At 69.9% G+C, this 113,623-nt stretch carries 101 protein-coding genes, 3 tRNA genes, 2 pseudogenes and 1 riboswitch (1 of these 107 cut by a window edge); of the genes and pseudogenes, 65 read left to right on the forward strand and 41 right to left on the reverse strand.

Features of this window, described 5'->3' with window-relative positions:
- Positions 1-586: 586 nt before the first annotated feature.
- Positions 587-2,416 carry a phosphomethylpyrimidine synthase ThiC gene (gene thiC / locus ACIQFZ_RS23355; protein ID WP_402692052.1) on the reverse strand — a complete coding sequence of 610 codons (1,830 nt, stop codon included), beginning with the start codon at positions 2,414-2,416 and terminating at the stop codon, positions 587-589.
- Positions 2,409-2,586, reverse strand: a riboswitch (TPP riboswitch). It overlaps the preceding gene by 8 nt.
- Positions 2,587-2,657: 71 nt before the next feature.
- Between thiC and ACIQFZ_RS23360 the strand changes: the two genes are divergently transcribed.
- Complete coding sequence (locus ACIQFZ_RS23360; protein ID WP_402692053.1) at positions 2,658-4,148, forward strand: YibE/F family protein; 1,491 nt, start codon at positions 2,658-2,660, stop codon at positions 4,146-4,148.
- Positions 4,149-4,251: 103 nt separating this feature from the next.
- On the opposite strand, the gene ACIQFZ_RS23365 is transcribed toward ACIQFZ_RS23360, so the two are convergent.
- The 4 genes from ACIQFZ_RS23365 to ACIQFZ_RS23380 form a co-directional block, all read right to left on the reverse strand.
- A complete protein-coding gene (locus ACIQFZ_RS23365) occupies positions 4,252-4,689 on the reverse strand; it encodes an SsgA family sporulation/cell division regulator (RefSeq protein WP_361421069.1) in 438 nt (145 codons plus the stop codon).
- A gap of 97 nt (positions 4,690-4,786) precedes the next feature.
- Positions 4,787-5,581, reverse strand: a complete 795-nt coding sequence (locus ACIQFZ_RS23370) for an IclR family transcriptional regulator (RefSeq protein ID WP_376652359.1) — start codon at positions 5,579-5,581, stop codon at positions 4,787-4,789.
- 305 nt (positions 5,582-5,886) lie between these two features.
- Positions 5,887-6,099 (reverse strand): DUF5326 family protein, encoded by a 213-nt coding sequence (locus tag ACIQFZ_RS23375; protein ID WP_141359891.1) that lies wholly within the window; start codon positions 6,097-6,099, stop codon positions 5,887-5,889.
- A gap of 179 nt (positions 6,100-6,278) precedes the next feature.
- The gene (locus tag ACIQFZ_RS23380) at positions 6,279-6,596 is read right to left on the reverse strand and encodes a cupin domain-containing protein (RefSeq protein ID WP_361421062.1); all 318 of its coding nucleotides are present in this window, start codon (positions 6,594-6,596) and stop codon (positions 6,279-6,281) included.
- Positions 6,597-6,644: 48 nt separating this feature from the next.
- Here ACIQFZ_RS23380 and ACIQFZ_RS23385 point away from each other — a divergent pair, with 48 nt between their 5' ends.
- The 7 genes from ACIQFZ_RS23385 to ACIQFZ_RS23415 all read left to right on the forward strand — a co-directional run bounded on the left by ACIQFZ_RS23385 (position 6,645) and on the right by ACIQFZ_RS23415 (position 12,231).
- Entirely contained in the window at positions 6,645-7,022 is a 378-nt protein-coding gene (locus ACIQFZ_RS23385; protein WP_141359890.1) for a phage holin family protein, read from the forward strand.
- Between the two features lie 96 nt (positions 7,023-7,118).
- On the forward strand, positions 7,119-8,309 hold the full coding sequence (locus ACIQFZ_RS23390; RefSeq protein ID WP_383057656.1) for a cystathionine gamma-lyase: 1,191 nt from the start codon (positions 7,119-7,121) through the stop codon (positions 8,307-8,309).
- Between the two features lie 291 nt (positions 8,310-8,600).
- Complete coding sequence (locus tag ACIQFZ_RS23395; RefSeq protein WP_402692054.1) at positions 8,601-9,515, forward strand: LysR family transcriptional regulator; 915 nt, start codon at positions 8,601-8,603, stop codon at positions 9,513-9,515.
- A gap of 149 nt (positions 9,516-9,664) precedes the next feature.
- Complete coding sequence (locus ACIQFZ_RS23400; RefSeq protein WP_225076418.1) at positions 9,665-10,147, forward strand: NUDIX domain-containing protein; 483 nt, start codon at positions 9,665-9,667, stop codon at positions 10,145-10,147.
- 90 nt (positions 10,148-10,237) lie between these two features.
- Positions 10,238-11,104 (forward strand): GNAT family N-acetyltransferase, encoded by an 867-nt coding sequence (locus tag ACIQFZ_RS23405; protein ID WP_365421397.1) that lies wholly within the window; start codon positions 10,238-10,240, stop codon positions 11,102-11,104.
- Between the two features lie 155 nt (positions 11,105-11,259).
- A complete protein-coding gene (locus tag ACIQFZ_RS23410) occupies positions 11,260-11,724 on the forward strand; it encodes a MarR family transcriptional regulator (protein ID WP_365421394.1) in 465 nt (154 codons plus the stop codon).
- 54 nt (positions 11,725-11,778) lie between these two features.
- On the forward strand, positions 11,779-12,231 hold the full coding sequence (locus ACIQFZ_RS23415; RefSeq protein ID WP_365421391.1) for a GNAT family N-acetyltransferase: 453 nt from the start codon (positions 11,779-11,781) through the stop codon (positions 12,229-12,231).
- 75 nt (positions 12,232-12,306) lie between these two features.
- Here ACIQFZ_RS23415 and ACIQFZ_RS23420 read toward each other — a convergent pair whose 3' ends face one another.
- Positions 12,307-13,692, reverse strand: coding sequence for a serine hydrolase domain-containing protein (locus ACIQFZ_RS23420; protein ID WP_402692055.1), 1,386 nt, complete (start codon positions 13,690-13,692; stop codon positions 12,307-12,309).
- A 358-nt stretch (positions 13,693-14,050) separates the two neighbouring features.
- On the opposite strand from ACIQFZ_RS23420, the gene ACIQFZ_RS23425 reads away from it, so the two are divergent.
- Positions 14,051-14,614, forward strand: coding sequence for a dihydrofolate reductase family protein (locus tag ACIQFZ_RS23425; protein WP_383057651.1), 564 nt, complete (start codon positions 14,051-14,053; stop codon positions 14,612-14,614).
- 298 nt (positions 14,615-14,912) lie between these two features.
- Here ACIQFZ_RS23425 and dnaB read toward each other — a convergent pair whose 3' ends face one another.
- Positions 14,913-16,391: a replicative DNA helicase gene (gene dnaB / locus ACIQFZ_RS23430; protein WP_365426497.1), complete on the reverse strand. Its 1,479-nt coding sequence runs from the start codon at positions 16,389-16,391 to the stop codon at positions 14,913-14,915.
- Between the two features lie 459 nt (positions 16,392-16,850).
- On the opposite strand from dnaB, the gene ACIQFZ_RS23435 reads away from it, so the two are divergent.
- Positions 16,851-18,188: an MATE family efflux transporter gene (locus ACIQFZ_RS23435; protein WP_402692056.1), complete on the forward strand. Its 1,338-nt coding sequence runs from the start codon at positions 16,851-16,853 to the stop codon at positions 18,186-18,188.
- A 154-nt stretch (positions 18,189-18,342) separates the two neighbouring features.
- Here ACIQFZ_RS23435 and rplI read toward each other — a convergent pair whose 3' ends face one another.
- From rplI to rpsF, 4 genes are all read right to left on the reverse strand, one after another.
- The gene (gene rplI / locus ACIQFZ_RS23440; RefSeq protein WP_365426491.1) at positions 18,343-18,789 is read right to left on the reverse strand and encodes a 50S ribosomal protein L9; all 447 of its coding nucleotides are present in this window, start codon (positions 18,787-18,789) and stop codon (positions 18,343-18,345) included.
- A gap of 18 nt (positions 18,790-18,807) precedes the next feature.
- Positions 18,808-19,044 carry a 30S ribosomal protein S18 gene (gene rpsR, locus ACIQFZ_RS23445; protein WP_003949403.1) on the reverse strand — a complete coding sequence of 79 codons (237 nt, stop codon included), beginning with the start codon at positions 19,042-19,044 and terminating at the stop codon, positions 18,808-18,810.
- 42 nt (positions 19,045-19,086) lie between these two features.
- On the reverse strand, positions 19,087-19,674 hold the full coding sequence (locus ACIQFZ_RS23450; protein ID WP_365426488.1) for a single-stranded DNA-binding protein: 588 nt from the start codon (positions 19,672-19,674) through the stop codon (positions 19,087-19,089).
- Positions 19,675-19,744: 70 nt separating this feature from the next.
- Positions 19,745-20,035 carry a 30S ribosomal protein S6 gene (gene rpsF, locus ACIQFZ_RS23455; protein ID WP_019324683.1) on the reverse strand — a complete coding sequence of 97 codons (291 nt, stop codon included), beginning with the start codon at positions 20,033-20,035 and terminating at the stop codon, positions 19,745-19,747.
- A gap of 284 nt (positions 20,036-20,319) precedes the next feature.
- Here rpsF and ACIQFZ_RS23460 point away from each other — a divergent pair, with 284 nt between their 5' ends.
- The 3 genes from ACIQFZ_RS23460 (at position 20,320) to ACIQFZ_RS23470 (ending at position 23,093) form a co-directional block, all read left to right on the forward strand.
- On the forward strand, positions 20,320-20,643 hold the full coding sequence (locus ACIQFZ_RS23460; protein ID WP_365426485.1) for a hypothetical protein: 324 nt from the start codon (positions 20,320-20,322) through the stop codon (positions 20,641-20,643).
- Between the two features lie 213 nt (positions 20,644-20,856).
- A complete protein-coding gene (gene femX, locus ACIQFZ_RS23465; RefSeq protein WP_365426482.1) occupies positions 20,857-21,978 on the forward strand; it encodes a peptidoglycan bridge formation glycyltransferase FemX in 1,122 nt (373 codons plus the stop codon).
- An 83-nt stretch (positions 21,979-22,061) separates the two neighbouring features.
- Positions 22,062-23,093, forward strand: a complete 1,032-nt coding sequence (locus ACIQFZ_RS23470) for an alanine racemase (protein ID WP_365426479.1) — start codon at positions 22,062-22,064, stop codon at positions 23,091-23,093.
- A gap of 48 nt (positions 23,094-23,141) precedes the next feature.
- Here the strand turns inward: ACIQFZ_RS23470 and ACIQFZ_RS23475 are convergent, their stop codons facing one another.
- The gene (locus tag ACIQFZ_RS23475) at positions 23,142-24,650 is read right to left on the reverse strand and encodes a glycosyltransferase family 87 protein (protein ID WP_402692057.1); all 1,509 of its coding nucleotides are present in this window, start codon (positions 24,648-24,650) and stop codon (positions 23,142-23,144) included.
- 107 nt (positions 24,651-24,757) lie between these two features.
- A complete protein-coding gene (locus tag ACIQFZ_RS23480) occupies positions 24,758-27,490 on the reverse strand; it encodes a transglycosylase domain-containing protein (RefSeq protein ID WP_402692058.1) in 2,733 nt (910 codons plus the stop codon).
- 399 nt (positions 27,491-27,889) lie between these two features.
- Between ACIQFZ_RS23480 and ACIQFZ_RS23485 the strand changes: the two genes are divergently transcribed.
- The 4 genes from ACIQFZ_RS23485 to ACIQFZ_RS23500 all read left to right on the forward strand — a co-directional run bounded on the left by ACIQFZ_RS23485 (position 27,890) and on the right by ACIQFZ_RS23500 (position 31,693).
- Positions 27,890-28,570 carry a PadR family transcriptional regulator gene (locus ACIQFZ_RS23485; protein ID WP_383057640.1) on the forward strand — a complete coding sequence of 227 codons (681 nt, stop codon included), beginning with the start codon at positions 27,890-27,892 and terminating at the stop codon, positions 28,568-28,570.
- A gap of 44 nt (positions 28,571-28,614) precedes the next feature.
- A complete protein-coding gene (locus ACIQFZ_RS23490; RefSeq protein WP_365430706.1) occupies positions 28,615-29,697 on the forward strand; it encodes an inositol-3-phosphate synthase in 1,083 nt (360 codons plus the stop codon).
- Between the two features lie 100 nt (positions 29,698-29,797).
- The gene (locus tag ACIQFZ_RS23495; RefSeq protein WP_365430704.1) at positions 29,798-31,057 is read left to right on the forward strand and encodes an MFS transporter; all 1,260 of its coding nucleotides are present in this window, start codon (positions 29,798-29,800) and stop codon (positions 31,055-31,057) included.
- 102 nt (positions 31,058-31,159) lie between these two features.
- The gene (locus tag ACIQFZ_RS23500) at positions 31,160-31,693 is read left to right on the forward strand and encodes a hypothetical protein (RefSeq protein ID WP_402692059.1); all 534 of its coding nucleotides are present in this window, start codon (positions 31,160-31,162) and stop codon (positions 31,691-31,693) included.
- A gap of 107 nt (positions 31,694-31,800) precedes the next feature.
- Here the strand turns inward: ACIQFZ_RS23500 and ACIQFZ_RS23505 are convergent, their stop codons facing one another.
- On the reverse strand, positions 31,801-33,273 hold the full coding sequence (locus tag ACIQFZ_RS23505; RefSeq protein WP_402692060.1) for a CCA tRNA nucleotidyltransferase: 1,473 nt from the start codon (positions 33,271-33,273) through the stop codon (positions 31,801-31,803).
- 298 nt (positions 33,274-33,571) lie between these two features.
- Here ACIQFZ_RS23505 and ACIQFZ_RS23510 point away from each other — a divergent pair, with 298 nt between their 5' ends.
- The 7 genes from ACIQFZ_RS23510 (at position 33,572) to trxA (ending at position 43,392) form a co-directional block, all read left to right on the forward strand.
- A complete protein-coding gene (locus ACIQFZ_RS23510; RefSeq protein ID WP_365430698.1) occupies positions 33,572-36,022 on the forward strand; it encodes a DUF6049 family protein in 2,451 nt (816 codons plus the stop codon).
- Between the two features lie 46 nt (positions 36,023-36,068).
- Complete coding sequence (murJ, locus tag ACIQFZ_RS23515) at positions 36,069-38,399, forward strand: murein biosynthesis integral membrane protein MurJ (protein WP_402692061.1); 2,331 nt, start codon at positions 36,069-36,071, stop codon at positions 38,397-38,399.
- 118 nt (positions 38,400-38,517) lie between these two features.
- On the forward strand, positions 38,518-40,236 hold the full coding sequence (locus tag ACIQFZ_RS23520; protein ID WP_402692062.1) for a serine/threonine protein kinase: 1,719 nt from the start codon (positions 38,518-38,520) through the stop codon (positions 40,234-40,236).
- A gap of 26 nt (positions 40,237-40,262) precedes the next feature.
- On the forward strand, positions 40,263-41,003 hold the full coding sequence (gene sigM, locus ACIQFZ_RS23525; RefSeq protein ID WP_402692063.1) for an RNA polymerase sigma factor SigM: 741 nt from the start codon (positions 40,263-40,265) through the stop codon (positions 41,001-41,003).
- Complete coding sequence (locus ACIQFZ_RS23530; protein WP_402692064.1) at positions 41,000-41,875, forward strand: anti-sigma factor family protein; 876 nt, start codon at positions 41,000-41,002, stop codon at positions 41,873-41,875. The genes sigM and ACIQFZ_RS23530 overlap by 4 nt, the downstream gene beginning before the upstream one ends.
- A gap of 169 nt (positions 41,876-42,044) precedes the next feature.
- Positions 42,045-43,016 carry a thioredoxin-disulfide reductase gene (gene trxB, locus ACIQFZ_RS23535; protein ID WP_376544251.1) on the forward strand — a complete coding sequence of 324 codons (972 nt, stop codon included), beginning with the start codon at positions 42,045-42,047 and terminating at the stop codon, positions 43,014-43,016.
- Between the two features lie 43 nt (positions 43,017-43,059).
- Positions 43,060-43,392 (forward strand): thioredoxin, encoded by a 333-nt coding sequence (gene trxA, locus ACIQFZ_RS23540; RefSeq protein WP_141359862.1) that lies wholly within the window; start codon positions 43,060-43,062, stop codon positions 43,390-43,392.
- Positions 43,393-43,486: 94 nt separating this feature from the next.
- On the opposite strand, the gene ACIQFZ_RS23545 is transcribed toward trxA, so the two are convergent.
- The 9 genes from ACIQFZ_RS23545 to rpmH form a co-directional block, all read right to left on the reverse strand.
- Positions 43,487-44,104, reverse strand: coding sequence for a GNAT family N-acetyltransferase (locus ACIQFZ_RS23545; protein WP_365417765.1), 618 nt, complete (start codon positions 44,102-44,104; stop codon positions 43,487-43,489).
- 323 nt (positions 44,105-44,427) lie between these two features.
- A complete protein-coding gene (locus ACIQFZ_RS23550) occupies positions 44,428-45,546 on the reverse strand; it encodes a ParB/RepB/Spo0J family partition protein (RefSeq protein WP_365417763.1) in 1,119 nt (372 codons plus the stop codon).
- Entirely contained in the window at positions 45,543-46,616 is a 1,074-nt protein-coding gene (locus ACIQFZ_RS23555) for a ParA family protein (RefSeq protein ID WP_361413617.1), read from the reverse strand. The genes ACIQFZ_RS23550 and ACIQFZ_RS23555 overlap by 4 nt, the downstream gene beginning before the upstream one ends.
- A 252-nt stretch (positions 46,617-46,868) precedes the next feature.
- Positions 46,869-47,585: a 16S rRNA (guanine(527)-N(7))-methyltransferase RsmG gene (gene rsmG / locus ACIQFZ_RS23560; RefSeq protein WP_365417761.1), complete on the reverse strand. Its 717-nt coding sequence runs from the start codon at positions 47,583-47,585 to the stop codon at positions 46,869-46,871.
- Between the two features lie 116 nt (positions 47,586-47,701).
- Entirely contained in the window at positions 47,702-48,214 is a 513-nt protein-coding gene (locus tag ACIQFZ_RS23565) for a R3H domain-containing nucleic acid-binding protein (RefSeq protein WP_365774808.1), read from the reverse strand.
- Between the two features lie 15 nt (positions 48,215-48,229).
- Positions 48,230-49,510, reverse strand: a complete 1,281-nt coding sequence (gene yidC, locus ACIQFZ_RS23570; RefSeq protein WP_365417756.1) for a membrane protein insertase YidC — start codon at positions 49,508-49,510, stop codon at positions 48,230-48,232.
- A 3-nt stretch (positions 49,511-49,513) separates the two neighbouring features.
- Positions 49,514-49,867, reverse strand: a complete 354-nt coding sequence (yidD, locus tag ACIQFZ_RS23575) for a membrane protein insertion efficiency factor YidD (RefSeq protein WP_365417755.1) — start codon at positions 49,865-49,867, stop codon at positions 49,514-49,516.
- The gene (gene rnpA, locus ACIQFZ_RS23580) at positions 49,864-50,235 is read right to left on the reverse strand and encodes a ribonuclease P protein component (protein WP_365417753.1); all 372 of its coding nucleotides are present in this window, start codon (positions 50,233-50,235) and stop codon (positions 49,864-49,866) included. Before rnpA ends, yidD begins: the two co-directional genes overlap by 4 nt.
- Before the next feature lie 21 nt (positions 50,236-50,256).
- A complete protein-coding gene (gene rpmH, locus ACIQFZ_RS23585) occupies positions 50,257-50,394 on the reverse strand; it encodes a 50S ribosomal protein L34 (RefSeq protein ID WP_003956500.1) in 138 nt (45 codons plus the stop codon).
- Positions 50,395-50,770: 376 nt separating this feature from the next.
- Between rpmH and dnaA the strand changes: the two genes are divergently transcribed.
- The 10 genes from dnaA to ACIQFZ_RS23635 all read left to right on the forward strand — a co-directional run bounded on the left by dnaA (position 50,771) and on the right by ACIQFZ_RS23635 (position 64,112).
- Positions 50,771-52,762 (forward strand): chromosomal replication initiator protein DnaA, encoded by a 1,992-nt coding sequence (gene dnaA / locus ACIQFZ_RS23590; RefSeq protein ID WP_402692065.1) that lies wholly within the window; start codon positions 50,771-50,773, stop codon positions 52,760-52,762.
- An 838-nt stretch (positions 52,763-53,600) separates the two neighbouring features.
- Positions 53,601-54,731: a DNA polymerase III subunit beta gene (gene dnaN, locus ACIQFZ_RS23595; protein ID WP_141359853.1), complete on the forward strand. Its 1,131-nt coding sequence runs from the start codon at positions 53,601-53,603 to the stop codon at positions 54,729-54,731.
- A 170-nt stretch (positions 54,732-54,901) separates the two neighbouring features.
- Positions 54,902-55,777: a phosphogluconate dehydrogenase (NAD(+)-dependent, decarboxylating) gene (gnd, locus tag ACIQFZ_RS23600; protein ID WP_141359852.1), complete on the forward strand. Its 876-nt coding sequence runs from the start codon at positions 54,902-54,904 to the stop codon at positions 55,775-55,777.
- A 53-nt stretch (positions 55,778-55,830) separates the two neighbouring features.
- Positions 55,831-56,952, forward strand: coding sequence for a DNA replication/repair protein RecF (gene recF / locus ACIQFZ_RS23605; protein ID WP_365417745.1), 1,122 nt, complete (start codon positions 55,831-55,833; stop codon positions 56,950-56,952).
- Entirely contained in the window at positions 56,949-57,485 is a 537-nt protein-coding gene (locus ACIQFZ_RS23610; protein ID WP_365417742.1) for a DciA family protein, read from the forward strand. The genes recF and ACIQFZ_RS23610 overlap by 4 nt, the downstream gene beginning before the upstream one ends.
- 372 nt (positions 57,486-57,857) lie before the next feature.
- Complete coding sequence (gyrB, locus tag ACIQFZ_RS23615; RefSeq protein ID WP_365417739.1) at positions 57,858-59,939, forward strand: DNA topoisomerase (ATP-hydrolyzing) subunit B; 2,082 nt, start codon at positions 57,858-57,860, stop codon at positions 59,937-59,939.
- 42 nt (positions 59,940-59,981) lie between these two features.
- Positions 59,982-62,573: a DNA gyrase subunit A gene (gene gyrA, locus ACIQFZ_RS23620; RefSeq protein ID WP_365417736.1), complete on the forward strand. Its 2,592-nt coding sequence runs from the start codon at positions 59,982-59,984 to the stop codon at positions 62,571-62,573.
- Positions 62,574-62,591: 18 nt separating this feature from the next.
- Positions 62,592-63,335, forward strand: a complete 744-nt coding sequence (locus ACIQFZ_RS23625; protein ID WP_402692066.1) for a DUF3566 domain-containing protein — start codon at positions 62,592-62,594, stop codon at positions 63,333-63,335.
- Positions 63,336-63,468: 133 nt separating this feature from the next.
- A tRNA-Ile gene (locus ACIQFZ_RS23630) sits at positions 63,469-63,542 on the forward strand.
- Between the two features lie 78 nt (positions 63,543-63,620).
- Positions 63,621-64,112 (forward strand): GNAT family N-acetyltransferase, encoded by a 492-nt coding sequence (locus tag ACIQFZ_RS23635; protein ID WP_402692091.1) that lies wholly within the window; start codon positions 63,621-63,623, stop codon positions 64,110-64,112.
- 205 nt (positions 64,113-64,317) lie between these two features.
- Here ACIQFZ_RS23635 and ACIQFZ_RS23640 read toward each other — a convergent pair whose 3' ends face one another.
- Complete coding sequence (locus ACIQFZ_RS23640; RefSeq protein ID WP_365774805.1) at positions 64,318-64,671, reverse strand: DUF6344 domain-containing protein; 354 nt, start codon at positions 64,669-64,671, stop codon at positions 64,318-64,320.
- A gap of 337 nt (positions 64,672-65,008) precedes the next feature.
- On the opposite strand from ACIQFZ_RS23640, the gene ACIQFZ_RS23645 reads away from it, so the two are divergent.
- Together ACIQFZ_RS23645 and ACIQFZ_RS23650 are read left to right on the forward strand one after the other, a co-directional pair.
- Positions 65,009-65,137, forward strand: a complete 129-nt coding sequence (locus ACIQFZ_RS23645; RefSeq protein WP_003999697.1) for a DLW-39 family protein — start codon at positions 65,009-65,011, stop codon at positions 65,135-65,137.
- Positions 65,138-65,371: 234 nt separating this feature from the next.
- Positions 65,372-66,718 carry a hypothetical protein gene (locus ACIQFZ_RS23650; RefSeq protein WP_402692067.1) on the forward strand — a complete coding sequence of 449 codons (1,347 nt, stop codon included), beginning with the start codon at positions 65,372-65,374 and terminating at the stop codon, positions 66,716-66,718.
- Between the two features lie 55 nt (positions 66,719-66,773).
- Here ACIQFZ_RS23650 and ACIQFZ_RS23655 read toward each other — a convergent pair whose 3' ends face one another.
- Both ACIQFZ_RS23655 and ACIQFZ_RS23660 read right to left on the reverse strand, forming a co-directional pair.
- Entirely contained in the window at positions 66,774-68,402 is a 1,629-nt protein-coding gene (locus ACIQFZ_RS23655) for a serine/threonine-protein kinase (protein ID WP_402692068.1), read from the reverse strand.
- 70 nt (positions 68,403-68,472) lie between these two features.
- Positions 68,473-69,021, reverse strand: coding sequence for a DNA-binding protein (locus tag ACIQFZ_RS23660; RefSeq protein ID WP_365417723.1), 549 nt, complete (start codon positions 69,019-69,021; stop codon positions 68,473-68,475).
- Positions 69,022-69,202: 181 nt separating this feature from the next.
- Between ACIQFZ_RS23660 and ACIQFZ_RS23665 the strand changes: the two genes are divergently transcribed.
- A tRNA-Ala gene (locus tag ACIQFZ_RS23665) sits at positions 69,203-69,275 on the forward strand.
- Between the two features lie 150 nt (positions 69,276-69,425).
- On the opposite strand, the gene ACIQFZ_RS23670 is transcribed toward ACIQFZ_RS23665, so the two are convergent.
- Together ACIQFZ_RS23670 and ACIQFZ_RS23675 are read right to left on the reverse strand one after the other, a co-directional pair.
- Positions 69,426-69,692, reverse strand: coding sequence for a hypothetical protein (locus ACIQFZ_RS23670; RefSeq protein ID WP_365417720.1), 267 nt, complete (start codon positions 69,690-69,692; stop codon positions 69,426-69,428).
- Positions 69,693-69,828: 136 nt separating this feature from the next.
- Entirely contained in the window at positions 69,829-70,539 is a 711-nt protein-coding gene (locus tag ACIQFZ_RS23675) for a DUF5324 family protein (RefSeq protein WP_383057618.1), read from the reverse strand.
- A 371-nt stretch (positions 70,540-70,910) separates the two neighbouring features.
- Between ACIQFZ_RS23675 and ACIQFZ_RS23680 the strand changes: the two genes are divergently transcribed.
- Both ACIQFZ_RS23680 and ACIQFZ_RS23685 read left to right on the forward strand, forming a co-directional pair.
- Complete coding sequence (locus ACIQFZ_RS23680) at positions 70,911-71,444, forward strand: peptidylprolyl isomerase (RefSeq protein ID WP_402692069.1); 534 nt, start codon at positions 70,911-70,913, stop codon at positions 71,442-71,444.
- 131 nt (positions 71,445-71,575) lie between these two features.
- The gene (locus ACIQFZ_RS23685) at positions 71,576-72,499 is read left to right on the forward strand and encodes a rhomboid family intramembrane serine protease (protein ID WP_365417711.1); all 924 of its coding nucleotides are present in this window, start codon (positions 71,576-71,578) and stop codon (positions 72,497-72,499) included.
- Between the two features lie 269 nt (positions 72,500-72,768).
- On the opposite strand, the gene crgA is transcribed toward ACIQFZ_RS23685, so the two are convergent.
- Positions 72,769-73,023 carry a cell division protein CrgA gene (gene crgA, locus ACIQFZ_RS23690; RefSeq protein ID WP_100570549.1) on the reverse strand — a complete coding sequence of 85 codons (255 nt, stop codon included), beginning with the start codon at positions 73,021-73,023 and terminating at the stop codon, positions 72,769-72,771.
- A 140-nt stretch (positions 73,024-73,163) separates the two neighbouring features.
- Between crgA and ACIQFZ_RS23695 the strand changes: the two genes are divergently transcribed.
- The 6 genes and pseudogenes from ACIQFZ_RS23695 to ACIQFZ_RS23720 all read left to right on the forward strand — a co-directional run bounded on the left by ACIQFZ_RS23695 (position 73,164) and on the right by ACIQFZ_RS23720 (position 76,950).
- Positions 73,164-73,940, forward strand: coding sequence for a DUF881 domain-containing protein (locus ACIQFZ_RS23695; RefSeq protein WP_402692070.1), 777 nt, complete (start codon positions 73,164-73,166; stop codon positions 73,938-73,940).
- A 35-nt stretch (positions 73,941-73,975) separates the two neighbouring features.
- Positions 73,976-74,104, forward strand: a pseudogene (locus tag ACIQFZ_RS23700) (class E sortase); the annotation flags it as partial.
- Positions 74,105-74,158: 54 nt separating this feature from the next.
- Positions 74,159-74,367, forward strand: a pseudogene (locus ACIQFZ_RS23705) (hypothetical protein).
- A complete protein-coding gene (locus ACIQFZ_RS23710; RefSeq protein ID WP_402692071.1) occupies positions 74,364-75,002 on the forward strand; it encodes an aminodeoxychorismate/anthranilate synthase component II in 639 nt (212 codons plus the stop codon). The pseudogene ACIQFZ_RS23705 and the gene ACIQFZ_RS23710 overlap by 4 nt, the downstream one beginning before the upstream one ends.
- Positions 74,999-76,159 (forward strand): class E sortase, encoded by a 1,161-nt coding sequence (locus ACIQFZ_RS23715; RefSeq protein WP_383057613.1) that lies wholly within the window; start codon positions 74,999-75,001, stop codon positions 76,157-76,159. Before ACIQFZ_RS23710 ends, ACIQFZ_RS23715 begins: the two co-directional genes overlap by 4 nt.
- A gap of 14 nt (positions 76,160-76,173) precedes the next feature.
- On the forward strand, positions 76,174-76,950 hold the full coding sequence (locus ACIQFZ_RS23720) for a class E sortase (RefSeq protein WP_365417701.1): 777 nt from the start codon (positions 76,174-76,176) through the stop codon (positions 76,948-76,950).
- A gap of 89 nt (positions 76,951-77,039) precedes the next feature.
- Here ACIQFZ_RS23720 and pknB read toward each other — a convergent pair whose 3' ends face one another.
- The 6 genes from pknB to ACIQFZ_RS23750 form a co-directional block, all read right to left on the reverse strand.
- Positions 77,040-79,019, reverse strand: coding sequence for a Stk1 family PASTA domain-containing Ser/Thr kinase (pknB, locus tag ACIQFZ_RS23725; protein ID WP_365774799.1), 1,980 nt, complete (start codon positions 79,017-79,019; stop codon positions 77,040-77,042).
- Between the two features lie 170 nt (positions 79,020-79,189).
- On the reverse strand, positions 79,190-80,674 hold the full coding sequence (locus ACIQFZ_RS23730) for a peptidoglycan D,D-transpeptidase FtsI family protein (RefSeq protein ID WP_383057612.1): 1,485 nt from the start codon (positions 80,672-80,674) through the stop codon (positions 79,190-79,192).
- On the reverse strand, positions 80,671-82,107 hold the full coding sequence (locus ACIQFZ_RS23735) for an FtsW/RodA/SpoVE family cell cycle protein (protein ID WP_402692072.1): 1,437 nt from the start codon (positions 82,105-82,107) through the stop codon (positions 80,671-80,673). The genes ACIQFZ_RS23730 and ACIQFZ_RS23735 overlap by 4 nt, the downstream gene beginning before the upstream one ends.
- A gap of 27 nt (positions 82,108-82,134) precedes the next feature.
- Entirely contained in the window at positions 82,135-83,682 is a 1,548-nt protein-coding gene (locus ACIQFZ_RS23740; protein ID WP_402692073.1) for a Stp1/IreP family PP2C-type Ser/Thr phosphatase, read from the reverse strand.
- Between the two features lie 121 nt (positions 83,683-83,803).
- Positions 83,804-84,319, reverse strand: a complete 516-nt coding sequence (locus tag ACIQFZ_RS23745) for an FHA domain-containing protein (protein ID WP_402692074.1) — start codon at positions 84,317-84,319, stop codon at positions 83,804-83,806.
- A gap of 10 nt (positions 84,320-84,329) precedes the next feature.
- Positions 84,330-85,190, reverse strand: a complete 861-nt coding sequence (locus ACIQFZ_RS23750) for a DUF3662 and FHA domain-containing protein (protein ID WP_361413460.1) — start codon at positions 85,188-85,190, stop codon at positions 84,330-84,332.
- Positions 85,191-85,679: 489 nt separating this feature from the next.
- Between ACIQFZ_RS23750 and ACIQFZ_RS23755 the strand changes: the two genes are divergently transcribed.
- Positions 85,680-85,766: transfer RNA gene (locus tag ACIQFZ_RS23755), tRNA-Leu, on the forward strand.
- A 171-nt stretch (positions 85,767-85,937) separates the two neighbouring features.
- Here ACIQFZ_RS23755 and ACIQFZ_RS23760 read toward each other — a convergent pair.
- Entirely contained in the window at positions 85,938-86,774 is an 837-nt protein-coding gene (locus ACIQFZ_RS23760) for a carbohydrate-binding protein (protein ID WP_402692075.1), read from the reverse strand.
- A gap of 271 nt (positions 86,775-87,045) precedes the next feature.
- Here ACIQFZ_RS23760 and ACIQFZ_RS23765 point away from each other — a divergent pair, with 271 nt between their 5' ends.
- The 5 genes from ACIQFZ_RS23765 (at position 87,046) to ACIQFZ_RS23785 (ending at position 91,764) form a co-directional block, all read left to right on the forward strand.
- Positions 87,046-87,894, forward strand: a complete 849-nt coding sequence (locus ACIQFZ_RS23765) for a hypothetical protein (protein WP_365421469.1) — start codon at positions 87,046-87,048, stop codon at positions 87,892-87,894.
- Positions 87,895-88,047: 153 nt separating this feature from the next.
- Positions 88,048-88,377 (forward strand): rhodanese-like domain-containing protein, encoded by a 330-nt coding sequence (locus tag ACIQFZ_RS23770; protein ID WP_365421502.1) that lies wholly within the window; start codon positions 88,048-88,050, stop codon positions 88,375-88,377.
- An 806-nt stretch (positions 88,378-89,183) separates the two neighbouring features.
- The gene (locus ACIQFZ_RS23775; protein WP_376652346.1) at positions 89,184-89,813 is read left to right on the forward strand and encodes a DUF5819 family protein; all 630 of its coding nucleotides are present in this window, start codon (positions 89,184-89,186) and stop codon (positions 89,811-89,813) included.
- A complete protein-coding gene (locus ACIQFZ_RS23780) occupies positions 89,810-91,015 on the forward strand; it encodes an HTTM domain-containing protein (RefSeq protein ID WP_402692076.1) in 1,206 nt (401 codons plus the stop codon). The genes ACIQFZ_RS23775 and ACIQFZ_RS23780 overlap by 4 nt, the downstream gene beginning before the upstream one ends.
- On the forward strand, positions 91,012-91,764 hold the full coding sequence (locus ACIQFZ_RS23785; protein WP_402692077.1) for a TrmH family RNA methyltransferase: 753 nt from the start codon (positions 91,012-91,014) through the stop codon (positions 91,762-91,764). Before ACIQFZ_RS23780 ends, ACIQFZ_RS23785 begins: the two co-directional genes overlap by 4 nt.
- 5 nt (positions 91,765-91,769) lie before the next feature.
- Here ACIQFZ_RS23785 and paaN read toward each other — a convergent pair whose 3' ends face one another.
- Entirely contained in the window at positions 91,770-93,461 is a 1,692-nt protein-coding gene (gene paaN / locus ACIQFZ_RS23790; protein ID WP_383057600.1) for a phenylacetic acid degradation protein PaaN, read from the reverse strand.
- Positions 93,462-93,631: 170 nt separating this feature from the next.
- Here paaN and ACIQFZ_RS23795 point away from each other — a divergent pair, with 170 nt between their 5' ends.
- Together ACIQFZ_RS23795 and ACIQFZ_RS23800 are read left to right on the forward strand one after the other, a co-directional pair.
- Entirely contained in the window at positions 93,632-95,146 is a 1,515-nt protein-coding gene (locus tag ACIQFZ_RS23795; RefSeq protein WP_365421480.1) for a 3-hydroxyacyl-CoA dehydrogenase, read from the forward strand.
- The gene (locus ACIQFZ_RS23800; RefSeq protein ID WP_361413436.1) at positions 95,143-95,730 is read left to right on the forward strand and encodes a TetR/AcrR family transcriptional regulator; all 588 of its coding nucleotides are present in this window, start codon (positions 95,143-95,145) and stop codon (positions 95,728-95,730) included. The genes ACIQFZ_RS23795 and ACIQFZ_RS23800 overlap by 4 nt, the downstream gene beginning before the upstream one ends.
- 13 nt (positions 95,731-95,743) lie before the next feature.
- Here ACIQFZ_RS23800 and ACIQFZ_RS23805 read toward each other — a convergent pair whose 3' ends face one another.
- The gene (locus tag ACIQFZ_RS23805; RefSeq protein WP_365421505.1) at positions 95,744-96,223 is read right to left on the reverse strand and encodes an Lrp/AsnC family transcriptional regulator; all 480 of its coding nucleotides are present in this window, start codon (positions 96,221-96,223) and stop codon (positions 95,744-95,746) included.
- Between the two features lie 190 nt (positions 96,224-96,413).
- Here ACIQFZ_RS23805 and pdhA (ACIQFZ_RS23810) point away from each other — a divergent pair, with 190 nt between their 5' ends.
- Genes pdhA (ACIQFZ_RS23810) through ACIQFZ_RS23840 form a run of 7 tightly spaced genes read left to right on the forward strand, consistent with a single transcriptional unit; the run spans position 96,414 to position 104,539 of the window.
- The gene (pdhA, locus tag ACIQFZ_RS23810) at positions 96,414-97,553 is read left to right on the forward strand and encodes a pyruvate dehydrogenase (acetyl-transferring) E1 component subunit alpha (RefSeq protein WP_402692078.1); all 1,140 of its coding nucleotides are present in this window, start codon (positions 96,414-96,416) and stop codon (positions 97,551-97,553) included.
- Complete coding sequence (locus ACIQFZ_RS23815) at positions 97,550-98,554, forward strand: alpha-ketoacid dehydrogenase subunit beta (RefSeq protein ID WP_361413430.1); 1,005 nt, start codon at positions 97,550-97,552, stop codon at positions 98,552-98,554. Before pdhA (ACIQFZ_RS23810) ends, ACIQFZ_RS23815 begins: the two co-directional genes overlap by 4 nt.
- Positions 98,554-99,963, forward strand: coding sequence for a dihydrolipoamide acetyltransferase family protein (locus tag ACIQFZ_RS23820; protein ID WP_402692079.1), 1,410 nt, complete (start codon positions 98,554-98,556; stop codon positions 99,961-99,963). Before ACIQFZ_RS23815 ends, ACIQFZ_RS23820 begins: the two co-directional genes overlap by 1 nt.
- A gap of 55 nt (positions 99,964-100,018) precedes the next feature.
- Positions 100,019-100,948 carry an NTP transferase domain-containing protein gene (locus ACIQFZ_RS23825; protein WP_402692080.1) on the forward strand — a complete coding sequence of 310 codons (930 nt, stop codon included), beginning with the start codon at positions 100,019-100,021 and terminating at the stop codon, positions 100,946-100,948.
- Positions 100,948-102,429: a molybdopterin molybdotransferase MoeA gene (locus ACIQFZ_RS23830; RefSeq protein WP_402692081.1), complete on the forward strand. Its 1,482-nt coding sequence runs from the start codon at positions 100,948-100,950 to the stop codon at positions 102,427-102,429. The genes ACIQFZ_RS23825 and ACIQFZ_RS23830 overlap by 1 nt, the downstream gene beginning before the upstream one ends.
- Positions 102,426-103,526, forward strand: a complete 1,101-nt coding sequence (locus ACIQFZ_RS23835) for a potassium channel family protein (RefSeq protein ID WP_365421492.1) — start codon at positions 102,426-102,428, stop codon at positions 103,524-103,526. The genes ACIQFZ_RS23830 and ACIQFZ_RS23835 overlap by 4 nt, the downstream gene beginning before the upstream one ends.
- A gap of 32 nt (positions 103,527-103,558) precedes the next feature.
- A complete protein-coding gene (locus tag ACIQFZ_RS23840; protein ID WP_402692082.1) occupies positions 103,559-104,539 on the forward strand; it encodes an NAD(P)H-quinone oxidoreductase in 981 nt (326 codons plus the stop codon).
- Positions 104,540-104,576: 37 nt separating this feature from the next.
- On the opposite strand, the gene ACIQFZ_RS23845 is transcribed toward ACIQFZ_RS23840, so the two are convergent.
- Positions 104,577-105,191: a hypothetical protein gene (locus ACIQFZ_RS23845; RefSeq protein ID WP_376652342.1), complete on the reverse strand. Its 615-nt coding sequence runs from the start codon at positions 105,189-105,191 to the stop codon at positions 104,577-104,579.
- Between the two features lie 125 nt (positions 105,192-105,316).
- On the opposite strand from ACIQFZ_RS23845, the gene ACIQFZ_RS23850 reads away from it, so the two are divergent.
- Both ACIQFZ_RS23850 and ACIQFZ_RS23855 read left to right on the forward strand, forming a co-directional pair.
- Positions 105,317-105,874 carry a PadR family transcriptional regulator gene (locus tag ACIQFZ_RS23850; protein WP_402692083.1) on the forward strand — a complete coding sequence of 186 codons (558 nt, stop codon included), beginning with the start codon at positions 105,317-105,319 and terminating at the stop codon, positions 105,872-105,874.
- Positions 105,875-105,941: 67 nt separating this feature from the next.
- Complete coding sequence (locus tag ACIQFZ_RS23855; protein WP_365429527.1) at positions 105,942-106,481, forward strand: bacterial proteasome activator family protein; 540 nt, start codon at positions 105,942-105,944, stop codon at positions 106,479-106,481.
- A gap of 198 nt (positions 106,482-106,679) precedes the next feature.
- Here the strand turns inward: ACIQFZ_RS23855 and ACIQFZ_RS23860 are convergent, their stop codons facing one another.
- Positions 106,680-108,311 (reverse strand): protein kinase, encoded by a 1,632-nt coding sequence (locus ACIQFZ_RS23860; RefSeq protein ID WP_402692084.1) that lies wholly within the window; start codon positions 108,309-108,311, stop codon positions 106,680-106,682.
- Between the two features lie 341 nt (positions 108,312-108,652).
- On the opposite strand from ACIQFZ_RS23860, the gene ACIQFZ_RS23865 reads away from it, so the two are divergent.
- Positions 108,653-110,272 (forward strand): protein kinase domain-containing protein, encoded by a 1,620-nt coding sequence (locus tag ACIQFZ_RS23865; RefSeq protein ID WP_365429521.1) that lies wholly within the window; start codon positions 108,653-108,655, stop codon positions 110,270-110,272.
- An 86-nt stretch (positions 110,273-110,358) separates the two neighbouring features.
- On the opposite strand, the gene ACIQFZ_RS23870 is transcribed toward ACIQFZ_RS23865, so the two are convergent.
- Positions 110,359-111,375, reverse strand: a complete 1,017-nt coding sequence (locus ACIQFZ_RS23870; RefSeq protein WP_365429518.1) for a phosphotransferase — start codon at positions 111,373-111,375, stop codon at positions 110,359-110,361.
- Between the two features lie 574 nt (positions 111,376-111,949).
- Here ACIQFZ_RS23870 and pdhA (ACIQFZ_RS23875) point away from each other — a divergent pair.
- A complete protein-coding gene (gene pdhA, locus ACIQFZ_RS23875) occupies positions 111,950-113,146 on the forward strand; it encodes a pyruvate dehydrogenase (acetyl-transferring) E1 component subunit alpha (RefSeq protein ID WP_365429515.1) in 1,197 nt (398 codons plus the stop codon).
- A gap of 2 nt (positions 113,147-113,148) precedes the next feature.
- Positions 113,149-113,623 carry the beginning of an alpha-ketoacid dehydrogenase subunit beta gene (locus tag ACIQFZ_RS23880; RefSeq protein WP_365429512.1) on the forward strand. Its footprint extends 506 nt past the window's final position, so only the first 475 of its 981 coding nucleotides appear in the window; it begins with the start codon at positions 113,149-113,151; its stop codon lies beyond the right edge, outside the window.

Genomic DNA, 113,623 nt, shown 5'->3' on the forward strand with positions numbered 1-113,623 from the left:
GCGGGGTTTCCACGTTCCACACGAGTGAGATACGACCGGGGTGGGTGCCCCCTAAACTCCGGGACGGCGATGCTCTCCCGGCTGACGTTGGGTCTTCAGCCGGCGCCTGCCGCTTCTCAGCGGCCAGTCCTGCACCCCGCTGAAGCAATCCATCGGCGGGGCCCACGATCACGAGGCATCATCAGGGGTTCACTTGCGTTCACCCGTCCGGTCTTCCCCTTGCCTGTAACCCCCGGATGGAACAGGGGCCCTTGGGCTTCTCCTTCGAGCTTCATACCCCGCCGTTACCGGCGACGCATGTCGAAGTGGGGACGGGCCTTGAGCACTGGCCCGGAACTACGCTGTCGACATCAAGTCGATCCTCCAATCAGGTAATTCACTCAATCTCGTGCGACTTCGTGTCGCACCCCATCGCTCGTGGTAGAGCCTGATCAGCTCGGCTGCGGGGTGGGTGCGGGGATCGGTCAGGGTCGTGACGAGGCGGTAGGCGCCGGTGCGGCGTCCCTGAGAGGTGCTGACGGTGATTTCGTCGATGACGCGAGCGTCTCCCGGAGTCTGTGCCGGGAGACGCTGAGACGTCAGAAGATCAGTCCGCAATTGGCAGATACAGCCGGTTACCCTGCGCCGCGAACTCGGCGGACTTGGCGAGCATTCCGGTAGCCACCTCATCTTCGCTGGTCACAGCCCCACCAGGACCGAATCGCTCTGTGATGCTTCTACTAATCTTCATCGAGCAGAACTTCGGGCCGCACATCGAGCAGAAGTGGGCCGTCTTGGCGGGTTCCGCCGGGAGCGTCTCGTCGTGGAACTCCCTTGCCGTGTCCGGGTCGAGGGAGAGGTTGAACTGGTCCTCCCACCGGAACTCGAAGCGGGCGTCGGACAGGGCGTCGTCCCACTCCTGCGCGCCCGGGTGCCCCTTGGCGAGGTCGGCCGCGTGGGCGGCGATCTTGTAGGTGATGACGCCGGTCTTGACGTCGTCGCGGTTGGGCAGGCCCAGGTGCTCCTTGGGCGTGACGTAGCAGAGCATGGCCGTGCCCCACCAGGCGATCATCGCGGCGCCGATGCCGGAGGTGATGTGGTCGTACGCCGGGGCGACGTCCGTCGTCAGCGGGCCGAGCGTATAGAACGGAGCCTCATCGCAGATCTCCTGCTGAAGGTCGATGTTCTCCTTGATCTTGTGCATCGGGACGTGCCCCGGGCCCTCGATCATGGTCTGTACGTCCAAACGCCTGGCGATCCGGCCGAGTTCCCCGAGCGTGCGCAGTTCCGCGAACTGCGCCTCGTCGTTGGCGTCCGCGATCGAACCGGGCCGGAGTCCGTCGCCCAACGAGTACGTGACGTCATAGGCCGCGAGGATCTCGCAGAGCTCCTCGAAGTTCTCGTAGAGGAACGACTCCTTGTGGTGCGCCAGGCACCAGGCGGCCATGATCGAGCCGCCGCGCGAGACGATGCCGGTCTTTCGGTTCGCGGTCAGCGGCACGTAAGCGAGGCGTACCCCGGCGTGGACGGTCATGTAGTCCACGCCCTGTTCGGCCTGCTCGATGACGGTGTCCTTGTAGATCTCCCAGGTCAGTTCCTCGGCCTTGCCGTCCACCTTCTCCAGGGCCTGGTAGAGCGGGACCGTGCCGATCGGGACGGGGGAGTTGCGCAGCACCCACTCACGGGTGGTGTGGATGTTGCGGCCGGTGGAGAGGTCCATGACCGTGTCGGCGCCCCAGCGGGTCGCCCAGGTCATCTTCTCCACCTCCTCCTCGATGGAAGAGGTCACCGCGGAGTTGCCGATGTTGGCGTTGACCTTCACCAGGAACCGCTTGCCGATGATCATCGGCTCGATCTCCGGGTGGTTGACGTTGGCCGGCAGCACCGCGCGGCCCGCCGCGATCTCCTCGCGGACGGTCTCGGGAGCAACGTTCTCCCGGATGGCCACGAACTCCATCTCCGGCGTGATCTCCCCGCGGCGCGCGTAGGCGAGCTGCGTCACCGTTCCTCCGTCGCGACCGCGACGCGGCTGGCGCGGCCGTCCCGGGAACACCGCGTCGAGGTTGCGCAGACCGCCGCGTGGCGAGGTGTGCTTGATCCCGTCGTCCTCGGGGCGGACGGGACGGCCGGCGTACTCCTCGGTGTCGCCGCGGGCCACGATCCAGTTCTCCCGCAACGGCGGCAGGCCCCTGCGGACATCGGTGCCCACGAGTGGATCGGTGTACGGGCCGGAGGTGTCGTACAGCGTGACGGACTGCTCGTTGGTGAGGTGCACCTGACGGACCGGCACTCGCAGATCGGGGCGTGAGCCCTCCACGTAGCCCTTGTGCCAGCCGATGGACTTCCCAGCCTCCCCGTCGGAAGCGTCGGAAGCGATCCGCTCCGCGTCGCTGGAGATCTGCTTGGAGGCAGGCGTGCGTACGTCCTTGTTGGTCATGAGACCTACTCCCTACGCCGGCATTACCCGGTAACAGGTTCGGCGGTCGACGCAGCGGTATCCGTCTGCCGGCGTTTCCTGTGAAACATCGCACGTTCCACGTGAAACATCGCAAAGACGGAGGTCAGCGCCCTCTCAGCCCGGTGCTCCGAGCTCCCGCGTGTGCAAAGGTGCCTCCACGCTAGCGTCATTTGTGGCGCGGTGAACAGTGGGCCTGTGCCGTTCTTGCGATGATCGGGCGGTGACCACGACAGAGCAGTTCCCCCATCCGCCGCCCGAACCCCGACGCGGACAGGACGTCCGGCACGGCCAGGAAGCCACCGCCGCCGGCCACGGACACGGCCCCGCGACCGGCGGCGGCCACGGCCCGGGCAGCAGTACCGGCCACAGCCCGGGGAACGGCACCGGGCACGGTCCGGGAAGCGGTGGCGGACACGGGCACAGCCACAGCCACGGGCCGGCCGCACCCGTGTCGAAGCACCTCCGCAAGGTGATCGCGGCGATCCTCATCCCGTTCGCCGCCGTGGTAGCGGCCGGACTCGTCGTGCTGTGGCCGGGTGGCGCCCCGTCGCACGAGCGCACCGGCGTGGGCTTCGACCGGCAGACCCAGCAGGCCACCGTCGTCGAGGTGCTCGAGGTCAGCTGCCGGTCGGTGAACGCCTCCGGGGACACACCGACCGGCGACACCTCCACTGCCGAGGGGTCCTCCGCACAGCAGCAGCAGTCCGGGAGCTGCAAGAAGGCCACGATCCGGGTGGACGCCGGCAAGGACAAGGGCCGTACCTTCACCGAGGTCGTGCAGCCCGACCAGTCCCGGCAGCTGCACCAGGGCGAGAAGGTCGTGGTCGCCTACGAGCCCTCGGCACCCAAGGACTTGCAGTATTCGGTCACCGACGTCAACCGGCACTTCCCGATGACGCTGCTGGCCGGTCTCTTCGCACTCGCCGTCGTGGTCGTCGGGCGGATGCGGGGCGTCATGGCGCTGGTCGCGCTGGCCATCAGCTTCCTGGTGCTGAACCTCTTCGTCCTGCCCGCGATCCTGCAGGGCTCGAACCCGCTGGTCGTGGCGGTGGTGGGGGCCAGCGCCATCATGCTGATCGCGCTGTACATGTGTCACGGCCTGTCCGCCCGTACCTCGGTCGCGGTGCTCGGCACGCTGATCTCGCTGATGCTGATCGGCTTCCTGGGCTCGCTGTTCATCGGCTGGGCCGCGCTGACCGGCAACACCGACGACAGCACCGGTCTGATCCACGGCCTGTATCCGTCGATAGACATGAGCGGCCTGCTGCTCGCCGGTGTCATCATCGGCTCGCTCGGCGTCCTGGACGATGTGACGGTGACACAGACCTCGGCGGTCTGGGAGCTGCACGAGGCCAACCCCGCGATGGGCTGGCGCGGGCTGTACCGCGCGGGCATCCGCATCGGACGCGACCACATCGCCTCCGTCGTCAACACCCTCGTCCTCGCGTACGCGGGTGCCGCGCTCCCACTGCTGCTGCTGTTCTCCATCGCGCAGAGCAGCGTGACGACCGTCGCCACCAGTGAGCTCGTCGCGGAGGAGATCGTGCGCACGCTGGTGGGCTCGATCGGCCTGGTCGCCTCCGTGCCGGTCACCACGGCGCTGGCGGCACTCGTGGTTTCGGCCGATCGCCCGGGACGGGCGCAGGCCGCGGCGCAGGCCACCCTGCCCGCTCCGGCGCGCGGTGGAAGGGGCAGGCGCCGCAGGCGCTGACTCCGTGTGCGGGGGCCGCTTGGGCGGCCGACGAAGCGTTCCTGCACCCCCTGAGGCCGTGGCGAAGCGCTACACCACCGCCCGCGTCCGCTGCCGTGACGCCTCAGCCCGCGCTCTGTTCCTCCGCCAGGATGCGGTCCAGGGCTTCGTCGAGGTGGGCGTCGAAGTCGGCCAGCGCACCCTCCTGGCCCAGGGGCACCAGCTTGTCCGTACGGTCCAGGAACGCCACCAGCGGCGCCGTCGAGGAGCGGAACAGCGCCCGGTCGCCGCCGACCTGAAGCCGGATCAGGACCTCGCTCAGCGAGTCGCGGTCAGCCGGTGAGATGCGCACATCACCGTCCCCGCACGGCGTCCCCACCCCGTCGATCAGCAGCTCCCGGCCGAACGCCCAGGTCACCGGGGCGTCTCCGGGCAGATGGAAGGTCAGCCGTACGGCATAGGGATCACAGGTCTCGTACCGCAGCTCCACCGGGATGCGGAAGGAGAGCTCCTCGGACACGAGAAAGCTCATCATGACCTCTGCCTGTACGGACTCGCGCATCGCTACCCCGTTGTTTGCCGTCGACTGGCCGGGAATCCATCCCGTGACAATGGTGCATCTTGCTGAACGTACACATCAGATCACAAGGAGTGAGTTTTCAGATACTGATAGAGAGCGCCAGGGAGCCCAGACGCCGTCCCACCTCGTGTTGCAGCCGACGTGCGGCGGGCAGCAGCCGGTCCACCTGATGGGCCGGCAGGGAGAGGGCGATCGCGGCCGCCGTGGTGCCCACCGTGATGGGAATCGCCGCGCACACCGCCCCCAGCGCGTACTCCTGCCGCTCGGTCACCGGCTCCATCGGCCGAGCCCGTTCCAGGCGCCGCAGCACCGTGTGCTCGTCACGGACCGTGTACGGGGTGAGCGACCGCACGGGGTAGCGGTCGAGGTGGTCGCGGCGGGCCCTGTCGTCCAGCTGGGACAGCAGGCACTGGCCGATCGCGTGCGCGTGCCCGGTCTCGCGGAAGCCGGCCCATTCCTCGACCGCCGGGATGGCCGCGGTGGCGGATACGCACATGAGCTCGATCTCGCCCTCGCGGTACATCGCGTAGTACAGCGGCGCTCCGATGGAATCCCGCCACTGGGCGAGCGCCTCGACAATCGTGGTGCGACGTTTCTGCGCCGCTCCGCTGCTACTCAGCCGCTCGGCGGCCTCACCCAGGAAGAACAGGCCCCGGTCGCGGCGCAGATAGCCCTCGTGGACGAGGGTGCGCAACAGGTGGTAGGCGGTGGGCAGGGCCAGGCCCGTCTCACGGGCGAGCTGCTTGGCGGGCGCTCCGTGCTCGTGCCGCGCGACGGTCTCCAGCAGGCGCATCGCGCGCTGCACGGATCCGATGAGGGTGGGGGGCTGCTGGGGGCTGGGCTGCTCCGGGACCGTGGCCCTGGGCCGTTCCAAGGGGGCCGACGAACGCGGCTGCGCCGGGAGGGCCGTCGAGCGGGACGGCCCCCGGGGTGCGGGCGGCGCGTGCCGTTCTGCGGGTGCGGTGTCAACCGTGGCCAAGGGGTCACTCCCGTAGCGCGAGGGGGGCAGCCGTGCGGGGAACACGAATGGGGGTGTACGCCGCCCGCGGGGGCCGACCCCCGCATCGATCCCCGGACCTTATCCGCCTGTCACCGCACACGGACGGCTTGTCCGGGAAACTTCCCTCCCGCGAGGGAAACGGCGATTCCCGTTACCGGTTCACCGGCGCCCTCCGGCACTCACCAGTCGCTGCGTGAGGACGACCCCGCCATGAACTTCCGCACGATGTAGATCAGCCCGCCGACCAGCGCGACGAAGATCAGCACCTTGAACAGCAGCCAGACCACGAAGCCGATCACGCTCGCTATCACGCCGCCGAAGACGACCAGAGCGATGACGGGCACCGCGATCCACTTCACCCACCACGGCAGACTCGCGAAGATCTCTCGCATTGTCCTCGTCCTCATCTCTCCGCCGGCGCGGTGCCGGGCCCTGTCGGCATCCCGCACTCCCCGGTGCGGGCCCTGTCGATGTTCTGCACTCGATGCTAGAGCCGGGAGGGCGCCCCGCGGAGCCCTCGCACCCCTTGTCCTGCCCTGACCGGTCCCCTAGGGAACCCCGAGACGCCGCCTCAGGCTTCCGGGGGAGAGAACACCACCAGGACCCGAAGATCCTCGCTGATGTGGTGGAACTTGTGGGCGACCCCGGCCGGCACGTACACCACGCTGCCGCGGGCCACCTCGGTGGTCTCCAGACCGACCGTGATCGCGGCGCGGCCGCTCACGACGAAGTACACCTCGTCCTGGTTGTGCGGCTTCTGCGGGTCGTGCTCGCCCGCGTTGAGCGCGTACAGACCGACCGACATGTTCCGTTCGCGTAGGAACTGAAGGTAGGCACCCTCGTTGGCGGCTCGTTCCGCCTCCAGTTCGTCCAGCCGGAATGCCTTCATCGCCCTCGCCCGTACTCGTAGTCGATCTGGTCTGCCACGATCAGACACATGAAGAATTTCGTAGTCAAGACGATCGCCAACGCGGGCGCCCTGGCGGTCGCCGTGTGGCTGCTCGACAAGATCACCCTGACCGGCGACAGCACCGCCAAGAAGGCCGGCACGCTGATCGTCGTTGCTCTGATCTTCGGGCTGGTGAACTTCCTGGTCAAGCCGATCGTGAAGGTACTGACCTTCCCGTTGTTCATCCTGACACTGGGCCTGATCACCCTGGTGGTCAACGCTCTGATGCTGCTGCTGACGTCGTGGGTGTGCGGCAAGCTCAACCTGAGCTTCCACGTCGAGGGCTTCTGGACGGCCGTCCTGGGCGGCCTGATCGTCTCGGTCGTCTCCTGGGCGCTGAACCTGGTCCTGCCGGACGAGGACTGAACCGAGGGGCCGAGGAAGCGCCCCGAGAGAGCAGTGGGCGGCGGACCGCGCACCGCTCGCCGCAGGACGACAGCAAGCGAAGGAAGGCAGAGCGGTATGAACGACTCCGCTGCGGACGACCCGAACGGCACGCGGGAACAGTCCCGTTTCCCCACCGGCGCCGGTGACGGCACGCGTGCGGTGCGGGCCGGGCTGCCCGAGCCGGTCAAGCATGAACCGACACTTCCGGGACCGGTGTTCGCCGCCCACTTCCATCTGCCGGGCGACCCCGCGGGCCCGTACACCTACGGCCGCGACGAGAACCCGACCTGGACGCTGCTGGAGCGTGCCATCGGCGAGTTGGAGGCACCCGGGCAGGACGGCGTCGAGACGCTCGCGTTCGCCTCCGGCATGGCCGCCATCTCGTCGGTGCTCTTCTCCCAGCTGCGCGCCGGGGACGCGGTGGTACTGCCCAGCGACGGCTACCAGGCGCTGCCCCTGGTGCGCGAGCAGCTTCAGGAGTACGGGATCGAGGTACGCACGGCGCCGACCGGCGGGGACGCACAGCTCGACGCGCTGGACGGGGCACGGCTGCTGTGGATCGAGTCCCCGTCGAACCCGGGGCTGGACGTGTGCGACATCCGGCGGCTGGTCGAGGCGGCACACGCGCGTGGCGCCCTGGTCGCCGTGGACAACACCCTGGCGACCCCGCTCGGGCAGCGGCCGCTGGCGCTGGGCGCGGACTTCTCCGTGGCCAGCGGCACCAAGCAGCTCAGCGGACACGGCGACATCCTGCTGGGGTACGTCGCCGGCCGCGGCGGCGAGGCCATGGCAGCCGTGCGCCGCTGGCGCAAGATCGTCGGTGCCATCCCGGGACCGATGGAGGCGTGGCTCGCCCACCGTTCGATCGCCACCCTGCAACTGCGCGTCGACCGGCAGAACGCCTCCGCCCTCGCTCTCGCCGAGGCGCTGCGCGGTCGGCCCGAGGTGACCGGGCTGCGCTACCCCGGGCTGCCCGACGACCCCTCTCACAAGATCGCCTCACGGCAGATGCGGCGCTACGGGTGCGTGGTGTCCTTCACGCTGCCCACGCGTGCGCGTGCCGAGCGTTTTCTCGACGGGCTGCGGCTCGTGGACCCCGCGACGAGCTTCGGCGGGGTGCGCTCCACGGCCGAGCGGCGCGGACGCTGGGGCGGCGACGCGGTGCCGGAGGGCTTCATCCGGATGTCCGTCGGGGCGGAGGACCCCGAGGACCTGGTGGCGGATGTGCTGCGGGCGCTGGACGAGTCGGCCGAGCCGGCTCACTGACCGCTTCCCGGACGCCGGCCGGTCCCCGGCAGGCCCCTGACGGGTCTCCTGCGAGTCCCGGCGGTCTCCGTCTGCTTCCGTCCGCTTCCGTCCGTGCACAGCGGGCGGTCCGAGCCTCCCCCCTCGTGGCTCGGACCGCCCTCGGTTCCGCGCGCGAAGAACCGCGCGAACAAGGCTAGTTGACTCTGTGTCAGTGTCCAATCACGGTAGCGACAGAGACCTATCGACATATTTATAGTTGGGCGGGGCCGGGGGGTCGTACGAAAGGGCACCAAGAGGGGTGGGCGTGCCATGGATCTGGCGTTGCTGCGCACGTTCGTGACCGTGCACCGCGCGGGCTCCTTCACCCGCGCCGCGGCGCTCCTCGGCCTCTCCCAGCCGGCCGTCACCTCCCAGATCCGCACGCTGGAACGGCAGCTGGGGCGGCCCCTGTTCCTGCGCCAGGCCCGCGGTGTGACACCCACGACCATCGGCGACGAGCTCGCGCACAAGGCCGCGCCGCATCTGGACGCGCTCGTGGAGATCACCGAGACCGGCCTCGACGACGAGTTCTCCCTGCGCACGCTGCATCTGGCCGGGCCACCGGAGTTCATCGCCGAACGGGCCCTGCCCGCACTGACCGGGCTGACCGGGCTGACCGGCGACGACGGGCAGGGCTTCGCGCTGCGCACCTCTTTCGGGACCGCCGAGGAGACCCTGGACGGCCTGTCCGCCGGACATCACGATCTGGCCATCAGCACGGCCCGGCCCCGCGGCGGACTACTCACGGCGGCTCCGCTGTGCGACGAGGAGCACGTCCTGGTCGCTGCTCCACGCTGGGCCGAGCGGATCGATCAGACGACACCGCGCCGCGCGGTCGTGCCCGCCCTGGACACCGTCCCCGTGATCGAGGTCCACGAGTCGCTTCCCTTCGCCTCCCGCTACTGGGGCTCGGTCTTCGACGCACGGCCCGCGGCCGCCGGCACGGTGATCGTCCCCGATCTGCGTGCCGTCCTCGCCTGCGTGGTGGCGGGCGCGGGGCTCGCGGTGCTGCCCCGGTATCTGTGCACGGCCGCCCTGGGGCGGGGGGAGATCGTGCCCCTGCACGAGCCGACGGTGCCACCGCTGCGCACCTACTTCCTCGCGGTCCGCACCGGAACGCTGGCGATGCCGCACATCGCGCGGGCCCATGAATGGCTGCTGCGGGCGGCCACCGCCTGGTGCTGAGCGGAGAAGAAGGGAGGGCAAGGGAGGAGAAAGGATGCGAAGGTGCGAAAAGGGATGAGAAGGGATGAGGAGGGAGGGGGAAGGGTGCGGCATGAGACCGAGGCGGCGTGCGATGTTTCACGTGGAACCAGCCGGGCCACATTTCTCCCATGACCGTCCGACCCGTGGTCAAGCGCACCGCCCGTGCCGTTCTCCTCGACGGTGATGACCTGATCCTGATCAAGCGCACCAAGCCCGGCGTCGATCCCTACTGGGTCACTCCCGGTGGCGGGGTCGAGCCCGGGGACGCGACCGTCGTCGACGCTCTGCACCGCGAGGTGCACGAGGAACTCGGCGCCAAGATCACCGACGTGGTGCCCTGCTTCGTGGACACCGTGGAGCACATCGGCGAGGACGGCGGCGCGACCGGCGTGAAGGTGCAGCACTTCTTCGTCTGCCGGCTGGAGTCCATGAACCCCTCCCAGCGGCATGGCCCGGAAGTGGACCAGCCCGCCGGCGAGTACGAGATCGTACGGGTGCCGTTCACACGGGTCGGCATTGCCTCCGTCCATCTGGTTCCGCTGTCCCTGCGCCACTACCTGGACGGAAACATCGAGGGCGTGCGGGCCATGCACGCTCCCGACCTGGGCTGAGGAACGGGTCACCCGGGCGTGGCCAAAAGCACGTACGTCCGGTCCGAAACGGGTGGACGCCGAGGGGGTCCTTCGGACAGCCTGACCTGCGTGTCGACTCCTTCTCCCGCTCATTCCCCCATCCGCCGCCTGACGCTTCGCGATCTCACCGCCTGCGCCGACTTGTCCGAGAACCGGGGGTGGCCGCGGGAGGAGCACAAGTGGAGCTTTCTTCTGACGGCCGGGACGGCCTACGGCATCGACGACCCGGACGGAGGACTCGTCGCAGCGTGCGTCGTGAGCGAGTACGGACCGCAGGGCCGCCCTGATCTCGGCGCCATCGGCATGGTCCTGGTCGCCGAACGACATGCCCGCCAAGGCATCGGACGACGGCTGATGCGCCACGTGGTCTCAACAATGGGCAGCACCCCCCTGACCCTCCATGCGACCCCGCTCGGCCGCCCGCTCTACGAGGAGTTGGGCTTCAAGACCACCGGCAGAGCGGAGATGGTGGTCGGGCACTTCACACCGGACGAATCGCGGCCTCCTATCGCCACGCGCGCGGCCACCGCGGCGGACCTCGCGGGCATCCTCCGGCTCGACGAGGAGGTGTTCGGCATTGATCGAACCCCGGTCATCACGCGACTGCCCGCGTTCACCGACCAGTTGCGCGTCGCCGAGGAGCACGGCCGGATCATCGGGTACGCGGCGGCCTGGCCCAATATGGACACCCATGTCGTGGGTCCCCTGATCGCCCGGGACACGGAGACGGCCAAAGCCCTGATCGCCTCCCTCGCCGCCCGAACCGACCGCCGGCTGCGCACCGACATCGACGTACGCCACGAAGAGCTGCTGGCCTGGGTGACGGAACGCGGGCTGGCGCCGGTGATGCGCAACGACGTCATGATGTACGGCATCGCGGAGCTGCCCGGCGACTGGACCCGCCGGTTCGCACCGCTCACCGTGGCGGCGGGCTGAGGCAACCGCTCCGGGCTGGCGCCTCGACGGCAGCCCCTGTCTTTCGTCGGGCCGAGAACCGAGCAATAGTTGCGCACGCGCGATATCTTTAAAAGCTGTCTATTGTTGCGCTGCCCTATCCTGGATTCAGCCGCTCCGGGACGGAGGAAACGCCCATGACAGCGACGGACCCCGCGCTGACCGCCCTAGCCCAGGGTTGGTCCGCGCTCGCCCTGCTGCACGGCAGGATCGAGGCGCACGTCGAGCGCGCCCTTCAGACCGGGCACGATCTCAGCGTGCGCGAATACTCCCTGCTCGACGTGCTCAGCCGGCAGCACGACGGTGAGGGCGGCCATCTGCAGATGAAGCAGGTCGCGGACGCGGTCGTCCTCAGCCAGAGCGCCACCACCCGACTGGTCACCCGGCTCGAGGACCGCGGGCTGCTCGAACGCTACCTGTGTCCCACCGACCGCCGCGGCATCTACACCAACGTCACCGAAGCCGGTCTCAAGCTCCTGGCCCAGGCCCGACCGACCAACGACGGCGCCCTGCGCGAGGCACTCGACGAAGCCGCGAAGAACCCGGATCTGGCACCGCTGGTCCGGGCCGTCGAATCCTTGCACGCGACCGCCCCGGCATAGACCCGCACCGGCATGGTGCCGGTGTGGGCCGGACCACCCCATAGGGTGCGGGCCATGGAAGATCTCGCCATACGAGCCGCTGTCGCCGCCGACGTCCCTGCCATCGTGGCCATGCTCGCGGACGACCCGCTGGGGGCCCAGCGTGAGTCCCCGGACGACCTCGCGCCCTATCTGTCCGCGCTGGAGCGGCTCAGCGCCGATCCCCACCAGCACCTGGTGGTCGCCGTGCGCGAGGACCGCGTCGTCGGCACGCTCCAGCTCACGATCATTCCCGGCCTGTCTCGGCGCGGCTCCACCCGGTCGATCATCGAAGGCGTCCGCATCCACGCGGACGAGCGCGGCAGCGGCCTGGGCACGCGGCTCATCGAATGGGCCGTCGACACATCACGGCGCGAAGGCTGCCAGTTGGTCCAGCTGACCTCTGACAGGACACGCACCGACGCCCGCCGCTTCTACGAGCGGCTGGGCTTCGAAGCCTCGCACCTGGGCTTCAAGCTCCAACTGTGAGCATCTCGAACCCGAATGCCCTGAGGGGCGGGCGTTTCACGTGAAACGCCCGCCCCTCAGGGGCTTTCCCGGGCCCTATCCGATGCCGCGCCACCCTTCCGGGTCCACGCCACCGGGCACGGAAGCGTCTACGTCGTACGGCTGACGCGTGAGCACGAACGACCCGAGGTCCAGATGGTCCACGGACCCGTCCAGCCGTCGCACCACCCGCAGCACCTCTCCGGCGTAGTAGCCCTCCAGTCCCGTCCAGGTCCCGTCACCGTTCGCCCGGAACCGCGAACGCCGGCCGTTGCCGGACAGCGGCTCCAGCGAGGCGAGCCCGTCAGCCGTCAGCCGCAGACCGAACCCGTAGGTCCCCCAGTACCACTGCCCCGCCAGTTCCAGCACCGCCGGCTCGACCTTCCGCAGGGGTCGCCAGGGCTCCGGGATCCGCGGCTCGGCGTCGGCGACGATCCGCACGAGGTCGGCCCCCACCATGGCGACCGCCGGCCCGGACGTGCAGTTCGCCAGCACCACCGCGGCCACGTCGTCCTCCACACCGATGGTGAGTGAGGCCAGGAAGCCCGGAAGCGATCCGCTGTGGCCCACGAGGAGCCGCTCGCCCCACCGCCGCACCTCGAGCCCCAGGCCATACGCATACCCGGACGCCACATCCCCCACCTCGGGCGGAGCCGCCGGAGTCCTCATCTCCCGCAGGGACTCGGCGCTCAGCACCCCGTCGTTCCCCTGGGCCAGGAAGACGGCGAAGCGGGCCAAATCGTCTGTCGTGGACCACAGTTGCCCGGCCGGAGCCATCCGCCCGAGGTCCTCGGCAGGCTCGGTCAGCAGCGCATCGGCCCAGGGATGCACTGCCCAGCCCTGCGCGTGCGGCGCCTCGGGGCGGGCACTCGTGCGGTGCAGACCCAGGGGTTCGAGCACTTCCCGCCGCAGAACCTCCTCCCAGGGAGCGCCCCGCAACTCCTCGACGAGCGCACCCAGCACGGTGTAGCCGGGATTCGAGTAGTGGAACCGCCGGCCGACCGGATGCCGCAGCGGCTCCTCGCCCAGTACATCGGCCAGTTCGGGACGCAGCGACCCCGGCGATCTCTCCCACCAGGGCGCCGGCGACTCGGCGGCCAGCCCGCCCGTGTGCGACAGCAGATCGGCTACGGTCGCCTCCCCCACGCCGGTGCCCGGAAGATGCTTCTCCAGCGGGTCCCCGAGGTCGAGCAGGCCCTCGTCACGCAGCCGCAGAACGAGCACGGCGGTGAAGGTCTTGGTGATCGAGCCGATGCGGTACTGCGTGTTCTGGTCCGGTGCGTATCCATCCACCGACGTCCGCGCACCATGCCAAACTGTCCGTCCGTCCCGCACGACCGCGGCGACGAGCGACGGCACCCGTCCCTCGGTCTGGGCCACGGCGATCCGGTGCAGCAACGCCCGGCGGGTGCCGGGAAGCAGGTCATCCTGAGTTGTCGTCATGCCCCCAGTCCACCCGGAGCGTCCGGCACACGTCGAGCAGATTTCTCCGAACGACCGCAGAGAGCCGTGCTCGGTCGGCCCGCGGTCGCTGTAGGGTCTCGCCGCTCGTGACATGTCGATCTTGCGTGACCTGGGCGTTCTTGGCTGTCTCACGGCCTTGTCACCCATGATCAGTCTCAAATCCGTGGCATTTCCTCGCGAGGGCGAGGTCGAGATCAGGCGGCTTGCCCGAGTCGGCCGAGTACACCACGCTGAGCCCCGAGCACGAGGACTACCGGCGAGCCCAGATCGCGCACCGATGAGTTTCCCGCGCCGCGCTGGTCTATACGCCGGACACCCACGGACGGAAGGCTGGGCCATGCGGAAACTGATCTACGGCATGAACCTGACCCTGGACGGCTACATCGCCGCGCCCGGCGACGACATCGGCTGGAGCGTGCCGAGCGACGAGCTGTTCCAGTTTTGGTCCGACCAGTTGCAGGCGACCGACCTGACGCTGTATGGGCGCAAGTTGTGGCAGACGATGAGCTCCTACTGGCCGACCGGCGACCAGCAGCCCAACGCCACCCCGGCGGAGATCGAGTTCGCGCGCCGCTGGCGGGACATGTCGAAGGTGGTGTTCTCCTCGACGATCGACAAGGTCGACTGGAACACCCGCCTGGTCACCGGCGACGCGGTCGCCGAGATCACCCGGCTCAAGGCCGAGGACGGCGGCCCGATGGACATCGGCGGCGCAACGCTCGCCGGGGCGGCCATGCGCGCCGGGCTGATCGACGAGTACGTGATCGCCGCCCATCCGGTCCTGGTGGGCGGCGGCACGCCGTTCTTCACCGCGCTGGACAGCTGGGTGAACCTGAACCTGGTGGAGACGCGGACGTTTCCCGGCGGCGTGGTCCTGACCAGGTACGAGACGAGGCGCTGAGCAGCTTCCCGCTGTCTCACGGCTTGGATGGGTGTTTCCTTCGACAACAGCGCCGCGTTGCCGCCGAACGCTCACCGTCGCGGCGATCTCCCCCACCGCACACCCCCAAGCCCACGAGCGATGCCCCGTGAGCCCACGGTGTCAGCGGGCTTCTACCAGGGCACCAGCATCAGAGCCCAATCACCCATACAAGTGGGCGGCTTGATCTGCCAGTCTCAGATTCGTGTCAGATATGCCATCGCTTGGCCATCGCTCGTGAGATGTGGCCACGAAATCTGAGACCCTACAGGTCGCCGGATCAGGTCTGTGCCATGTCCACGAACCGCGAGTAGTGGCCCTGGAAGGCGACCGTGATCGTCGCGGTCGGACCGTTTCGGTGCTTGGCGACGATCAGGTCGGCCTCGCCGGCGCGCGGCGACTCCTTCTCGTAGGCGTCCTCGCGGTGCAGCAGGATGACCATGTCGGCGTCCTGCTCGATGGATCCCGACTCACGCAGGTCGGAGACCATCGGCTTCTTGTCGGTGCGCTGCTCGGGGCCACGGTTGAGCTGCGAGAGCGCGATGACCGGGACCTCCAGCTCCTTGGCCAGCAGCTTGAGGTTTCGGGACATGTCCGAGACCTCCTGCTGCCGGCTCTCGGCACGCTTGGAACCGCCGGACTGCATCAGCTGGAGATAGTCGATCACGACCAGTTTGAGGTCGTTGCGCTGCTTCAGGCGCCGGCACTTGGCACGGATCTCCATCATCGACAGGTTCGGGGAGTCGTCGATGTAGAGCGGGGCGGCCGAGACGTCCGGCATCCGGCGGGCCAGCCGCGTCCAGTCCTCGTCGGTCATCGTGCCCGAACGCATGTGGTGCAGGGCGACCCGGGCCTCGGCGGACAGCAGACGCATCGCGATCTCGTTGCGCCCCATTTCCAGCGAGAAGATGACGCTGGGCAGGTTGTTCTTGATCGACGCCGCACGCGCGAAGTCCAGAGCGAGCGTCGACTTGCCCATCGCGGGTCGCGCGGCGATGACGATCATCTGGCCCGGGTGCAGACCGTTCGTCAGCGAGTCGAAGTCGGTGAACCCGGTGGGCACACCGGTCATCTCCCCGCTGCGCGAACCGATCGCCTCGATCTCGTCGAGCGCGCCCTCCATGATGTCGCCCAGCGGCAGATAGTCCTCGCTGGTGCGCTGCTCGGTGACCGCGTAGACCTCGGCCTGGGCGCGGTTGACGATCTCGTCGACGTCGTCGTCGGCCGCGTATCCCATCTGGGTGATGCGCGTACCCGCCTCGACCAGGCGGCGCAGGATCGCCCGCTCGTGGACGATCTCGGCGTAGTACGCGGCGTTCGCCGCCGTCGGCACGGTCTGCACGAGCGTGTGCAGATACGAGGCACCGCCGACCTTGTTGATCTCGCCGCGCCTGGTGAGCTCGGCGGCGATGGTGATGGGGTCGGCCGGCTCGCCCTTGGCATAGACGTCGAGGATCGCCTGGTAGATCGTCTCGTGGGCCGGCTTGTAGAAGTCGTGGCCCTTGAGGATCTCCACCACGTCTGCGATGGCGTCCTTGGACAGGAGCATGCCGCCGAGGACCGATTGTTCGGCGTCGAGGTCCTGTGGGGGAACGCGTTCGAAGGCGGAGCCCCCGTCGTCCCACGCACCGTTCTCCCGGCCGCGGTCGTGCTGCTCGTCCCGGCCGCGCTCCGCGTCGGGGCGGCGGCGGGAGGCGGGCAGACGATCACTTGGACCGCTGTCGGCCCACGGGTCGTCCAAGGGCTCGGAAATGCTCACCGAGCAGCCTCCTCCCGTCCGCCGAGCGGACCTCGCCGTGCCCCTCTTTTGTACGGGACGGCACTGACAAATGAGAGGCCCAACTCCGCTTCAGGCGCGTCAGGTTTATGACGCTTTGAAAGCCGGCGGACGGAGCGGGCGCCGGACCACGGTAGGGCCCAGAACAGCGTCAGCCAATCTGGTTATCCACAGGCCATGTGGACGACCGCCCCGATGCTGTGGAGAACTCGGCGAAACCTGTGCACGAGCCGGTGGACAGCCCTGTGAAAAAGCCCTCGGCGCCACCCCCAGGACCACGCTGACCTGCTATTTTCCCGTCCACCGGCTGTGCAGAAGAAAAACTTTCCCAGTGGGATCAAGATCGCCTCGAACGGTACGCACAAGCGAACGCCACCAGACCTCAAGTAAGGACTGCAAGGGCTTTGCATCTCTTACCTGTGGACGATTACATTGGTGCTCATGACACAGGCCCCCGCACGCCGCCCGGCCACCCGACGCCGGCACGACCGAGAGATCGTCACGCTGGCCGTACCGGCCTTCGGCGCACTCGTCGCCGAGCCGCTGTTCGTGATGGCCGACAGCGCGATCGTCGGCCATCTCGGCACGGCGCAACTCGCCGGACTCGGTATCGCCTCGGCCCTTCTGACCACCGCCGTCAGCATCTTTGTCTTCCTCGCCTACGCCACCACGGCGGCCGTCGCCCGCCGCGTCGGCGCGGGCGATATCCAGGCAGCCATCCGCCAGGGCATGGACGGCATCTGGCTGGCACTGCTGCTCGGGGCCGTCGTCATCGCGGTCGTCCTGCCCACCGCGCCTGCCCTGGTGGACCTTTTCGGCGCCTCGCACACGGCGGCACCGTACGCGACGACCTATCTGCGCATCTCCTCACTCGGCATTCCGGCCATGCTCGTCGTGCTGGCCGCGACCGGAGTCCTTCGTGGGCTTCAGGACACCCGGACGCCGCTGTATGTCGCCGTCGCCGGGTTCGTCGCCAACGCCGCCCTCAATGTCGGGCTCGTCTATGGTGCCGGACTCGGCATCGCGGGCTCGGCCTGGGGCACCGTCATCGCCCAGTGCGGCATGGCGGCGGTCTATCTCTATGTGGTCGTCCGTGGAGCCCGCCGGCACCACGCCTCCCTGCGGCCCGATCGGGCCGGCATCAGGGCGTCCGCACAAGCCGGTGCTCCGCTGCTCGTCCGTACGCTCTCCCTGCGGGCGATCCTGATGATCGCCACGGCCGTGGCGGCCCGCCTCGGTGACGCGGACATCGCCGCCCACCAGATCGTCCTGTCCCTGTGGAGCCTGCTCGCGTTCGCCCTCGACGCCATCGCGATCGCCGGACAGGCCATCATCGGCCGCTATCTCGGCGCCAACGATCCGGAGGGCGCTCGCGAGGCCTGCCGGCGCATGGTGCAGTGGGGGATAGCCGTCGGCTTCGCCCTCGGGCTCCTTGTGATCCTGAGCCGACCGCTCTTCCTGTCGCTGTTCACCAGTGACGCCCTCGTCAAGGACACGGCATTGGCCGCGCTGCTCCTGGTGGCGTTCTCCCAGCCGATCTGCGGCGTGGTCTTCGTCCTGGACGGTGTGCTGATGGGCGCGGGGGACGGACCGTATCTCGCCGGCGCCATGCTGGTGACCTTGGTGGTCTTCACGCCTGTGGCGTTGCTCGTTCCCGTTCTGGGCGGCGGGCTCACCCCGCTCTGGGCGGCCATGACCTTGATGATGACCGTGCGGATGCTGACGCTGTGGCTGCGTTCCCGCTCGGGCCGCTGGATCGTCACGGGTGCGACACGCTGACCGTTTCACGTGAAACACCGCGGGCCGCCACGTTTCACATGAAACGTCGTTTCCCGCACCCCTGACCTAAGCGCCACTGACCTCAGTCACGCGGAAGGGGCCGCATCCTTGACGGATGCGACCCCTTCACAACTGCTCAACCGAGCGGAGTGCCTTACGCGGCGACGACCTCGATGTTGACCTTGGCGGCAACCTCGGGGTGCAGACGCACGGACGTTTCGTGACCGCCCAGGGTCTTGATCGGCGCGCCCAGCTCGATGCGGCGCTTGTCGACCTCGGGACCGCCGGCAGCCTTGATCGCCGAAGCGACGTCGGCCGGGGTGATCGAACCGAACAGGCGGCCGGAGTCGCCGGAGCGGACGGCCAGGCGGACCTTCACGCCCTCGAGCTGGGCCTTGATCTGGTTGGCCTGCTCGATGGTCTGGATCTCGTGGATCTTGCGAGCACGACGGATCTGCTCGACGTCCTTCTCGCCACCCTTGGTCCAGCGGATCGCGAACTTCCGCGGGATCAGGTAGTTGCGAGCGTAGCCGTCCTTGACGTCCACGACGTCGCCCGCGGCACCGAGGCCGGAGACCTCGTGGGTGAGGATGATCTTCATGTGTGGCTCACCCTTCCCTTAGCGCGCGGTGGAGGTGTAGGGCAGCAGCGCCATCTCACGGCTGTTCTTGACAGCCGTGGCGACGTCACGCTGGTGCTGCGTGCAGTTGCCGGTCACGCGACGGGCACGGATCTTGCCGCGGTCGGAAATGAACTTCCGCAGCATGTTCGTGTCCTTGTAGTCCACGTACGTGACCTTGTCCTTGCAGAATGCGCAGACCTTCTTCTTAGGCTTGCGCACAGGCGGCTTCGCCATGGTGTTTCTCCTGTGTGATCAAGAAGTGTGGGTACGGCCCGCCTAGAAGGGGGGCTCGTCCGAGTAGCCGCCACCGCCACCGGAGCCGCCGGAGCCGCCGCCCCAGCCGCCGCCACCCTGGTTGCCACCGGCGGGAGCGCCGGTCGCCCACGGGTCGTCGGCGGGAGCACCGCCACCCTGTTGGCCGCCACCGGGGCCACCGCCCCAGCCGCCGCCACCCTGGCCGCCGCCACCGCCGCCGTTGTAACCACCCTGACCACCGCGGCCCGAGGTCTTGGTGACCTTGGCCGTGGCGTTGCGCAGGCTGGCACCGACTTCGTCGACGTCCAGCTCGTAGACCGTGCGCTTGACGCCCTCACGGTCCTCGTAGGACCGCTGCTTCAGCCGGCCCTGCACGATGACGCGCATGCCTCGCTGGAGCGACTCGGCGACGTTCTCCGCCGCCTGACGCCAGACCGAGCAGGTGAGGAAGAGGCTCTCGCCGTCCTTCCACTCGTTCGTCTGGCGGTCGAAGGTGCGGGGAGTGGACGCGACGCGGAACTTCGCGACCGCCGCACCGGACGGGGTGAAGCGCAGCTCGGGGTCGTCGACAAGATTGCCGACGACCGTGATGACGGTCTCGCCTGCCATGGGGGAACCTCTCGGCGGGTTTGCTCTGGCTGCTTGCTACTCGAATCCCGAGATCAGCTGAGCGAAGGGCTCAGTGGGTCTCGGGGCGGAGGACCTTGGTCCGGAGGACCGACTCGTTCAGGTTCATCTGGCGGTCGAGCTCCTTGACGACCGCAGGCTCGGCCTGCAGGTCGATGACCGAGTAGATGCCCTCGGGCTTCTTCTTGATCTCGTACGAGAGACGACGACGGCCCCAGGTGTCGACCTTCTCGACCTTTCCGCCGCCGTCACGGACGACAGAAAGGAAGTTCTCGATCAGCGGGGAGACAGAACGCTCCTCGAGATCGGGGTCGAGGATGACCATCACCTCGTAGTGACGCATGTGGAACCCACCTCCTCTGGACTCAACGGCCACGGTCGTTCCGTGGCAGGAGGGTTGTGATGCGTACGCAACAGTGAATGCAGTACATCAGCCGCCACTGACAACGTGGGCCGGCTGACGGACTCTCCAGGTTGGCCGTGGCTCAGCCTGGGCAGACACCGTGCAGAACGTACAGACTACCCGCACACCCGCTTCCGGTTGAAATCGGGGCCCCGAACCCGTCAACCTGGACACCTCGGGTGTGCACGGCGCTAAGATGCGCCGCTTTTCGCTGGAGGTGCCCCATGGCACAGACGATGCGACCGAACACCGCCGCGGGTGGTGGCCTCTTCGCCACCGACGGCAAGTCCCACCCGGTCCAGGACACCCTGCTTGTGGTGACCCTGGTGCTGGGCGTGCTGGCGTTCATCACCGGGCTCCTCTTCCACAGCCTGCACCTGCTGAGCTCCTGGGCCGGTCTGGTGGGGATCCTCACCGGCGCGTACGGACAGTGGATCTCCGTGACGACGCGCGAGCGCTTCGGGCTGATCCTCGGCCTGGGCGCCTCCGCGGTCGGCTTCTATCTCGGCCTGGCGCACGGCGGCCTCTTCGGCGGCCTGTTCAGCTGACGCCGGGCACGCCCGGCCGCTCCTTATGGACGGCGTCCGCCGGACACCGCGGACGCCGCCCGTATGACCACACGCCCGGCGCCACGGCGGTGAACAGGCCAGGGCGAAGGTCGCGTGCGGCCAGTCTGCGCGCTCCCAGGGCGCAGTAGGCTTCGGCGCGAGAGCCGGAGCCCCTGTACCCATGGGGACACGCCAGCCCGAGGAGCGCCCCGAATGAGCCTGACCCTGAGGACCATCAGTCGAGAGCAGCATCTGGCCTACATCCAGAACCTGCCCGCGGCGAGTCACATGCAGGTCCCGGCCTGGTCAGAGGTCAAGGCGGAGTGGCGCTCGGAGAACCTGGGCTGGTTCGACGACCGCACCGGCGAACTGGTCGGCGCGGGCCTCGTCCTGTACCGCCAACTGCCCAAGATCAAGCGGTATCTCGCCTACCTGCCCGAGGGCCCGGTCATCAACTGGTTCGCGCCGAATCTCGACGACTGGATCCAGCCGATGCTGGCGCATCTGAAGCAGCAAGGCGCCTTCTCGGTGAAGATGGGCCCGCCGGTGATCATCCGTCGCTGGAACGCCGAGACCATCAAGAAGGGCATCCAGGACTCGGACGTCAAGCGCCTGCGCGACCTGGAGGCCGACTTCATCGAGCCCCGCGCCTTCGAGGTCGCCGACAAGCTGCGCCGTATGGGCTGGCAGCAGGGCGAGGACGGCGGCGCCGGCTTCGGCGACGTGCAGCCCCGTTACATCTTTCAGGTACCGCTCGCCAACCGGTCCCTGGAAGAGGTGCACAAGAACTTCAACCAGCTGTGGCGCCGCAACATCAAGAAGGCGGAGAAGGCCGGGGTCGAGGTTGTCCAGGGCGGCTACCAGGACCTTGAGGAATGGCAGCGGCTGTACGAGATCACCGCGGTGCGCGACCACTTCCGGCCCCGCCCGCTGTCGTACTTCCAGCGCATGTGGACGGCCCTCAACACCGAGGACCCCAACCGCATGCGGCTGTACTTCGCCCGGCACAACGGCGTGAACCTGGCAGCGGCGACGATGCTGATCGTGGGCGGGCACGTCTGGTACTCCTACGGCGCCTCCGACAACATCGGCCGTGAGGTCCGGCCCTCGAACGCGATGCAGTGGCGGATGCTGCGCGACGCCTACGCACTCGGCGCCACCGTCTACGACCTGCGCGGCATCTCCGACTCGCTGGACGAGACCGACCACCTCTTCGGCCTGATCCAGTTCAAGGTCGGCACCGGCGGCCAGGCCGCCGAGTACCTCGGGGAGTGGGACTTCCCGCTGAACAAGCTGCTCCACAAGGCGCTCGACATCTACATGTCGCGCCGCTGACCTGACGCTCTTCGCTTCGACCCCGTCGACACCTTCCATACTTCTGATACACCGCACCCCCGAGAAAGGTTCCAGGTCCGGCCATGGCGCTCACGCTCTACGTCGACACCGCGCGCTGGCGGGCGCACCACAAGCACGTGCAGGAGCAGTTCCCCGGGCTGGTCCCGGTCTGCAAGGGCAACGGCTACGGATTCGGGCACGAGCGGCTGGCGGAGGAGGCCACCCGGCTGGGCTCCGACGTCCTCGCCGTCGGCACGACGTACGAGGCCGCCCGCATCAAGGACTTCTTCAGCGGTGACCTGCTGGTGCTGACGCCCTACCGCCGCGGCGAGGAACCGGTGCCGCTGCCCGACCGTGTGATCCGCTCGGTGTCGTCGATCGACGGGGTGTACGGCCTCGTCGGGGCCCGTGTCGTCATCGAGGTGATGTCCTCGATGAAGCGGCACGGCATCAGCGAGCAGGACCTGCCGCAACTGCACGCCGCCATCGAGAACGTCCGGCTGGAGGGCTTCGCCATCCATCTGCCGCTGGACCGCACGGACGGTTCGGACGCCGTGGAGGAGGTCATCGGCTGGATGGACCGGCTGCGCGCGGCCCGCCTGCCGCTGCACACGATGTTCGTCAGCCACCTCAAGGCGGAGGAACTCGCCCGGTTGCAGCAGCAGTTCCCGCAGACGCAGTTCCGTGCCCGCATCGGCACGCGGCTCTGGCTGGGGGACCACGAGGCCACCGAGTACCGCGGCGCGGTCCTGGACGTCACGCGGGTCACCAAGGGCGACCGTTTCGGCTACCGCCAGCAGAAGGCGGCCTCGGACGGCTTCCTGGTGGTCGTGGCGGGCGGTACGTCGCACGGGGTGGGTCTGGAGGCCCCCAAGGCGCTGCACGGCGTCATGCCGCGCGCCAAGGGCGTCGCCCGCGCCGGCCTGGCCACGGTGAACCGCAACCTTTCCCCGTTCGTCTGGAGCGGCAAGCAGCGCTGGTTCGCGGAGCCGCCGCACATGCAGGTGTCGATCCTGTTCGTTCCCTCGGACGCGCAAGAGCCCAAGGTCGGTGACGAGTTGGTGGCCCATCTTCGCCACACCACCACGCAGTTCGACCGGCTCATGGACCACTGAGCAGTCCCCCGAGCACCCGTTCGCATGATCTCCTGAAGCCCTGTTCGCTCAGAGCGAACCACCCTGGGGGGCCGACGTGCCCTGTCCGCCCCACTCCACCTGCGGCCCGCCGAAGTCCGCCTCCCGGTGCGGCGGACGTGCCCGGGTGCCGAGGACGAAGACGTCCTCGGCACCGTCGAGGACACCGCCCGAGGGGTCGTCGTCGCCGGCGCGGCGCACCACGTCCCGCTCCGGCATGAGGATGTCGCGCACGACGACCGCGCACAGGTACAGCGTGCCCAGCAGGTGCACGACGATCGCCCAGTGGTAGCCGTCGGTCGGCAGACCCTTGTGGGCGTCTCCGCTGGTCGTGTACGCCAGGTACATCCAGATGCCGAAGAAGTACGCCACCTCGCAGGCCTGCCAGATCAGGAAGTCCCGCCACTTGGGGCGGGCCAGTGCGGCCAGCGGGACCAGCCACAGGACGTACTGCGGCGAGTAGACCTTGTTGGTGACGATGAAGGCTGCCACGATCAGGAAGGCGAGCTGGGCGAAGCGCGGACGGCGCGGGGCGTACAGCGTGAGCGCCGCGATACCGAGGGCGCACAGCACCACCAGCAGCGTGGCCGTGGTGTTGACGAAGTCGGTGCTCGGCGGACTGCTCGAGTTCTGGGCCCAGATGAGCCAGAAGGAGCCGAAGTCGACGCCCCGGTCATGGCTGAACTTGTAGAACTGCCACCAGCCCTCCGAGGCGAAGGCCATCACCGGCAGGTTCACCACCAGCCAGGCGACGACGGCGCCCGCCAGGGCCTTGCCGAAGTCCCGCCACTTCCCCGCCCGCCAGCACAGCACGAACAGCGGGCCGAGCAGGAAGATGGGATAGAGCTTGGCGGCCGTGGCGAGGCCCAGCAGGACACCAAAGGCGACCGAGCGTCCGCGGGACCACATCAGCATCGCGGCGGCCGTCAGGGCGACCGCCAGCAGGTCCCAGTTGATGGTGGCGGTCAACGCGAAGGCCGGCGCGAGGGCGACCAGCAGGCCGTCCCACGGCCGCCGGGCGTGTGTGCGGGCCACGCAGACGGCGATGACGGCCGCGCACACCATCAGCATCCCGGCGTTGACCATCCAGTACCACTGCTCCTGGTGCTGGATGCTGCCGCTGTGCGGGGTCAGCCAGGAGGCCACCTCCATGAACACCCCGGTCAGTACGGGGTACTCCAGGTACTGCATGTCGCCGGAAAGCTTGTCGAAATAGGGCACGAGGCCCTCGGCGAAGCCGCGCCCCTGGTAGAGGTGCGGAATGTCCGAGTAGCAGGCCTTCGTGTACTGCGAACTCGCACCGAAGAACCAGGCGCCGTGGTAGCAGGGCACCTTCTGGACCAGGCCGAGGGCGAACATGCCGATCGCGACGAGCGCGACGACCCGTACGGGGGTCCACCAGGACCTCCCGAGCAGGGCACGCCGCCCGACGGGGCCGCCGATCAGCTCACTGCCGGCCGCCGCGACCTCGTCCTCCTTGGTGGGCCGCACCGGGTCCGGCTCGTGCACGCTCGCTTGCGTCGATTCAGCACTGGGCATGGGGCACATCCTGCCGTACCCGTCCGGGAAGCGCCGAGGGCCGCCGCACCCGGCAGGTGCGGCGGCCCTCGTTTCACGTGAAACACCCTCGTGGGGCGGTCAGGCGGCTAGTTGGTCGGGCCTCCGAAGAAGCCTCCGTTGCCGTTGCCCCGGTTGCCGCCTCCGTTTCCGTTGCCGCTGCCTGAATCGGTCGGTGACGGCGTCGGGCTGAGGCCTCCGTCCGTACCGCCGTCGCCCGGACCACCGCCGTTGCCGTTGCCGTTGCCGTTGCCGTCGCAGCCGAAGAAGCCGCAGCGCGACTTGGACGGCGAGGGAGTCAGGCTGGGCTCGACCTCGCTGGGCGTGGGAGACGGCGTCGGGCTGGCCTCGTCGGTCGGGGTGGCCGAGGGCGTCGGCGTGGGGCTGGGCACCGGGTTGACGATCTCGCCGATGGGCTCGGGCTTCGGGAACTTCTCGACCGGCGCACCCTGGAGCGCCTCCAGCATGTAGTCGTGCCAGATCTCGGACGGGAACGAGGCGCCATGGATCTTGTCCTGGCCGCCCGTGCCGTACATCTTCTCGAACTTGCGCGACTTGTTCTTCTCGTTGTCGTCCAGCCGGAACATTCCGATCGCCGTGGACAGCTGCGGGGTGTACCCGACGAACCAGGCGGACTTGTTTCCGTCCGTGGTACCGGTCTTGCCGGCCACGTCGCGCCCGGGCAGGCGGGCGTTTTTGCCCGTACCCTCCTCGACCACGGTCTTGAGGATGTCCGTGACGTTGTCGGCGACCACCGACTCGAAGGCCTGCGTGGGCTTGCCCTTGTGCTTGTAGATCTCCCCGTCCTTGTCGTCGACCTGCAGGACGGAGAACGGGTCGTTCTGCTCACCACTCTTGGCGAAGGTGGCGTAGGAGCCCGCCATGCGGATGGCGCTGGGGTCGGAGATGCCGATGGAGAAGGACGGGAAGCTGGTGCCGGTCAGGCTGTTCTCCTTCAGACCGGCGTCGAGGGCGGCCTGCTTGACCTTGTCCAGACCGACGTCCATGCCAAGCTGCACGAAGGCTGAGTTCACCGACTCCCTCATCGCCTCACGGAGGTCGATCAGGTAGTTCGGGGGCTTCCCGCGCGACTCGTTACCGTCATTTCTCTGCAGCCACTCCCCGTCCTTCTCATCCCTCCAGACGGTCCCGTCGTAGTTCTTGATCTTGAGCTTGTTCTTACCGCTGAACCGGCTCTTGGGCGACACCTGGGTGCGTTCGTCCTGTGGCTGGTCTTTGCCCCCGCTGGGGTCGCGGACGCCGTCCCGCATGGCCGCGGCCAGCACGAACGGCTTGAAGGTCGAGCCGACCTGGGCACCGGTCGCGTCGGCGTTGTTGGTGAAGTGCCTGGTCGCGTCCTCACCGCCGTAGATCGCCACGATGGCACCCGTCTTCGCGTCCACCGAGGCTCCGCCGAACTGGACGTGCGTGTCCGTCTTCGGGCGCAGCTTGGGGTCGATGTTGGCCTTCTGGACCTTCTTGACCGCGTTTTCGAGCTTCGTGACCTTCTTCTTGTCGAAGGTCGTCCTGATCCTGTATCCGCCCAGCCTCAGCTTCTCCGCGGTGATGCCGGTCTCGTCGCTGTGGGTGACCAGATAGCTGTTGGCCAGGTCCACGAGGTAGCCGGTCTGACCGCTCAGCTGGGTGTTCGACCGCGGGTTCTTCCAGTCGGGGAGCTTGGTGTACTTGGCCCGCTCGGTGGCGCTCAGATGGTTGCCCTCGACCATCTTGTTGAGCGTGTCCTGCATCTGCCTCAGGGCTCGGACGGAGTTCTTCTCCGCGGTGGCTCCGGTGGGGTCGATGGAGGTCTGGCCCGCCGGGTCGTAGTACGCCGCGCCCTTGAGCATCGCGGACAGGAAGGCGCACTCGCCCGGGTTCAGCTTGAAGGCGTCCTTGTTGAAGTAGGCGCGCGCGGCCGCCTGGATCCCGTAGGCACCCCGGCCGTAGTAGGCCGAGTTCAGGTAGCCCGCCAGGATCTCCTTCTTGTCGACGGTCGTGCCCACCTTGACCGAGATGAAGATCTCCCTGAACTTACGGGAGATCGTCTGCGACTGGTCATCCAGCCTCGCGTTCTTCACGTACTGCTGGGTGATGGTGGAACCACCCTGGGTCTGGCCCCCGGTGGCCATGTTGAAGAACGCGCGGGCGATGCCCTTGGGGTCGACGCCGCTGTCGGAGTAGAAGGTCTTGTTCTCCTGGGAGATGACCGCCCACTGCATCGCCTCGGGGATCTGCGACAGGTTGACGATCTGCCGGTTCGTCTCGCCACCCGTCGAGACCATCGGCGAGCCGTCGGACCAGAGGTAGACGTTGTTCTGCGCGGTCGCGGTCTGGGCGACATCGGGCACGCCCACCATGGCGTACCCGATACCGGCGACCGCCACCATGCTCCCGACGAAGCCGATGAACAGCCCCGTCACGAGCTTCCAGGACGGCGTCCAGCGGCGCCATCCGTCCTTGCCCGCGCGCGGATAGTCGACGATCCGGTTCTTGGCGGGCGGCGCCGCCCGGCCACGGCCGCGCCCGGGCCCGGGCCCGTTCGGGCCGCCGGGGCCGGCGGGCCGGCCACGACGGCCGCCACCTCTCTGTGCCGCCCGCCGAGCGGCGGCACGACCCTCGTACGGGCGCTCCTCACCTCCCGTGCCATACGAACCCGACCCCGGGCCCGGCCCTTGGGAACCGGATCCATAGGAATCAGCAGGAGATCCGCTGGCGCCTCGCGGTGCCGCGCGGCGGCCGGAGGACGAGCCGGACTGGCCGCGTCGGGCCGCGGCACGTCCGCCTCCCTGCGGCTGCGGCGGTTTGCGACGGTGCTCGCTCATCGAACGATTACTCCTCGGGCAGGCGCACCCTTGCGCGCCTGGAAACGGCGGCTGGTTTCCGGTCCCCCCGAAGTACGGATGTGATCGGTCACGTATTCACCCGTACCGCACCGGGGACGCGGACGTCCCCCAGACGTCACTTGGTTCCCGGCGGTGTGCATGGCGCACAGACTACGCACTGGCAAAACCCGCTGAGCCTCGAAGTTCACCCCAAATCAGGCAACTTGCCTCCGACTGACCTGCGATGTGATCCCGTTCACCCTGCCCCCTCTTGTCGCATCCGGGGCTGGGATCTATCGTCGTGATGTATCGAGTCGATACATCAGCGCGAGATAAGCATCGCCATGGCGCCCGGAGCGGCCCCCGCCGCCGCCGGATCGTGGGAGAGAGGAGGCGACGATGGGCCGGCGTTCCGGCATCCTCGAGTTCGCCGTTCTCGGCCTGCTCCGCGAATCTCCGATGCACGGCTACGAGCTGCGCAAACGACTCAATACGTCACTGGGTGTGTTCCGTGCGTTCAGCTACGGGACGCTCTATCCCTGCCTCAAGACGCTGGTCGCCAACGGCTGGTTGATCGAGGAGCCGGGGAACGCTGAGGACGCTGTCTCCGCCGCGCTCGCGGGGCGCCGCGCCAAAATCGTCTACCGGTTGACGGCCGAAGGTAAGGAGCACTTCGAGGAGCTGCTCTCGCAGACCGGCCCCGACACGTACGAGGACGAGCACTTCGCCGCGCGCTTCGCCTTCTTCGGGCAGACGTCGCGCGACGTACGCATGCGCGTGCTGGAGGGCCGCCGCAGCCGGCTGGAGGAGCGTCTGGAGAAGATGCGCTCCTCTCTGGCGCGCACCCGGGAGCGCCTCGACGACTACACACTCGAGCTCCAGCGCCACGGAATGGAGTCCGTGGAGCGCGAAGTGCGCTGGCTGAACGAGCTCATCGAGAGCGAGCGGGCCGGACGGGACCTCAAGGGTTCCGCCTCCGGGGGACCCGCGTCGCTGGACACCACCACTGGAGCGACGGGCGGCCTGCCCCGGTCCGGGGAGTCTCCCCGGCCGGATACGCCCGACGACACCGCCACGTGAGGTCCCGTCGGGGCTTCACCGAATACACACAGGGAGCAACCGGAATGGGTTCGGTTCGCGTAGCCATCGTCGGCGTGGGCAACTGCGCCGCGTCGCTGGTGCAGGGCGTCGAGTACTACAAGGACGCCGACCCGGCGTCGAAGGTCCCGGGCCTCATGCACGTGCAGTTCGGCGACTACCACGTGCGTGACGTCGAGTTCGTCGCCGCCTTCGACGTCGACGCGAAGAAGGTCGGCCTGGACCTCGCGGACGCCATCGGCGCCTCCGAGAACAACACCATCAAGATCTGCGACGTGCCCAGCACCGGTGTGACGGTTCAGCGCGGCCACACCCTCGACGGTCTCGGCAAGTACTACCGGGAGACCATCGAGGAGTCCGCCGAGGCCCCGGTCGACGTCGTCCAGATCCTCAAGGACAAGCAGATCGACGTCCTGGTCTGCTACCTGCCCGTGGGCTCCGAGGACGCGGCGAAGTTCTACGCCCAGTGCGCCATCGAGGCCAAGGTCGCCTTCGTCAACGCGCTCCCGGTCTTCATCGCCGGCACCAAGGAGTGGGCGGACAAGTTCACCGAGGCGGGCGTCCCGATCGTCGGCGACGACATCAAGTCGCAGGTCGGCGCGACCATCACGCACCGCGTCATGGCGAAGCTGTTCGAGGACCGCGGTGTCATCCTGGACCGCACCATGCAGCTGAACGTCGGCGGCAACATGGACTTCAAGAACATGCTGGAGCGCGACCGCCTGGAGTCCAAGAAGATCTCCAAGACGCAGGCCGTCACCTCCCAGATCCCCGACCGGGACCTCGGCGAGAAGAACGTCCACATCGGCCCGTCCGACTACGTGGCCTGGCTCGACGACCGCAAGTGGGCCTACGTCCGCCTCGAGGGCCGCGCCTTCGGCGACGTCCCGCTGAGCCTGGAGTACAAGCTCGAGGTCTGGGACTCCCCGAACTCCGCCGGTGTCATCATCGACGCCCTGCGTGCCGCGAAGATCGCCAAGGACCGGGGCATCGGCGGTCCGATCCTGTCGGCGTCCTCGTACTTCATGAAGTCCCCGCCGGTGCAGTACTTCGACGACGAGGCCCGCGAGAACGTGGAGAAGTTCATCCGCGGCGAGGTCGAGCGCTAGAGAGCGCTTCGCAAAACCGCTCCTGCCAGGGCTGTTGGGCCCCCGTCCGTGTACGCCGTGCGTGCACCCGGGGGCCCTCCCACATGTGAGGCTGTGCCCCATGGCCGTCGTCCGTGACCTGCGTGTCCTGCTGCGCTTGAGGAACTTCAGACGGCTGCTCGCCGTGCGGGTGCTCTCCCAGAGCGCCGACGGCGTCTACCAGGTCGCGCTCGCCACCTACGTCGTCTTCTCCCCGGAGAAGCAGACCTCGCCCGCCGCGATCGCCTCCGCGATGGCGGTCCTGCTCCTGCCGTACTCCCTGGTCGGCCCCTTCGCGGGCGTCCTGCTGGACCGCTGGCGCCGCCGCCAGGTGTTCCTCTACGGCAACCTGGCGCGTGCCGTGATGGCGACCGCCACGGCCGTGCTGATGGTCGCCGCCGTGCCGGACTGGCTGTTCTACGTCTCCGCGCTGTGCGTCACCGCCGTCAACCGCTTCGTCCTCGCCGGCCTGTCGGCCGCGCTGCCGCGCGTCGTCGACGCCGAGCGGCTGGTGATGGCCAACTCGCTGTCGCCGACCGCCGGCTCCCTGGCCGCGTTCGCGGGTGGCGGTCTCGCCTTCGTCGTACGGCTGGCAGGAGCGGACTCCGACGCGGCCGTGGTGCTGCTGGGGGCCACCCTGTACCTGTGCGCGGCACTGACCTCGCTGCTCATGGCACCGGATCTGCTCGGGCCCGACCGGGAACCGGAGCGGACACGGCTGGGCGCGGCACTGACCGTCACCGCACGCGACCTGATGGCGGCTGTACGGCACCTCGTCGCGCCGTCCCGGCGGCAGGCCGCCTGGGCACTGGCCTCGATGACGCTGATGCGGTTCTGCTACGGGGCACTGACCGTCATGGTGCTGATGCTGTGCCGCTACGGTCTGACCTCGAACACACGGGAGGGACTGCGTCTGCTCGGGCTGGCGCTGGCCCTTTCAGGCGCCGGCTTCTTCGCGGCGGCCGTGATGACACCGTGGGCGGCGGGCCGGCTCGGACCGGCCCGCTGGATCGCCGTGTGCGCCGGTTCCGCCGCGGTTCTCGAGCCCGCCCTGGGCCTGCCCTTCGCCAGCGGCCCCCTGCTCGTCGCGGCGTTCGTGCTGGGGCTGACCACCCAGGGCGCGAAGATCTCCACGGACACGATGGTGCAGTCCGCGGTCGACGACGGCTTCCGCGGCCGGATCTTTTCCGTGTACGACGTGCTGTTCAACGTGGCGTTCGTCGGCGCCGCGGGGGTCGCCGCGCTGATGCTGCCGCCCGACGGCCGCTCGGCCGTGCTCGTCGTCATGATCGCTGTGATCTACGGAGCAGTTGCGGTCACTATGACCCGCTTTGTGGGCTGATAAGTGTCACATCAATGCCACAGAGTCCCAGTGGGTTACAGCAGTGTCAGTCATGGCCTGTAACTTACGTGCGTCTTATTTCGACAGCATGTTCCTGCCATCATGCCCAAGTTCCAGGGGGACCCCCAAGTGACCACTCCGCCGCCGCCCCAGGGCCAGAACCCGCACGCCCAGGCGCCCAACGCTCCCATGGGGCAGCAGCCCGGTCAGCCCGGATCCCCGCAGCAGCCCTACCCGCCGCAGGCTCCGTACGCCCCCTTCCCTCAACAGCAGGGTGCACCGGTCCCGCCGCCCGTTCCGCCGAAGTCCGGGGCCAAGAAGGCGCTGGGCATCATCGGGGCGATCGTCGTCGCTATCGTCATCCTCCTCGTCAAGTTCGGCATCGGCTGGTGGTTCAGCCAGAACGACGCCGAGACGACCTCGGTGGGCGCCTGTCTGCACAACAAGGGAACGGACTCCAACCCCGACCTCAAGGAGGTCGGCTGCTCGTCCAGTGAGGCCGAGTACCAGGTGGTCCAGAAGTTCGACGGCTCCTCCGACGAGGACAAGTGCGAAGGCGTCAAGGGGTGGACCATCTCCTACGTCCAGTCCGGAGGCGGGCACGACGTGGTGCTGTGCCTGAAGGAGACGCAGTAACACCCGCATGACCCATGACTGAGGGGCGATGTTTCACGTGAAACATCGCCCCTCGGCGTTTCCCGGGCCCGTGTTTCACGTGAAACACGGGCCCTCTTCACACGACCTCAACCCTGCTCCTCCTGCTCGGCCCACCACTCCTTGAGGGCCGCCACCGCCGCATCGTGCTCCATCGGGCCGTTCTCGAGGCGGAGCTCCAGCAGGTACTTGTACGCCTTGCCGACGGCCGGGCCGGGCTTGACGCCCAGGATCTCCATGATCTGGTTGCCGTCGAGGTCCGGGCGGATCGCGTCGAGTTCCTCCCGCTCCTGGAGCTGGGCGATGCGTTCCTCCAGACCGTCGTACGCCCGGGACAGCGCGGCCGCCTTGCGCTTGTTGCGGGTGGTGCAGTCCGAGCGGGTCAGCTTGTGAAGACGGTCGAGCAGCGGGCCGGCGTCGCGGACGTAGCGGCGGACAGCCGAGTCCGTCCACTCGCCGGTGCCGTAGCCGTGGAAACGCAGGTGGAGTTCGACCAGCCGCGAAACGTCCTTCACCAGCTCGTTGGAGTACTTCAGCGCGATCATGCGCTTCTTGGTCATCTTCGCGCCGACCACCTCGTGATGGTGGAAGGAGACCCGGCCGTCCTTCTCGAAGCGGCGCGTGCGCGGCTTGCCGATGTCATGCAGAAGGGCGGCAAGGCGGAGGGCCAGGTCGGGTTCCTCCTCCAGTGCCATCGCCTGCTCCAGCACGATCAGCGTGTGGTGGTAGACATCCTTGTGCCGGTGGTGCTCGTCGCTCTCCAGGCGCAGGGCGGGCAGCTCGGGCAGGACATGGCCGGCGAGACCGGTGTCGACGAGCAGGGTCAGGCCCTTGCGCGGGTGGGCCGACAGGATCAGCTTGTTCAGCTCGTCCCGGACCCGCTCGGCCGAGACGATCTCGATGCGCCCCGCCATGTCCTTGATCGCCGTGACGACCTCGGGGGCGACGTCGAAGTCGAGCTGGGCGGCGAAGCGCGCGGCTCGCATCATGCGCAGCGGATCGTCGGAGAAGGACTCCTCGGGTGTGCCCGGGGTGCGCAGCACACGCGCCTCGAGGTCGCCGATCCCGCCGTGCGGGTCGATGAACGTCTTCTCCGGCAGCGCCACGGCCATGGCGTTGACCGTGAAGTCACGGCGGACGAGGTCCTCCTCGATGGAGTCGCCGTACGACACCTCGGGCTTGCGCGAGGAGCGGTCGTAAGCCTCGGACCGGTAGGTGGTCACCTCGATCTGGAAGCACCGGTCGGCGTCCCCGACGCGGGCCTGCTTCTGCACCCCGACCGTGCCGAAGGCGATCCCGACCTCCCAGACGGCGTCCGCCCATGGCCGCACGATCTTCAGTACGTCCTCGGGGCGGGCGTCGGTCGTGAAGTCCAGGTCGTTGCCGAGCCGGCCGAGCAGCGCGTCCCGGACCGAGCCTCCGACCAGGGCGAGAGAGAACCCGGCCTCCTGGAAACGGCGCGCGAGCTCGTCGGCGACGGGGGCTACCCGCAGCAGCTCGCTCACCGCGCGCTGCTGCACCTGGTTCAGGGCAGGGGAAGTGTCTTCGTTGGCGTTCGGCACAACAGAAAAGGGTACGTGGCCCGGGCACTCGACCGCGCCGTCATTGTTCGGGCACGGGGCTCGGCCGGTCCGTCGGAACGACACCACCGGGGGCACCGCGGCAGACCCCTTTATTACCTACGCAAACCCTGTCTTTGTGATGTAACGAACAGCATCCCCGGATACGGGCATATCCAGGGTGTCCACTCGCGTCCAGCGATCTTGAGACCGCCTCCGTGGCACTTCCCCTCGGCGCACATCGTTACCATGCGTGGACGCACATTCCGACGACCACTGACGACGAGGGACGGGCGAGCGCGTGGCCGAGGCGGCAGACTTCCAGGGGACCAGTCCCTCACCTGCCCGCCGCCGGTTGCGGCGTGCCGGGGCGCTGCTCGCCGGAGCACCGCTGCTGGCCGCTCTGCTCCAACTGCCCGCCATGCCGTCCGCACACGCCGCCGGGCAGGAGTCCCAGCAGGCCGCGTCGGGCTCGCGCACGGTGGCCGTCTCCCTCGACTCGCTCAGCCCCAGCACTCCGTCGGACGGGGACACGCTGACCGTCTCCGGCACGGTGACGAACAAGGGCAAGCAGGCTGTCACCGACGCCCACGTGGGCCTGCGTGTGGGCCCGGAGCTGGACACCCGCTCGGCGATCGACAGCGTGGCCCAGCGCAGCCGGTTCGATCCGGCCGCCGACGGCCCCGAGGTCGGCGACAAGTACGTCCAGAAGTTCACCCAGCTCGCTCCGGGCGTCGCCCAGCACTTCAGCGTCTCCGTGCCGGTCGACAAGCTGAACCTCGGCACGAACGGGGTCTACGAGCTCTCCGTCTCGCTGTCCGGCCAGACCTCCGCCCAGCCCTGGGAGCAGGTCCTGGGCATCCAGCGCACGTTCCTGCCGTGGCAGCCGAACGACGCGGGCACGAAGACGAAGACGACCTATCTGTGGCCGCTCGCGTCCGACGTCCACATGACGGCCGAGACGGGCCCCGGAGCACAGCAAACGCCGGTCTTCCTCGACGACGACCTCGCCAAGGACATCGCTCCCGGCGGACGCCTGGAGCAGATGCTGTCACTGGGCAAGGATCTCGACGTCACCTGGGTGATCGACCCCGACCTGCTGGCGTCCGTCGACGCCATGACCCGTAACTACCGCATCCAGGCCGGGGACGGCGCACCCGTGCCGGGCACCCATCAGGATGTCGCCAAGAAGTGGCTCTCCGAGCTCCAGCAGGCGGTGGCGGGCAAGGACGTCGTGGCACTGCCCTTCGCCGACCCCGACCTGGCCTCCCTCGCCCACCACGGCACGAGCGTCACCGGCTCACTGAGTCAGTTCAAGGACGCCACCGACGTCGCCGCCGGCACGGTGGAGACGGTGCTCCACGTGAAGCCGAGCACGGATTTCGCCTGGCCCGTGGACGGCGCCATCGACCGGTCGATCGTCAAGGTCGCCACCTCCGCGGGTGCCGACAAGGTCATCACGCGCAGCGACAGCCTCCAGGAGACCGGCGGGCTCACCTACACGCCCTCCGCCGCCCGTCCGATCGGCGGCGGCACCACGGCGGTCGTCGCGGACGCCCGCCTGTCGACGGCGTTCGAGGGCGATATGACGCAGGCCGGCGCCACCACGCTCGCCGTGCAGCAGTTCCTCGCCCAGAGCCTGGAGCTCGACAGCCAGACGAGTCGGCAGCGCAGCATCGTCGTGGCCCCGCAGCGCATGCCCACCGCCCCCCAGGCCCAGGCCATGGCGCAGGCGCTGACGGCCCTCCAGCAGAGCACCTGGTCCCAATCGCAGGACCTGAACGCGGCCGCCGCGGCCAAGCCTGACCCCGGCGCCACCACAAAGATCCCGTCCACCGCGGACTACCCCTCCTCGCTGCGCAAGAAGGAACTCGGGCGAGCCGCCTTCTGGGCGATCGCCAGGACGCAGGGCAAGGTCGGCAACTTCCAGGTCGTCCTCACCGACCCGTCCCGGGTCGTCACGCCCTTCGGACGGGCCATGAACCGCGAGATGGCCACGTCGTGGCGCGGCCGGGCCGGTGAGGCGTCCAGCTTCCGGGACGGTGTGGAGGCGTATCTCGACGACCTCTCCGAGCAGGTCAAGCTGATCGACAAGTCGGAGACGAAGCTCTCCGGCCGCAGTGCCACGATCCCGGTGACGGTGCAGAACAACCTGGTGCAGAGTGTCGACCACCTGATGCTGCGGCTCACCTCGACCAACCCCACCCGCCTCAAGATCGGCGGCAAGGCGTACGCGGAGCAGCGCATCGCGGTCTCCGGCGGACACAGCCAGTCCGTGAAGTTCACCACGTCGGCCAACGCCAACGGGCCGGTGACGGTGGTCGCCCAGCTCTACACGCAGGACGGCCAGGAATACGGCGCGCCCGTCACCTTCGACGTGAAGGTCACCGAGATCACGGCCACGGTGATGCTGGTCATCGGCGGCGGCGTCCTGCTGCTCGTCCTCGCCGGCTTCCGCATGTACACCCAGCGCAAGCGGGCGACGGCCAAGGAGGCCGCCCAGGACCCGCAGGACGCCGGGAGCGCCGAGGAGGCGCAGGACGGTGAGGACGGCGCCGGAGAAGCCGGTGAGAGCGCGGCCGAGCCGGAAGGCGGCGAGCCGGAGAACCTCGAAGGCACTGCCGGTCGTCTCACAGAAGAGTCCGGCACCCGGTCCCGGGCAGACGACCCGGAGCAGCCGAGTGACCCGGCACCGGACACCGCAGCGGAAAGCGCAGACCCGTCCGGCACGGGTGAGAAAGTGGACCGTTGAGGATGTCGTGGCCCGGAGGGCCCGGGACGATGAGGTGGGGTAAAGCATGAACGCGCCGTACGACGGTGACCGCGGCCAGGCCGTGGGCGGCTCGGGCCACCCCGACGCGCCGCCGCCCGGACACGGCCAGACGCCGCCCCAGCCTCCCGCGGACACGTACCTCCAGGACGCCTACGACGACGACCCCTACCGGGCGCAGGACCTGACCGCCCAGGACCCGGTCGGCGAAGCGCTGTACGACCGCGCCGCGCACCCTCCGCCTCCCCCGGGCACGAACGGGCCGCAGCAGCCGCTGTACGACCGCCCCTCACAGTCTCCGCACGCCCCCGACCCACGGGTGTGGGCGCAGACCCCGCCGCCGGAGCCCTCGGGCCCCACCCAGTACCTGCCGCACGGCGAGGATCCCCGCACCACGCAGTTCGTCGGCGTCGACGACCTGGTCAGCAACTCCGGCGAGGAGCATCACGAGCCGGACGCCTTCGCCCACCTCTTCCGTGACCAGCAGCAGGGCGGCCGTCCGGACATGCGCCAGGGCGGCTACGGCCACCAGGGCCCGGGACAGCACGGCTACCAGCCACCGCAGGACATGGGCGGACGCCCGCAGATGGCCGTCCCGTCGGTTCCCGGCCCCGCCCCGGCCCCGGCCGCCGGTCAGGGGCCGATGGGGCCGTACGCCGCCGCACCGGCCGTCGCCGAGGCCCCTGCCCCGGCGGCCGAGCCCGCCCCCGCTCCGGCGGCGAAGAAGAGCGGGAAGGCCGCGGGGCTGCTGAAGTCGAGCGCCGTCATGGCGGCGGGCACGATGGTCTCCCGGCTCACCGGGTTCATCCGCTCGGCGATGATCGTGGCCGCACTGGGCACGGCCCTGCTGGGCGACACCTTCCAGGTGGCCTACCAGCTGCCGACGATGATCTACATCCTGACCGTCGGCGGTGGCCTGAACTCCGTGTTCGTCCCGCAGCTCGTCCGCGCCATGAAGGAGGACGACGACGGGGGCGAGGCGTTCGCCAACCGGCTGCTCACCCTGGTGATGGTCGCACTGGGCGCGCTCACCGCCCTCACGATGTTCGCGGCGCCGCTTCTGGTCCGGATGCTCTCCAACCCGGTCGCCAGCAATCCGGCGGCCAACGAGGTCGGCATCACCTTCACCCGGTACTTCCTCCCCTCGATCTTCTTCATGGGCGTCCACGTGGTGATGGGGCAGATCCTCAACGCCCGGGGCAAGTTCGGCGCGATGATGTGGACGCCGGTCCTGAACAACATCGTCATCATCTTCACGCTCGGCACGTTCCTGTGGGTCTACGGCACGTCCGCGAACTCCCACATGACCGTCACGAACATCCCGCCGGAGGGCCAGCGGCTGCTGGGCGTCGGCGTGCTCCTCGGCCTCGTCGTGCAGGCACTCGCGATGATCCCCTACCTGCGCGAGACCGGGTTCAGGATCCGTCCGCGCTTCGACTGGAAGGGACACGGCCTCGGCAAGGCCGCCATGCTGGCCAAGTGGACGGTCCTGTTCGTCCTCGCCAACCAGGCGGGCGCCCTGGTGGTCACCCAGCTGGCAACCTCCGCGGTCGCCCGCACGCACATCGACGGCACCGGCTTCAGCGCCTACGCCAACGCCCAGCTGATCTGGGGCCTGCCCCAGGCCATCATCACGGTCTCGCTGATGGCGGCCCTGCTGCCCCGTATCTCGCGCTCGGCTGCCGAGAACGACGCCGGCGCGGTCCGCGACGACATCTCGCAGGGTCTGCGCACGACGGCGGTCGCCATCGTGCCCATCGCCTTCGGGTTCCTCGCCCTCGGGATCCCCATGTGCACGCTGATCTTCGGCTCCTCGGGCACCGGGGCGGCCACCAACATGGGCTACATGCTGATGGCCTTCGGACTCGGCCTGATCCCGTACTCCGTGCAGTACGTCGTCCTGCGCGCCTTCTACGCCTACGAGGACACCCGCACGCCCTTCTACAACACGGTCATCGTGGCCACGGTCAACGCGGTTGCCTCACTCCTGTGTTACTTCCTGCTTCCGGCCCGCTGGTCCGTGGCCGGCATGGCGGCCGTGTACGGTCTCGCGTACGCGATCGGCGTCGGGGTCGCCTGGCGCCGGCTGCGCCAGCGGCTGGGCGGCGACCTCGACGGTTCCCGTGTGCTGCGGACGTACGCGCGGCTGTGCATCGCCTCGGTGCCGGCGGCGCTGCTCAGCGGCGCGGCCTGCTACGGCATCGGCCACTCGCTGGGGCAGGGCGTCTTCGGGTCGTTCGTCGCACTGCTGGCCGGTGGCGTACTGCTGCTCGGAGTCTTCTTCGTCGCCGCCCGCCGGATGCGCATCGAAGAAGTCAACGGTCTCGTGGGCATGGTCCGCGGGCGCCTGGGGCGTTGAGTCGGGGGTAGACGCACAACCATCGTCCGCAGCCGTGTGTCGTGCATAGCGGCGGACTGTGGGCACAATTGGATTCGGCGTCGGACAGCGCGCGATGGATGGGGAGGCAGGAGCGACGGTGGCGGAACGAATCACGGCTGCCGTCGACGTGGCAGACAACAGCGGCGAGCAGCCGCTGACCGCCGAGGCGGACCAGTCCACGTCCGACGGGGTGGCCCAGAATCGGGACCGGGGCACGGACAACAACGAGGCACAGGGGAGCGGCGGGACGGAGAGTCCCGGGAAGATGGCCTCACCGACCGAACTTCACAGCGGCCACAAACTGGCCGGACGCTACCGCCTCGAGGAGTGCGTCACCCGTCTGGACGGATTCAGCAGTTGGCGAGCGGTGGACGAGAAGCTCCGTCGCGCCGTCGGGGTGCACATCCTGCCCGCGGACCATACGCGAGCCCGGTCCGTGCTGGCCGCGGCCCGCTCCTCCGCGCTGCTCGGCGATCCCCGCTTCGTGCAGGTGCTCGACGCCGTCGAGGAGAACGACCTCGTCTACGTCGTCCACGAGTGGCTGCCCGACGCGACGGAGCTGACCACGCTTCTGGCCTCGGGCCCTCTGGAGCCGCACGACGCCTACCAGTTGGTCAGCCAGATCGCCTCCGCCATGGCCGCCGCGCACCGCGAGGGCCTCGCCCATCTGCGCCTGAACCCCAATGCCGTACTGCGCACCTCCACCGGTCAGTGGCGGGTCCGCGGCCTCGCCGTGAACGCCGCGCTGCGCGGCATCAGTTCCGACACCCCGCAGCGAACCGACACCGAAGCGATCGGCGCCCTGCTGTACGCGGCGCTCACCCAGCGCTGGCCGTACGAGAGCGACGCCTACGGCCTGTCCGGCCTGCCCAAGGACATCGGCCTCATCGCCCCCGACCAGGTGCGCGCGGGCGTCCACCGGGGTCTGTCCGAACTCGCCATGCGCGCCCTCGTCAACGACGGCGCCACCGCCTCCCGCCACGAGTCGGCGTGCACCACCCCGGAGGAACTGGTCAAGGCGATCGGTGAGATGCCGCGCGTCCGGCCGCCGGAGCCGACGTTCACCGCACCGCCGGAGTACCAGGGCACCTCCTACCAGCAGGGCGCGTACGGCCGTCCGGCATCGCACCCCGGTGTCACCCAGCCGGTCCCGGCCCCGCCGCCTCCGCTGCAGAGCCGCACCGGCAAGGCCCTGAAGTGGGCCGTCTCGGCCCTCCTCATCGCCGCTCTGGGCCTGGGCAGCTGGCAGCTCGCGGACGCCCTGCTGGGCCAGGGCGGCAAGTCCGACGACACCCAGACGCAGACCCAGGACGACAACGACAAGAAGGACACGCAACCGAAACCGGCTCAGCCGATCCAGATCCAGGGGGCGCGGGAGTACGTCGCCAGTGGTGACCCCCAGGCTGCCGGAGACGTCGACAAGACGTACGACGGCGACAGCTCCACGTATTGGCGGACCAAGAGCTATACCGACGGCCCGACGCTTGCCCCCTACAAGCCCGGTGTGGGAATCGTCTACGACCTGGGTTCGGCCAAGGAGATCTCTGCGGTGTCGATAGGGCTCCGCTACGCCGGTGACCACACCACGGTCCACCTCTACGCCACGGACTCTTTGAGCCCCTCGACCGGGATCGACGGGATGAAGGAGATCGGAACCGCGATCACGAGCGGAACCTCTCTCCAGGTGAAGGCGACGAAGTCGTTGAAGACGCAGTACGTGCTGCTATGGATCACCGACGTGCCCAAGGCGCCCGGTGACGGCTACAGCGTCACCGGCTACAAACAGGCCATCACCGATGTGAAGTTCACGGGCTGACGTCCCACCGAGGGGGAAGGGGTCAGATGGCGGACGGCGCCGGATACGGCGGAGCGAGCGATCAGGAGCTGCTCACCCGCCATGTGGAGGGCGACCCCGAAGCCTTCGGTGAGCTCGTACGCCGCCATCGTGATCGTCTCTGGGCGGTCGCACTGCGCACACTGGGCGACCGCGAGGAGGCCGCCGACGCCGTGCAGGACGCGTTCGTCTCCGCCTACCGGGCCGCGGGGACCTTCCGCGGCCAGTCGGCCGTCACGACCTGGCTGCACCGGATCACGGTGAACGCCTGCCTGGACCGGGTCCGCAAGGCCGCTTCGCGCAAGACCTCGCCCGTGAGCGACACCGAGCGCCTGGAGCAGTTGCTGGAGCCGCACGAGTCGGCCTCGGCGCCCGCCGAGAGGAACGACGTGCAGCGGCAGCTCGTCGAGGCTCTGGACACTCTCCCACCCGATCAGCGGGCCGCCCTGGTGCTCGTGGACATGCAGGGCTACCCGGTCGCCGAAGCCGCCCGCATCCTCGATGTTCCGACCGGAACGGTGAAGAGCCGTTGCGCCCGGGGCAGAGCGAGACTCCTGCCGCTGCTCACCCATATGCGACCGGGACGCACCAGTGAGGAGAAGGAATCGGTCACGGGACGGAACCGGGCGCAGGGGGCATCCGTCCCACCGACGACGGATCCTGAAGGCGCGCGCCCCGAGGGCAGACACACACAGGACACGGGATCAAGCGATTCAGCTGCTGTGAAGGGCGGAGGTGGGCGAGCGTGACATCCACGACAGACACGGCCGGGCACCCGGACGTCACCGAGATCTCCGACCTCACCGAGGGCCTCCTCGATCCCTCCCGGGCCGAGGACCTCCAGCGGCATCTGGACGAGTGCGAGCTGTGCGCCGACGTCCACACGTCGCTGACGGAGATCCGTGATCTGCTCGGCACCCTGCCGGATGTGCCTGCCATGCCGGCCGACGTGGCGGACCGTATCGATGCGGCTCTCGCCGCCGAGGCCTCAGTCACGGGACCCCCGGTCACCGGTGGCGCGCGTGTTTCACGTGAAACATCGGCCGCGGATCGCCCCTCCGGTCACCCTCGTGCCTCCAGCACCGGCCCAGGCCGCAAAACAGGCACCCGGCGGGGACGCCGCAGGGTCGCCGTTCTGGGATCCGTCGTCGCCCTTGCCGCCCTGGGGGTGACAACCGTGGTTCTGACGTCGCTCCACGACGACAAGCGGTCCGACACCGCGGCACACGATCGTCCGAGCGCGTCCGCAGACACCTTCTCCGCGGGCACCCTCAAGAGCGAGGTCGCCGATCTCCTCGCCCAGGAGCAGCGGCCGCGCAGGGACACCCACACGCCGCACGACTTCGGCGTGGAATCCGCTGCTGGTACCGACAGGCCCAAGCTGCTGAAGAGCCCGCCCCCGACCGTCCCCTCGTGCGTACGGCAGGGCATCAACGACAGCGGCACCCCGCTCGCCGCCCGGGCGGGCACCTATGACGGCAAGGAGGCCTATCTCGTCGTGCTGCCCGACGCCTCCGGCGACAGCACCCGCGTCACGGCCTACCTGGTCGACGCGACCTGCGTCCGCCACCCGGACGTCACGGCCAAGGTGCTGCTGTCGCACTCCTACGCGCGTTCCTGAGCCCGCACGCTCGGTCCTCGCGCTGCATGGCATCCCGTGCGCCGTCGCGCCTCCGTGTGCCCCGGCACGCCGGGAATGCATGCCCCTTAGGATCCGTTGGGTGGGGTGAGAGCTGTGAGAGAGGCTCCCACCGGCCGTACGACACAGTCCAGAGACGAGGAATCAAGCCGTGAGCGATGTCCGTAACGTGATCATCATCGGCTCCGGGCCCGCCGGCTACACGGCGGCGCTCTACACCGCGCGCGCGTCGCTGAAGCCGCTGGTTTTCGAGGGTGCGGTCACCGCGGGTGGTGCACTGATGAACACCACCGACGTGGAGAACTTCCCCGGCTTCCGCGACGGAATCATGGGTCCCGAGCTCATGGACAACATGCGTGCGCAGGCCGAGCGTTTCGGTGCCGAGCTCATCCCGGACGACGTGGTCTCCGTCGACCTGAGCGGTGAGATCAAGACCGTCACGGACACCGCGGGCACGGTGCACCGGGCCAAGGCCGTCATCGTCACCACCGGCTCGCAGCACCGCAAGCTCGGTCTGCCGAACGAGGACACGCTCTCCGGCCGGGGTGTCTCCTGGTGCGCCACCTGTGACGGCTTCTTCTTCCGGGAGCAGGACATCGCGGTGATCGGTGGCGGTGACACCGCCATGGAGGAGGCCACCTTCCTCTCCCGGTTCGCCAAGTCAGTCACCGTCGTCCACCGCCGGGACACCCTGCGTGCCTCCAAGGCGATGCAGGAGCGCGCCTTCGCCGACCCGAAGATCAAGTTCGTTTGGGACAGCGAGATCGCCGAGATCCAGGGCGACCAGAAGCTCTCCGGCCTGAAGCTGCGCAACGTCAAGACCGGCGAGCTGTCGGACCTGCCGGTGACGGGCCTGTTCATCGCGATCGGCCACGACCCGCGCACGGAGCTCTTCAAGGGCCAGCTGGACCTGGACGAGGAGGGTTACCTGAAGGTCGACTCGCCGTCCACCCGCACCAACCTGACCGGTGTCTTCGCCGCCGGCGACGTGGTCGACCACACCTACCGCCAGGCGATCACCGCGGCCGGCACCGGCTGCTCCGCCGCCCTCGACGCCGAGCGCTTCCTCGCGGCCCTCGCGGACAACGAGCAGAAGGCCGAGCCCGAGAAGTCCACCGTCTGAGACCCCCAACCACCCCACCGCACGACCAGTTAAGGAGCCCGCTGTGGCCGGCACCCTGAAGAACGTGACCGACGACTCCTTCGAGCAGGACGTCCTGAAGAGCGACAAGCCCGTCCTGGTGGACTTCTGGGCCGCTTGGTGCGGTCCCTGCCGCCAGATCGCTCCGTCCCTCGAGGCGATCGCTGCCGAGTACGGCGACAAGATCGAGGTCGTCAAGCTCAACATCGACGAAAACCCGAACACCGCCGCCAAGTACGGGGTCATGTCCATCCCGACGCTGAACGTCTACCAGAACGGCGAGGTCGCCAAGACCATCGTGGGCGCGAAGCCGAAGGCTGCGATCGTTCGCGACCTCGAGGACTTCGTCGCCGAGTAATCACGGCAGGGCCGCCGAGAGGGCGGCGATGTTTCACGTGAAACACGAATGGGCCAACCCTTCAGGGTTGGCCCATTCGCATGTGGCAGCTCGCTTACAGCGGCCTCAGCGCCGGTTCCTTCTGCACAGCGCCCAGCAGCCGGTCGATCGCCATCTCCACGTCTTCTTTCCAGGACAGCGTCGACCGCAGTTCCAGCCGGAGCCGCGGGTGGGCCGGGTGGTGCCGGACGGTCTTGAACCCCACGGCCAGCAGATGGTCGGCGGGGAGCATGCAGGCGGGTTCCTTCCAGCGGGCGTCCCCGAATGCCTCGATGGCCCTGAAGCCCCGCCGCAGCAGGTCTTTCGCGACCGTCTGGACCATCACACGGCCCAGGCCCTGCCCCTGGTAGCCCGGCATGATGAAGCCGGTCATCAGCTGTACCGCGTCCGGAGAGACGGGGCTCGTGGGAAACGCCGTGGAACGGGGGACGTAGGCGGGGGGAGCGTAGAGCACGAAGCCCACGGGTGCGTCATCGACGTAGACGACGCGGCCGCAGGAACCCCAGTCCAGCAGGACGGCGGAGATCCACGCTTCCTTTTCCGCCACGGATGTGCCGGCCTTCAGCGCGGCTTCACCACTGACGGGGTCCAGCTCCCAGAAGACGCACGCCCGGCAACGCTGGGGAAGGTCTTGAAGGTTGTCCAGCGTGAGCGGTACGAGCCTACGGCCCATGAAGGCTGTTCCTCGCTTCCTTCGCCCGCGGCGTCACGCGCGGCTGTCAGAGCGCTGCGTTCCTTGAGGAGGCTGCCGACGAATCCGCCGACCGCACCCAGCCCCAAGACCGCGCCGAGCATTCCGGAGCGGCTCACCGTTCGCATGCCCCTGCCTCCCTCTAGAGGTACCGCTGGGTGGATGCGACATACCCAAACGCATCGTATCGACGATGCGATTGCATCGATACCGCCTGAAAGCAAAGAGCGGGCCGTGTTCCGGTACACACCGGACACGACCCGCCTGTGTCGCTCGATCGAGCCGAAACCGTCCCTCGGACGGGCTCAGCCCTCCGTCTCCTCCTCCGGCTCTTCGCCGTCCAGAAGACTCTTCTGCATGACCGGGCCCTCGCCCGGAGCCAGCGTGCCGAGGATGCGCTCCAGGTCCTCCATGGAAGCGAACTCGACGGTGATCTTGCCCTTCTTCTGTCCCAGGTCGACCTTCACCCGCGTCTCAAAGCGGTCGGACAGACGCGTCGCGAGGTCGGACAGAGCCGGAGAGACCCGCCCGCCGGCACGCGGACCCTTGGAGCGAGGAGCCGCCGTCGGCCGCGACCCCATCAAGGTCACGATCTCCTCGACCGCCCGCACCGACAGACCCTCGGCGACGATCCGATGGGCCAGCCGGTCCTGCTCCTCCGAGTCCTCGACGGAGAGCAGCGCCCGGGCATGACCGGCCGAGAGGACTCCGGCGGCGACCCGACGCTGCACCGCCGGGGAGAGCTTCAGCAGACGCAGGGTGTTGGAGACCTGCGGGCGGGAACGGCCGATCCGGTCCGCCAGTTGGTCGTGCGTGCAGTTGAAATCCTTCAGCAGCTGGTCGTAGGCGGCCGCCTCTTCCAGCGGGTTCAGCTGGGCCCGGTGCAGGTTCTCCAGCAGGGCGTCCAGGAGAAGCTTCTCGTCATCCGTGGCCCGCACGATCGCCGGGATGGCCGCGAGCCCCGCCTCACGGCAGGCCCGCCAGCGCCGCTCACCCATGATGAGCTCATAGCGCCCGGGACCGAGTTGCCGGACAACGACGGGCTGGAGGAGTCCGACCTCCTTGATGGAAGTGACGAGCTCGGCCAGCGCGTCCTCGTCGAAGACGTCACGCGGCTGGCGCGGGTTGGGCGTGATGGAGTCAAGGGGGATCTCGGCGAAGTAGGCTCCCATCACCGACGTGTTCATCTCAGCCGGGCTGCTCACCGGCGGCTGCGATGTTTCACGTGAAACAGGCGGCAGTGTGGTCACCTTCGCCGCTGCCACCCCCCGGTCACCGCGGTCACCGGTCAGCATCGGGACAGCCGTGGATGAAGCGGAGCCCGCGCCCCCCGCCGTCGCCGGAGCCGGCGGTTTCTCCCCGGTCGGGGCAGCGGGGATCAGCGCGCCGAGACCACGCCCCAACCCCCTCCGTCGCTCACTCACTGAATCCCCTCCACCATGTTCGGATCACCCTGTGCGCCGAGATGGGCGTGCGTGGCGTCGTAGCTGACACCGACGCCCCTCAGCGCGATTTCTCGTGCCGCCTCAAGATAGGAGAGGGCACCGCTTGACCCTGGATCGTAAGTCAGCACCGTCTGCCCATAGCTCGGTGCCTCGGAGATACGGACGGAGCGGGGAATGCTCGTCCGCAGCACCTCGTCACCGAAGTGGCTGCGCACCTCTTCCGCGACCTGGGACGCAAGGCGCGTCCGGCCGTCGTACATGGTGAGCAGGATGGTCGACACATGCAGGTCGGGGTTGAGGTGCCCCCGGACCAGGTCGACATTGCGGAGCAACTGGCCCAGGCCTTCCAGCGCGTAGTACTCGCACTGGATCGGGATGAGGACCTCCTGGCCGGCGACGAGCGCGTTGACCGTCAGCAGGCCGAGCGAGGGCGGGCAGTCGATGAGGATGTAGTCCAGCGGCTGCTCGTAGGCCTGGATCGCCCGCTGCAACCGGCTCTCCCGCGCCACCAGGGACACCAGCTCGATCTCCGCACCGGCGAGATCGATCGTGGCGGGGGCGCAGAAGAGACCCTCGACATCGGGGACGGGCTGGACGACCTCGGCCAGCGGCCTGCTCTCCACCAGGACGTCGTAGATGGAGGGGACTTCGGCGTGATGGTCGATGCCCAGCGCCGTGGAGGCATTGCCCTGTGGGTCCAGGTCGACCACCAGGACGCGCGCACCATGCAGAGCCAGCGAAGCGGCAAGATTGACGGTCGTCGTCGTCTTGCCCACGCCACCCTTCTGGTTGGCGACCACCATGACGCGGGTCTGTTCGGGCTGGGGCAGACCCTCGCCGGCGCGGCCCAGAGCCTCAACCGCCAGTTGGGCAGCACGACCGATGGGAGTGTCGTCCATCGGGGGCGGCGTTTCACGTGAAACATCCTCCCCCATCGATTCGGTACGGGGACCGGGGACCGGATCGGTCATCGGTCCCGCAATGTTGGCGTCGGACCGCAAGGATTCACTCTCCTCGACTTCAGGCTCGCAATGAACAGAGCCTCCCATGCCTTCGGGGTCGTGAACCAGTGAGGCCTGACGTTCTGTGGAGAAATCCACCTCTGTGGACAACTCCATTCCCTGTCCGAGTGAACTGAGAGGCTTGCGGTCGCGGGGTTGGGCCGCGGCGCGGCCACGGTTGATGATGCCGTGCAGCAGTGAGCGACGTTTCACGTGAAACACGATGCACAGCGGCCGTGGCCGGACTGTCGCGACACTCCGGCATGTGGAGGTTTGGCAGCTTGTGTGGAGTACGGGCGGCTATCGACGCCGTCGCGTCCGTCCTGTCCGCGCCGCCTTCGCCCGCTTGGCCGCGAAGCGTACGCCGCCCGGGCTTTCCCCGACCTCGACCCGCACGACGGTGGAGCTCGGATCCACGATGCCCTCACCCACATGCAGGATGGAGGTCTCCACCGCACCGAGCTTGCTCAGGGCGGCGGCCGCGCTCTTCAGCTCCTCCTCGGCAGTGTCCCCCTTGAGGGCGAGCATCTCCCCGTAGGGACGCAGCAACGGGATGCCCCACGTGGCCAGGCGGTCCAGCGGCGCAACCGCACGGGCGGTCACCACATGCACCGGCGGGAGCTTACCCATCACTTCCTCGGCACGGCCCCGGACAACGGTGACGTGGTCGAGCCCCAGCAGCTCCACAACCTCGGTGAGGAAGTTGGTGCGCCGCAGCAGCGGCTCCAACAGCGTGATCTTCAGGTCCTCCCGGACCAGGGCCAGAGGGATGCCCGGCAGACCGGCGCCCGAGCCGACGTCGCACACCGTCACCCCCTCGGGAACCACCTCCGAGAGCACCGCACAGTTCAGCAGATGCCGCTCCCACAGGCGGGGTACCTCACGAGGGCCGATAAGCCCTCGCTGCACTCCTGCCTCCGCCAGCAGCTCGGCGTACCGGACCGCATCCGTGAAGCGATCACCAAATACGTCACGTGCCTGCTCGGGCGCAGGGGGGAGCTCCGCTTCCGCCGTCACGGGGACCGTCCTTCCGTACCGCATCGGCGCTCTCGGCGCCGACCACCAGAACTACCAGGCTGACAAAGTACGGCCCCGCCTGCGCAACAGACGGGGCCGGTGGAACGTGGGACCGCTCAGGCGGGAAGCACGACGACGAAGCGCTGCGGCTCCTCGCCCTCCGACTCGCTGCGCAGGCCGGCGGCCTTGACCGCGTCGTGGACGACCTTGCGCTCGAACGGAGTCATCGGCTCCAGCTTCACGGGCTCGCCGCTGCTCTTGGCCTCGGCGGCGGCCTTCGCACCCAGCTCGGACAGCTCGGTCCGCTTCTTGGCGCGGTAGCCCGCGATGTCCAGCATCAGACGGCTACGGTCGCCGGTCTCCCGGTGCACGGCCAGGCGCGTGAGCTCCTGCAGTGCCTCCAGCACCTCACCGTCACGGCCGACCAGCTTCTGCAGGTCGCGACCGCCGGCGTCACTGATGATCGAGACAGAGGCGCGGTCGGCCTCGACATCCATGTCGATGTCACCGTCGAGGTCGGCGATGTCCAGTAGACCTTCGAGGTAGTCCGCCGCGATCTCGCCCTCCTGCTCCAGGCGGGTCAGGGCGTCCGCGCCCTCGGCAGCGGCGGAGGTGGTGCCTTCCGTCACGGGATGGGCTCCTTCTTACTTCTTGGACGGGGACTTGGGCCGCTGCGGACCCTTGCGCTGTCCGGACTGGGCCTTGCTGCGGGCGCCGTTGCCGGGCTTCGAGGCGGGCTTCTTGCCGGCTGCGGCCGGAGCGTCCTCCGGCTCGTCGGACTTGGTCAGCGACGGAGACTCCGTCGCCTCATCGGCCGGCTTCGTACCGCCCGACTGACGCTGCGACTTGGTCTGCCGCTTGGGCTGCTGGCGCCGGGGAGCAGTGGCGGTGGCCGTGGTGGTCGTACCGTCCTCGGCCTGTACGACGGCGGCGCCGTCGCTGTTCATCACGGAGCCGTCGGGCTGGGCCGCGAGACCCGCCTTGTTCAGACCGTTGATGAACTTGCGCTCGAAGTCGTTGCGGTCACGGCCCTTGACGACGATCGCCTTGACGATGGCCTTCTCACGCCGGTTGCGGGTCTTGCCGTGGTGCGAGACGTGCTTGAAGAGCCGCTCCAGGTAGGCGGCCTGGGCCTTGGAACCCGGGGTCGGGTTGTTGTGGATGACGTACATCTGCTGGCCCATGGTCCACACGTTGGTGGTCAGCCAGTAGACGAGGACACCGACGGGGAAGTTGATACCGAAGATGGCGAACATGACCGGGAAGACGTACATCAGCATCTTCTGCTGCTGCATGAACGGCGTCTTCACCGTCGTGTCGACGTTCTTCGTCATCAGCTGGCGCTGCGTGTAGAACTGCGACGCCGACATCAGGATGATCATGACCGCGGTCACCACACGGACGTCGGTCAGCGTGGCGCCGAGCGCGGTGACCTTGTCGGTGCTGTCCATGAACTTCGCGGCGAGCGGCGCCCCCACGATGTGCGCCTTACGGGCACTGGCCAGCAGCTGATCGTCGATGACGCCGATCGTCTTGCCCGTCGCGATGCCGTTCAGCACGTGATACAGGGCGAAGAAGAACGGGGACTGCGCCAGGATGGGAAGGCACGAGGAGAGCGGGTTGGTACCCGACTCCTTGTACAGCTTCATCATCTCTTCCGACTGGCGCTGCTTGTCGTTCTTGTAGCGCTCCTGGATCTTCTTCATCTCGGGCTGGAGCGTCTGCATGGCCCGGGTTGCCTTGATCTGCTTCACGAAGAGCGGAATCAGGCAGATGCGGATCAGGATCACCAAGGACACGATGGACAGGCCCCAGGCCCACCCGGTGTCAGGGCCGAAGATCGTGCCGTACACCGTGTGGAACTGGACGATGACCCAGGAAACGGGTGTCGTGATGAAGCTGAAGAGGCTGGCAATCGTGTCCACTAATCATGCTCCTTGGGCATGGGACGAAGTCTCTGCGGCCGGGACCGCCGGCATCTTCCCGTCGGTGGCCGTTTCGGCGGCGGAGGGCCCGCCCCTGCGCGCACGCCAGGCGTCACGCAGCATTTCGTGCCACCGCGGACGCTTGCGCGGCGGAACATGGTCCACACCGCCGAGCGACCACGGATTGCACCGCAGGATGCGCCACGCGGTAAGCGCGGTTCCCTTGATCGCACCGTGCCGGTCGATGGCCGTGTAGCCGTAGTGGGAACACGACGGGTAGTACTTGCACACCGGCCCGAGCAACGGGCTGATGGTCCACTGGTACAGCTTGATCAGAGCCAGCAGCGGGTACTTCATCGCGTGCCCCCTCCCAGCAGCCGTCGCAGGGCGGCATCCAGGTCTCGGGCCAGCTGTGCGTGATCGGCGTCGCCCGCACCGGGCAGCGCTCGTACGACTACCAGGCTACCGGGGGGCAGCAAGGCGACTCGGTCACGCATCAGATGGCGAAGTCTGCGCTTCACCGTGTTGCGGACGACCGCGCCACCCACCGCCTTGCTCACGACGAAACCCGCACGTGACGGGGGAGCGCTCTCCCCTGGCACGTGCGGGTCCGTGGCACCGCTACGTAGATGGACGACGAGAAGCGGGCGTCCGGCTCGACGCCCTCGCCGTACCGCGGTCGCGAAGTCCTCGCGCCGCCTCAGCCGGTTCTCGGTGGGCAGCACGATGTCATGACCTGACCGGAATCAGGCGGACAGACGGGCGCGACCCTTGCTGCGGCGGGACGCGAGAATCGCGCGGCCGGCACGGGTGCGCATACGCAGCCGGAAGCCGTGGGTCTTCGCGCGACGACGGTTGTTCGGCTGGAAGGTGCGCTTGCTCACTCGGGGGCTCCAGAAAGAATCAGTAGTGGCGGGGTGCCGTCCTGGCTGTCACCGTGCGCCCACGATCAGCTCGCAGTAACGCTCGAGTGCACCGCTTTCCGATCACCCTTGGCGCGATCTGTGCCCTTCGGAGGCAGGCGGCAGCAGCCATCGACAACTCGACCTGGTCACGGTACGCGCGGCTGCGCCATCCGGTCAAACCAGCCGCCCCCGAGAGACACTGTCCACAGCCTGGGGACAACGACTTGAACCGCACCCGTGGCCCTGACTACCGTGACTGGACTCCGATTCGTTCCCATGTCCCCCGCCCCACCCGTTTTAGATACCGACCCGTCCCGCACCACACGTTCGCGGGACCTGTGAGAGAGCGTGCCCTGTGGCTGACGTACCTGCCGATCTTGCCGCAGTGTGGCCACGAGTTCTGGAGCAGCTGCTCGGCGAGGGACGCGGACAGGGCGTCGAGACGAAGGACGAGCACTGGATCCGGCGCTGCCAGCCGCTCGCGCTGGTCGCGGACACCGCGCTGCTCGCCGTACCGAACGAGTTCGCCAAGGGCGTACTCGAAGGGCGCCTCGCGCCGGTCGTCAGCGAGACGCTGAGCCGTGAGTGCGGCCGCCCGATCCGGATCGCGATCACCGTCGACAGCTCCGTCGGCGAGTCCCAGGCCCCCGCGCCCGCACCGGCGCCGCGCTACGAGGACCAGGAGCTGCCCACGGGCCATGGCGGCGGCTACGAGGGCTACGGCCGGCGCCGGGCGGACGTCCACCGTCCCGGCCGCCCCGACCAGTTCCCGGGCGGCCAGGGCGACCATCTGACGCCCCCGCGCACGGGCCCGCAGCCGGCGGACGGCGGCGACCACCTCCCGACCGCCCGCCCCGCCTATCCGTCGGAGTACGCCGAGTACCAGCGTCCCGAGCCCGGCGCCTGGCCGCGCCACCACCAGGACGACTACGGGTGGCAGCAGCGGCGGCTCGGCTTCCCGGAGCGCGACCCCTACGCCTCGCCGTCCCAGGACGCCTACGGCCCGCAGGACACCGGGTACGGCCACCAGGACGCGTATCCGCCGGCCAAGGACTCCTACGCGCAGGACTACCGGTCCCCGTCGATGGAGCGCCCGCCGTACGACCAGCCGCGCTCCGACTACGACCCGTCCCGCGGCGAGTACGACGCCCGCGACTACGACCAGCGCGACACCGGCCACCGCGAGCCGCCCGAGCCGCCGGCCGGCTCCGGCCAGGTGCACCGCGGCGGCCCGGCGGGCCCGAACCTGCCCGCCACCGGCGTCCCCGGCCCGCTGGCCGCGCAGCCCGCACCGGCGGCCGGCCCCGGCGAGCCCACCGCGCGCCTGAACCCCAAGTACCTCTTCGACACGTTCGTCATCGGCGCGTCCAACCGCTTCGCGCACGCGGCCGCGGTCGCCGTCGCCGAGGCACCCGCCAAGGCGTACAACCCCCTGTTCATCTACGGGGAGTCCGGGCTCGGCAAGACCCACCTGCTGCACGCGATCGGCCACTACGCGCGCAGCCTGTACCCAGGTACGCGCGTGCGCTACGTGAGCTCCGAGGAGTTCACCAACGAGTTCATCAACTCCATCCGCGACGGCAAGGGCGACAGCTTCCGCAAGCGCTACCGCGAGATGGACATCCTGCTCGTCGACGACATCCAGTTCCTCGCGGACAAGGAGTCGACGCAGGAGGAGTTCTTCCACACCTTCAACACCCTCCACAACGCCAACAAGCAGATCGTGCTCTCCAGCGACCGGCCGCCCAAGCAGCTGGTGACCCTGGAGGACCGGCTGCGCAACCGGTTCGAGTGGGGCCTGATCACCGACGTCCAGCCGCCCGAGCTGGAGACCCGTATCGCGATCCTGCGCAAGAAGGCGGTGCAGGAGCAGCTGAACGCCCCGCCGGAGGTGCTGGAGTTCATCGCCTCCCGGATCTCGCGCAACATCCGCGAACTGGAGGGCGCGCTGATCCGGGTGACGGCGTTCGCCTCGCTCAACCGGCAGCCGGTGGACCTGGGCCTGACGGAGATCGTCCTGAAGGACCTGATCCCCGGCGGCGAGGACACGGCCCCGGAGATCACGGCGCCGGCCATCATGGCGGCCACGGCCGACTACTTCGGCCTCACCGTCGAGGACCTGTGCGGCACCTCGCGCGGCCGGGCCCTGGTCACCGCCCGCCAGATCGCCATGTACCTGTGCCGTGAGCTGACCGATCTGTCGCTGCCGAAGATCGGCGCCCAGTTCGGCGGCCGCGACCACACGACCGTCATGCACGCCGACCGGAAGATCCGCGCGCTGATGGCCGAGCGGCGCTCCATCTACAACCAGGTCACGGAGCTGACCAACCGCATCAAGAACGGCTGAGAACACGCAGAGCGGCGCTCAGGGCGCCTCCGGGAGCGGATCCCGGGGGCGCCCTGAGTCGTTGTGGCGTCCGCCGCTGTTCGAATCCGCACCGGGTTACGGCTGCCCTCCACAGATTCGCTGACTTTTTTCCGTCCACATCCTGGGGACCGGGAAGTTGTCCAGATCGCTTCCACAGGCAGTGTGGTCGGAACACCATCACACCAGCTCAGGGGCCTGTGGAATCGTGGACGAACGCTCTCCACAGACTGTGGACGAAGCAGTGATCCACAGGCCGGGGCCAAAGTTGTCCACCGGCGACCCACAGGCTGGGGGCCGTTGTCCCCAATGATCGGCTGCTTCTCCACACCCCTGTCCACTGTTCGGCAACGCAACGCCCCCGGTCACCGCGTCGAGTGAAAGCCGTCACATCAAGGTGCGCGATTGGCGTGTGGGAAACGTGGGTAAACCTGGGGACGCAGCTGGGGAGAACTGCCCTCGGGCTGTGGGCAGGGTGTGCAGAACTTCCCGTTCTCCACAGAGACGCCCGGTTGTCCACCGGTCCCACCCACAGGGCCAGTGGACAAAATTTCCGCGCTGAGCTGGGCAAACGTGGTTATCCACGGTATCCACAGGGCCTACTACTACTCCCGACTAGAGAGAGTGCGGAGTCCGTTTCGAAGCGGGGCCTGTGTACAACTCGAGCTCTCGAGCCCGACCGCCCCTCGGAGCGACTTGACCCCGACAGGCGCCTACTGTCAGTGCCGTGCGTCAGACTGGTCCCCGGTGTCCTTCCCGTCCCAGTGGGCGGTGACACCGAGTCGGAGGACTCAGTAGCAACAGCAGGAGGCGGCTTACGGTGAAGATCCGGGTGGAACGCGACGTACTCGCGGAGGCAGTGGCCTGGGCGGCACGCAGCCTCCCGGCCCGTCCGCCGGCGCCTGTTCTCGCCGGCCTGCTACTCAAGGCAGAGGACGGCCAGCTGAGCCTGTCCAGCTTCGACTACGAGGTCTCCGCGCGCGTGTCCGTGGAGGCCGAGGTCGACGAGGAGGGCACGGTCCTCGTGTCCGGCCGCCTGCTCGCCGACATCTCGCGCGCCCTGCCCAACCGTCCGGTGGAGATCTCCACAGACGGTGTACGGGCGACGGTGGTCTGCGGCTCCTCGCGCTTCACCCTCCACACCCTGCCTGTGGAGGAGTACCCGGCGCTCCCGCAGATGCCGAACGCGACGGGCACGGTCCCCGGCGAGGTCTTCGCCTCCGCCGTGCAGCAGGTGGCGATCGCGGCCGGCCGCGACGACACGCTGCCCGTGCTGACCGGTGTCCGCATCGAGATCGAGGGCGACACCGTCACGCTGGCCTCCACCGACCGCTACCGCTTCGCGGTCCGCGAGTTCCTGTGGAAGCCGGAGAACCCGGACGCCTCCGCGGTCGCCCTGGTGCCCGCCAAGACCCTGCTGGACACCGCCAAGGCGCTGACCAGCGGCGACAGCGTGATCCTGGCGCTGTCCGGCTCGGGTGCCGGTGAGGGCCTGATCGGCTTCGAGGGCGCCGGGCGGCGTACGACCACGCGCCTGCTGGAGGGCGACCTCCCGAAGTACCGCACCCTGTTCCCGACGGAGTTCAACTCCGTGGCCGTCATCGAGACCGCGCCGTTCGTGGAGGCCGTCAAGCGCGTGGCGCTGGTCGCCGAGCGCAACACCCCGGTGCGCCTGAGCTTCGAGCAGGGCGTGCTGATCCTGGAGGCCGGCTCCAGCGACGACGCACAGGCTGTGGAGCGGGTCGACGCGCAGCTGGAGGGCGACGACATCTCGATCGCCTTCAACCCGACGTTCCTGCTGGACGGCCTCAGCGCGATCGACTCCCCGGTGGCCCAGCTGTCCTTCACGACGTCCACCAAGCCGGCGCTGCTCAGCGGCAAGCCCGCGGTGGACGCCGAGGCGGACGAGGCCTACAAGTACCTGATCATGCCGGTGCGGCTGAGCGGCTGAGCGGCTGAGCGGGCTGACGGCCGGGCGCGTTTCCGCAGGTGGCGACCCCAGGTCCGGGCATACGTATGAGCGCTTATGCCCACGGATGTGCGCGAGCGTCCGGGTCTAGGCTCGGACGCAGGTACGAAAGTGCCGGAACGTCACGTCGTGAAACCTAAGGAACGCAACTGATGGAGCTCGGTCTCGTCGGCCTCGGCAAGATGGGTGGCAACATGCGCGAGCGGATCCGCCGCGCCGGCCACACCGTCATCGGATACGACCGCAACCCGGACCTCGCCGATGTCCACAGCCTGGAAGAACTTGTGGGCAAGCTTCACGGCCCGCGCGTGGTCTGGGTGATGGTCCCGGCCGGCGAGCCCACCCAGGGCACGATCGACGCCCTCGCCGAGCTGCTGGAGCCCGGTGACGTGGTCGTGGACGGCGGGAACTCCCGCTGGACGGACGACGAGAGGCACGCCGAGGAGCTGGCCGCCAAGGGCATCGGCTTCGTCGACTGCGGCGTCTCCGGCGGCGTCTGGGGCCTGGAGAACGGCTACGCGCTGATGTACGGCGGCGACGCGGAGAACGTCGCCAAGGTGCAGCCGGTCTTCGACGCGCTCAAGCCGGAGGGCGACCTCGGCGCGGTGCACGCCGGCAAGGTCGGGGCGGGCCACTTCGCCAAGATGGTCCACAACGGCATCGAGTACGCGATGATGCAGGCCTACGCCGAGGGCTGGGAGCTGCTGGAGAAGGTCGACTCCGTGGAGAACGTCCGCGAGGTCTTCCGCTCCTGGCAGGAGGGCACCGTCATCCGCTCCTGGCTGCTCGACCTGGCGGTGAACTCCCTCGACGAGGACGAGCACCTGGAGCAGCTGAGGGGCTACGCGCAGGACTCCGGCGAGGGCCGGTGGACCGTGGAGGCCGCCATCGACAACGCCGTGCCGCTGCCCGCGATAACGGCCTCGCTGTTCGCGCGGTTCTCCTCGCGCCAGGAGGACTCGCCGCAGATGAAGATGATCGCCGCGCTGCGCAACCAGTTCGGCGGTCACGCCGTGGAGAAGAAGTAGTCCACCGGACCGCCTCGGCGGTCCGCAACGCCGGGGGAGGTCGGCGAACGACCATGCACGTCACGCATCTGTCGCTGGCCGACTTCCGCTCGTACGGCCGGGCCGAGGTTCCGCTCGACCGGGGTGTCACGGCGTTCGTCGGCCCCAACGGCCAGGGCAAGACGAACCTTGTCGAGGCGATCGGCTACCTGGCCACGCTCGGCAGCCACCGGGTCACCTCCGACGCTCCGCTGGTCCGCATGGGCGCCGAGCGTGCGGTGATCCGGGCGCAGGTGCGGCAGGGCGAGCGGCAGCAGCTGGTCGAGCTGGAGCTGAACCCCGGCCGGGCCAATCGCGCCCGTATCAACCGGTCCTCGCAGGTCAGGCCGCGGGATGTGCTGGGCATCGTGCGCACCGTGCTGTTCGCGCCCGAGGACCTGGCCCTGGTCAAGGGCGATCCCGGGGAGCGGCGGCGTTTCCTCGACGAGCTGGTGACGGCGCGCTCTCCGCGCATGGCGGGGGTGCGCTCCGACTACGAGCGGGTGCTCAAGCAGCGCAACACGCTGCTGAAGTCGACCGCGCTGGCGCGCCGGCACGGTGGCCGTTCGATGGACCTGTCCACGCTGGACGTGTGGGACCAGCATCTGGCGCGGGCGGGCGCCGAACTGCTCGCCCAGCGCCTGGCTCTGGTCGGCGCGCTGGAGCCGCTGGCGGACAAGGCGTACGAGCAACTGGCTCCCGGCGGCGGTCCCGTCGTGCTGGAGTACAAGCCGTCGGCGCCCGGCGAGGCACACACGCGTGAGGATCTCTTCGCGCAGCTGATGGCCGCGCTCGCGGACGTCCGCAAGCAGGAGATCGAGCGGGGCGTGACGCTGGTGGGGCCGCACCGGGACGACGTGGTGCTCAGGCTCGGTCAGCTGCCGGCGAAGGGGTACGCCTCGCACGGGGAGTCCTGGTCGTTCGCGCTGGCGCTGCGCCTGGCGTCGTACGACCTGCTGCGCGCGGAGGGCAATGAGCCGGTGCTGATCCTCGACGACGTCTTCGCGGAGTTGGACACCCGTCGCCGTGAGCGGCTGGCGGAGCTGGTGGCGCCCGGTGAGCAGGTCCTGGTGACCGCTGCGGTCGACGACGACGTGCCGCACGTGCTGACAGGTACGCGGTTCGCCGTGTCGGACGGAACGGTGGAGCGCGTATGAGCGGCGAGCGGGACCCGGGCCCGGGGAAAGCGCCCGAGCCGTCGGGCGTCGACCTCGCACGCGTGGCGCTGCGCGCGGCGAAGGAGGCGGCACGCGCGCGTGGGGACGTGGCGCAGCAGCGCAGGCAGGCGCGGCGCGGTGGTCTGCGTTCAGGCGCGCGGGCCGACGGCCGTGATCCGATGGCTCTCGGCGCCGCGATCAACCGGCTGATCACCGAGCGCGGCTGGGAGGCGCCGGCCGCGGTGGGCGGCGTGATGGGGCGCTGGCCGCAGATCGTCGGGGCGGATGTGGCCAAGCACTGCGTGCCGGATCGGTACGACGAGGACGAGCGGGTGCTGACGGTGCGCTGCGACTCGACGGCGTGGGCGACGAACCTGCGTCTGCTCGCTCCGACGTTGGTGGCCCGGCTCAACGAGGACCTGGGGCACGGCGCGGTGCGGACGATCAAGGTCTTCGGGCCTGGCGGCGGCGGCCGCCGGTACGGTCCGCTGCGGGTGCCGGGCAGCACGGGCCCCGGCGACACCTATGGGTGACAGACGTCACACAACGGGTTTGTGGTGGTCATCTCCGGGCGTATGAGGGCCGTCCTTCGTACAACCGCACGGCCTTGCGAATCCCGACCTGACCCGGGAGTAGCGAAGTGTTGACGTCCGGAAGCGCTGAGTGCCGCTGTGAGCCTCTCGGAGCCCCCTTGTGCATATCGGGACCCGGCCAAGACCGGTTGAGGGCGCCACATGCGTACTCAGGTACCGGCAAACCCCCATCACTGTCGGCGCTACCGGTAGACTGGACGCAATCCCGCCCCCATCGTGGGGACCGTCCGGGAAAAGCTGAGTAACGCTGATCAAGGCTTACCAACGCAACATGCCGCAGCCGCTCCGGCAACCCGCCGACGAGCCCGGCTCGTGCTGTGCCAGAAAGGGCGCTTCGTGGCCGATTCCGGCAACCCCAACGAGAACATCCCGTCCACCGAAGCCGGCGTGAACGGGGCCGCATCCTCGAACGGAGAGGTCACGGCCTCGTACGACGCCAGCGCGATCACCGTGCTCGAGGGCCTGGACGCGGTTCGCAAGCGACCCGGTATGTACATCGGTTCCACCGGTGAGCGCGGCCTGCACCACCTCGTGTACGAGGTGGTCGACAACTCCGTCGACGAGGCGCTGGCAGGGCACGCGGACACCATCGACGTGACGATCCTGGCCGACGGCGGTGTGCGCGTCGTCGACAACGGCCGTGGCATCCCGGTGGGCATCGTCCCCTCCGAGGGGAAGCCGGCCCTTGAGGTCGTCCTGACGGTGCTGCATGCGGGCGGCAAGTTCGGCGGCGGCGGCTACGCCGTCTCCGGCGGTCTGCACGGTGTCGGCGTCTCCGTCGTGAACGCCCTGTCCAGCAAGGTGTCGGTCGAGGTCAAGACTGACGGCCACCGCTTCACCCAGGACTACAAGATGGGTGTCCCGACGGCGCCGCTCGCCCAGCACGAGGAGACGGACGAGCACGGCACGTCGGTCACCTTCTGGGCCGACCCGGACATCTTCGAGACGACCGACTACTCCTTCGAGACGCTGTCGCGGCGTTTCCAGGAGATGGCGTTCCTCAACAAGGGCTTGACGATCAAGCTCACCGACGAGCGCGAGTCCGCGAAGGCCACGTCCGGCGCGGACGAGGCGGGCGCGGACGAGAAGGACGAGGTCAAGGCCGTCGTCTACCGCTACGACGGCGGCATCGTCGACTTCGTGAAGTACCTCAACTCCCGCAAGGGAGAGGTGGTGCACCCCACGGTCATCGACCTGGAGGCCGAGGACAAGGACAAGAGCCTGTCCCTCGAGGTCGCCATGCAGTGGAACGGCGGCTACAGCGAGGGTGTGTACTCCTTCGCGAACATCATCCACACGCACGAGGGCGGTACACACGAGGAGGGCTTCCGCGCGGCCCTCACCAGCCTGATCAACAAGTACGCGCGCGACAAGAAGCTGCTGCGCGACAAGGACGACAACCTCACGGGCGACGACATCCGCGAGGGTCTGACCGCGATCATCTCGGTCAAGCTGAGCGAGCCGCAGTTCGAGGGCCAGACCAAGACCAAGCTGGGCAACACGGAGGCGAAGACCTTCGTCCAGAAGGCCGTCTACGAACACCTGAACGACTGGCTGGACCGCAACCCGGTCGAGGCGGCGGACATCATCCGCAAGGGCATCCAGGCGGCCACCGCGCGCGTGGCGGCCCGCAAGGCCCGCGACCTCACCCGCCGCAAGGGCCTGCTGGAGTCCGCCTCCCTGCCGGGCAAGCTCTCCGACTGCCAGTCGAACGACCCCACCAAGTGCGAGATCTTCATCGTCGAGGGTGACTCCGCCGGCGGCTCGGCCAAGTCCGGCCGCAACCCGGAGTACCAGGCGATCCTGCCGATCCGCGGCAAGATCCTCAACGTCGAGAAGGCGCGGATCGACAAGATCCTCCAGAACCAGGAGATCCAGGCGCTGATCTCCGCGTTCGGCACAGGTGTGCACGAGGACTTCGACATCGAGAAGCTCCGCTATCACAAGATCATCCTGATGGCGGACGCCGACGTCGACGGCCAGCACATCAACACCCTGCTGCTGACCTTCCTGTTCCGCTTCATGCGGCCCCTGGTCGAGGCCGGGCACGTGTTCCTGTCCCGCCCCCCGCTGTACAAGATCAAGTGGGGCCGGGAGGACGTCGAGTACGCGTACTCCGACCGCGAGCGCGACGCGCTCCTGGAGCTGGGCCGCCAGCGCGGCAAGCGGGTGCGGGAGGACTCGATCCAGCGCTTCAAGGGGCTCGGCGAGATGAACGCCGAGGAGCTGCGCGTGACCACCATGGACCAGGAGCACCGCGTGCTCGGCCAGGTCACCCTCGACGACGCGGCCCAGGCCGACGACCTGTTCTCGGTCCTGATGGGCGAGGACGTCGAGGCCCGCCGCCAGTTCATCCAGCGCAACGCCAAGGACGTCCGCTTCCTCGACATCTGAGTCGGTCTCAGCTGACCGCACCAGGAAGGATCCTCACCAGCAATGGCCGACGAGAACACTCCCGTCACCCCCGAAGAGGGCGGCATCGTCATGCGCGTCGAGCCCGTCGGGCTCGAGACGGAGATGCAGCGCTCCTACCTCGACTACGCGATGTCCGTCATCGTCTCGCGTGCGCTGCCCGACGTCCGGGACGGTCTCAAGCCCGTCCACCGACGCGTCCTGTACGCCATGTACGACGGCGGCTACCGCCCCGAGCGCGGCTTCTACAAGTGCGCCCGCGTCGTCGGCGACGTCATGGGCAACTACCACCCGCACGGCGACTCCTCGATCTACGACGCGCTGGTCCGCCTGGCGCAGCCGTGGGCGATGCGGATGCCGCTGGTGGACTCCAACGGCAACTTCGGCTCACCGGGCAACGACCCGGCGGCGGCCATGCGCTACACCGAGTGCAAGATGGCGCCGCTGTCGATGGAGATGGTCCGCGACATCGACGAGGGGACCGTCGACTTCACGGACAACTACGACGGCCGCTCCCAGGAGCCGACCGTCCTGCCGTCCCGCTTCCCGAACCTGCTGATCAACGGCTCGGCAGGTATCGCGGTCGGCATGGCGACCAACATCCCGCCGCACAACCTGCGCGAGGTCGCCTCCGGTGCCCAGTGGTACCTGGAGAACCCGGAGGCCTCCCACGAGGAGCTCCTCGACGCGCTGATCGAGCGGATCAAGGGCCCGGACTTCCCCACCGGAGCGCTCGTCGTCGGCCGCAAGGGCATCGAGGAGGCGTACCGCACCGGTCGCGGCTCGATCACCATGCGCGCCGTGGTCGAGGTCGAGGAGATCCAGAACCGCCAGTGCCTGGTGGTCACGGAGCTGCCGTACCAGGTCAACCCGGACAACCTCGCGCAGAAGATCGCCGACCTGGTGAAGGACGGCAAGATCGGCGGCATCGCGGACGTCCGCGACGAGACCAGCTCGCGCACCGGCCAGCGCCTGGTGATCGTCCTCAAGCGGGACGCGGTCGCCAAGGTCGTCCTGAACAACCTCTACAAGCACACCGACCTCCAGACCAACTTCGGCGCCAACATGCTGGCGCTGGTCGACGGCGTGCCGCGCACCCTGTCGCTGGACGCGTTCATCCGCCACTGGGTGACGCACCAGATCGAGGTCATCGTCCGCCGGACCCGCTTCCGGCTGCGCAAGGCCGAGGAGCGCGCCCACATCCTGCGCGGCCTGCTCAAGGCCCTGGACGCCATCGACGAGGTCATCGCGCTGATCCGGCGCAGCGCGACCGTCGAGGTCGCGCGCGGGGGCCTGATGGGCCTGCTGGAGATCGACGAGATCCAGGCCAACGCCATCCTGGAGATGCAGCTGCGCCGTCTGGCCGCCCTGGAGCGCCAGAAGATCGTCCAGGAGCACGACGAGCTCCAGGCGAAGATCAACGAGTACAACGAGATCCTTGCCTCGCCGGTCCGCCAGCGCGGGATCGTCAGCGCGGAGCTGGCCGCGATCGTCGAGAAGTTCGGCGACGACCGCAAGACGATGCTGATCCCCTACGAGGGCGACATGTCCATCGAGGACCTGATCGCCGAAGAGGACATCGTCGTCACGGTCAGCCGCGGCGGCTACATCAAGCGGACCAAGACCGACGACTACCGCGCCCAGAAGCGCGGCGGCAAGGGCGTGCGCGGCACGAAGCTGAAGGAAGACGACATCGTCGACCACTTCTTCGTCTCCACCACGCACCACTGGCTGCTGTTCTTCACCAACAAGGGCCGGGTGTACCGGGCGAAGGCCTACGAGCTGCCGGACGCCGGCCGGGACGCGCGCGGCCAGCACGTGGCGAACCTGCTGGCCTTCCAGCCGGACGAGGCGATCGCCCAGATCCTCGCGATCCGCGACTACGAGGCGACGCCGTACCTGGTGCTCGGCACCAAGGCGGGCCTGGTCAAGAAGACGCCTCTGAAGGATTACGATTCACCTCGCTCCGGCGGCGTCATCGCGATCAACCTGCGCGAGCAGGAGGACGGTTCCGATGACGAACTGATCGGGGCCGAGCTGGTCTCCGCCGATGACGATCTGCTTCTGATCAGCAAGAAGGCGCAATCGATCAGGTTCACCGCCTCCGACGACACTCTGCGTCCGATGGGCCGTGCCACCTCGGGTGTCAAGGGCATGAGTTTCCGCGGGGGCGACGAACTGCTCTCGATGAATGTTGTTCGAGCCGGTACGTTCGTGTTCACTGCCACCGATGGCGGGTACGCCAAGCGGACCCGAGTCGACGAGTACCGCGTCCAGGGTCGCGGCGGCCTCGGCATCAAGGCCGCCAAGATCGTGGAGGACCGCGGTTCGCTCGTGGGGGCGCTGGTTGTCGAGGAGACCGACGAGATCCTCGCCATCACGCTCTCGGGCGGCGTGATTCGTACGCGAGTCAATGAGGTCAGGGAGACGGGCCGTGACACCATGGGCGTCCAACTGATCAACCTGGGGAAGCGCGATGCCGTCGTCGGTATCGCACGTAACGCCGAGGCGGGGCGCGAGGCGGAGGAAGTCGACGGCGACGTGGCCGTGGACGAGACCGCCGAGGGGGCCGCGACCAGCGGCACGGACGAGGGCGAGGTGCCCTCGGCCGAGTAGCACGAGGAGAGAGTCATCGTGAGCGGAGCCACGGGCGCCGGATCGGCCGGTACCTCCACTGGTACGGGAGCGGACGGCGGCGGCCGTGGCTCCGCTGCGCCTGCGACGGACACGCGTACGACCAATCTGCAAGCGATCAAGTCGCCCGCGACCGATGCACACATGCCCCACACTCACGGATCCCAGGGGGGAACGGTGACGAACACCCGAGGCCCGCAGGCCCAGCAGGCGAACGCCGCGGCCGGTCAGCAGGCGGCGGGCTCACCGCTGCCGGGGGAGCGGCAGGCACAGCAGCCCTCCGGGCCGTACCACCCGCCGCAGGCCTACCCGTCGGCCGAGCCCGCCTCCCAGGCGGTGCGCCGGCCGCGCACGGGCGCGCGTACCATGCCTCGCACCCGCAAGGCCCGGCTGCGTGTGGCCAAGGCCGACCCGTGGTCGGTGATGAAGGTCAGCTTCCTGCTCTCCATCGCCCTGGGCATCTGCACGATCGTGGCGGCCGCCGTGCTGTGGATGGTCATGAACGCGATGGGCGTGTTCTCCACGGTCGGCGGGACGATCTCGGAGGCCACCGGCTCCAACGAGTCGAACGGCTTCGACCTCCAGTCCTTCCTGTCCCTTCCCCACGTGCTGATGTTCACGTCGATCATCGCCGTGATCGACGTGGTGCTGGCGACGGCCCTCGCGACCCTCGGAGCGTTCATCTACAACCTCTCCGCGGGCTTCGTCGGCGGCGTCGAGCTGACGCTGGCCGAGGACGAGTAGACCGACCGACCGCGCCTGCGCCGGTGTCGCGAAACGTCCGCTGACGGTCCTCCGACAACCGATTTTGGGACTGCCCCCCTCGTGCGCTAATCTTCAGGAGTCAGCGCGCGGGACACATCCCGCAGAGCGCGGCGGGGCTATAGCTCAGTTGGTTAGAGCGCATCCCTGATAAGGATGAGGCCACAGGTTCAAATCCTGTTAGCCCCACAGTGAAAGACCCCCAGCCAATGGTTGGGGGTCTTTGGCGTTCAAGGGCTTACATCAACGTCCTGCCAGACTGATTTGATGATTGTCAGACTTGCGGAAGAGCAAGACTTTCCTGGCTTGCTCAGCCTGGCGGCCCAGGTCGAGCACTGGTTCGGTCCGATGGTCGAGGATGCCGGCTTCCACGGCGCGGTGCACGAGCGCATCCGTCGGTCCACGGCGCTTGTTGCTGCCTCCGAGGGCTCCTCGGGCCCGGATCTTCTCGGCGGGCTGTTGTTCGGAGTGAAGGAGCCGACCCATCACGTCGACTGGCTCGTCATCTCGGAGCAGGCGCGGGGGAAGGGCGTCGGCCGTGCGCTGATGGCGGACGCGATGCGGCGGTGGGTGCGGGGGCCGGCCGGCATCGAGGTGGTCACCTTCGGGGCCGATCATCCTGGTGCTTCCGCCAGCGGCGCACGCGTGTTCTATGAGCGTCTCGGCTTCGTCCCTGGCGAGGTCGTCGGTCCCGGACCGGAAGGGGGCTCCCGGCAGGTCTTTCGCCGGGCTGTGCCGTCCGAGGCGAACCGGCGTTGACCGATGACGACAGCCGGGCCGTCTCCGGGTCGTCCGTGGCGAACCGGCGTTGGCAGGTGACGACGGTCGGCTCCGGTTTCCACGCAGGCGAAGCTCCCCGGTCGTGGTGCCCGGGGAGCTTCGCGTTCTACGGCTGGTGCTGTACGCGAATCGCCGTTACGTCAAGGGTGCTGGTGGTGGCACCGGCCGGGCCGGTGCGGCACTGTCAGCGCTGGAGAGGGATGGTCGGGCGGGCCGGCGGTTCGTCCGGGAGGCCTCGGGGTTCGGCGGCGAGGGAGAAGGCGTCGGTCGGCGGGCGGTGGCGGCAGCCGGGGGTCCTTCCGTGGGCCTCGGCGCGAATGCGCTGTTTCATCGTGGGAGGCAGGGACCGGGTGTGGGGACTGGACAAGGACGACGTCGTCTGTGCCGGCACCGGCGCGGTGCTCTTGGGCGCCGTCTCGGGCTGCGGTGCGGCCGCGGCCGCGGAGGCGGTCGTGGTGATGAGTCCGAGCGCCGTGCAGAGCGCGAGGAAGGCGGTGACGATGGCTGTCCACAGCTTCATGACCTTGTGCTGGTCCATGGCCCCTCACTTTCGGGTTGGCCGATTTGCGTACATTGCTCATCATGTGTATGGGGGTCGCGAAGTGGTGGACCGACGCCCGTGGCGCAGCGATCTTCGGATGAACACCACTCGGATGGGCGCATGAGTGGTGAAAAGGTGTGAAGACGGGAGGAGGGTGGCGAAAGTCACCGTCCGTACGGACGTGATCACGCTCCGATCGGAGCGGTTTCGTCAGCATCTAATGTGCTTACGCGCACGGCAGTTGACGGCCGACGCAGGTCACCGATCGGTATCGGCCGGTGTGTATAGTCGGGCGCCAGAGGTCCCCTACGTCAAGGAAAGACGAGGTCGCGCGGTGAAGAAGCTTCTCCTGGTCGCACTGGCCGCCATCGGCGGGCTCCTCGTGTACCGCCAGATCCAGGCGGATCGCGCCGAGCAGGATCTGTGGACGGAGGCGACTGACTCCGTGCCCACGGGTTCGTGAGCACTGACATCCCGAACTGAGCAGGCCCCGACCGCCGTAGCGGTCGGGGTTTTGTGTTGTGGTCCCCCGGCAGGGCCGGCCGGGTCTCGTGTTGCGCGGTCGCGGAGGGTGGGGTACGCGTCGCTTCTGAGGCCGGTGTTGCGCACGCGCCTGGGGAATGCGCGGATGGCGTAGCGGCCCTCGGGGCAGGATGGGCGACGGTCCGGAGCGACGGAACGCGAGGGGTGGCGCGGCATGGTGGGGCGTGGGGCGGGACGACAGGCGAGGGCAGGGCGCCTCCGGCATGACCGGCGCGGCCGGTACCTCTCGCACAAGCTCGCTGTGCGCCTGGGCGCGGCCGCGGCGGCGCTGTGCCTCGCGGCGGCCGTCCCCGGCCCGAGCGCGTTCGCGGCCGGCGAACCGGAACCGTACGCCTTCACCGACGACGCCCGGTCCGTCACCGGGGCCACGAGCACCACGGACGCCGCACGCCTCGAGCCCGGCCACACCTATACGAGTTCCCTGCCGGGCAGCGGCAAGCTCTACTACCGCCTCGACCTCGACGCCACCTCCACCGCCTACGTCTCCGTCACGGCGGTGCCCGGACCCGGCACCACGGTCGCCGCCACCGACGGCCTCAGGATCTCGGTGCAGGACGCCCGAGGCACCTCCTGCTCCTCGCAGGCCGCTCACTTCGGCCCGAGCCGCAGTCCGCACCCCATCGCAGCGTGGGGCGCGCGCGAGGTCTCCTCCGGCCGCAGCCTGTGCCAGGGCGCCGGGGCGTACTACGTGCTCGTCGAACGCGTCGGCGCCGAGGGATCCTCGTCCGACACCTGGCCCCTGGAACTCGCCGCCGTCTCGGAACCGCCGCTGAAACGCACCGGGGCCACCAGCGCGCCCGAGTCCTGGAACTCCGCCTCGCCCGAACCGGTCATCGGCCAGGCGGCAGAACGGGCCGGCGGTGCCGGGTTCGCCGCGGCGAGCACGGTCGGGCAAGGCGTGTGGCGGACCCGGATCCGGCCCGGCCAGACGCTCTTCTACCAGGTCCCGGTCGACTGGGGACAGCAGCCGAGCGCCACCGTCGAGCTGGGCAGTTCCAGCGGCGGCAGCGGCTATGTGAGCGGCGCGCTGACCCTGTCGCTCTACAACCCGGTACGCGGACACGTCGAGGAGGCGTACGCCGGTTACACCGGTCGGCAGACGTCCGCCACCCTGGCTCCCCTGCCGCCCGTCGCCCACGCCAACCGCCACGGCTTCGCCGACCAGGTCAAGGGGATGCGGTTCGCCGGCCTCCACTACCTGGTCGTGCACCTCGCCGCGCAGACCGCCGACTCCTTCGGCGAGGGGCCCTACGGACTGATCCTGCGGGTGCGGGTGGACGGCACGGCACAGCCGGGACCGGACTACGCCGGCCGGTCCGAGCCCGGCCGGCTCTTCGAGGTCACCGCCCACGACCGGGCCGCGGCGACCCCGGCCGGGGCGGCGGACGGCTCCGCGGCACTTTGGGCGCTCGCCGTCGGCGGGATCGGCGCGGGAACCGTCCTGCTGGCCGTCCTCGGGGTGTGGACCGTGCTCGCCCGGCGCAGGGCCGAAGCCCAGTAGGGCGGTGGGAGGGGCAGGGGGATCGGGACCCGGCCGGGATCGGCCCCGGCGGGCCTCACAGGCGGCTCAGTGCCCAGAAACCGACGGCGTAGCAGGCCAGGGCGAGGAGCAGCAGCGGGATCGCCACCGTCGCGGGCGGGCCGGGGCGGCGCGGGCGTCTGGCGCGGTGGCGTGAGATTCCTCGCGCCGGAACGGGAACCTGCGGGGACTGGGCGGTGTACGAAGCAGTAGAGACATCAGCAGGCTGCCGCGGATCGGGGGAGGACAGCACATGGGTGGGGTCGTGAGGGGAGACGTGGACCACGGGCTGGGCGGCCGCGGGTGGGGCCGCGGGCTGGACTGGGGGTTGGACTGGAGGTTGGGTCGCGGGCTGGACCGCGGGTTCGAGCGGCATGCCGCCGGAGGGCGGGGCGGCCGGTGCCGGGGGGATGGCCTGCGGGGGCGCGGCGGGGGGTGGAACAGCCTGCGGGGGAGCGGCCCGGTGCCGTGGGACTTCCCACTCCGGGGCGGCGGTCTCGGGCGGCGGCAGGTGGAAGCTGCCTGTGTCCGACATGGTGGAGGGCTGGGCTGGTCCGGGCGACAAGCCGCTGCCGTCCGTCCCAGGCGTCGCCCCGGTCCCCTCCCGTGGATCGAGACGCGGGTCCGGCATACCCCCGGTGCCGGAAGCGGTACCAGCGCCGGAAGCCACGGAGCCGGTATCGGAAGCGGCGGCACCGGCACCGGCACCGGGAACCACAGACCCGGTGGCCGAACCGGCGGAGGCGGACGCCGCCGTACGCCCGACCGTCACCCCAGGGCTCCGGGTGAGCGGTCCCTCGGGTCCGAACCCTGGTGGCAGCGGGCCGAGTTGGTCGAAGATCTCGATCAGCTCGTCGTCGGGGCCCGGCTCCGGCAGCAGCTCGGCGCACGTGACGAGGGCCTTGCGCGCACCCGTCGCGGTACGGAACCTGGCCTGCGGATCGGGTTGCAGCAGGGTGGCCACGACCTGCCACAGCGGCTCGGGAACACCCTTGGGCGCACCGGGAGTTCCGTGCTCCGCGAAGTACTCCACGATCGCTCTGGCGTCCGGCTTCGCGCCCTGGAGCAGATAGAGGGCGACCAGACCGGTGGCGAACAGGTCGGCGGGGAAGTCCGGTGCGCCGCCCATCATCTGTTCGGGAGCGAGGTAACCGGGCGTCCCCACCACCAGGTTGGTCTCCGTCAGTCGCGGTTCGCCCAACCGCATCGCGATGCCGAAGTCCGACAGCCGCAGCCTGGGCCGGCCGGTCCCGGTGGCCTCCAGCAGGATGTTCGCGGGCTTGATGTCGCGGTGCACGACACCCTCCGCGTGCACCGCGGCGAGCCCGGACAGCAACTGGTCGAGCAGGGTGCAGACGAACACCGGGGGCAGCGGACCGTAGTCCCCGACCAGGTGGACGAGTGAGCCGCCGGCCACCAGGTCCATGGTGAACAGGACCTTGTCGTCGTCAGCGGCCCAGCTGGCCGGTGCGAGCACATGAGGGTGATCGATCCGCAGCGCCTGCTCCCGCACGAAGCGCAGCAGGGAGTGCGCGTCGCGCTGCTGAAGGACCTTGGCGGCCACATACCGGCGACGGCGGTGGTCCCAGGCCCGCCAGACCGCGCCGACTCCCCCGCGTCCGACCGGGTCGGCCAGCTCGTACCGGCCGGCGAAGACCTCACCCATGGCTGTGCGTCGCTCCTCCCCCTGCGGTCCCCCTCGCATCCCCCCGACGCGCGATACGACCCCCGCGGCGTCAGTTCTGGTGGGACTGGTAGTGCGCGACCGCGTCCGAGGTGCGGCCGGCGCCGTACACCCGGAGGAATTCCGCGAGTTCGGGGTGGGTCGGGGCGAGGGTGTTCGCGGCCTCGATGATGTCACCGGCCGCCGCGACCGAGCGGAGCAGCGACTGGATCTCGCGGACCACCCGCTTGACCGTCGGCGCCCCCGAAGTACTCGTCGTCTGCGTGGTGTTGCTGAGCACCGAGCCGCCCTGCGACCGCTTGATCTCGTCCATGCGCTCGGTCGCCTCGGCCGCGCTGACGCTGCCGTCCGCCGCCTGGGCCGCCAGCTCCTGGAGCAGCTGAACCCGCTGGACCACAGCAGGGTTGCCGATCTTCGCGCGCTGGCCGCTCATCAGCTGCGACAGCATCGGGGCCGACAGTCCCAGTACCCCCGCCAGCCGGGCCTGGTTGAGCCCGAGGTCATCTATGAGCTTGCGGAAGAGCGCCCCCAACGGCTCCCCGTACCAGTTCCGCTGCAGTTCCCGCGCTCTTGCGGTGGCTTCCTGCTGTGCGGCGTCCATTGCGTCTCCCCATCGCTTCCCCAAGTACCGTGGTTCGCTGTAGCGAACCACGCGGAGCATCTTACGGAGAGTGGTCGGCCGCGGGGAGCCCCCATCTTTTTGCGAGATCCGGGGGGTGACCCGGTACTCTGGTCTGCGGCACCGACCGGTGAGCGGATCTTCCGGCCGGATGCTCTCGTCCGGGGCCTTAGCTCAGTTGGTAGAGCGCTGTCTTTGCATGGCAGATGTCAGGGGTTCGACTCCCCTAGGCTCCACCGGTGAAATGCCCTCTGGCCTGCGGAAACGCGGTGTCAGGGGGCGTTTTTCGTGCGCACGCCGTGCGCCCGGGCAGGTCGTCGGCGTATGCGCGCCTGTCCGTCCGGCTTCGGAGCGCGCCCCGACGCCTTCGGGCAGGGATCCTTCGGCTATGCCGGGAGTTCCTCCACGTAGCGCTTCGCGAGGAGGAGCGAGACGTACGGGTAGGTCTGCCGTACCACCTTGATGGCGGCGACGTCGCCCTGTTCCCTGCGCACCCGCTGGATCTTCTCCTCGTCGACCTGGCCCCGGAACCCCTCGAAGGATCCATAGCGCTCCCAGAAAGCCTTCTCGCGCTTTTTCGAGGCACGGTCGCCGACGACTGCTGACGCGACCATGACGCCGATGGCAATGGTTCCCGTGATTCCGTCGAGCATGGGTCCCCCCTTCCATCCCTGTCGGTGTCCCAGGCGACCTCAACCTACCCGCTCGCGGACCGGGAACCACGTGCACGCGAAAAGCCTGCCTGACCTGTGGAAACACCGATCGGGCAGGCTCTTTCGTCGCTGGCGGTCAGCCTTGTTCGTCGCGGTCCGCCGCCTCCTCGGCCTGCTTCGCCTGGACCTCGGGGTCCAGCACGGACTGGCCGGTGCCGTCCACGGACGTCAGCCGACCCGAATCGGGCACCTCGGTCGCGGCCGGGGGTTCCACCAGCCAGTCGGGGTTGGCCTGCTTGTCCCACCACTTCCAGGCGGCGAAGGCACCGCCGGCGAGCGCGCCCGCCAGCGCGAGCAGCTTCACGACGCGCCCGGCCCGCGCCCGCCGCTCGTGTGTGCGGGCCAGCTTCTGGATCTTCCGGGCCGGGACCTGACCGCGCAGTGCCACCAGCGCGGCGGCACCGCGCGCGGCGGCCTCGTCCGCGACCGGTCCCGCCGCGGCCATCGCCTGCTCGATCCGCGGCCGGGAGTACTCGGCGGCCTGCCGCGCGGCCCGGCGCGTCCGCTCGGCGGCCTCCTGGGCGGCCTGGTCGACCTTGGGCGGCACATGGGCCATGGCCTGCGTACGGGCCTGCTCCAGCCGGGGTGCGACATGGGCGCCGTACTGAACGCGGGCCTGGTCGGCGGCCAGGGTCACCTTCGGCGCGAGCCGTACGCGTGCCTCGTGTGCGTATTGCGCGGCCCTTTCCCTGGCCGTGTCGGCGTAGGGCGCCACCACTTCCGCGGCGTGCAGCACGCTGTCCTTCGCCGAGCCGGTCGCGGCGCGCACGCTGTCGATGCGGGTCACGGGTTCCTCCTCCTCGGTGGCGTACGGTAATTCGACTTTCCACCCTTTTACGGATCATGCCTGCCAACGGGCCCGGCGGCATGTGCGAACGGGCATCCGGGTCACGGGTGACGACCGCGGTCACCGCGGTGGCCCTGCCGATCGGGAGCCCGCCGGGCGACGATCACGTGCGATAGGGATGAATGCGGAGCAACAGGAGCTTGTCGTCGACAATGCCACGGATCGCCGCGCCGCGCTCCCGTCCGGGAGGACTGGCCCGGTTTTCCGCAACCGAATCCGGCGGATCTCCCTCAGGAAGCGACCGCTGGACGACGCAGGGCGCGGGCCGTGCGAGGATCGGGGAGTCACAGGAAGACAACGGAAGGCAGATCGTGGCTGAGCAGCTCTACGCCACCCTGAAGACCAACCACGGCGACATCGAGGTCCGGCTCCTGCCGAACCACGCCCCCGAGACGGTTCGGAACTTTGTCGAACTCGCCAAGGGCGAGCGCGAGTGGACCCACCCCGCCACCGGCGAGAAGTCCACGGCGAAGCTCTACGACGGCACCGTCTTCCACCGGGTGATCAGCGGTTTCATGATCCAGGGCGGCGACCCGCTGGGCAACGGCACCGGCGGTCCCGGCTACCAGTTCAAGGACGAGTTCCACCCGGACCTCTCCTTCGACAAGCCCTACCTGCTGGCGATGGCCAACGCGGGTCCGGGCACCAACGGCTCGCAGTTCTTCATCACCGTCGGCCCGACGGCCTGGCTGAACCGCAAGCACACCATTTTTGGCGAGGTCACCGACGCGGCCAGCCAGAAGGTCGTGGACTCCATCGCGACCGCGCAGACCAACCCGCGCACCGACCGCCCGCTCAAGGACGTCGTCATCGAGTCGGTCGTCGTCGGGACCCGCGAAGGCTGAGTGAAGGGCCCGTCCCGACAGCTCCCCCAGGGAACCAAACGCCCCGCTTGTCCGTAAGGATGGGCGGGGCGGTGCATTGCCCACGAGCAGCCGCAGCCGTGCTCCGCGCAGGACGAATCGAGGGGAACCCCATGGACCAGGCACCAGGCAGCCCGCAGGGCCCGGCGGGCCAGGACCCGGCGGACCAGGGCCCGCCGGACGCCCACCGCCTGCCCACCTGCTATCGCCATCCGGGCCGCGAGACCGGTATCCGCTGCGCCCGCTGCGACCGGGCGATCTGCCCCGAGTGCATGGTCGACGCCTCCGTGGGCTTCCAGTGCCCGGACTGCGTCCGCGGCGGTTCCGGCACCGGCCACCCGCCCGCCGCGTCGCGGCCCCGCACGCTGGCCGGCGGCACCATGACCGCCGACCCCCGCCTGCTCACCAAGATCCTCATCGGGATCAACATCGCGGTGTTCATCGCGGTCAGCGCCGACTCCTCGCTCCTCGGGGACCTGGTCCTGATCGGCGCCTGGCCGCCGGCTCCCTTCACCCCCACCTCGGGTGTCGTGGACGGCGAGTGGTACCGCCTGGTGACCTCGATGTTCACGCACCAGGAGATCTGGCACATCGGCTTCAACATGCTGAGCCTGTGGTGGCTGGGCGGCCCCTTGGAAGCGGCCCTGGGCCGGCTGCGCTATCTCTCGCTGTACTTCGTCTCCGGGCTCGCGGGCGGAGCGCTGACGTACCTGCTCGCCTCGCCCAGCCAGGCCACGCTCGGCGCCTCGGGCGCCATTTTCGGACTGTTCGGCGCCACCGCGGTGCTGATGCGCCGGCTCAACTACGACATGCGGCCGATCATCGTCCTGCTGGTGATCAACCTGATCTTCACCTTCAGCTGGAGCGGCATCGCCTGGCAGGCGCACATCGGGGGTCTGGTCGCCGGTGTGGTGGTGGGGTACGCGATGGTGCACGCCCCGCGTGAGCGGCGGGACCTGGTGCAGTACGGCACCTGTGCGCTGGTGTTGGTGGTCGTCGTCGTGTTGACGCTGATCAGAACGGTTCAGCTCACCTGAGAGCGCCCGTTGTCCACAGCTGGTGTCCGATCTTGTGCATAGCGTGCGGGAACGCGTGTACCCCCTGTCTCCGACCTGTGTTGTCGCAGGTCAGGCAGGGGGCGTACGCACTCTGGATGGGCAGTGTGACAGTCGTACCGGTGTCAACGATGCACTGGTTATCCACAGATCATCAGCGTTTTCCCCAGGCCGCATGTGGAAATTCCTCCGGCCTGTGGATAACTCAGCGGATACCCGTGGGCAGAGCTGTGTTCACCGGGTGACCGACGTCACTTCCACTGCGTGGAGACGGCGAACCCGGCGGCGATGAAGCCGAAGCCCACGACGATGTTCACGTTGTCGAGGGCCTTGATGGGCAGTGAGCCGTCGGTCACGTAGAAGACGACGATCCAGGCCAGGCCGATGAGGAACAGCGCCAGCATGACGGGCGCGACCCAGCCGCGGCCCTCCAGCTTGATACTCGCGGCCTGCTTGGCGGGCGGCGGCGTGTAGTCGGCCTTCTTGCGGATACGTGACTTCGGCACGAGGGTCTCTCCTGTCGATGCGCTGGTGGCCGCGCAGGGAACTGGGCTGGCTCCGGGGCAGCGTACAAGGGCACACTGAGCACTCCCCCGGACGTCCGTTAGCGTAGTGCTTCCGCGGCGCCGAAGGAGATAAGGGTACGTTGAGCAATTCTGCCGACTTCCCGGGGACGGGTGCCGGCCCGGACCGCACGCGCCGCCCGAGGCCCGTGCGGATCATGACCGTGGCCGTCTTCGCCCTCGCCGGGTTGATCTTCTTCACCAGTTTCAACACGGCCAAGGGCACCAACATCCGCACGGACACGTCCCTTCTGAAGCTGTCCGACCTCGTCCAGGAGCGCAGCCGGAAGAACAAGGACCTGGACGAGTCCAACGCCGCCCTGCGCGACGACATCGAGTCCCTCGCCGCGCGCGACGACGACGGCAAGCCCCAGGACGGCAGGCTGACCGGCCTGGAGCAGAGCGCGGGCACCCGGAAGATCACGGGCAAGGCGATCACGGTCACGCTCAACGACGCCCCGCCCGACGCCACCGCGAAGCTCCCCGGCTATCCCGAGCCGCAGCCCGACTACCTGGTGATCCACCAGCAGGACCTCCAGGCCGTGGTCAACGCGCTGTGGAAGGGCGGCGCCCAGGGCATCAAGGTGATGGACCAGCGGCTGATCTCCACCAGCGCGGTGCGCTGCGTGGGCAACACGTTGATTCTCCAGGGCCGCGTCTACTCGCCGCCGTACAAGATCACGGCGGTCGGCGATCCGGGGAAGCTCCAGAAGGCCCTCGCGGACTCCCCGGCGATCCAGAACTACATGGTGTACGTCAACGTCTACGGCCTCGGCTGGAAGGTCACCGACGACGGAACGGCGACGCTGCCCGGCTACTCCGGCACGGTGGACCTGCAGCACGCGAAGCCCGTGAAGTAGGCACGGATGTCAGGGTGCCGGCACCCCGGTGCGGGCGCCCTGGCGTCGTACTGGTGAACGGAACGGCCTGGTTCGCGTATCGGATCGACAAAGGGCCGTACAAAACCGTGTCCGCGATCGTTGAGGTGATCGACGCTGTGCCACGTACGTCCGGTCGCACGCGGTTTTCGCACAGCTCGCGGAGGCCGGGAAACCTCGGGCGCCGCGCCGTTAGTCTGGTGGCGTACGGCGTGAGTCTGGTGCCGTGGGAGACGGAAGGGACGGCATGTACGGCTGGATCTGGCGGCATCTGCCGGGGAACGCGTGGGTGAAGGCGCTGATCTCACTGGTGCTGGTCCTGGCCGCGGTCTACGCCCTGTTCCAGTACGTCTTCCCGTGGGCCGAACCGCTGCTTCCCTTCAACGATGTGACGGTGGACAACCAGTGAGTGCGCGGATTCTCGTCGTCGACAACTACGACAGCTTCGTCTTCAACCTGGTCCAGTACCTGTACCAGCTGGGGGCCGAGTGCGAGGTGCTGCGCAACGACGAGGTGTCGACGGCGCACGCGCAGGACGGTTTCGACGGCGTGCTGCTCTCGCCGGGTCCGGGCGCGCCCGAGCAGGCCGGTGTCTGCGTGGAGATGGTCCGGCACTGCGCCGCGACCGGTGTTCCCGTCTTCGGTGTGTGCCTGGGCATGCAGTCGATGCAGGTGGCCTACGGCGGTGTGGTGGACCGCGCGCCCGAGCTGCTGCACGGCAAGACCTCGCTGGTGGAGCACGAGGGCACCGGCGTCTTCGCGGGACTGCCCTCCCCCTTCACGGCGACCCGCTACCACTCCCTGGCCGCCGAGCCGGCGACCGTGCCCGACGAGCTGGTGGTCACGGCGCGCACGCACGACGGCATCATCATGGGCCTGCGGCACCGTGAACTTCCCGTCGAGGGCGTGCAGTTCCATCCCGAGTCGGTACTGACCGAGCACGGGCACCGGATGCTGGCCAACTGGCTGGCGGAGTGCGGCGACAAGGAGGCCGTGGCGAGGTCGGCGGGGCTCGCCCCGGTGGTGGGCAAGGCCACGGCGTGACCGCGCTGCGCCCCGAGCGCGAGACCGACACCTCGTACGGGGAGCAGTCGTACGGGGGGCCGGACGCGTTCGAGGAGTGGTACGGCGGTGGGGCGCAGGGCGCGCACCAGGACCCCTACGCGGCGTCCTACGGGTCTGCTGGGGCGGCGCCCCAGCAGACCGCGCCCCAGCAGCACGCGGCGCCTCAGCAGAGCGCGGCGGGGGTGCCGTACGGGTCCGCGGGTGATGCCACGGCGTATCTGCCTCCCGTCGACGACGAGACGATGGCGCTGCGGATCCCGGATCCGCCGCCTGGCGCGTCTTCCGCCGCGCGGGCCCCTGCACCCCCACCGGGTGGACGCGCGGCCCGCAGAAAGGCCGCCAGGCGCCGTCACGGCCGTCGTGGGGCCGCGGCGGGCGCGCCGTCGGAGGAGGACAGCCCGGCCGACCGGTCGCCCGCGCCGCTGTCCCGCGTGGAGGCGCGCCGGCAGGCGCGGGCACGCAGGGCGAGCCCGGCCGTGATCGCCAGCCGGGTCATCGGCGAGATGTTCATCACCACCGGTGTGGTGATGCTGCTCTTCGTCACCTACCAGTTGTGGTGGACGAACGTCCGGGCGCACGCGCAGGCGGGCAGCGAGGCGCACCAGTTGCAGGACGACTGGGCGAGCGGCAAGCGCAATCCCGGGACGTTCGAGCCGGGGCAGGGATTCGCCCTTCTGCACATCCCGAAGCTGGACGTGGTGGTGCCCATCGCGGAGGGCACCAGCAAGCCGAAGGTGCTGGACAAGGGCATGGTCGGGCACTACGGGCAGGGCGACCTCAACACCGCGATGCCGGACGCGAAGACGGGCAACTTCGGGCTCGCGGGCCACCGCAACACGCACGGTGAGCCGTTCCGGTACATCAACAAGCTCTCGCCGGGCGACGCGATCGTCGTGGAGACGCAGGACATGTACTTCGTCTACAAGATGGCGTCGATACTGCCGGTGACCTCGCCGGCCAACATCAGTGTCCTCGATCCCGTCCCGAAGGGATCGGGCTTCACCGGGCCCGGCCGCTACATCACGCTGACCACCTGCACACCGGAGTTCACCAGCAAGTACCGGATGATCGTCTGGGGCAAGATGGTCGAGGAACGGCCGCGCAGCAAGGGCAAGCCGGATGCGCTCGTCAGTTAAAGGGCGGATGAACAGTGGCAGCGACCACGGACGACACGGCAGGGCACACCGAGGGCCGCGAAGGGCACGGTGACGCGTCGGGCCCCGGCCGGGCGCGGCGCCGCCGGGGTACCGGCCCGCTGGCCCTCGCCGTCAGCGTCTTCGGCGAACTCCTCATCACGGCGGGTCTGGTCCTCGGCCTGTTCGTCGTCTACTCCCTGTGGTGGACGAACGTCCTGGCGGACCGCAAGGCCGACCAGGAGGGCGGCAAGGTCCGCGACGAGTGGTCCCAGTCCGTGGCCGGCGGTCCCGGAGCGCTCGACACCAAGGACGGGATTGGCTTCCTGCACGTGCCGTCCATGCACAACGGCGAGGTCCTGATCAAGAAGGGCACGTCGGCGGAGGTGCTGAACGACGGCGTGGCCGGCTACTACGTGGACCCCGCCAAGGCGACCCTGCCGACGTCCGGCAAGGCCGGCAACTTCACCCTCGCCGCCCACCGGGACGGTCACGGCGCGAAGTTCCACAACATCGACAAGGTGCGGGTGGGCGATCCGGTCGTCTTCGAGACCAAGGACAAGTGGTACGTCTACAAGGTCTACGACATCCTCCCCGAGACGTCGAAGTACAACGTCCAGGTCCTGTCCTCGGTCCCCAAGGAGTCGGGCGTCAAGAAGGCCGGCCACTACATCACCCTGACGACCTGCACACCGGTGTACACCTCCCGCTACCGGTACGTGGTCTGGGGCGAACTGGTCCGCACGGAAAAGGTGGACGCCAAGCGCACACCGCCGAAGGAACTGACCGGTTGACGGACACCCTCCGCAGGCACGTCCGATACGACGGAGCCCCGGTTCCCCTCCTGGGAGGGGAACCGGGGCTCTGAGCGTCAGGGGTGGGGTCAGCCGCCGAAGAAGCCGCCGTTGCCGTTCCCGTTGCCGTTGTTGCCGCCGAAGGTCGTCAGCGTGATCTGCGTGTTGCCGGGGTCGTCGACTTCCTGGTCGGGACCCGGGTCCTGCTGCATTACCCGTGCGTTGTCGTCCGGGTTGCTGCCTTCAGCGAACTGGACATTGGTGAAGCCTTCTGCCGCAAGTATCTGCCTGGCTTCCCCCACCGTTCGGCCGCGGACGTCGGGCACCTTCTTCTTCGGCTGCTGCTGAAGCTTGCCGACCTGGATGTTGACGCTGGAGCCCTTGTCGACCTGCTGGCTGGCGGGCGGGACGGTCTGGACGACCTTGCCGTCCTGGTTGGGGTCGTTGGTGGGCACCTCGCTGCACGTGCCGTTGAGATTGCTGCCCTGAAGCTGCTGCTGGGCCTCTTCGCATGTCGAGCCGACGACATTGGGGACCGTCGCCTTCTCGGTCGGCTTGGCGACCGTGAGGGTGATGACGGAGCCCTTCTCCTTCTCCGTGTCGCCCCCGGGGTCCTGACTGATGACCACGTCGGGGGTCTGGTCGGACTCCTGGGTCTTCTTCTCGACCTTGAAGCCCTTCTCCACCAGCTGGGACTTCGCCTTGTCGAAGGTCACGCCGCGGACATCGGGAACAGTCACCTTCGGCGCCCCGGTGGACAGCACCACGTCGACCGTGTCGCCCTTCTTGACCTCGCCGTCCTTCGGTTCCTGTGAGCAGACCTTGCCCTTGGGCTGGTCCTCGCAGGTGTCCTGGGTGAAGGCCACTTCGACGCTGCCGTTCCGGGCCATATCCACGGCTTCGGCCCTCGTGTGGCCGACGAAGTTGGGCACGGGCACCATGTCGTTGTTGGCGCCCTTCCCGCCGAAGGCGTACATGCCGATGAAGATCGCGCCGATGAGGACCAGGACGCCGGCGACGACCAGCAGGATCGTCGAGGTGTTGGACTTCTTCTGACGGCGCCGGTCGGGGCGGTCGTCGTAACCGAAGCCGCCGTCGTCCGGGTTCATGGGCGGCAGCATCGTCGTCGCGCCCGCGGTGCCGGCGTCGGGGCGCAGCGCGGTGGTCGGCTGGTCGTCGGGGTAGCCGACGTAGCCGACGGAGCCCAGGGCCGCCGTGGCCGCGACAGGCTGGCCGTCGAGGCAGGCCTCGATGTCGGCGCGCATCTCGTCGGCGGACTGGTAGCGGTAGTCGGGGTCCTTGACCAGCGCCCGCATCACGATCGCGTCCATCTCGGGCGTGATCTCGGGGTCGAAGACGCTCGGCGGCTGCGGCTCCTCGCGGACGTGCTGGTAGGCCACCGCGACCGGGGAGTCGCCCACGAAGGGCGGGCGGACCGTCAGCAGCTCGTAGAGCAGGCAACCTGTCGAGTACAGGTCCGAGCGCGCGTCGACCTGCTCGCCTTTGGCCTGCTCGGGAGACAGGTACTGGGCGGTGCCGATGACGGCCGAGGTCTGGGTCATGGTCATGCCGGAGTCGCCCATGGCGCGGGCGATGCCGAAGTCCATGACCTTGACCTGGCCGTTGCGGGTCAGCATGACGTTGGCCGGCTTGATGTCGCGGTGGACGATGCCGCTGCGGTGGGCGTACTCCAGGCCCTGGAGGATGCCGATGGTCATCTCCATGGACCGCTCGGGCAGCAGCTTGCGGCCGCTGTGCAGCAGTTCACGGAGCGTGGAGCCGTCGACGTACTCCATCACGATGTACGGGATCGAGACCCCGTCGATGTAGTCCTCGCCCGTGTCGTAGACCGCGACGATCGCGGGATGGTTGAGCGAGGCGGCCGACTGGGCCTCCCGGCGGAACCGGGCCTGGAAGGAAGGGTCGCGCGCCAGGTCGGCGCGCAGCGTCTTCACCGCCACGGTGCGTCCCAGCCGGGTGTCATGCGCGAGGTACACCTCCGCCATGCCACCACGGCCGAGCACATGGCCCAGCTCGTACCGGCCGCCGAGGCGACGCGGCTCTTCCATAGCTACCTACCAGCCCTCTCCGTCGGTCCCGACCGGCACCGCTTGTGCCGCCGGAGGCTGCTGTCCGGGCCTACCGTACCCGGCTCGCTCTGTGTGACCTGGCCAAGCCCGTCACCCGATACAGGACCGGTATCGCAACGTGCACCGATGTGAGGGGGACGTGACGGGGCTCACTGCCTGGAGTTGATGACCGCCTCCATGACGTTCTTCGCGATGGGCGCCGCGAGGCCGCCACCGGAGATGTCGTCGCGGTTGGCGTTGTTGTCCTCGACCACCACGGCCACGGCGACCGGCGAGCTGCCGTCGGCGAGCTTGGCGTAGGAGAGGAACCAGGCGTACGGCTTCTCGCTGTTGTCGACGCCGTGCTGGGCGGTACCGGTCTTGCCGCCCACGGTGACGTTGTTGATCTGCGCGTTCCTGCCCGTGCCGTCCTTGACGACGGTCTCCATCATGGACTGCAGGATCTGGGCGTTCTGCGAGCTGAGCGGCCGGCTCAGTTCCTGCGGCTGGGTCTGCTCCAGGGTGTCCACGTTGGGCGACTGGAGCTTGTCGATCATGTACGGCTTCATCAGCTTGCCGTCGTTGGCGACGGCGGAGGCGACCATGGCCATCTGCAGCGGGGTCGCGGCGGTCTCGAACTGGCCGATGGAGCTGAGCGCGGTCTGCGGCTTGTCCATCTTCTCGGGGAAGACGGAGGCGTTGGCGCGCACGGGCGTGAACTGCTCGGCGTTGAAGCCGAACTTCTTCGCCTCGGCGAGCATCTTGTCCTTGCCGAGGTCGTAGCCCATCTTGCCGAAGACGGTGTTGCAGGACACCCGCAGCGCCTCACGCATGGTGGCGTTCTTGCAGGGGATGTTGCCCTCGTTCTTCAGCTCGGTCCGGGTGTTCGGCAGGGTCCACGGCAGCGGCGAGTCGGTGGGTTGGTCCGCCGACTTGTACAGGCCGTTCTCCAGCGCGGCCGCCGCGGTGACCACCTTGAAGGTGGAGCCCGGCGGGTAGGTCTCGCGCAGTGCCCGGTTCAGCATCGGGTCGTTGGGGTCGGACGTCTTCTGGAGGTCCTTCCAGGCCTTGGCGTCCTTGTCGGAGTTGCCGGCGAACGACGACGGGTCGTAGGACGGGTAGGACGCCAGGGCGAGGATCTTGCCCGTGGAGGGGTCCAGGGCCACCGCGGCGCCCTTGCCGCCGACCTTCTTCAGGCCGTTGAAGGCCGCCTTCTGCGCGGCCGTGTTGAGCGTGGTGACCACGTTGCCGCCCTGCTTGGGCTTGCCCGTGATCATGTCCAGGGTGTTCCGGAAGAAGAGCCGGTCGTCACTTCCGGTGAGGATGCCGTCCTCGATGCTCTCCAACTGGGTGGCGCCGAAGGCCTGGGAGGTGAACCCGGTGACCGGCGCCCACATCGGGCCGTCCTTGTACGTGCGCTTGTACTTGAGGTCGTTGAGTCCGTTGCTCTTGGTCTCGACCGACCCGGTGATCGGGTTGCCGCCGACGATGATGTCGCCGCGCGGCGTGGCGTAGCGCGCGATGGTGACGCGGCGGTTGTGCTTGTCGTCCTTGAGGGTGTCGGCCTTGACGTACTGGATCCAGTTGTCGCGGACGAGCAGCGTGAGGACGAGGAGGCCGCAGAAGATCGCGATTCGGCGCAGGGGCTTGTTCACGGGCGGACCACCTGGGTCATCTCGGCGTCGGGGTTGGAGGCGGGCGCGGGCGCGGGTCTGCGGGCGGTGTCGCTGATCCGGATCAGGATGCCGATCAGGGCCCAGTTGGCGATGACGGAGGAGCCGCCGTACGCCAGGAACGGCATCGTCATACCGGTGAGCGGGATGAGGCCCATCACGCCGCCGGCCACGACGAAGACCTGAAGCGCGAAGGCGCCGGACAGGCCGATGGCGAGCAGCTTGCCGAAGGGGTCGCGGGCGGCCAGCGCGGTGCGCACGCCGCGTTCCACGATCAGGCCGTAGATCAGCAGGAGCGCCATGATGCCGGCCAGGCCCAGCTCCTCGCCGAAGGTGGCGAGGATGAAGTCGGAGTTGGCGGCGAACTTGATGAGGTCGGAGTGGCCCTGCCCGAGGCCGGAGCCGAGGGTGCCGCCGGAGCCGAACGCCCAGAGCGCTTCCATCGACTGCTCGGAGTGGCCGATGACGCCCTTCTGGCTGAGCGCGTACTCCTTCATCGGGTCAAGCCAGGCCTGGACGCGCTGCTGGACGTGCGACTCGAAGCTGGCCACGCCGACGGCGCCGACGGCGGACATCAGGAGACCGAAGACGATCCAGCTGGTCCGCTCGGTGGCGACGTACAGCATGACGACGAACATGCCGAAGAACAGCAGCGAGGTGCCGAGGTCGGTCTCGAAGACCAGGATGAGGATCGAGATCACCCAGACGACCAGGATGGGTCCGAGGTCGCGGCCGCGGGGCAGGTACAGGCCCATGAAGCGGCGGCTGGCCAGGGCGAGCGCGTCCCGCTTCACCATGAGGTAGCCGGCGAAGAAGATGGCGAGCACGATCTTGGCGAACTCACCGGGCTGGATGGAGAATCCGGCGACCGAGATCCAGATCTTGGCGCCGTAGATGTTGGCGCCGAGGCCCGGCACGAGCGGCAGCAGCAGCAGGATCAGCGCGCCGACCATGGAGATGTAGGTGTAGCGCTGAAGGGCGCGGTGGTCCTTGAGGAAGATCAGCACCACCACGAAGAAGGCGATGCCCAGGGCCGTGTACAGCAGCTGCCGTGGCGCGGCCGTTCCCGCCTGGTTGATGGCCTGGAGCAGTTTCGACTGGTCCAGCCGCCAGATGACGACCAGTCCGAGCCCGTTCAGCAGCGTGGCCAGCGGCAGCAGCAGCGGGTCCGCGTACGGGGCGAACTTGCGGACGACGAGGTGCGCGACGCCGGCCAGCAGACCGAGGCCCAGGCCGTAGCTCAGCAGGCCCGCGGGCACCTGGCTGTTGATGGCCAGGCCCACGTTGGCGTAGGCGAACACCGGGATGGCGACGGCGAAGACCAGCAGCGCCAGCTCGGTGTTGCGGCGGCTGGGCGCGCCGATCGCGCCGATCGTGGACGTGTGGTGCGTCGACGGGTTGGTAGTGCTGCTCATCGTGTGACAGGGCCTCTCACGGCTTGCCTACTGCTTACCGCACAGCGAGACGACCTTCTGCTCTTCCTCCGAGAGAGTGGGGCCGGGGCTGGGAGTGGACGCGGTGGCGGACGTGGACGGGGAGGACGGGGACGTCGACGGGTTCGGCGTCGGCGTCGCCTTGGACGTGAAGGAGGTGCGGGTGGTTCCCGTGGTGCCGGTGGTACCGCCCGCCTGGCCTTCTTCCGTCTTGGCGCCGTTCTTGTCCTCGGCGGTGCGGCGCTGGGCCTCCTTCTTGCACGCGGAGGCCTGCACGGACAGCTCGTCGACCTTCTTCTGGGCGTTGGTCAGACCGCCCTCGGTGATCGTCGCCTTGACCTGCTGCTGCTGATAGGGCGGCAGGTACTTGAGTTCGATCTCGGGGTGGTCCGTGTGGATCTTCGACAGCTTCAGCCAGGCCAGGTCCTGGCTGATGCCCCGGTACAGCGCGACGTGCTCCTCGTTGGCGCCGACGAAGTACTGCGTCTGCGTCCAGCGGTAGCCGCCGTACAGGCCGCCGCCGAGGACGGCGAGCGCGAGCACGCTGTAGAAGGAGCGCTTGAGCCACCTGCGGTTCTTGCGGGGTTTGACGAAGTCCTCGTCGCCGTAGTCGCCGAAGCCGGCCGCGGGGGCGTAACCGTCGGTGTCGCCGGATCCGGGCGGGCCGAACTCGCCGCCACCGCCGCCCTGTCCGGGCACCTGGCGGCCGAGGCCCGAGGCGCGTCCGGCGGGGGTCTGCATGATGCCGTTGTCGTGCAGGTGGTTCTGGTTCTCGGCGACCGCGCCGACCACGACCGGGGTGTCGGACAGCTGTCCGGCGAGGGTGTCGCCGGTGTCCAGGTCCAGGACGTCGGCGACGATGACGGTGATGTTGTCGGGGCCGCCGCCGCGCAGTGCGAACTGGATCAGCTCCTGCACCGTCTCCTGCGGGCCCTGGTAGCCGGCGAGGGTCTCCTCCATCGTCTGGTGGGAGACGACGCCGCTGAGGCCGTCGGAGCAGATCAGGTAGCGGTCGCCGGCGCGCACCTCGCGGATGGAAAGGTCGGGCTCCACGTGTTCGCCGCTGCCGAGGGCGCGCATGAGCAGGGCGCGCTGCGGGTGGGTGGTGGCCTCTTCCTCGGTGATGCGTCCCTCGTCGACGAGGCGCTGCACCCAGGTGTGGTCCTGGGTGATCTGGGTCAGCACGCCGTCGCGCAGCAGGTAGGCGCGCGAGTCGCCGACGTGTACCAGGCCGAGTCGCTGGCCGGTCCACAGCAGGGCGGTGAGCGTGGTGCCCATGCCCTCCAGCTGCGGGTCCTCCTCGACCATGGCGCGCAACTGGTCGTTGGCGCGCCGTACGGCGGTGCCGAGCGAGGTGAGGATGTCGGAGCCGGGGATGTCGTCGTCGAGGGCGACGATGGTGGAGATCACCTCGGAGGAGGCGACCTCGCCGGCGGCCTGGCCGCCCATTCCGTCGGCGATCGCGAGCAGGCGGGGACCGGCGTACCCGGAATCCTCGTTGCCCTCGCGGATCATGCCTTTGTGCGATCCGGCGGCGAAGCGCAGTGACAGACTCATGCGCACCTCGCCCGTCGGCTCCGGGTACATCCGCACGGTGCCCACCCTCCGGTCGGGAGCGCGCCGGGGCCCGGGGTGCCGGCCGCCGCTGCGTGCTCGCTCCGCTCGCTCATTAGTCGTACTACTTCCGCAGCTCGATGACGGTCTTGCCGATGCGGATCGGCGCGCCCAGCGGCATCGGTGTGGGGGTCGTCAGCCGGGTCCGGTCCAGGTATGTGCCGTTGGTGGATCCGAGGTCCTCGACGATCCACTGGCCGTCGCGGTCCGGGTAGATCCTGGCATGGCGGCTGGAGGCGTAGTCGTCGTCCAGCACGATCGTGGAGTCGTGCGCACGGCCCAGGGTGATGGTCTGGCCCTGCAGCGCGACGGTGGTGCCGGTGAGGATGCCCTCGGTCACCACGAGTTTGGTGGGGGCGTTGCGGCGCTGGCGGCCACCGCCTTGCTGACCGCGCTGCTGCGGCGGCGCCGCCGCCTGGCGCGCGGCCTGCTGCGGCCGGGCCGTTTCCCTGCGGGCCCCCCGCTGGGTGACGCGCGTACCGAACAGGTCGCTGCGGATGACCTGCACGGCCACGATCACGAACAGCCACAGTACGGCCAGGAAACCCAGCCGCATGACCGTGAGGGTCAGCTCTGACATTGCCCCCGCTTCACCCTTCGGCTTGCCGGTAAATGATGGTGGTGCTGCCCACGACGATCCGCGAGCCGTCGCGGAGCGTAGCGCGGGTGGTGTGCTGCCCGTCCACCACGATGCCGTTGGTGGACCCGAGATCCTGGATCGTCGAGGGCGTTCCGGTCCGGATCTCGCAGTGCCGGCGGGAGACGCCGGGGTCGTCGATCCGCACGTCGGCCTCGGTGCTGCGGCCGAGCACGAGTGTCGGGCGGGAGATCTGGTGGCGGGTGCCGTTGATCTCGATCCAGTAGCGGGTGCGGCCGCCGCTCGCCGGGGCGGGCGCGGGCTGCTGGGCGGCGGGCGGCGGGTAGCCGTAGCCGCCGGGGCGGGCGCCGGGCGGCGGCGCGGACGGCATGGGAGGCGCTGCCGAGGGGCCGGCCGCGGGCGGGTAGCCGTACCCGCCCGGGGCGGCGGGGCGGCCGCCCGGGCCGGCCGAGGGGGCCTGGGGCGCCTGCTGGCTGCTGGTGGAGGCGAGCGTACGGCTGCGCACCCGGTACAGGCCGGTGTCCAGGTCCTCCGCCTTCTCCAGGTGGACCTTGATCGGCCCCATGAAGGTGTAGCGCTGCTGCTTCGCGTAGTCGCGCACCATGCCGGCGAGCTCGTCGCCGAGCTGGCCGGAGTAGGGGCTCAGACGCTCGTAGTCCGGCGCGCTGAGCTCCACGATGAAGTCGTTGGGTACGACGGTGCGGTCGCGGTTCCAGATCGTCGCGTTGTTGTCGCACTCGCGCTGGAGCGCACCCGCGATCTCCACGGGCTGGACCTCGGACTTGAAGACCTTGGCGAAGGTGCCGTTGACCAGACCTTCGAGACGCTGCTCGAACTTCTTCAGGACTCCCATGGGGCACCTCCTCCATCGTTGCCATCGCTGCGGGTCGTGCCGTCGTGCTGCGTATTGCTTGCCTGGTACTGCTTACTGATCGTATCCACGCGCGGGTGAATCGGCTGGTTCCCCCTGTCGGCCCTGTCGACGGGTGTCGACGCCTGCTGCGTGCCCGGGTGTCGCTCGGTACTTCTGCCCAGGATCGTAGAGGGGGTCGCAGACCAGTGTCCCGCACCCGACTGTGGTCCTCGTCCGGCTCCTGGGCAGACGGGCGTGACCGGTACGAGGTTGATACGTGAACGGGCGCGCTCCGATACGGAAAGAGGGTCTGTCCGCGCGGCGCGGCCCGGGGCCGGCGGCCTGGCGCGGCGGGTGGACGCGATGCGGCCGGGGCTGGGCGTCTGCCCTGGGAAAGCGATGTGAATCCACCGTTCGGGGCGTGCTAATGTTCTGCATGTCGGAAGGCGCCAGCCCCCCAGGGGGACGGAGCCGGAGGACACACCCAATGCGCGGGTGGCGGAATAGGCAGACGCGCTGGATTCAGGTTCCAGTGCCCGCAAGGGCGTGGGGGTTCAACTCCCCCCTCGCGCACCATGAGATACCGATGGAACGGGTCTCCGCCAGTGACGGAAGTCACGGTGGGGGCCCGTTTCTCGTTGTGCCGACAGGTGTGGGTCATCGCACAACTCGGCCGACGGACAACGGGCCCTGGCGCGTGAGGTATCTCACCTACCGGGGCCCGTTGTGTGCCGTCGGGACCGGTCGTCACTCGCGCCGCCAGAGGGCGGGGACGTTCGGCGGTTCCCAGCCGGTCATGGACGTGTGGGCCTGGAGGCAGTGGTAGGCGGCGCCGGCGTACGCGACGTGGTCGCCCGCGGCGTAGGAGCGGCCGGGGGTCCAGGTGCCGTTCGGCGGGTCGGTGGGCGGGGTGCCCGGATCGCTCGGGCCCGGTGTGCCGTCGACGTTCAGGACGAAGTCGAAGGTGCCCTTCTTGGCGTTGCCGGCCCCGCGGACGTTCATCAGCAGGGCCGGGTCGAAGAGGGCGTCGGTGCCGTTGCGCGGCTCGCCGGGGAAGTACAGCTGGGTGGTGAGCACGGGACGGCCGGGCGCCTGCGCCTTGACGTGGAGGTGCCGGGTGCGGCCGGGGTAGAGACCCGGCACGATCGTGCTCAGCGAGTACGCGCCGGTGGAGTCCGTGAACTGGTGGCCCCGCAAGGCGTATCCGCCCATGTCGTAGGCGCCGGCGTCGTCGGCCTGCCAGAAGTCGAGCAGGACGCCGGACAGCGGGACGCAGTTGCGGCCGAAGACATGGCCGCTGACGGTCAGCCGGGTGCCGGGGGTGCCTGGCGTCACCAGGGCGGTGCGCAGCGGTGAGTTCGGCTTGAAGTAGGGGCCCTCGATCTGGTCGTGGGTCGGGCCGTCCCCGTCGTCGCACATGGGTGTCGGCGGAAGGGGCCGGTCCGGGGCGGCGGAGGCCCGGGCGAGCGCTGCCGCGCCGGTGGCCAGCGGGAGGGCGGCGCCGGCGGCGACGGCCGCCTTGAGCAGGTTCTTGCGGCTGATCCGGTGCTCGGACGCGGAGCCGTCGGGGTCTGTGGGTGTCATGGCGGTTCCTCGGTCTCCTCGAGTGGGGGAATGCGGGGGAAGAGGGACGTGGCGTGCATGACACGGAGCGCGCGCGGTGCGCTGGGCGCGCGGTCGCGCTCCGGTGGGGCCGCCGACGACGGTAATCGCGCCGGTCGGCGCCCGAGGAGACGTCGTTGTGTCCCCCTGTCCGGCGTTATGGGTGGCCCGGCGGAGAGGGGGCGTTGGAGCGGGGGCCTGGCCGTCGCGGTGGTGGGCGGGGGCCCGGCCCGTGCGGCGCTAGTCTGGTCGGGTGACGACCCCGGAAGCTGAACAGGGTGACGTCGCCGGGGCGGACCGGGCGACGTCCGAGGGCGCCTCTGCGCGGCCCGAGGAGCGGTTGGAGCGGGCCGTACGGGCCGCCGAACAGGCGCTCATCGAGTACGAGATCGCGGTGGAGACCTTCCGGGTGGAGGTCGAGAACTTCGCCCGGCTGCACGAGCAGAGACTCGGACCGCTCTACGCCCGGCTGGAGGAGCTGAAGGCTCTGACGGCCGAGGCCAAGGCCGCGCGCACCGGTGACCCCGAGGACCTGCGCAAGGCGCGGGAGGCGCGGGCCGATCTGCAGCCGATCCCCGGGGTCGAGGAGCTGCTGAACGGCTGGATGGACTCCGACGGGCTGTACCCGGAGGCCGTCGCGATGCTCACCGACGGGCCCGTGCGGCCCCCACAGCGGGTGCGCCCCAGCGAGGAGGCCCGCCGCCTCTACCGCGAGCTGGCCCGCAAGGCCCACCCCGACCTGGCGCAGGAGGACGACGAGCGCCAGCGGCGCGAGGAGTTCCTCACCCGGGTCAACGCCGCCTACGCGCGCGGCGACGAGGACGAGCTGCGGGAACTGGGCGCGGAGTGGGCGGCCGGCCCCAAGCCCAAGGAGCAGCGGCCGAGCCGCAGCGAGGAGCTCTACGCCCGCCTCGAATGGCTCGCCCGGCGCAAGGAGCTGCTCACGGTGGTCGCCAAGGGGCTGGAGGACGGCGCGATCGCCGGGATGCTCCGGCTGGCCCCCGACGATCCCGACCGCCTGCTCGACGAGATCGCCGAGCAGCTGCGCAAGGAGGTCGCGGAGCGCGAGGCGGAACTGGCCGAGCTGCTGGGCCAGGAGTGACGAGCGTGACTCGCGTGGCCCCCGTGTGACCTCGCCTGCACCCGCGTGACCTGCGTCACCCGTGACCGGCCGGGTGCCGGATCCGTGCCGGTCCGAGCCGGAACCCTCCGGTGAGCTTCGGGTAGCGTCGGCCTCATGCATTTCGGAGCTGGTGTGCCCACGGTCGGGGTCCAGGACCTCGAGGACGGCGACTTCCTGCTGGACGTCCGCGAGGACGACGAGTGGCGGGCGGGCCACGCCGAGGGGGCGCTGCACATCCCCCTCAGCGAGTTCGTGGCCCGGTACGGCGAACTGACCGAGACGGCGCCCGAGGACGGGCGGGTCCATGTGATCTGCCGCTCCGGCGGGCGGTCGGCGCAGGTCGCGATGTACCTGGTCCAGCAGGGCGTCGACGCGGTGAACGTCGACGGCGGCATGCAGGTGTGGGCCGCCTCGGGCCGGCCCGTCGTGACCGAGGACGGGCGGCCCGGCCAGGTGGTGTGACGCCGGGGCGGGTCCTGTACTCCCCAGCACCCACATGTATCTGACGTCGCGTCAGGAGTGTGGCGGACTTGGGAGGATGGGCACGGCTGGACGACCAACCGATCCCGTGTGGCCGGCCGATTCCATGTTGCGGTGGACCGCCGTAGGGTGGCCCCCGCCGCGGACGGCCGCCGGACGACTGCCGGTTCGGTCCGGTGCGGCGCCCGGTACGCCCCGGGGTGTGCCCGGAGGGCGGCCCTGAGTACCGTTCCGGTGCGGCACCGGGAAGCGGTGCGCGCGGGCGGTACGGCGCCCCGCGGCCGGGTGGCGGCCGGAGGACGGACCGGGATCGGAAACGGGGCGGGATGAACGCGCACGACGACGACTCGACCGCCTCACGCGCCCCCAGTCGCCCGGGCGCCCGGCCGGACGAGGGCTCCCGGACCGCCGTCGGGTCCGCAGACGGGCCGTCGGCCGCTGCCGGGCCGGACGAGAACGCCGGGGACGCCGGGGACGCAACCGGGCCGGACGAGAAGGCCCCGGCCCTCGCGCCCGTCTCCGTTCCTGCTCCTCGCTCAGCCCCTGGCACCGCTCCGGGTGCTGGCACCGGCCTTGGCACCGGTCCCGGTTCTGGCACCGGTCCCGGTCCTGCTCCTGGTCCCGGCCCGGCCGCAGTCCCGGCTCCCGACCCCAGCCCTGTTCCCGACCCCGGTCCTGGCCCCGGTCCCGTTCCTGGCCCTGGCCCCGTCGCGCTCGCGGCTCCCGCCCCCATATCTGCGCCCGCGCCCGCCTCCGGTGAGCCGGCGTCCCGGGGTGGTGTCGCTGCGTTGTCCCTGCCGTATCAAGTGGGTGCGGTGCTGGTGCTCGCGGTGGTCGCCGTCGTGGTGTGTGTGCATCTCGGGATGGTGTTCCTGCACGTCACGCCGTCGAACACGGTGAACAGGGAGCACGCAGAGGCCGTCGACGGGTGGATCTACCCGGAGTTCGAGCAGAACTGGAAGCTGTTCGCGCCGAACCCGCTCCAGCAGAACGTCGCCGTCCAGGTGCGCGCGGAGATCGGCACGGCGGACGGCGGCACCCGTACCACCGGCTGGTACGACCTGTCCGCCGAGGACGGCCGGGCCATCGACGGCAATCTGCTGCCCAGCCACACCCAGCAGAACGAACTGCGCCGCGCCTGGGACTTCTACGGCGCCGCCCACGACGCCGACAACCGGCCGGTGGGCCTGCGCGGCACCCTGGCCGAGCAGTACCTGCGCCGCATCGCGGTGCTGCGTCTGGAACGCGGGGACGCGGCCGGCGCGGGCGGCGTCCTCGAACGCGTCCAGATCCGCAGCCGCACCAGCAACGTGCCCCCGCCCCTGTGGAGCAACGAGAAGGCGACAGGCAAGCCGGCCTACCGCTCGCTGCCCTGGTGGACGGTGCCGGCCGGCGAGACCCGGGGAGGCGTGCGGTGAACCGCCTCGCGCTCGCGGTCTCGCGCGGGATCACCCGGGTCACCGAGGCGGCCCTCGGCCCCTACCAGACCGCCGTCATACGCATCGGCCTCTCGCTGACCTGGCTGCTGTTCCTGCTGCGTGAGTTCCCCCACCGCCATGAGCTCTACGGCCCCGACGGCCCGTGGAGCTGGAACCTGGCCCAGCAGCTGGCCTCGGACAACGGTGCCTTCACGGCCCTGCTGTGGTTCCGCGGCGATCTCTGGTTCGAGACGTGCTACGCGCTGGGCGTGCTGGCGAGCCTGCTGCTCGTGCTGGGCTGGCGCACCCGCACCACGTCCGTGCTCTTCATGGTCGGCGTGCTCTCCCTGCAGAACCGCAGCGTCTTCGTGGGCGACGGCGGCGACAACGTGCTGCACCTGATGTCGCTCTACCTGGTGTTCACCCGCTGCGGCCAGGTCTGGTCGCTCGACGCGCGCCGGGCCGCGCGGGTACGGGCGGCACACGCGCGCGGGGAGCGGGTGCCCGACCGGGCCGGTCCCGTCCTGTGGAGCGTGCTGGGGCTGTTCCTGGCCGTGGTCACCGCGGCGGGCCGGATGCAGGGCGAGGTGTTCGTGCCCGCCCTCCTGTGGACGGTCTGGCTGGGCCTGGCCCTGTGGTGGGCGGTCGGACGGTGGGCGCGCTCGGCGCAGCCGCGGATGCTGCTGAACGTCGTCGCCGACATCGTCCACAACGGCGCCCTGCTCGTGATCATGGCCGAGGCCTGCCTGATCTATGCCACGGCCGGCTGGTACAAGGTCCAGGGCTCGCGCTGGCAGGACGGCACCGCCGTCTACTACCCGCTCCACCTGGACTACTTCTCGCCCTGGCCGGCCCTGGCCGGTCTGCTGTCCGCCAGCGGCACGCTGGTGATGCTGGTGACCTACGGGACGGTGATGGCGCAGGTCGCCTTCCCGTTCACGCTGCTCAACCGGCGGGTGAAGAACGTCCTGCTGGCGGTCATGATGGCCGAGCACGCCGTGATCGCGGTCGTGCTGGGGTTGCCGTTCTTCTCACTGGCGATGATCGCGGCGGACTCGGTGTTCCTGCCGACGCCCTTCCTGCGCCGCCTGGGCGGCCTCGCGGCACGCGCGCGACTGCGGCGCGGCGGGGACCGGCCCCCGGCGAAGGACCCACGCTCCCCGGAGGACGCCGGGCTCGCCCGCGTAGGCTTCCCGGCATGAGTGACCCCGTACGCGCCTGGCACCGGCTGGCCGGCGGTTCCGTGCTGCTCGACGGCTTCCATGCCCTCAAGCACGCCCTGCGCTTCGGGGCCGAGGTGCCGGTGGCCGTCACCGTCGACCGGCACGCGGCGCTCGCCCTCGCCGACGAGCTGGCCCCCGATGTACGGGACGCGCTGGACGCCCTGCTGAGCGAGGTGCCGCGGGAGACGTACGCCTCCCTCGTGCCGCGCCCGCATCCCACCGCCGTGGCGGCCCTCGCCGTACGGCCCTCCCGCCAGGCCAATCTGAGGGCGCTGGCGCACTCGCCCCGCAGCGCGCCGGTCGTCGTCCTGGACCAGCCGCGCAACCTGGGCAACGCGGGGGCGGTGATCCGCCTGGCCGCCGGTTTCGGGGCGACCGGAGTGGTCACCACGGGCACCCTGGACCCCTGGCACCCGACGGTGGTGCGCGGCGGGGCGGGGCTGCACTTCGCGACCGCCGTGGAGCGGCTGGACGTCGACGAACTGCCCGGTGGGCCGCTGTTCGCGCTCGACCCGGAGGGTGAGGACATCCGCGGGGTGAAGCTGCCCGACGACGCCGTGCTCGCCTTCGGCTCCGAGCGCAGCGGCCTGTCGGCCGAGCTGCGCTCGCGCACCGACCACCTGCTGGCGCTGCCGATGCGCCCCCAGGTCTCCAGTTACAACCTCGCCACCAGTGTGGCGATGACGCTGTACCACTGGAGCGCCACCAAGGGCGCACCCGCGTCCTGAGAGGCTTATGCCTCCCGGCGGACCTCCACCACGCGGAAGCGGTTGGCGACGAACGCGCCGTCGGTGAGGGCCGCGTTGGCCGCCGGGTTGCCGCCGGAGCCGTGGAAGTCGGAGAAGGCGGCGGTCTGGTTGACGTACACCCCGCCGGTGAGGTTCAGCGACAGCTGGGCGGGCTCCTCCAGGCACACCTCCTGCACCGCCTCCTCGACCTCCTCGTCGGTCGTGTACGCGCCCACCGTCATCGCGCCCTTGTCGCGGATCGTGCGGCGCAGCAGCTCCACCGCGTCGGCGGCCGAGTCGACGGCGACGGCGAAGGAGACGGGGCCGAAGCACTCGTTCATGTACGCGGCCTCGGCGTCCGGCTTGGCGCCGTCCAGCTTCACGATCACCGGCGAGCGGACGACCGCGCCGGGGAAGTCCGGGTTGGCGATCTCGCGGGAGGCGAGCGCGACCTCGCCGAGGCCCGCGGCGGCCTCCAGACGGGCCTTGACGTCCGGGTTGACGATCGCGCCGAGCAGCGCGTTGGCGCGCGCGTCGTCGCCGAGGAGCCCGTCCACCGCCTTGGCGAGGTCGGCGGTCACCTCGTCGAAGGACTTGGGGCCCTCGTCGGTACGGATGCCGTCGCGGGGGATCAGCAGGTTCTGCGGGGTGGTGCACATCTGGCCGCTGTAGAGGGACAGCGAGAAGGCCAGGTTGGCGAGCATCCCCTTGTAGTCGCCGGTCGACTCCACGAGCACCGTGTTGACGCCGGCCTTCTCCGTGTAGACCTGCGCCTGGCGGGCGTTGGCCTCCAGCCAGTCGCCGAAGGACGTCGAGCCCGTGTAGTCGATGATCCTGATCTCGGGGCGGGTGGCGAGCGTCTTGGCGATGCCCTCGCCGGGACGCTCGGCGGCGAGCGCGATCAGGTTCGGGTCGAAGCCGGCCTCGGCGAGCACCTCGCGGGCGGTCTTCACCGTGAGCGCGAGCGGCAGCACCGCGCGCGGGTGCGGCTTGACCAGGACGGCGTTGCCGGTGGCCAGGGAGGCGAACAGGCCCGGGAAGCCGTTCCAGGTCGGGAAGGTGTTGCAGCCGATGACCAGCGCGATCCCGCGCGGGACGGCGGTGAACCGCTTGGTGAGGGCGAGCGGGTCGCGCTTGCCCTGCGGCTTGGTCCACTCGGCGGTGTCGGGGGTGCGCACCTGCTCCACGTACGCGTACGCCACCGCCTCCAGGCCGCGGTCCTGGGCGTGCGGGCCGCCCGCCTGGAACGCCATCATGAAGGCCTGGCCGGAGGTGTGCATGACCGCGTGCGCGAACTCGTGCGTCCGGTCGCTGATCCGCTTGAGGATCTCCAGGCACACCATGGCGCGCGCCTCCGCGCCCGCGTCCCGCCACGCCCGCTGGCCGGCCTTCATGGCGGGCAGCAGCACGTCGATGTCCGCGTGCGGGTAGCTCACGCCCAGTTCGATGCCGTACGGCGAGACCTCGTCGCCCACCCAGTCGTCCGTGCCGGGCTGGCCGAGGTCGAGGCGGGTGCCCAGGACGGCGTCGAAGGCGGCCTTGCCGGCGGCCGCGTCGAGGCTGCCGTTCTCCCCGTAGGCCTTGGGGTGCTCGGGGTGGGGCGACCAGTACGCGCGGGTGCGGACAGCCTCCAGCGCCTGGTCCAAGGTGGGCCGATGCCTGGCGATCAGCTCGTGTGCGGTCAGTTCGGCGGCCATGCGGGACCAACTCCTCGTCTCAAGAGCTCCTCGTCGAGCCCGTGATCTGGCATCTCCATGGTCACGGCCATGGGCAGGAACAGGCGGTCAGAGTTAGAGTAACCGAACGATCGGTCGGTACAAGGGGTCCGCCGCATCTGTGGACAGCACCGTGCGGGAGGATCGCGCACATGACAGCACTCGACCTCAGCAGTCCGGTGGCCGTCGTCGGCACCGGCACCATGGGCCAGGGCATAGCCCAGGTCGCGCTGGTCGCGGGCCACACCGTACGCCTGTACGACGCCGTGCCCGGGCGGGCCCGGGAGGCGGCCGCCGAGATCGGCGCCCGGCTCGACCGGCTCGTCGAGAAGGACCGGCTGACCGGCGCCGAGCGGGACGCGGCCCGCGCCCGGCTCCTGGCCGCCGACGCCCTGACCGAACTCGCCGACTGCGCGCTGGTCGTCGAGGCCGTCCTGGAGCGGCTCGACGTCAAGCAGGAGCTGCTGAAGGAGCTGGAGGGCGTCGTCGGCGACGACTGCCTGCTCGCCACCAACACCTCCTCCCTGTCGGTGACGGCCGTCGGCGGCGCGCTGCGCGTCCCGGGCCGCCTCGTGGGCCTGCACTTCTTCAACCCGGCCCCGCTGATGCCGCTGGTCGAGGTGGTCTCCGGGTTCGCCACCGACGTCACGTCGGCCACGCGCGCGTACGAGATGGCCCGCGCCTGGGGCAAGACCCCCGTGGCCTGCGCGGACACCCCCGGCTTCATCGTCAACCGCATCGCCCGGCCCTTCTACGCCGAGGCCTTCGCGGTGTACGAGTCCCAGGGCGCCGACCCCGCCACCATCGACGCGGTCCTGCGCGAGTCGGGCGGCTTCCGGATGGGCGCCTTCGAACTGACCGACCTCATCGGGCAGGACGTCAACGAGTCCGTCACCCACTCGGTGTGGCAGTCGTTCTTCCAGGACGTGCGCTTCACCCCCTCGCTGGCCCAGCGCCGTCTGGTCGAGTCCGGCCGGCACGGCAGGAAGAGCGGCCAGGGCTGGTACGACTACCGCGAGGGCGCCGAGCGCCCCGAGCCGCACACCGCGGAACGGGAGGCGTCGCCCGCGTACGTGGTCGCCGAGGGCGGCCTCGGACCCGCCTCGGACCTGCTCGCCCTGATCAGGGAGGCGGGCATCCAGGTGCGCGAGGAGGACGAGGACCACGGCACCCGCCTGGTGCTGCCGAGCGGTGGCCAGCTCGTCCTCGCCGACGGGCAGACCTCGGTGGAGTTCCGGGACGTCGTCTACTTCGACCTCGCCCTCGACTACCGCGGGGCCACGCGGATCGCCCTGTCCGCCTCCCGGGACACCTCGCCGCGGACCGTCGCCGAGGCCACCGGCCTGTTCCAGGCGCTCGGCAAGAAGGTCAGCGTCATCGGGGACGTCCCCGGCATGATCGTCGCCCGCACGGTCGCGCGGATCGTCGACCTGGCGCACGACGCCGTCGCCAAGGGCGCGGCCACCGAGGAGGACATCGACACCGCGATGCGCCTGGGCGTCAACTACCCGCTCGGGCCCTTCGAGTGGAGCCGCAGGCTCGGCGGCAGCTGGGCCTGCTCCGTGCTGGACAACCTGCACGAGTGCGATCCGTCCGGCCGCTACGCGCCGTCGCTCGCGCTCTACCGCCACGCCTACGCCACCGACAAGCGGGAGGGCACCTCATGACCACCGCCAGGCGCGACACGTACACCCCGGAGACGCTGCTGTCCGTGGCCGTGCAGGTCTTCATCGAACGCGGCTACGACGGCACCTCCATGGAGCATCTGTCCCGGGCGGCCGGCATCTCCAAGTCGTCGATCTACCACCACGTCGCCGGCAAGGAGGAGCTGCTGCGCCGGGCGGTCAGCCGGGCGCTGGACGAGCTGTTCGGGATCCTCGACGAGGAGCACGCGCGCACGGGGCGCGCCGTCGAGCGCCTGGAGCACGTGGTGCGGCGCATGGTCGAGGTGCTCATCGCCGAACTGCCCTATGTGACGCTGCTGCTGCGCGTGCGCGGCAACACCGAGACCGAGCGCTGGGCGCTGGAGCGGCGCCGCGACTTCGACCACCGGGTGGCCGATCTGCTGAGGGCGTCGGCCGAGGAGGGGGACGTGCGCGCCGACGTGGAGGTGCGGCTGGCGACCCGGCTCGTCTTCGGGATGATCAACTCGATCGTGGAGTGGTACCGGCCCGACGGGCGCGGCATGGCGGAGCGCGAGGTGGCCGACGCGGTGACGCGGCTGGTCTTCTCCGGGCTGCGCAAGGACTGACCCCCGTACCGCCTCAGCCCTGCGGCTCCAGGTCCTCCTCCTCGAACACCAGCAGCGTGCGCGTGCTGAGCACCTCGGGGATGGCCTGGAGCCGGGTGAGGACCAGCTCACGCAGCGCCCGGTTGTCCGGGGTGTGCACCAGCAGCAGGACGTCGAAGTCGCCGCCGACCAGCGCGATGTGGTGGGCGCCGGGCAGCTGCCTGAGCTGCTCGCGCACCGTGCGCCAGGTGTTCTGCACGATCTTCAGCGTGATGTACGCGGAGGTGCCGTGCCCCGCGCGCTCGTGGTCGACGCGGGCGCCGAAGCCGCGGATGACGCCGTCCTCGATGAGCCGGTTGATCCGGGCGTAGGCGTTGGCGCGCGAGACGTGGACCCGTTCGGCGACCGACCGTATCGACGCGCGCCCGTCCGTCTGGAGCATGCGCAGGATGTCCTGGTCGATGACGTCCAGCGGGCGCGGCGGCGGTGCGGCGCCGTCCGGCTCCTCGGCCATTTGTTCAGGTGCCATGTCCCCCCGCCTTTCCCTCGTGGACGTAGTGCGTCCATCTCAGGTTGTGGAGAACCGTTTGTCCACAGCCTGGGCCCGCCTGTAGCCAAAATGTGCCGACGACCGAACAATCGGTAGGTGGGGCGCGTCACAGCCGACGCGCCTCTCGTAGCCGCTCCCACGAGGAGGTGCCGTCATGACGGTCATGGAGCAGCGGGGCGCGTACCGGCCATCGCCGCCGCCCGCCTGGCAGCCCCGTACCGACCCCGCGCCGCTGCTGCCCGACGCGGAGCCCTACCGCGTCCTGGGGACGGAGGCGGCCGCGAAGGCCGATCCGGAGCTGCTGCGCCGTCTGTACGCGCAGCTGGTCCTGGGCCGCCGTTACAACACGCAGGCCACCGCCCTGACCAAGCAGGGCCGCCTGGCGGTCTACCCCTCCAGCACCGGCCAGGAGGCCTGCGAGGTCGCCGCGGCGCTCGCCCTGGAGGAGCGCGACTGGCTCTTCCCCAGCTACCGCGACACGCTCGCCGTCGTGGCCCGCGGCGTCGACCCCGTCGAGGCCCTGACGCTGCTGCGCGGCGACTGGCACACCGGCTACGACCCCTATGAGCACCGTGTCGCCCCGCTGTCGACGCCCCTCGCCACCCAGCTGCCGCACGCCGTCGGCCTCGCCCACGCCGCCCGCCTCAAGGGCGACGACGTGGTCGCGCTGGCGATGATCGGCGACGGCGGCACCAGCGAGGGCGACTTCCACGAGGCGCTGAACTTCGCCGCCGTCTGGCAGGCCCCCGTCGTCTTCCTCGTGCAGAACAACGGCTTCGCGATCTCCGTCCCGCTCGCCAAGCAGACCGCGGCACCGTCCCTGGCCCACAAGGCCGTCGGGTACGGCATGCCCGGCCGCCTGGTCGACGGCAACGACGCCGCCGCCGTGCACGAGGTGCTCGCCGACGCCGTGCGGCACGCGCGCGCGGGAGGCGGGCCCACCCTGATCGAGGCGGTGACCTACCGCATCGACGCCCACACCAACGCCGACGACGCCACTCGCTACCGCGGCGACGCCGAGGTCGAGGCCTGGCGCGAGCACGACCCGATCCAGCTGCTGGAGCGGGAGCTGACCGAGCGCGGCCTGCTCGACGAGGACGGCGTCAGCGCCGCTCGCGAGGACGCCGAAGCGATGGCCGCGCGGCTGCGCGAGCGCATGAACCAGGACGCGCCGCTCGACCCCATGGACCTGTTCGCCCACGTGTACGCGGAGCCGACCCCGCAGCTGCGCGAGCAGCGCGACCAGCTGGTCGCCGAGCTCCAGGCCGAGTCGGAGGAGGGTACGGCCCGATGACCACCGTCGCGCTCAAGCCGGCCACCATGGCCCAGGCCCTCACGCGCGCGCTGCGCGACGCGATGGCCGCCGACCCCGCCGTGCACGTCATGGGCGAGGACGTCGGCACCCTCGGCGGCGTCTTCCGCATCACCGACGGCCTCGCCAAGGAGTTCGGCGAGGACCGCTGCACGGACACCCCGCTGGCCGAGGCCGGCATCCTCGGCGCCGCCGTCGGCATGGCCATGTACGGGCTGCGCCCGGTGGTCGAGATGCAGTTCGACGCCTTCGCCTACCCGGCGTTCGAGCAACTGGCCAGCCATGTCGCGAAGATGCGCAACCGCACCCGCGGCAAAATGCCACTGCCGATCACCATCCGCATCCCCTACGGCGGCGGCATCGGCGGTGTGGAGCACCACAGCGACTCCTCCGAGGCGTACTACATGGCGACTCCGGGGCTCCATGTCGTCACGCCCGCGACCGTGGCCGACGCCTACGGGCTGCTGCGGGCCGCCATCGACTCCGACGACCCGGTCGTCTTCCTGGAGCCCAAGCGGCTGTACTGGTCGAAGGACACCTGGAACCCGGACGACCCGCAGACTGTCGAGCCGGTGGGCCGCGCGGTGGTGCGGCGCACCGGCAGGAGCGCCACGCTGATCACGTACGGCCCGTCCGTGCCCGTCTGCCTCGAAGCCGCCGAGGCGGCGCGGGCCGAGGGCTGGGAGCTGGAGGTCGTCGACCTGCGCTCGCTGGTGCCGTTCGACGACGAGACGGTGTGCGCGTCGGTGCGGCGCACCGGGCGCGCGGTCGTCGTGCACGAGTCGACCGGGTTCGGCGGCCCGGGCGGGGAGATCGCCGCCCGTGTCACGGAGCGCTGCTTCCACCACCTGGAGGCACCGGTGCTGCGTGTGGCCGGGTTCGACCTTCCCTACCCGCCGCCGATGCTGGAGCGGCACCACCTGCCCGGTGTCGACCGGATTCTGGACGCCGTGGCGCGTCTGCAGTGGGAGGCGGAGAGCTGATGGCACAGGTGCTGGAGTTCAGGCTCCCCGACCTCGGGGAGGGGCTCACCGAGGCGGAGGTCGTCCGCTGGCTGGTCGAGGTGGGTGACGTGGTCGCCATCGACCAGCCGGTCGTCGAGGTCGAGACGGCCAAGGCGATGGTCGAGGTGCCCTGCCCCTACGCCGGCGTGGTCACCGCCCGCTTCGGCGAGGAGGGCGCGGAACTGCCCGTGGGAGCGCCGCTGCTGGCGGTGGCGGTCGGGGAGCAGGACGCCGGTGCCGCGGGTGACGCGGGTGACGACACCGAGGGCTCCGGCAACGTCCTGGTCGGCTACGGCACGGGGGCGCCTCCGGCGCGCCGCCGCAGGGTGCGCCCGGCACCGATGGCGTCGGGCTCGCGCGATGCGAGCGGCACCGTGGAAGCGGCGGCGCCCGTCGCGGCCGCGGCACCGGCCGCCAACGGGTCCGCGCGTACGGCAGGCGTCCCGGCGGCCCACGCGATCGCGGTGGCCGAGCGGCCCGCCGACGGTCCCGTTCCCGTGATCTCGCCGCTCGTGCGCCGCCTCGCGCGGGAGAACGGCGTGGACCTGCGGCAGCTGTCGGGCTCCGGGCCCGAGGGGCTGATCCTGCGCGCGGACGTCGAGGACGTGCTCAGGGCCGACGCGGCACGCGGCCGCGGTGTCGGCGCACCGGCCGCTCCCGCGACCGCGACCGCGCCCGCGGCCGGGCCGGCGCAGGCCTCCGGCTCCCGCGTTCCGCTCAAGGGGGTGCGCGGCGCCGTCGCCGACAAGCTGTCCCGCAGCCGCCGGGAGATTCCGGACGCGACCTGCTGGGTGGACGCCGACGCCATGGAGCTGATGCGCGCCCGGGCCGCCATGAACGCCGCCGGGGGACAGAAGATCTCCCTGCTCGCGCTGCTGGCCCGGATCTGCACGGCCGCGCTCGCCCGCCATCCCGAGCTCAACTCGCGGGTCGACATGGAGGCCAGGGAGATCGTCCGGCTGGACGCCGTGCACCTCGGCTTCGCCGCGCAGACCGAACGCGGGCTCGTCGTCCCGGTCGTACGGGACGCGCACACGCGCGACGCGGAGTCGCTGACCGCCGAGTTCGCCCGGCTGACCGAGGCGGCCCGCGCCGGCACCCTCACCCCGGCCGAACTCACCGGCGGGACCTTCACGTTGAACAACTACGGAGTGTTCGGCGTCGACGGCTCCACACCGATCATCAACCACCCCGAGGCCGCCATGCTCGGCGTCGGCCGCATCGTCCCCAAGCCGTGGGTGCACGAGGGCGAGCTGGCGGTGCGGCAGGTCGTCCAGCTCTCGCTCACCTTCGACCACCGGGTGTGCGACGGCGGCACGGCGGGCGGTTTCCTGCGATATGTGGCCGACTGCGTGGAACAGCCGGCGGTGCTGCTGCGCACGCTGTGACGGCAGTGTCCCGCCCGCGTTCCCCTTGATCGCGGGCGGGACGCATACTCGGGGGGTGACCTCCTACGAGCCCCTCGCCCACGACGCCGTCGTGCTCGCCGGAGGAGCCGCCCGGCGGCTCGGCGGCGCGGACAAGCCCGGCCTGCGCGTCGGCGGCCGCGCGCTGCTCGACCGCGTGCTCGCCGCCTGCGCCGACGCGGACACGACGGTGGTGGTCGCCGACCCCCGCCCCACCGCGCGGCCCGTGCGCTGGGCACGCGAGGAACCGGCCGGCGCCGGACCGCTCGCCGCGCTCGACGCCGGGCTGCGCCACACCACGGCGGACCATGTCGTCGTACTCTCCGCCGACCTGCCGTTCCTCGAACGCGACACGGTACGGCGGCTGTTGACGGCCCTGAGGGCCGGCCGGGCCGACGGCGTGCTGCTCACCGACGCCGGCGGCCGCGACCAGCCGCTCGTGGCCGCCTATCGCGCGCAGGCGCTGCGCCGCGCGCTGGCCGCGCTCGCCCGCGCCGCGTCCGACGGCGGCTCTGCCCGGGACGGCGCCCTCACCGGGCTGCCGCTGCGTCGGCTCACCGCCGCGCTCGATCTCACCCGCGTCCCCGACGACGTCGCGTCCTTCGACTGCGACACCTGGGACGACATCGTCATCGCCAGAGCACGTATCAGGGAGCATGGGCACGTGTTGGATGAATGGATTTCCGCAGTCAAGGACGAGTTGGGCATCGATCTGGACGTCGACACCCGCGCGCTGCTCGACCTCGCCCGCGACGCCGCCCACGGCGTGGCCCGGCCCGCGGCACCCCTGACCACCTTCCTCGTCGGCTATGCGGCCGCGCAGGCCAAGGGCGGCCCCGAAGCCGTCGCCGAGGCCGCCCGCAAGGCCGCGGCCCTCGCCCAGCGCTGGGCGGACGAGACCGCCGGCGGCACCGGCACGCCCGACGTGGCGCCCGACGCCACGCCCGACACCCGCCCGGACGTCTGATGCCCGGCCGTGGCATGCGGGTCGGCGAAACCGCTGAAACCGCCGAGGACACCGAGAAGTCCAAGACCGCCAAGAACGCCGAGGATGCCGAGGACTTCGACGTGGAGGAGGCGCTCGCCCTGGTGAACGAAGGCAGCAGTCGGCGTGCCCCCGAGCCCGGCCGGAGCCGGGCGGGACGCAGTGGCACCCCCGTGTCCGGTTCCGCCTCCTTCGAGGACGACGGGAGCGCAGGGTCCGGTCACGGCACCCCGCACCCCGCGCACTTCCAGGAGGCCCGCCACCAGGCCATCGCCTGGCCGCAGGCCCGCGAGACCGCCGCCCGCGCGGCCCGTGCCGGTGCCCGCCGGGCCCCCGTTCCGGTGCCCCTCGAGGCCGCCCTGGGACTGGTCCTGGCCGCACCCCTGACCGCCCTGTGCGACCTGCCCTCCTTCGACACCTCCGCCATGGACGGCTGGGCGGTCGCCGGCCCCGGCCCCTGGGACGTACGTGACGAGGGCGTCCTGGCCGGGCACGACGAGCCCGAGCCGCTGACCGACGGCGAGGCGGTACGCGTCGCGACCGGCGCCCGCGTCCCGCAGGACACCACGGCCGTGCTGCGCAGCGAACACGGCCGCACCGACGCAAAGGGCCGGCTGCACGCCACCGAGGAGTCCTGGCACGGCAAGGACATCCGCCAGCGCGGGCAGGAGTGCCGCAGTGGCGACCAGTTGCTGCCCGTCGGCACCCTGGTGACCCCGGTGGTGCTCGGTCTGGCCGCGGCCGCCGGGTACGACACCCTCGCCACGGTCCCCCGCCCCCGCGTCGACGTCCTCGTGCTGGGCGACGAACTGCTCACCGAGGGCCTGCCGTACGACGGACGGATCCGGGACGCGCTGGGTCCGATGCTGCCGCCCTGGCTGCGCGCGCTGGGCGCCGAGGTCACCCGTGTGCGCCGGATCGGCGACGACGCCAAGGCCCTGCACAAGGCGGTCACCGGGTCGCAGGCCGACGTGATCGTCACCACCGGGGGAACCGCCGCCGGACCGGTCGACCACGTCCACCCCACCCTGCGCCGCATCGGCGCCGAACTGCTGGTGGACGGCGTCCAGGTGCGCCCCGGCCACCCCATGCTCCTGGCCCGCACCAAGGAGAACCAGCACCTCGTCGGCCTGCCCGGCAATCCGCTCGCGGCCGTCTCGGGTCTGCTGACGCTCGCCGAGCCGCTGCTGCGCACGCTGGCCGCGCGCCCGGCCCCGGAGCCGTACACGCTGCCGCTGACGGACGCGGTCCACGGGCACCCGGACGACACCCGGCTCGTGCCCGTGGTGCTGCGCGGCGACCGCGCCGTTCCGCTGCACTACAACGGTCCCGCCATGCTGCGCGGCGTCGCGGCGGCCGATGCCCTGGCTGTCGTACCACCGGGTGGCTCCCGGCCGGGTCAGGAGGCCGAACTCCTCGACCTGCCCTGGGCCGCCGCCGGAATCGGGGTGTGTTTCACGTGAAACTTCCGGGCCATGACGCGATAGCCCGCCAGGCGGACGAGCATCTCGTGACCCATCGGGTGAAGCTCCCCCGAAAAGTCGTGGAGCGCCCGATACGGCAGGTCGGCAAACGACTGTTCCTGGCGGTGCTGGTGCTGCTCGTGACGGTTGTGATCGTCTACGCCGACCGCGAGGGATACCAGGACAGTGCCAAAGAAGCCCCGATGGACCTCATTGCCGCTGCGTACTACGCGACGGTGACCCTCTCCACGACCGGATACGGCGACGTCACCCCTGTCAGCGACAGCGCGCGTCTCACCAACATCTTCGTCATCACCCCGCTGCGTGTGATCTTCCTGATCATCCTGGTCGGCACCACACTCGAAGTCCTCACCGAGCGAACCCGTGAGGAATGGCGTCAGAATCGCTGGAGGTCCACTTTGCGCGATCACACCGTCGTCGTCGGATTCGGCACGAAGGGGAGGTCGGCGCTCCAGACCGTCTGTGCGGCCGGGCTGAAGAAGCAGCAGGTCGTCGTGGTCGACCCCAGCGCCAAGGTGGTCGACGCGGCCACGGCGGAGGGCTACGCGGGCGTGGTCGGAGACGCCACCCGCAGCGAGGTGCTCATGCGGGCCGAGGTGCAGCGGGCACGGCAGATCATCATCGCCACCCAGCGGGACGACACCGCCGTGCTGGTCACGCTGACCGCCCGGCAGATCAACCGGGCGGCGAAGATCGTCGCGGCGGTGCGGGAGGAGGAGAACGCGCCGCTGCTCAAGCAGTCCGGGGCCGACGCCGTCGTCACCAGCGCGAGTGCGGCGGGGCGGTTGCTCGGGCTGTCCGTGCTCAGTCCGGCCGCGAGCATGGTCCTGGAGGACCTCATCCAGCAGGGCAGCGGCCTGGACATCATTGAACGGCCCGTCATAAAGGCCGAGGTGGGTCAGGACCCGCGGGACATGGACGACCTGGTGGTGAGCGTGCTGCGCGGACACCGGGTGCTGGGCTACGACGACCCGTCCGTACGGGAACTGGAGCTGACCGACCGTCTGATCACCATCGTCCGGGCCACACCGGGAACGAAGGTCACCCCTGACACACGGCCGCTTCCCCAGGACTGACGACGGCACCGCGAAGCAGTAGCGTCGGGCCCATGCATGCGATCACGATTCCCGAACCCGGTGGGCCCGAGGCGTTGGTGTGGGACGAGGTACCGGATCCCGTGCCCGGCGAGGGGGAGGTGCTGGTCGAGGTGGCGGCGAGCGCCGTCAACCGGGCCGACCTCCTGCAACGGCAGGGCTTCTACAACCCGCCGCCCGGTGCCTCCCCGTACCCCGGTCTGGAGTGCTCCGGGCGGATCGCCGCGCTCGGTCCCGGGGTGTCCGGCTGGGCCGTCGGCGACGAGGTGTGCGCACTGCTCGCGGGCGGCGGTTACGCCGAGAAGGTCGCCGTTCCGGCCGGTCAGCTGCTGCCCGTGCCCGACGGCATCGGCCTGAGGCAGGCCGCGGCGCTGCCGGAGGTGACCTGCACCGTCTGGTCCAACGTCTTCATGGTCGCCCAACTGCGCCCCGGCGAGACGCTGCTCGTGCACGGCGGCTCCAGCGGCATCGGCACGATGGCGATCCAGCTCGCCCGGGCCGTGGGCGCGAAGGTCGCCGTGACCGCGGGCACCAAGGAGAAGCTCGAGCGCTGCGCCGAACTGGGCGCCGAGATCCTGATCAACTACCGCGAGCAGGACTTCGTCGAGGAGATCCGGCGGGCCACGGACGGGAACGGCGCCGACGTGATCCTCGACAACATGGGGGCCAAGTACCTGGACCGCAACGTCCAGGCCCTCGCCGTCAACGGCCGGCTCGCGATCATCGGCATGCAGGGCGGGGCCAAGGGCGAGCTGAACATCGGCACCCTGCTCGGCAAGCGGGCCGCGATCAGCGCGACCTCGCTGCGCGCCCGCCCGTTGAGCGAGAAGGCGGCCATCGTCGCCGCCGTACGCGAACACGTCTGGCCGCTGATCGCCGACGGGCACGTCCGGCCGGTGGTCGACCAGGAGCTCCCGATGAGCGACGCCGCGGCCGCCCACCGGATCCTGGAGGAGAGCGGCCACATCGGCAAGGTGCTCCTGGTGACGCCCTGATCCCCGCACCTGGGCCGCCGTACCGGTTGCGCCGGAGCTAGCTCCGGCGCAACCGCAGGGCGATGAACGCCAGGCCGAGGCCCAGGCCGATCAGGACGAGCCCGCTGCCCAGGGACAGGGACCGCAGCACGGGTCCGAGCTCGGGCTGCGCGACGGGCAGGGCGCCGGGACTGTCCTGCGGCCCGGACGGCACGGGAGCGGCCTCCTGACCCGAGGGCGAGGCGCTCGTCGCCTCCGGCGTCGCGCTCGCGCTCTCGAAGTCCTCGCTGCCGTCGTCGCGCTCCCCCTCCCTCTCCCACCAGTGCGGCCGCCCCGGCCGATGCCGTCCCCCACCGGGGCGGGTCCCGGCCCGCGACGGGTCGGAGGACGACAAGGACGGGGACGGCGATGACGAAAGAGAGGAAGAGGAAGGAGGGGAAGAAGGGGACGAGGACGGCGGGGGCCCGTGGGCCGGCGAGGAGCGGGATCCGGCGGCCATCCGGGGGGCGGCGGTGCCCGAGGCAGACGTACCGGACGCAGAGGCGCCGGAGGCGTCCGCGGCGGCCCCGGACGCGATGTCGTGCGGCGCGGCGGAGCCACCGGCCAGGACGGCCGCTGCCAGGGCGATCAGCAGTCCCGTCGCCCGCAGCAGAGCGCGCAGCCATGGAGTCACGTCGGGGACCCCCTCACGGTGCCCGGCCAGCGGATCAGGTCATTTCTGCAACAACAGTCACATCACTGGACCAATCCGGCATTCCAGGATCGGCCACCGGGTCGAACCCACTGCACAATCCGGTTATGGCGATACGTCACGGACTGCTGGCGCTCCTGGCGGACGGCCCCAGCCACGGCTCCCGGCTGCGCGCCGAGTTCGAGGCGCGCACGGGGGCGGCCCGGCCGCTGGACATCGGCCGGGTCTGTGCCGCGCTCGGCCGCCTGGAGCACGACGGCCTGGTCACCCGGGAGGGCGTGGACGAGGCCGGCCGGGTGGTCTACGCACTGGCCGAGGCGGGCCGCGCCGAGCTGCGGGCCTGGTACGCGCGGCCGGTGGAGCGGACGGCTCCGCCGTGCGACGAACTGGCGATCAAGCTGGTGCTGGCGGTGGGGGCGCCCGGCGTCGATGTGCGCGAGGTCGTCGAGGCGCAGCGCCGCCATGTGTCCGAGGCGCTGCACGACTACGTGCGGCAGCGCGCCGAGGTCCTGGCCGGCCCGCTCGGGGGGCCGTGCGAGGTGGCCCGGCTGCTGGTCGTGGAGCAGCTGATCTGCTGTGCCGAGGCGGAGTCCCGCTGGCTGGACCACTGCGAGGCCCGTCTGCTCCGGCTGGGTCTCCCCTGGGGCGAAGACGCCGGGAAATGACGCGGTGGACCGCCTTCCGTGGGGGGCGCCACGGAAGTGGCATGTACGGGTGCGCGACAATGGCGGCATGGAGATGCCGAGGAACGAACGGTCGCCGGAGAATCCGCAGATCCTGGTCGTGGGCCAGGACGGAATGGCGCTCGGCGGTGGCGGGGACGACGACTCCCGTGAGACCCCGGTGACGGAGCAGGTGGAGCAGCCCGCGAAGGTCATGCGGATCGGCAGCATGATCAAGCAGCTTCTCGAAGAAGTGCGCGTGGCTCCCCTGGACGAGGCCAGCCGGGTCCGGCTGAAGGAGATCCACGCGAGCTCGGTCAAGGAGCTGGAGGACGGCCTGGCGCCGGAACTCGTCGAGGAGCTGGAGCGGCTCTCGCTGCCGTTCACCGACGAGGGAACCCCCAGTGACGCCGAACTGCGCATCGCACAGGCGCAGTTGGTGGGCTGGCTGGAGGGTCTCTTCCACGGGATCCAGACGACTCTGTTCGCCCAGCAGATGGCCGCCCGCGCCCAGCTGGAGCAGATGCGCCGTGCCCTGCCCCCGGGTATCGGGCACGACGGCGGCGACGACCCCCGCACGGGCGGCCGCTCGGGCGGGCCGTACCTGTAGGCGCCCGTACGCGCAGGTGTCCTGCCCGCGGGCGCTGGGTCCGCGGGCCGTACGCCGCGCCCCCGCCCGCATCTGTCCCTGTAGCGCGGACGTGACAAGGCCCCGGCAGCCGTACTGCCGGGGCCTTCTTCGTACGGGACCGCGCTTCTCACGGGACCGCCCGCCGTGCTCGACGGGAGCCGGAGGGGACGGTGACGGTCAGGACGACTCGGGGTTGCCGGTCGAGACGTAGAGCTGGATCACCGGCATGTTGTTCGGGTCGACGTCCGTGTCGGCTGCGGGGTACTGGTTCATGACCGTGTCCTGGCCGTACGTGTTCTCGTTGACGTCGATCGGCTTCAGCTTCCAGCCCGCGGCCTGGAGGCACTCCTTGACCGACCCGAGGTTCTTGTACCGGAAGTTCGGCAGCCTGATCTTGTCCGGGTCGTTGTACGCCTCCCGCGGCTCCTTGCAGTCGTTGACGTCGATCGTCTTCGAGGTGTCCGGCCCGCGGTGGCCCTCGACCACCACGGCGGACGCGCTCGCGCTGCTTTCCCCGCCCTTGGCGTTGTTGCCGCCGCCGCTGTTCAGGCCCAGCGCGACGATCAGGCCGACCACCGCGACGGCGGCGACGGCGATCGACCCGATGACCACGGGCCTGGTGCTCCGGCCGCCGCCCGGCGGGGGCGTGTGCTGGGGCGAGGCGGCGTACGGCGGCGGGGTCGGCGCCTGCTGCTGCGCGTACGGCGACGCGACGGGCGTCTGGTAGCCGGGCTGCTGCGGGTAGCCGTAGCTCGCGGGCGTGGGGGCGCCGGTGCTGTAGGGATTGGGTGTAGGGGCCGGCTGGTACGGCGTCTGCACATGGCCCTGGGGGACCGGGGACGTCTGGTCGACGGGCGGGAAGACGGCCGAGCCGACGCCCGCGCCGCTCGGCGTGTGGGCGCCGGGGACGATGCTGGGCGCGGCCGCCTGGAAGGAGGCCGCCACGCGCAGGCACTCGTCGCGCATGGACTCGGAGCTGGGGAAGCGCTCGTTGGGGTTCTTCTTCAGCGCGCGGGCGACCAGCGCGTCCACCGCCGGAGGAAGCGAGCGGTTGATCGAGGAGGGCGCCACCGGCTCCTCCTGCACATGCGCGTACGCGATGGCCAGGGGCGAGTCCGCATCGAACGGCAGCCGCCCGGTGACCAGTTGGAACAGCATGATGCCGACCGAGTACAGGTCGGACCGCGCGTCCACGCCCCGGCCGAGCGCCTGCTCCGGCGAGAGGTACTGCGGGGTGCCGACGACCATGCCGGTCTGCGTCATCGACGTCACGCCGGACTGCATGGCGCGGGCGATGCCGAAGTCCATGACCTTGACCACGCCGCGCTTGGTCATCATCACGTTGCCGGGCTTGATGTCGCGGTGGACCAGGCCCATTTCGTGGCTGATCTCCAGCGCGGCGAGCACGTCCGCGGTGATCTTCAGGGCCTTGTCGGCGGGCATCGCGCCCTGCTGCCGGATGTCCTCCTCCAGCACCGAGCCGAGGGGGCGGCCCTCGATGTACTCCATGACGATGTACGGCGTCGCCATGCCGTCCACATCGTCCTCGCCGGTGTCGAAGACCGAGACGATGTTGGTGTGCGTGAGCTTGGCCACTGCCTGGGCCTCGCGGCGGAACCGCTCGCGGAAGGCCTGTTCGCGGCCGAGTTCGGTGTGGAGTGTCTTGATCGCGACCTGGCGGTCGAGCACGGAGTCGTAGGCGAGGTGCACCGAGGCCATGCCGCCCTCGCCGAGCAGGTCGCGCAGCTGGTAGCGGCCGCCGGCCAGTGCCCGTCCCGCGTACTGGCCGTGTGCGCCGTCCTGGCTCATGTCTGCGCGTCCCCCACTAGGCCGTCCGGCGCCCTCGTTGATCGAATGAGTCATTCCCGGCCAAGTCTGCCCCAGGGCACTGACACGTCAAGCTCGGTGCCCGTTCCGTGACCGTACGCGAAAGAAGCGTCGCGGAAGCGTTACAGCAGGCGTACGGCCGGTACACGGAATTTGCACCACGGCACCCGCACGGGGTTTCATGGCCGGTCCGTCTCGGGCCGGTTCCGGCGGTGCTCGCCGCGACGATCCTGGACCGGCGGTCCCCGCGAAGCCTGTAGCGTGGCCGACGGAGACCGTGACAACACCGCGCGCACCGCGGGCAGAAACGACGGCGAGGACTGATGGCACAGCAGCATCGCGCCCAGGGCCCGTCCGACCCCGAGGCGAGTGGCGGCGGTATGTCGGACGCGCCGGAGATGTGGGGCAACGACGGCCTGGTCGGCGACGGTCGGTACCGGCTGACGCACAGACTCGGCCGGGGCGGCATGGCCGAGGTGTTCGCCGCCGAGGACGTGCGCCTCGGGCGGACCGTGGCGGTCAAGCTGCTCCGTGCCGACCTGGCCGAGGACCCCGTCTCCAAGGCCCGGTTCACACGTGAGGCCCAGTCGGTGGCCGGGCTCAACCACCACGCGATCGTCGCCGTGTACGACTCCGGCGAGGACCAGGCGGGCGGCCAGGCCGTGCCGTACATCGTGATGGAGCTGGTCGAAGGCCGCACCATCCGCGATCTGCTGCTCAACGCCGAGGCGCCCGGCCCGGAGCAGGCGCTGATCATCGTCTCCGGCGTCCTGGAGGCGCTGGCCTACTCGCACCAGCACGGCATCGTGCACCGCGACATCAAGCCGGCCAACGTCATCATCACCGACAACGGCGCCGTGAAGGTGATGGACTTCGGCATCGCCCGCGCCCTGCACGGGGCGTCCACGACGATGACGCAGACCGGCATGGTCATGGGCACTCCGCAGTACCTCTCCCCGGAACAGGCCCTCGGCAAGGCCGTCGACTACCGCTCCGACCTGTACGCCACGGGCTGCCTGCTGTACGAACTCCTCGCGCTGCGGCCCCCGTTCACCGGCGAGACCCCGCTGTCGGTGGTCTACCAGCACGTCCAGGACATGCCGGTGCCGCCGTCGCAGGTCCCCGGCGGAACCTGCCCGCCGGAGCTCGACGGCCTGGTCATGCGCTCGCTGGCCAAGGAGCCCGACGATCGTTTCCAGACCGCCGAGGAGATGCGCGGGCTGATCCAGTACGGGCTGCAGATGCTGTACGACCAGGGCGGCCACACCGGCACCTGGCACACCGGCCCGGTCGAGGCGCACGACGGCCGGCACACCCCGGCGGCCGGCTACGCGGGCACGACCGCGATGCCGCACCAGGCCGACCTCGGCTCCGGCACCACGCAGATCCCCCAGCCGATCCTGCCCGCCGGATACGGCAACTCCGACGACGGCGGCTTCGAGGGGCACGGCAACAGGGGCAGCGGCCGCGGCAAGCTGTGGATCCTGGCCGTCCTCGCGGTGATCGCCATCGCCGCGGGCGTGGCACTGGCGCTGCAGAAGACCGGTGGCGACACCGGCACCGGCGTCGACACCACCAAGTCGCCGTCGAACACCCAGTCCACCGACGACGCGCAGCCCAGCACCACCCCGAGCGACTCGTCGAACGAGCAGCCGTCGGACACCTCGACGGACCGGAACTACGGCTCCGGTGGGGGCGGCTGGAAGCACACGCCGTCGTACCGGCCGTCGTGGACCCCGTCGGAGCCGTCCGGCCAACAGCCCTCCAACGAGCAGTCCGACCCGCAGACCTCCAGCGAACCGGCCGACCCCCCGCCTGCGTCGACGCCCGCGGACACGAGCGGCGGTCCGGGCGACGGCTCCGGGGACGTTGGCGGTGGCGGTAGTGGCGACCCCGTCGGCACCGCCGCGGGGGCGGCGGGGAACCCCGTCGGGGGCAACTGAGTCCCGCCGCGAACCGAGCATCCTTCGCGCGCGCGTGAGGCCGTACGGGCCCCACGCGCGCGTGGTGTTTCCCGGCCCCTTCGGCGTCACTCCGCGAACGCGCCGCACACCGTGCCGTACTCCCGCGTCCACCACACCGCGAGCGCCGAGGCGGCCGGGAACTGCGGGTCCGCGCGGGTGTCGCCGCGCTCGTAGTGCCAGCGCAGCATCCAGAAGTCGTTCAGGCGCTCCCACCACACGCGGTGCACGGCCGCCGCGAGCTCCGACGGGGTGGCGCCGGCCGCCCGCCGGTACGCGCGCGCGTACGCCCTGACCTTCGGCAGGTCCAGGGTGCCGGCGGGCCGGACGAAGAAGATCGCGGCGGCGCGCACCGCCTCCTCCGCGCGGGGCTGCACACCGAGCCGGTCCCAGTCGACGATCGCGGCGGGGGCGTCCCCCTGGTAGAGCAGGTTGAAGGGGTGGAAGTCGCCGTGCACCCAGCCGACGGGCCCGCCGGGCGGCGGACGCCGGTCCGCGTGCCGTTCCAGGAGCGCGCGCCGCTCCAGGAGCCGGTGCCGGGCCAGTTCGTCGAAGGCGTCCGGGGGCCGGTGGCGGCGGACGTGCCCGAGCAGGTCGTCGATCAGCGTGAAGGTGTCGGCGGGATCGGCGCTCTCCACGGGGTGGGGACTCGCGGCGGGGCGGGTGCGGCCCTTGGGCGGCATCACCTGCTCCAGGCACGCGTGCACGGCTCCCAGCAGCGCCCCCAGACGGGCGCACTGCTTGGTGGTGAGCTGCCCGCCGTGCCGGTGCCGGCCGTCGATCCAGGGGTGCAGGGCGTAGGCGTGGCCGCCGACCACGGCGACCGTGCGCCCGTCGCGGCCGGTGAGCGGCGGCGCCACCGGGACCCCGAGGTCTGCCAGACGCTGGGTGGCCCGGTGCTGGCGCGCGATGGCGGTGGGGTCGGCGGTGTCCGGATCGAAGTGGTGCTTGAGGAAATAACGGCCGCGGGTCGTGCACAGCCGGTAGCCGCGGTTGAGCAGACCCTGGTCGACGGGCTCGCAGGTGAGGGCGGAACCGGCGGCGTACTGGCGCAGCAAGGCGCTCAGAGGGGGCGCGTGGGGCACGGGGGGTGGTACACATGGGCGCGGCACGCGCCAGATGCTAGGGCACCGGCGGAGGCTGTGAGCTGGGATTTGTCACAGACAGTCGCCAACGGTCGCTTTCGGTCACATGAGGTCGTGATGCCGTCCCGACGCCGCCCGCCGTGCGCCCGGTACGCCCTCGGCGGCATTCCTTGTCACCGCCCTGCGGGTCCTGTTTCGCCGTCCCCCGTGCGGGGTCATCCATCAAGACCAGTTCCGGCCATTCGCCGACCCTTCCCGACTCAGGGGTGGCCGGGATAACGTGCCGGTGTTCCGGCCCCCCTGCACGGCTGTGACCAGCGGCTGCCCCGACTGTCCGGCGAGGTACTTGGACGTCCAAGTGAAAATACTTGGAAATCCAAGGAAACGCCCAGGTCAGGAGGGGTTTCCCAGAAATGTGGAGCACTGGGTAACGTGACTGCTGCAGGGCGCTCGCCGGGGCACCTGTCACGCCTGTTCCCGGCCGAGCGGCACCCACCCCGTGCCCGGTGGTCCGGAACAGGTGAGCCGCACTGGCTACCGGCAACCCCGGGGCCGGACCGACGGAGGAGCACACGTGACCGTGGAGAGCACTGCCGCGCGCACATCGCGACGCAGCGCCGGAAGCAAGGCCGGCGCGACCGGCGCGAAAGCCGCCGGCACCGGGCGGCGTACCGGTGCCAAGAAGAGCGCCGACCCCGAACTCGTGCAGTTGCTGACGCCCGAGGGCAAGCGCGTCAAGAACGCCGAGTACGACAAGTACGTCGCCGGCATCACCGCCGAGGAGCTTCGCGGCCTGTACCGCGACATGGTGCTCACCCGCCGCTTCGACGCCGAGGCCACCGCCCTGCAGCGCCAGGGCGAACTGGGGCTGTGGGCCTCGCTGCTCGGCCAGGAGGCCGCCCAGATCGGCTCCGGCCGCGCCACCCGCGAGGACGACTACGTCTTCCCGACCTACCGTGAGCACGGCGTCGCCTGGTGCCGCGGGGTGGATCCGACCAACCTGCTCGGCATGTTCCGGGGTGTGAACAACGGCGGCTGGGACCCCAACGGCAACAACTTCCACCTCTACACGATCGTCATCGGCTCCCAGGCGCTGCACGCCACCGGCTACGCGATGGGCGTCGCCAAGGACGGCGCCGACTCCGCGGTCATCGCCTACTTCGGCGACGGCGCCTCCAGCCAGGGCGACGTGGCCGAGGCCTTCACCTTCTCCGCGGTCTACAACGCCCCCGTGGTGTTCTTCTGCCAGAACAACCAGTGGGCGATCTCCGAGCCGACCGAGAAGCAGACCCGCGTCCCGCTCTACCAGCGCGCGGCGGGCTTCGGCTTCCCCGGCGTCCGCGTCGACGGCAACGACGTACTGGCCTGCCTGGCCGTCACCAAGTGGGCGCTGGAGCGCGCCCGCAGCGGCGAGGGCCCCACCCTGGTCGAGGCGTACACCTACCGCATGGGCGCCCACACCACCTCCGACGACCCCACCCGCTACCGGGGGGACGAGGAGCGTCTGGCCTGGGAGGCGAAGGACCCGATCCTGCGCCTTCGCCGCCACCTGGAGGCCGCAAACCACGCGGACGAGGGATTCTTCGAGGAACTCGAGACCGAGAGCGAGGCGTTGGGCAAACGAGTGCGCGAAGCGGTCCGCGCCATGCCCGACCCGGACCTCTTCGCCATCTTCGAGAACGTGTACGCGGACGGGCACGCGCTCGTCGACGAGGAGCGAGCCCAGTTCGCCGCCTACCAGGCGTCGTTCGCGGACGTAGAGGGGGTTTGATCATGGCTGCTGAGAAGATGGCCCTGGCCAAGGCGATCAACGAATCGCTGCGCCGCGCCCTGGACAACGACCCCAAGGTCCTCGTCATGGGCGAGGACGTCGGCAAGCTCGGCGGTGTGTTCCGGGTGACGGACGGCCTCCAGAAGGACTTCGGCGAGAGCCGCGTCATCGACACCCCGCTCGCCGAGTCCGGCATCGTCGGCACCGCGATCGGCCTCGCCCTGCGCGGCTACCGCCCGGTGGTCGAGATCCAGTTCGACGGCTTCGTCTTCCCGGCGTACGACCAGATCGTCACGCAGCTCGCGAAGATGCACGCCCGCTCGCTGGGCAAGGTCAAGCTCCCGGTCGTCATCCGCATCCCCTACGGCGGCGGCATCGGCGCGGTCGAGCACCACTCGGAGTCCCCCGAGGCGCTGTTCGCGCACGTGGCGGGCCTGAAGGTCGTCAGCCCCTCCAACGCGTCGGACGCGTACTGGA

It is taken from the genome of Streptomyces sp. NPDC093064, assembly GCF_044754605.1.
Taxonomy (GTDB): Bacteria; Actinomycetota; Actinomycetes; order Streptomycetales; family Streptomycetaceae; genus Streptomyces.

Excerpts from the sequence above, each read along its gene's own strand:
- thiC (WP_402692052.1), bottom strand. The coding sequence starts at position 2,416 with ATGACCAACAAGGACGTACGCACGCCTGCCTCCAAGCAGATCTCCAGC.
- ACIQFZ_RS23365 (WP_361421069.1), bottom strand. The coding sequence starts at position 4,689 with ATGCGCGAGTCCGTACAGGCAGAGGTCATGATGAGCTTTCTCGTGTCC.
- ACIQFZ_RS23375 (WP_141359891.1), bottom strand. The coding sequence starts at position 6,099 with ATGCGAGAGATCTTCGCGAGTCTGCCGTGGTGGGTGAAGTGGATCGCG.
- ACIQFZ_RS23380 (WP_361421062.1), bottom strand. The coding sequence starts at position 6,596 with ATGAAGGCATTCCGGCTGGACGAACTGGAGGCGGAACGAGCCGCCAAC.
- ACIQFZ_RS23385 (WP_141359890.1), top strand. The coding sequence starts at position 6,645 with ATGAAGAATTTCGTAGTCAAGACGATCGCCAACGCGGGCGCCCTGGCG.
- ACIQFZ_RS23390 (WP_383057656.1), top strand. The coding sequence starts at position 7,119 with ATGAACGACTCCGCTGCGGACGACCCGAACGGCACGCGGGAACAGTCC.
- ACIQFZ_RS23395 (WP_402692054.1), top strand. The coding sequence starts at position 8,601 with ATGGATCTGGCGTTGCTGCGCACGTTCGTGACCGTGCACCGCGCGGGC.
- ACIQFZ_RS23400 (WP_225076418.1), top strand. The coding sequence starts at position 9,665 with ATGACCGTCCGACCCGTGGTCAAGCGCACCGCCCGTGCCGTTCTCCTC.
- ACIQFZ_RS23410 (WP_365421394.1), top strand. The coding sequence starts at position 11,260 with ATGACAGCGACGGACCCCGCGCTGACCGCCCTAGCCCAGGGTTGGTCC.
- ACIQFZ_RS23415 (WP_365421391.1), top strand. The coding sequence starts at position 11,779 with ATGGAAGATCTCGCCATACGAGCCGCTGTCGCCGCCGACGTCCCTGCC.
- ACIQFZ_RS23420 (WP_402692055.1), bottom strand. The coding sequence starts at position 13,692 with ATGACGACAACTCAGGATGACCTGCTTCCCGGCACCCGCCGGGCGTTG.
- ACIQFZ_RS23425 (WP_383057651.1), top strand. The coding sequence starts at position 14,051 with ATGCGGAAACTGATCTACGGCATGAACCTGACCCTGGACGGCTACATC.
- ACIQFZ_RS23435 (WP_402692056.1), top strand. The coding sequence starts at position 16,851 with ATGACACAGGCCCCCGCACGCCGCCCGGCCACCCGACGCCGGCACGAC.
- rplI (WP_365426491.1), bottom strand. The coding sequence starts at position 18,789 with ATGAAGATCATCCTCACCCACGAGGTCTCCGGCCTCGGTGCCGCGGGC.
- rpsR (WP_003949403.1), bottom strand. The coding sequence starts at position 19,044 with ATGGCGAAGCCGCCTGTGCGCAAGCCTAAGAAGAAGGTCTGCGCATTC.
- ACIQFZ_RS23450 (WP_365426488.1), bottom strand. The coding sequence starts at position 19,674 with ATGGCAGGCGAGACCGTCATCACGGTCGTCGGCAATCTTGTCGACGAC.
- rpsF (WP_019324683.1), bottom strand. The coding sequence starts at position 20,035 with ATGCGTCACTACGAGGTGATGGTCATCCTCGACCCCGATCTCGAGGAG.
- ACIQFZ_RS23460 (WP_365426485.1), top strand. The coding sequence starts at position 20,320 with ATGGCACAGACGATGCGACCGAACACCGCCGCGGGTGGTGGCCTCTTC.
- femX (WP_365426482.1), top strand. The coding sequence starts at position 20,857 with ATGAGCCTGACCCTGAGGACCATCAGTCGAGAGCAGCATCTGGCCTAC.
- ACIQFZ_RS23470 (WP_365426479.1), top strand. The coding sequence starts at position 22,062 with ATGGCGCTCACGCTCTACGTCGACACCGCGCGCTGGCGGGCGCACCAC.
- ACIQFZ_RS23475 (WP_402692057.1), bottom strand. The coding sequence starts at position 24,650 with ATGCCCAGTGCTGAATCGACGCAAGCGAGCGTGCACGAGCCGGACCCG.
- ACIQFZ_RS23480 (WP_402692058.1), bottom strand. The coding sequence starts at position 27,490 with ATGAGCGAGCACCGTCGCAAACCGCCGCAGCCGCAGGGAGGCGGACGT.
- ACIQFZ_RS23485 (WP_383057640.1), top strand. The coding sequence starts at position 27,890 with ATGGGCCGGCGTTCCGGCATCCTCGAGTTCGCCGTTCTCGGCCTGCTC.
- ACIQFZ_RS23490 (WP_365430706.1), top strand. The coding sequence starts at position 28,615 with ATGGGTTCGGTTCGCGTAGCCATCGTCGGCGTGGGCAACTGCGCCGCG.
- ACIQFZ_RS23495 (WP_365430704.1), top strand. The coding sequence starts at position 29,798 with ATGGCCGTCGTCCGTGACCTGCGTGTCCTGCTGCGCTTGAGGAACTTC.
- ACIQFZ_RS23500 (WP_402692059.1), top strand. The coding sequence starts at position 31,160 with ATGCCCAAGTTCCAGGGGGACCCCCAAGTGACCACTCCGCCGCCGCCC.
- murJ (WP_402692061.1), top strand. The coding sequence starts at position 36,069 with ATGAACGCGCCGTACGACGGTGACCGCGGCCAGGCCGTGGGCGGCTCG.
- sigM (WP_402692063.1), top strand. The coding sequence starts at position 40,263 with ATGGCGGACGGCGCCGGATACGGCGGAGCGAGCGATCAGGAGCTGCTC.
- ACIQFZ_RS23545 (WP_365417765.1), bottom strand. The coding sequence starts at position 44,104 with ATGGGCCGTAGGCTCGTACCGCTCACGCTGGACAACCTTCAAGACCTT.
- ACIQFZ_RS23555 (WP_361413617.1), bottom strand. The coding sequence starts at position 46,616 with ATGGGAGGCTCTGTTCATTGCGAGCCTGAAGTCGAGGAGAGTGAATCC.
- yidD (WP_365417755.1), bottom strand. The coding sequence starts at position 49,867 with ATGAAGTACCCGCTGCTGGCTCTGATCAAGCTGTACCAGTGGACCATC.
- gnd (WP_141359852.1), top strand. The coding sequence starts at position 54,902 with ATGGAGCTCGGTCTCGTCGGCCTCGGCAAGATGGGTGGCAACATGCGC.
- recF (WP_365417745.1), top strand. The coding sequence starts at position 55,831 with ATGCACGTCACGCATCTGTCGCTGGCCGACTTCCGCTCGTACGGCCGG.
- ACIQFZ_RS23610 (WP_365417742.1), top strand. The coding sequence starts at position 56,949 with ATGAGCGGCGAGCGGGACCCGGGCCCGGGGAAAGCGCCCGAGCCGTCG.
- gyrA (WP_365417736.1), top strand. The coding sequence starts at position 59,982 with ATGGCCGACGAGAACACTCCCGTCACCCCCGAAGAGGGCGGCATCGTC.
- ACIQFZ_RS23635 (WP_402692091.1), top strand. The coding sequence starts at position 63,621 with ATGATTGTCAGACTTGCGGAAGAGCAAGACTTTCCTGGCTTGCTCAGC.
- ACIQFZ_RS23640 (WP_365774805.1), bottom strand. The coding sequence starts at position 64,671 with ATGGACCAGCACAAGGTCATGAAGCTGTGGACAGCCATCGTCACCGCC.
- ACIQFZ_RS23650 (WP_402692067.1), top strand. The coding sequence starts at position 65,372 with ATGGTGGGGCGTGGGGCGGGACGACAGGCGAGGGCAGGGCGCCTCCGG.
- ACIQFZ_RS23655 (WP_402692068.1), bottom strand. The coding sequence starts at position 68,402 with ATGGGTGAGGTCTTCGCCGGCCGGTACGAGCTGGCCGACCCGGTCGGA.
- ACIQFZ_RS23660 (WP_365417723.1), bottom strand. The coding sequence starts at position 69,021 with ATGGACGCCGCACAGCAGGAAGCCACCGCAAGAGCGCGGGAACTGCAG.
- ACIQFZ_RS23670 (WP_365417720.1), bottom strand. The coding sequence starts at position 69,692 with ATGCTCGACGGAATCACGGGAACCATTGCCATCGGCGTCATGGTCGCG.
- ACIQFZ_RS23685 (WP_365417711.1), top strand. The coding sequence starts at position 71,576 with ATGGACCAGGCACCAGGCAGCCCGCAGGGCCCGGCGGGCCAGGACCCG.
- pknB (WP_365774799.1), bottom strand. The coding sequence starts at position 79,019 with ATGGAAGAGCCGCGTCGCCTCGGCGGCCGGTACGAGCTGGGCCATGTG.
- ACIQFZ_RS23735 (WP_402692072.1), bottom strand. The coding sequence starts at position 82,107 with ATGAGCAGCACTACCAACCCGTCGACGCACCACACGTCCACGATCGGC.
- ACIQFZ_RS23740 (WP_402692073.1), bottom strand. The coding sequence starts at position 83,682 with ATGAGTCTGTCACTGCGCTTCGCCGCCGGATCGCACAAAGGCATGATC.
- ACIQFZ_RS23745 (WP_402692074.1), bottom strand. The coding sequence starts at position 84,319 with ATGTCAGAGCTGACCCTCACGGTCATGCGGCTGGGTTTCCTGGCCGTA.
- ACIQFZ_RS23750 (WP_361413460.1), bottom strand. The coding sequence starts at position 85,190 with ATGGGAGTCCTGAAGAAGTTCGAGCAGCGTCTCGAAGGTCTGGTCAAC.
- ACIQFZ_RS23760 (WP_402692075.1), bottom strand. The coding sequence starts at position 86,774 with ATGACACCCACAGACCCCGACGGCTCCGCGTCCGAGCACCGGATCAGC.
- ACIQFZ_RS23785 (WP_402692077.1), top strand. The coding sequence starts at position 91,012 with ATGAGTGACCCCGTACGCGCCTGGCACCGGCTGGCCGGCGGTTCCGTG.
- paaN (WP_383057600.1), bottom strand. The coding sequence starts at position 93,461 with ATGGCCGCCGAACTGACCGCACACGAGCTGATCGCCAGGCATCGGCCC.
- ACIQFZ_RS23795 (WP_365421480.1), top strand. The coding sequence starts at position 93,632 with ATGACAGCACTCGACCTCAGCAGTCCGGTGGCCGTCGTCGGCACCGGC.
- ACIQFZ_RS23800 (WP_361413436.1), top strand. The coding sequence starts at position 95,143 with ATGACCACCGCCAGGCGCGACACGTACACCCCGGAGACGCTGCTGTCC.
- ACIQFZ_RS23805 (WP_365421505.1), bottom strand. The coding sequence starts at position 96,223 with ATGGCCGAGGAGCCGGACGGCGCCGCACCGCCGCCGCGCCCGCTGGAC.
- pdhA (WP_402692078.1), top strand. The coding sequence starts at position 96,414 with ATGACGGTCATGGAGCAGCGGGGCGCGTACCGGCCATCGCCGCCGCCC.
- ACIQFZ_RS23815 (WP_361413430.1), top strand. The coding sequence starts at position 97,550 with ATGACCACCGTCGCGCTCAAGCCGGCCACCATGGCCCAGGCCCTCACG.
- ACIQFZ_RS23820 (WP_402692079.1), top strand. The coding sequence starts at position 98,554 with ATGGCACAGGTGCTGGAGTTCAGGCTCCCCGACCTCGGGGAGGGGCTC.
- ACIQFZ_RS23830 (WP_402692081.1), top strand. The coding sequence starts at position 100,948 with ATGCCCGGCCGTGGCATGCGGGTCGGCGAAACCGCTGAAACCGCCGAG.
- ACIQFZ_RS23840 (WP_402692082.1), top strand. The coding sequence starts at position 103,559 with ATGCATGCGATCACGATTCCCGAACCCGGTGGGCCCGAGGCGTTGGTG.
- ACIQFZ_RS23850 (WP_402692083.1), top strand. The coding sequence starts at position 105,317 with ATGGCGATACGTCACGGACTGCTGGCGCTCCTGGCGGACGGCCCCAGC.
- ACIQFZ_RS23855 (WP_365429527.1), top strand. The coding sequence starts at position 105,942 with ATGGAGATGCCGAGGAACGAACGGTCGCCGGAGAATCCGCAGATCCTG.
- ACIQFZ_RS23860 (WP_402692084.1), bottom strand. The coding sequence starts at position 108,311 with ATGAGCCAGGACGGCGCACACGGCCAGTACGCGGGACGGGCACTGGCC.
- ACIQFZ_RS23865 (WP_365429521.1), top strand. The coding sequence starts at position 108,653 with ATGGCACAGCAGCATCGCGCCCAGGGCCCGTCCGACCCCGAGGCGAGT.